110 protein-coding genes, 2 pseudogenes and 1 riboswitch (2 of these 113 running past the window's edge) are annotated in these 112606 nt (G+C 68.5%); of the genes and pseudogenes, 68 read left to right on the top strand and 44 right to left on the bottom strand.

The features are described from left to right. Nucleotides 1-149, top strand: the final stretch of a protein-coding gene (locus ACT9TC_RS07585; RefSeq protein ID WP_458042754.1) for a MarR family winged helix-turn-helix transcriptional regulator. 343 nt of this gene lie to the left of the window's left edge; the window shows 149 of its 492 coding nt (coding positions 344-492); its start codon lies beyond the left edge, outside the window; its stop codon occupies nucleotides 147-149. A 40-nt stretch (nucleotides 150-189) separates the two neighbouring features. Here the strand turns inward: ACT9TC_RS07585 and ACT9TC_RS07580 are convergent, their stop codons facing one another. Both ACT9TC_RS07580 and ACT9TC_RS07575 read right to left on the bottom strand, forming a co-directional pair. Then, nucleotides 190-2118, bottom strand: coding sequence for an FAD-binding monooxygenase (locus tag ACT9TC_RS07580; protein ID WP_458042753.1), 1929 nt, complete (start codon nucleotides 2116-2118; stop codon nucleotides 190-192). Between the two features lie 162 nt (nucleotides 2119-2280). Then, nucleotides 2281-3195 carry a MarR family winged helix-turn-helix transcriptional regulator gene (locus tag ACT9TC_RS07575; protein WP_458042752.1) on the bottom strand — a complete coding sequence of 305 codons (915 nt, stop codon included), beginning with the start codon at nucleotides 3193-3195 and terminating at the stop codon, nucleotides 2281-2283. A gap of 122 nt (nucleotides 3196-3317) precedes the next feature. On the opposite strand from ACT9TC_RS07575, the gene ACT9TC_RS07570 reads away from it, so the two are divergent. Continuing rightward, complete coding sequence (locus tag ACT9TC_RS07570) at nucleotides 3318-3716, top strand: glucose-6-phosphate dehydrogenase (RefSeq protein WP_458042751.1); 399 nt, start codon at nucleotides 3318-3320, stop codon at nucleotides 3714-3716. 12 nt (nucleotides 3717-3728) lie between these two features. On the opposite strand, the gene ACT9TC_RS07565 is transcribed toward ACT9TC_RS07570, so the two are convergent. From ACT9TC_RS07565 to ACT9TC_RS07555, 3 genes are all read right to left on the bottom strand, one after another. Beyond that, entirely contained in the window at nucleotides 3729-5006 is a 1278-nt protein-coding gene (locus ACT9TC_RS07565) for an MFS transporter (protein ID WP_458042750.1), read from the bottom strand. 89 nt (nucleotides 5007-5095) lie between these two features. Next, nucleotides 5096-6286, bottom strand: coding sequence for a 4-hydroxybenzoate 3-monooxygenase (locus tag ACT9TC_RS07560; protein ID WP_458042749.1), 1191 nt, complete (start codon nucleotides 6284-6286; stop codon nucleotides 5096-5098). 177 nt (nucleotides 6287-6463) lie between these two features. Further along, nucleotides 6464-7219, bottom strand: coding sequence for an IclR family transcriptional regulator (locus tag ACT9TC_RS07555; protein WP_458042748.1), 756 nt, complete (start codon nucleotides 7217-7219; stop codon nucleotides 6464-6466). A gap of 139 nt (nucleotides 7220-7358) precedes the next feature. On the opposite strand from ACT9TC_RS07555, the gene ACT9TC_RS07550 reads away from it, so the two are divergent. From ACT9TC_RS07550 to pcaC, 6 genes are all read left to right on the top strand, one after another. Further along, nucleotides 7359-8138 carry an IclR family transcriptional regulator gene (locus ACT9TC_RS07550; protein ID WP_458042747.1) on the top strand — a complete coding sequence of 260 codons (780 nt, stop codon included), beginning with the start codon at nucleotides 7359-7361 and terminating at the stop codon, nucleotides 8136-8138. Nucleotides 8139-8205: 67 nt separating this feature from the next. Next, nucleotides 8206-9027, top strand: coding sequence for a protocatechuate 3,4-dioxygenase subunit beta (gene pcaH / locus ACT9TC_RS07545; RefSeq protein ID WP_458042746.1), 822 nt, complete (start codon nucleotides 8206-8208; stop codon nucleotides 9025-9027). After that, complete coding sequence (gene pcaG / locus ACT9TC_RS07540) at nucleotides 9027-9584, top strand: protocatechuate 3,4-dioxygenase subunit alpha (RefSeq protein WP_458042745.1); 558 nt, start codon at nucleotides 9027-9029, stop codon at nucleotides 9582-9584. Before pcaH ends, pcaG begins: the two co-directional genes overlap by 1 nt. Beyond that, nucleotides 9574-11004, top strand: a complete 1431-nt coding sequence (locus ACT9TC_RS07535; RefSeq protein WP_458042744.1) for a lyase family protein — start codon at nucleotides 9574-9576, stop codon at nucleotides 11002-11004. Before pcaG ends, ACT9TC_RS07535 begins: the two co-directional genes overlap by 11 nt. Beyond that, entirely contained in the window at nucleotides 11001-11780 is a 780-nt protein-coding gene (locus ACT9TC_RS07530) for an alpha/beta fold hydrolase (RefSeq protein WP_458042743.1), read from the top strand. The genes ACT9TC_RS07535 and ACT9TC_RS07530 overlap by 4 nt, the downstream gene beginning before the upstream one ends. Further along, complete coding sequence (gene pcaC, locus ACT9TC_RS07525; RefSeq protein WP_458042742.1) at nucleotides 11777-12175, top strand: 4-carboxymuconolactone decarboxylase; 399 nt, start codon at nucleotides 11777-11779, stop codon at nucleotides 12173-12175. Before ACT9TC_RS07530 ends, pcaC begins: the two co-directional genes overlap by 4 nt. 21 nt (nucleotides 12176-12196) lie before the next feature. Here the strand turns inward: pcaC and ACT9TC_RS07520 are convergent, their stop codons facing one another. The 3 genes from ACT9TC_RS07520 to ACT9TC_RS07510 form a co-directional block, all read right to left on the bottom strand. Next, entirely contained in the window at nucleotides 12197-12595 is a 399-nt protein-coding gene (locus ACT9TC_RS07520) for a PIN domain-containing protein (RefSeq protein WP_458042741.1), read from the bottom strand. Nucleotides 12596-12606: 11 nt separating this feature from the next. Continuing rightward, on the bottom strand, nucleotides 12607-12867 hold the full coding sequence (locus tag ACT9TC_RS07515; protein ID WP_458042740.1) for an AbrB/MazE/SpoVT family DNA-binding domain-containing protein: 261 nt from the start codon (nucleotides 12865-12867) through the stop codon (nucleotides 12607-12609). Nucleotides 12868-12991: 124 nt separating this feature from the next. Next, nucleotides 12992-14215 (bottom strand): integrase catalytic domain-containing protein, encoded by a 1224-nt coding sequence (locus ACT9TC_RS07510; RefSeq protein ID WP_458040749.1) that lies wholly within the window; start codon nucleotides 14213-14215, stop codon nucleotides 12992-12994. A gap of 196 nt (nucleotides 14216-14411) precedes the next feature. Between ACT9TC_RS07510 and ACT9TC_RS07505 the strand changes: the two genes are divergently transcribed. The 6 genes from ACT9TC_RS07505 to ACT9TC_RS07480 all read left to right on the top strand — a co-directional run bounded on the left by ACT9TC_RS07505 (nucleotide 14412) and on the right by ACT9TC_RS07480 (nucleotide 19189). Beyond that, nucleotides 14412-15179, top strand: a complete 768-nt coding sequence (locus ACT9TC_RS07505) for a 3-oxoacid CoA-transferase subunit A (RefSeq protein WP_458042739.1) — start codon at nucleotides 14412-14414, stop codon at nucleotides 15177-15179. Next, nucleotides 15176-15844: a 3-oxoacid CoA-transferase subunit B gene (locus tag ACT9TC_RS07500; RefSeq protein ID WP_458042738.1), complete on the top strand. Its 669-nt coding sequence runs from the start codon at nucleotides 15176-15178 to the stop codon at nucleotides 15842-15844. Before ACT9TC_RS07505 ends, ACT9TC_RS07500 begins: the two co-directional genes overlap by 4 nt. Nucleotide 15845: 1 nt before the next feature. Then, a complete protein-coding gene (locus ACT9TC_RS07495; RefSeq protein WP_458042737.1) occupies nucleotides 15846-17015 on the top strand; it encodes a thiolase family protein in 1170 nt (389 codons plus the stop codon). Between the two features lie 6 nt (nucleotides 17016-17021). Further along, nucleotides 17022-17807: an IclR family transcriptional regulator domain-containing protein gene (locus tag ACT9TC_RS07490; protein ID WP_458042736.1), complete on the top strand. Its 786-nt coding sequence runs from the start codon at nucleotides 17022-17024 to the stop codon at nucleotides 17805-17807. A gap of 192 nt (nucleotides 17808-17999) precedes the next feature. After that, the gene (locus ACT9TC_RS07485; RefSeq protein ID WP_458042735.1) at nucleotides 18000-18170 is read left to right on the top strand and encodes a hypothetical protein; all 171 of its coding nucleotides are present in this window, start codon (nucleotides 18000-18002) and stop codon (nucleotides 18168-18170) included. Continuing rightward, nucleotides 18167-19189: an amidohydrolase family protein gene (locus tag ACT9TC_RS07480; RefSeq protein ID WP_458042734.1), complete on the top strand. Its 1023-nt coding sequence runs from the start codon at nucleotides 18167-18169 to the stop codon at nucleotides 19187-19189. Before ACT9TC_RS07485 ends, ACT9TC_RS07480 begins: the two co-directional genes overlap by 4 nt. Before the next feature lie 144 nt (nucleotides 19190-19333). Here ACT9TC_RS07480 and ACT9TC_RS07475 read toward each other — a convergent pair whose 3' ends face one another. From ACT9TC_RS07475 to ACT9TC_RS07465, 3 genes are all read right to left on the bottom strand, one after another. After that, nucleotides 19334-20836, bottom strand: coding sequence for a peptide MFS transporter (locus ACT9TC_RS07475; protein WP_458042733.1), 1503 nt, complete (start codon nucleotides 20834-20836; stop codon nucleotides 19334-19336). Nucleotides 20837-20866: 30 nt separating this feature from the next. Then, the gene (locus ACT9TC_RS07470) at nucleotides 20867-22273 is read right to left on the bottom strand and encodes an MFS transporter (protein ID WP_458042893.1); all 1407 of its coding nucleotides are present in this window, start codon (nucleotides 22271-22273) and stop codon (nucleotides 20867-20869) included. Nucleotides 22274-22436: 163 nt separating this feature from the next. Then, entirely contained in the window at nucleotides 22437-23732 is a 1296-nt protein-coding gene (locus ACT9TC_RS07465) for a peptide synthetase (RefSeq protein WP_458042732.1), read from the bottom strand. A gap of 63 nt (nucleotides 23733-23795) precedes the next feature. Between ACT9TC_RS07465 and ACT9TC_RS07460 the strand changes: the two genes are divergently transcribed. Together ACT9TC_RS07460 and ACT9TC_RS07455 are read left to right on the top strand one after the other, a co-directional pair. Beyond that, nucleotides 23796-24581: an alpha/beta fold hydrolase gene (locus ACT9TC_RS07460; protein WP_458042731.1), complete on the top strand. Its 786-nt coding sequence runs from the start codon at nucleotides 23796-23798 to the stop codon at nucleotides 24579-24581. A 29-nt stretch (nucleotides 24582-24610) separates the two neighbouring features. After that, complete coding sequence (locus ACT9TC_RS07455) at nucleotides 24611-25462, top strand: hypothetical protein (protein WP_458042730.1); 852 nt, start codon at nucleotides 24611-24613, stop codon at nucleotides 25460-25462. On the opposite strand, the gene ACT9TC_RS07450 is transcribed toward ACT9TC_RS07455, so the two are convergent. Beyond that, nucleotides 25459-26934 (bottom strand): dihydrolipoyl dehydrogenase family protein, encoded by a 1476-nt coding sequence (locus ACT9TC_RS07450; RefSeq protein WP_458042729.1) that lies wholly within the window; start codon nucleotides 26932-26934, stop codon nucleotides 25459-25461. The genes ACT9TC_RS07455 and ACT9TC_RS07450 overlap by 4 nt on opposite strands. Nucleotides 26935-27097: 163 nt before the next feature. On the opposite strand from ACT9TC_RS07450, the gene ACT9TC_RS07445 reads away from it, so the two are divergent. Then, nucleotides 27098-28483: a glycine--tRNA ligase gene (locus tag ACT9TC_RS07445; RefSeq protein WP_458042728.1), complete on the top strand. Its 1386-nt coding sequence runs from the start codon at nucleotides 27098-27100 to the stop codon at nucleotides 28481-28483. A 21-nt stretch (nucleotides 28484-28504) separates the two neighbouring features. On the opposite strand, the gene ACT9TC_RS07440 is transcribed toward ACT9TC_RS07445, so the two are convergent. The 4 genes from ACT9TC_RS07440 to ACT9TC_RS07425 form a co-directional block, all read right to left on the bottom strand. After that, nucleotides 28505-28909 carry a PIN domain-containing protein gene (locus tag ACT9TC_RS07440; protein ID WP_458042727.1) on the bottom strand — a complete coding sequence of 135 codons (405 nt, stop codon included), beginning with the start codon at nucleotides 28907-28909 and terminating at the stop codon, nucleotides 28505-28507. 166 nt (nucleotides 28910-29075) lie between these two features. Continuing rightward, nucleotides 29076-29645, bottom strand: coding sequence for an HhH-GPD-type base excision DNA repair protein (locus ACT9TC_RS07435; RefSeq protein WP_458042726.1), 570 nt, complete (start codon nucleotides 29643-29645; stop codon nucleotides 29076-29078). 57 nt (nucleotides 29646-29702) lie between these two features. Then, nucleotides 29703-30020, bottom strand: a complete 318-nt coding sequence (locus ACT9TC_RS07430) for a hypothetical protein (protein ID WP_458042725.1) — start codon at nucleotides 30018-30020, stop codon at nucleotides 29703-29705. A 7-nt stretch (nucleotides 30021-30027) separates the two neighbouring features. Next, nucleotides 30028-31383, bottom strand: coding sequence for a glutamyl-tRNA reductase (locus tag ACT9TC_RS07425; protein ID WP_458042724.1), 1356 nt, complete (start codon nucleotides 31381-31383; stop codon nucleotides 30028-30030). Between the two features lie 76 nt (nucleotides 31384-31459). Here ACT9TC_RS07425 and hemE point away from each other — a divergent pair, with 76 nt between their 5' ends. From hemE to ACT9TC_RS07355, 14 genes are all read left to right on the top strand, one after another. Beyond that, on the top strand, nucleotides 31460-32512 hold the full coding sequence (gene hemE / locus ACT9TC_RS07420; RefSeq protein WP_458042723.1) for a uroporphyrinogen decarboxylase: 1053 nt from the start codon (nucleotides 31460-31462) through the stop codon (nucleotides 32510-32512). Then, on the top strand, nucleotides 32509-34071 hold the full coding sequence (locus ACT9TC_RS07415) for a protoporphyrinogen/coproporphyrinogen oxidase (protein ID WP_458042722.1): 1563 nt from the start codon (nucleotides 32509-32511) through the stop codon (nucleotides 34069-34071). Before hemE ends, ACT9TC_RS07415 begins: the two co-directional genes overlap by 4 nt. A gap of 93 nt (nucleotides 34072-34164) precedes the next feature. Further along, on the top strand, nucleotides 34165-34548 hold the full coding sequence (locus ACT9TC_RS07410) for a hypothetical protein (protein ID WP_458042721.1): 384 nt from the start codon (nucleotides 34165-34167) through the stop codon (nucleotides 34546-34548). A 2-nt stretch (nucleotides 34549-34550) separates the two neighbouring features. Next, nucleotides 34551-34961 carry a phage holin family protein gene (locus ACT9TC_RS07405; protein ID WP_458042720.1) on the top strand — a complete coding sequence of 137 codons (411 nt, stop codon included), beginning with the start codon at nucleotides 34551-34553 and terminating at the stop codon, nucleotides 34959-34961. Next, the gene (locus ACT9TC_RS07400; RefSeq protein WP_458042719.1) at nucleotides 34951-35277 is read left to right on the top strand and encodes a hypothetical protein; all 327 of its coding nucleotides are present in this window, start codon (nucleotides 34951-34953) and stop codon (nucleotides 35275-35277) included. Before ACT9TC_RS07405 ends, ACT9TC_RS07400 begins: the two co-directional genes overlap by 11 nt. 81 nt (nucleotides 35278-35358) lie before the next feature. After that, nucleotides 35359-35556, top strand: coding sequence for a hypothetical protein (locus tag ACT9TC_RS07395; RefSeq protein ID WP_458042718.1), 198 nt, complete (start codon nucleotides 35359-35361; stop codon nucleotides 35554-35556). 125 nt (nucleotides 35557-35681) lie between these two features. Next, nucleotides 35682-36254 (top strand): Fic/DOC family protein, encoded by a 573-nt coding sequence (locus ACT9TC_RS07390; RefSeq protein ID WP_458042717.1) that lies wholly within the window; start codon nucleotides 35682-35684, stop codon nucleotides 36252-36254. 35 nt (nucleotides 36255-36289) lie between these two features. Next, the gene (locus ACT9TC_RS07385; RefSeq protein WP_458042892.1) at nucleotides 36290-36508 is read left to right on the top strand and encodes a GNAT family N-acetyltransferase; all 219 of its coding nucleotides are present in this window, start codon (nucleotides 36290-36292) and stop codon (nucleotides 36506-36508) included. Nucleotides 36509-36732: 224 nt separating this feature from the next. Beyond that, on the top strand, nucleotides 36733-37458 hold the full coding sequence (gene hemQ / locus ACT9TC_RS07380) for a hydrogen peroxide-dependent heme synthase (RefSeq protein ID WP_458042716.1): 726 nt from the start codon (nucleotides 36733-36735) through the stop codon (nucleotides 37456-37458). A 25-nt stretch (nucleotides 37459-37483) separates the two neighbouring features. Next, complete coding sequence (gene hemC, locus ACT9TC_RS07375; RefSeq protein ID WP_458042715.1) at nucleotides 37484-38533, top strand: hydroxymethylbilane synthase; 1050 nt, start codon at nucleotides 37484-37486, stop codon at nucleotides 38531-38533. Beyond that, on the top strand, nucleotides 38530-39336 hold the full coding sequence (locus ACT9TC_RS07370; RefSeq protein WP_458042714.1) for a uroporphyrinogen-III synthase: 807 nt from the start codon (nucleotides 38530-38532) through the stop codon (nucleotides 39334-39336). The genes hemC and ACT9TC_RS07370 overlap by 4 nt, the downstream gene beginning before the upstream one ends. After that, nucleotides 39333-40319 carry a porphobilinogen synthase gene (gene hemB, locus ACT9TC_RS07365; protein ID WP_458042713.1) on the top strand — a complete coding sequence of 329 codons (987 nt, stop codon included), beginning with the start codon at nucleotides 39333-39335 and terminating at the stop codon, nucleotides 40317-40319. Before ACT9TC_RS07370 ends, hemB begins: the two co-directional genes overlap by 4 nt. A 34-nt stretch (nucleotides 40320-40353) precedes the next feature. Beyond that, nucleotides 40354-41685: a glutamate-1-semialdehyde 2,1-aminomutase gene (gene hemL / locus ACT9TC_RS07360; RefSeq protein ID WP_458042712.1), complete on the top strand. Its 1332-nt coding sequence runs from the start codon at nucleotides 40354-40356 to the stop codon at nucleotides 41683-41685. A gap of 80 nt (nucleotides 41686-41765) precedes the next feature. After that, entirely contained in the window at nucleotides 41766-42191 is a 426-nt protein-coding gene (locus ACT9TC_RS07355; protein WP_458042711.1) for a hypothetical protein, read from the top strand. 26 nt (nucleotides 42192-42217) lie between these two features. Here ACT9TC_RS07355 and ACT9TC_RS07350 read toward each other — a convergent pair whose 3' ends face one another. Together ACT9TC_RS07350 and ACT9TC_RS07345 are read right to left on the bottom strand one after the other, a co-directional pair. Next, nucleotides 42218-43039, bottom strand: coding sequence for an ABC transporter permease (locus ACT9TC_RS07350; RefSeq protein ID WP_458042710.1), 822 nt, complete (start codon nucleotides 43037-43039; stop codon nucleotides 42218-42220). Further along, entirely contained in the window at nucleotides 43036-44382 is a 1347-nt protein-coding gene (locus ACT9TC_RS07345) for an ABC transporter ATP-binding protein (protein WP_458042709.1), read from the bottom strand. Before ACT9TC_RS07345 ends, ACT9TC_RS07350 begins: the two co-directional genes overlap by 4 nt. 96 nt (nucleotides 44383-44478) lie before the next feature. On the opposite strand from ACT9TC_RS07345, the gene ACT9TC_RS07340 reads away from it, so the two are divergent. The 4 genes from ACT9TC_RS07340 (at nucleotide 44479) to ACT9TC_RS07325 (ending at nucleotide 48074) form a co-directional block, all read left to right on the top strand. Continuing rightward, complete coding sequence (locus ACT9TC_RS07340) at nucleotides 44479-45546, top strand: enoyl-CoA hydratase/isomerase family protein (protein WP_458042708.1); 1068 nt, start codon at nucleotides 44479-44481, stop codon at nucleotides 45544-45546. 48 nt (nucleotides 45547-45594) lie between these two features. Then, nucleotides 45595-46479, top strand: a complete 885-nt coding sequence (locus ACT9TC_RS07335; protein ID WP_458042707.1) for an LssY C-terminal domain-containing protein — start codon at nucleotides 45595-45597, stop codon at nucleotides 46477-46479. Next, nucleotides 46476-46988 (top strand): hypothetical protein, encoded by a 513-nt coding sequence (locus tag ACT9TC_RS07330; protein WP_458042706.1) that lies wholly within the window; start codon nucleotides 46476-46478, stop codon nucleotides 46986-46988. The genes ACT9TC_RS07335 and ACT9TC_RS07330 overlap by 4 nt, the downstream gene beginning before the upstream one ends. A gap of 129 nt (nucleotides 46989-47117) precedes the next feature. Further along, nucleotides 47118-48074 (top strand): DnaJ domain-containing protein, encoded by a 957-nt coding sequence (locus ACT9TC_RS07325; protein WP_458042705.1) that lies wholly within the window; start codon nucleotides 47118-47120, stop codon nucleotides 48072-48074. Between the two features lie 15 nt (nucleotides 48075-48089). Here the strand turns inward: ACT9TC_RS07325 and ACT9TC_RS07320 are convergent, their stop codons facing one another. After that, the gene (locus ACT9TC_RS07320; RefSeq protein WP_458042704.1) at nucleotides 48090-49724 is read right to left on the bottom strand and encodes a D-alanyl-D-alanine carboxypeptidase; all 1635 of its coding nucleotides are present in this window, start codon (nucleotides 49722-49724) and stop codon (nucleotides 48090-48092) included. Nucleotides 49725-49755: 31 nt separating this feature from the next. Continuing rightward, nucleotides 49756-49864, top strand: a riboswitch (TPP riboswitch). Between ACT9TC_RS07320 and ACT9TC_RS07315 the strand changes: the two genes are divergently transcribed. The 6 genes from ACT9TC_RS07315 (at nucleotide 49857) to ACT9TC_RS07290 (ending at nucleotide 55566) form a co-directional block, all read left to right on the top strand. Continuing rightward, nucleotides 49857-50501: an ECF transporter S component gene (locus ACT9TC_RS07315; RefSeq protein WP_458042703.1), complete on the top strand. Its 645-nt coding sequence runs from the start codon at nucleotides 49857-49859 to the stop codon at nucleotides 50499-50501. (Overlaps the previous riboswitch by 8 nt.) A gap of 1 nt (nucleotide 50502) precedes the next feature. Next, a complete protein-coding gene (locus ACT9TC_RS07310) occupies nucleotides 50503-52020 on the top strand; it encodes an ABC transporter ATP-binding protein (RefSeq protein WP_458042702.1) in 1518 nt (505 codons plus the stop codon). After that, nucleotides 52017-52832, top strand: a complete 816-nt coding sequence (locus ACT9TC_RS07305; protein ID WP_458042701.1) for an energy-coupling factor transporter transmembrane component T family protein — start codon at nucleotides 52017-52019, stop codon at nucleotides 52830-52832. Before ACT9TC_RS07310 ends, ACT9TC_RS07305 begins: the two co-directional genes overlap by 4 nt. 178 nt (nucleotides 52833-53010) lie before the next feature. Beyond that, complete coding sequence (locus ACT9TC_RS07300) at nucleotides 53011-53772, top strand: SDR family NAD(P)-dependent oxidoreductase (RefSeq protein WP_458042700.1); 762 nt, start codon at nucleotides 53011-53013, stop codon at nucleotides 53770-53772. Between the two features lie 136 nt (nucleotides 53773-53908). Then, entirely contained in the window at nucleotides 53909-54730 is an 822-nt protein-coding gene (locus tag ACT9TC_RS07295; RefSeq protein WP_458042699.1) for an enoyl-CoA hydratase/isomerase family protein, read from the top strand. Continuing rightward, complete coding sequence (locus ACT9TC_RS07290; protein WP_458042698.1) at nucleotides 54727-55566, top strand: SDR family oxidoreductase; 840 nt, start codon at nucleotides 54727-54729, stop codon at nucleotides 55564-55566. The genes ACT9TC_RS07295 and ACT9TC_RS07290 overlap by 4 nt, the downstream gene beginning before the upstream one ends. A gap of 6 nt (nucleotides 55567-55572) precedes the next feature. Here ACT9TC_RS07290 and ACT9TC_RS07285 read toward each other — a convergent pair whose 3' ends face one another. The 4 genes from ACT9TC_RS07285 to ACT9TC_RS07270 form a co-directional block, all read right to left on the bottom strand. Continuing rightward, a complete protein-coding gene (locus ACT9TC_RS07285; RefSeq protein ID WP_458042697.1) occupies nucleotides 55573-56394 on the bottom strand; it encodes a Cof-type HAD-IIB family hydrolase in 822 nt (273 codons plus the stop codon). 83 nt (nucleotides 56395-56477) lie between these two features. Next, complete coding sequence (locus tag ACT9TC_RS07280; RefSeq protein ID WP_458042696.1) at nucleotides 56478-57899, bottom strand: glycoside hydrolase family 1 protein; 1422 nt, start codon at nucleotides 57897-57899, stop codon at nucleotides 56478-56480. Nucleotides 57900-57906: 7 nt separating this feature from the next. Beyond that, a complete protein-coding gene (locus tag ACT9TC_RS07275) occupies nucleotides 57907-59760 on the bottom strand; it encodes a beta-glucoside-specific PTS transporter subunit IIABC (protein ID WP_458042695.1) in 1854 nt (617 codons plus the stop codon). Nucleotides 59761-59941: 181 nt separating this feature from the next. Further along, nucleotides 59942-60874, bottom strand: coding sequence for a PRD domain-containing protein (locus ACT9TC_RS07270; protein ID WP_458042694.1), 933 nt, complete (start codon nucleotides 60872-60874; stop codon nucleotides 59942-59944). A gap of 87 nt (nucleotides 60875-60961) precedes the next feature. Between ACT9TC_RS07270 and ACT9TC_RS07265 the strand changes: the two genes are divergently transcribed. Continuing rightward, nucleotides 60962-61444, top strand: a complete 483-nt coding sequence (locus ACT9TC_RS07265; RefSeq protein ID WP_458042693.1) for an NUDIX domain-containing protein — start codon at nucleotides 60962-60964, stop codon at nucleotides 61442-61444. Nucleotides 61445-61468: 24 nt separating this feature from the next. Here the strand turns inward: ACT9TC_RS07265 and ACT9TC_RS07260 are convergent, their stop codons facing one another. After that, a complete protein-coding gene (locus tag ACT9TC_RS07260) occupies nucleotides 61469-61978 on the bottom strand; it encodes a GNAT family N-acetyltransferase (protein ID WP_458042692.1) in 510 nt (169 codons plus the stop codon). On the opposite strand from ACT9TC_RS07260, the gene rlmN reads away from it, so the two are divergent. Then, nucleotides 61977-63233: a dual-specificity RNA methyltransferase RlmN gene (gene rlmN / locus ACT9TC_RS07255; protein WP_458042691.1), complete on the top strand. Its 1257-nt coding sequence runs from the start codon at nucleotides 61977-61979 to the stop codon at nucleotides 63231-63233. The genes ACT9TC_RS07260 and rlmN overlap by 2 nt on opposite strands. A 19-nt stretch (nucleotides 63234-63252) precedes the next feature. On the opposite strand, the gene ACT9TC_RS07250 is transcribed toward rlmN, so the two are convergent. Continuing rightward, nucleotides 63253-63975 (bottom strand): phosphotransferase, encoded by a 723-nt coding sequence (locus ACT9TC_RS07250; RefSeq protein ID WP_458042690.1) that lies wholly within the window; start codon nucleotides 63973-63975, stop codon nucleotides 63253-63255. Between the two features lie 39 nt (nucleotides 63976-64014). Here ACT9TC_RS07250 and ACT9TC_RS07245 point away from each other — a divergent pair, with 39 nt between their 5' ends. Next, entirely contained in the window at nucleotides 64015-65025 is a 1011-nt protein-coding gene (locus ACT9TC_RS07245; protein WP_458042689.1) for an aldo/keto reductase family protein, read from the top strand. 162 nt (nucleotides 65026-65187) lie between these two features. On the opposite strand, the gene ACT9TC_RS07240 is transcribed toward ACT9TC_RS07245, so the two are convergent. The 6 genes from ACT9TC_RS07240 to ACT9TC_RS07215 all read right to left on the bottom strand — a co-directional run bounded on the left by ACT9TC_RS07240 (nucleotide 65188) and on the right by ACT9TC_RS07215 (nucleotide 72211). After that, the gene (locus ACT9TC_RS07240) at nucleotides 65188-65721 is read right to left on the bottom strand and encodes a ribonuclease H family protein (RefSeq protein ID WP_458042688.1); all 534 of its coding nucleotides are present in this window, start codon (nucleotides 65719-65721) and stop codon (nucleotides 65188-65190) included. Between the two features lie 28 nt (nucleotides 65722-65749). Further along, entirely contained in the window at nucleotides 65750-68143 is a 2394-nt protein-coding gene (gene ppsA / locus ACT9TC_RS07235; RefSeq protein WP_458042687.1) for a phosphoenolpyruvate synthase, read from the bottom strand. A gap of 59 nt (nucleotides 68144-68202) precedes the next feature. Next, nucleotides 68203-69036, bottom strand: coding sequence for a pyruvate, water dikinase regulatory protein (locus tag ACT9TC_RS07230; RefSeq protein WP_458042686.1), 834 nt, complete (start codon nucleotides 69034-69036; stop codon nucleotides 68203-68205). Between the two features lie 128 nt (nucleotides 69037-69164). Continuing rightward, complete coding sequence (locus ACT9TC_RS07225; protein WP_458042685.1) at nucleotides 69165-69632, bottom strand: GbsR/MarR family transcriptional regulator; 468 nt, start codon at nucleotides 69630-69632, stop codon at nucleotides 69165-69167. A 9-nt stretch (nucleotides 69633-69641) separates the two neighbouring features. Continuing rightward, the gene (locus ACT9TC_RS07220) at nucleotides 69642-71261 is read right to left on the bottom strand and encodes an ABC transporter permease (protein ID WP_458042684.1); all 1620 of its coding nucleotides are present in this window, start codon (nucleotides 71259-71261) and stop codon (nucleotides 69642-69644) included. Next, nucleotides 71258-72211 (bottom strand): ATP-binding cassette domain-containing protein, encoded by a 954-nt coding sequence (locus ACT9TC_RS07215; RefSeq protein WP_458042683.1) that lies wholly within the window; start codon nucleotides 72209-72211, stop codon nucleotides 71258-71260. The genes ACT9TC_RS07220 and ACT9TC_RS07215 overlap by 4 nt, the downstream gene beginning before the upstream one ends. A gap of 175 nt (nucleotides 72212-72386) precedes the next feature. Between ACT9TC_RS07215 and ACT9TC_RS07210 the strand changes: the two genes are divergently transcribed. The 8 genes from ACT9TC_RS07210 (at nucleotide 72387) to ACT9TC_RS07175 (ending at nucleotide 80920) form a co-directional block, all read left to right on the top strand. Next, nucleotides 72387-73025, top strand: a complete 639-nt coding sequence (locus ACT9TC_RS07210) for a GntR family transcriptional regulator (RefSeq protein WP_458042891.1) — start codon at nucleotides 72387-72389, stop codon at nucleotides 73023-73025. Continuing rightward, nucleotides 73022-74548 (top strand): MmgE/PrpD family protein, encoded by a 1527-nt coding sequence (locus ACT9TC_RS07205; protein WP_458042682.1) that lies wholly within the window; start codon nucleotides 73022-73024, stop codon nucleotides 74546-74548. The genes ACT9TC_RS07210 and ACT9TC_RS07205 overlap by 4 nt, the downstream gene beginning before the upstream one ends. A 136-nt stretch (nucleotides 74549-74684) precedes the next feature. Beyond that, nucleotides 74685-75584 carry a methylisocitrate lyase gene (gene prpB / locus ACT9TC_RS07200; RefSeq protein WP_458042681.1) on the top strand — a complete coding sequence of 300 codons (900 nt, stop codon included), beginning with the start codon at nucleotides 74685-74687 and terminating at the stop codon, nucleotides 75582-75584. Between the two features lie 101 nt (nucleotides 75585-75685). After that, a complete protein-coding gene (locus tag ACT9TC_RS07195) occupies nucleotides 75686-76855 on the top strand; it encodes a bifunctional 2-methylcitrate synthase/citrate synthase (RefSeq protein ID WP_458042680.1) in 1170 nt (389 codons plus the stop codon). Between the two features lie 78 nt (nucleotides 76856-76933). Continuing rightward, entirely contained in the window at nucleotides 76934-77920 is a 987-nt protein-coding gene (locus ACT9TC_RS07190; protein WP_458042679.1) for a cytochrome b/b6 domain-containing protein, read from the top strand. 101 nt (nucleotides 77921-78021) lie between these two features. Further along, a complete protein-coding gene (locus ACT9TC_RS07185; RefSeq protein ID WP_458042678.1) occupies nucleotides 78022-79308 on the top strand; it encodes a histidine kinase in 1287 nt (428 codons plus the stop codon). After that, on the top strand, nucleotides 79296-80009 hold the full coding sequence (locus tag ACT9TC_RS07180; protein ID WP_458042677.1) for a response regulator transcription factor: 714 nt from the start codon (nucleotides 79296-79298) through the stop codon (nucleotides 80007-80009). Before ACT9TC_RS07185 ends, ACT9TC_RS07180 begins: the two co-directional genes overlap by 13 nt. After that, nucleotides 80006-80920, top strand: a complete 915-nt coding sequence (locus tag ACT9TC_RS07175) for a hypothetical protein (protein WP_458042676.1) — start codon at nucleotides 80006-80008, stop codon at nucleotides 80918-80920. The genes ACT9TC_RS07180 and ACT9TC_RS07175 overlap by 4 nt, the downstream gene beginning before the upstream one ends. Nucleotide 80921: 1 nt before the next feature. Here ACT9TC_RS07175 and ACT9TC_RS07170 read toward each other — a convergent pair whose 3' ends face one another. Both ACT9TC_RS07170 and ACT9TC_RS07165 read right to left on the bottom strand, forming a co-directional pair. Then, a complete protein-coding gene (locus tag ACT9TC_RS07170; RefSeq protein WP_458042675.1) occupies nucleotides 80922-81428 on the bottom strand; it encodes an N-acetyltransferase family protein in 507 nt (168 codons plus the stop codon). A gap of 60 nt (nucleotides 81429-81488) precedes the next feature. Continuing rightward, nucleotides 81489-81698 (bottom strand): hypothetical protein, encoded by a 210-nt coding sequence (locus tag ACT9TC_RS07165; RefSeq protein WP_458042674.1) that lies wholly within the window; start codon nucleotides 81696-81698, stop codon nucleotides 81489-81491. Between the two features lie 135 nt (nucleotides 81699-81833). Here ACT9TC_RS07165 and ACT9TC_RS07160 point away from each other — a divergent pair, with 135 nt between their 5' ends. Further along, on the top strand, nucleotides 81834-82424 hold the full coding sequence (locus ACT9TC_RS07160) for an acyl-CoA thioesterase (protein WP_458042673.1): 591 nt from the start codon (nucleotides 81834-81836) through the stop codon (nucleotides 82422-82424). Nucleotides 82425-82462: 38 nt separating this feature from the next. Beyond that, nucleotides 82463-86236 carry a proline dehydrogenase family protein gene (locus ACT9TC_RS07155; protein WP_458042672.1) on the top strand — a complete coding sequence of 1258 codons (3774 nt, stop codon included), beginning with the start codon at nucleotides 82463-82465 and terminating at the stop codon, nucleotides 86234-86236. A 188-nt stretch (nucleotides 86237-86424) separates the two neighbouring features. Here ACT9TC_RS07155 and ACT9TC_RS07150 read toward each other — a convergent pair whose 3' ends face one another. Further along, nucleotides 86425-87156 carry a hypothetical protein gene (locus ACT9TC_RS07150; protein ID WP_458042671.1) on the bottom strand — a complete coding sequence of 244 codons (732 nt, stop codon included), beginning with the start codon at nucleotides 87154-87156 and terminating at the stop codon, nucleotides 86425-86427. Between the two features lie 128 nt (nucleotides 87157-87284). Between ACT9TC_RS07150 and ACT9TC_RS07145 the strand changes: the two genes are divergently transcribed. The 5 genes from ACT9TC_RS07145 to rocD all read left to right on the top strand — a co-directional run bounded on the left by ACT9TC_RS07145 (nucleotide 87285) and on the right by rocD (nucleotide 91227). Further along, entirely contained in the window at nucleotides 87285-87719 is a 435-nt protein-coding gene (locus tag ACT9TC_RS07145) for a hypothetical protein (RefSeq protein ID WP_458042670.1), read from the top strand. Further along, the gene (locus ACT9TC_RS07140; protein WP_458042669.1) at nucleotides 87719-87955 is read left to right on the top strand and encodes a helix-turn-helix transcriptional regulator; all 237 of its coding nucleotides are present in this window, start codon (nucleotides 87719-87721) and stop codon (nucleotides 87953-87955) included. The genes ACT9TC_RS07145 and ACT9TC_RS07140 overlap by 1 nt, the downstream gene beginning before the upstream one ends. After that, nucleotides 87952-88977 (top strand): NAD(P)-dependent alcohol dehydrogenase, encoded by a 1026-nt coding sequence (locus tag ACT9TC_RS07135; protein ID WP_458042668.1) that lies wholly within the window; start codon nucleotides 87952-87954, stop codon nucleotides 88975-88977. Before ACT9TC_RS07140 ends, ACT9TC_RS07135 begins: the two co-directional genes overlap by 4 nt. 139 nt (nucleotides 88978-89116) lie before the next feature. Continuing rightward, nucleotides 89117-90016, top strand: a complete 900-nt coding sequence (ddaH, locus tag ACT9TC_RS07130) for a dimethylargininase (RefSeq protein ID WP_458042667.1) — start codon at nucleotides 89117-89119, stop codon at nucleotides 90014-90016. Further along, the gene (gene rocD, locus ACT9TC_RS07125; protein WP_458042666.1) at nucleotides 90013-91227 is read left to right on the top strand and encodes an ornithine--oxo-acid transaminase; all 1215 of its coding nucleotides are present in this window, start codon (nucleotides 90013-90015) and stop codon (nucleotides 91225-91227) included. The genes ddaH and rocD overlap by 4 nt, the downstream gene beginning before the upstream one ends. A gap of 132 nt (nucleotides 91228-91359) precedes the next feature. Here the strand turns inward: rocD and ACT9TC_RS07120 are convergent, their stop codons facing one another. Next, nucleotides 91360-92946 (bottom strand): molybdopterin-dependent oxidoreductase, encoded by a 1587-nt coding sequence (locus ACT9TC_RS07120; RefSeq protein WP_458042665.1) that lies wholly within the window; start codon nucleotides 92944-92946, stop codon nucleotides 91360-91362. A 134-nt stretch (nucleotides 92947-93080) separates the two neighbouring features. On the opposite strand from ACT9TC_RS07120, the gene ACT9TC_RS07115 reads away from it, so the two are divergent. Genes ACT9TC_RS07115 through ACT9TC_RS07105 form a run of 3 tightly spaced genes read left to right on the top strand, consistent with a single transcriptional unit; the run spans nucleotide 93081 to nucleotide 96642 of the window. After that, a complete protein-coding gene (locus ACT9TC_RS07115; protein WP_458042664.1) occupies nucleotides 93081-94874 on the top strand; it encodes a circularly permuted type 2 ATP-grasp protein in 1794 nt (597 codons plus the stop codon). Beyond that, nucleotides 94868-95800, top strand: a complete 933-nt coding sequence (locus tag ACT9TC_RS07110) for an alpha-E domain-containing protein (protein ID WP_458042663.1) — start codon at nucleotides 94868-94870, stop codon at nucleotides 95798-95800. Before ACT9TC_RS07115 ends, ACT9TC_RS07110 begins: the two co-directional genes overlap by 7 nt. Further along, entirely contained in the window at nucleotides 95797-96642 is an 846-nt protein-coding gene (locus ACT9TC_RS07105; protein ID WP_458042662.1) for a transglutaminase family protein, read from the top strand. Before ACT9TC_RS07110 ends, ACT9TC_RS07105 begins: the two co-directional genes overlap by 4 nt. A gap of 62 nt (nucleotides 96643-96704) precedes the next feature. Here ACT9TC_RS07105 and ACT9TC_RS07100 read toward each other — a convergent pair whose 3' ends face one another. The 3 genes from ACT9TC_RS07100 to ACT9TC_RS07090 all read right to left on the bottom strand — a co-directional run bounded on the left by ACT9TC_RS07100 (nucleotide 96705) and on the right by ACT9TC_RS07090 (nucleotide 98770). Further along, nucleotides 96705-96977 carry a DUF7218 family protein gene (locus ACT9TC_RS07100; protein WP_458042661.1) on the bottom strand — a complete coding sequence of 91 codons (273 nt, stop codon included), beginning with the start codon at nucleotides 96975-96977 and terminating at the stop codon, nucleotides 96705-96707. A gap of 81 nt (nucleotides 96978-97058) precedes the next feature. After that, nucleotides 97059-98336, bottom strand: coding sequence for an MFS transporter (locus ACT9TC_RS07095; protein ID WP_458042660.1), 1278 nt, complete (start codon nucleotides 98334-98336; stop codon nucleotides 97059-97061). Between the two features lie 5 nt (nucleotides 98337-98341). Beyond that, complete coding sequence (locus ACT9TC_RS07090) at nucleotides 98342-98770, bottom strand: MarR family winged helix-turn-helix transcriptional regulator (RefSeq protein WP_458042659.1); 429 nt, start codon at nucleotides 98768-98770, stop codon at nucleotides 98342-98344. Between the two features lie 60 nt (nucleotides 98771-98830). On the opposite strand from ACT9TC_RS07090, the gene ACT9TC_RS07085 reads away from it, so the two are divergent. Continuing rightward, on the top strand, nucleotides 98831-99763 hold the full coding sequence (locus tag ACT9TC_RS07085; RefSeq protein ID WP_458042890.1) for an aldo/keto reductase: 933 nt from the start codon (nucleotides 98831-98833) through the stop codon (nucleotides 99761-99763). 30 nt (nucleotides 99764-99793) lie between these two features. Here the strand turns inward: ACT9TC_RS07085 and ACT9TC_RS07080 are convergent. Further along, nucleotides 99794-101406 (bottom strand): annotated as a pseudogene (locus ACT9TC_RS07080) (DHA2 family efflux MFS transporter permease subunit). Between the two features lie 74 nt (nucleotides 101407-101480). On the opposite strand from ACT9TC_RS07080, the gene ACT9TC_RS07075 reads away from it, so the two are divergent. Genes ACT9TC_RS07075 through ACT9TC_RS07065 form a run of 3 tightly spaced genes read left to right on the top strand, consistent with a single transcriptional unit; the run spans nucleotide 101481 to nucleotide 104347 of the window. Next, the gene (locus tag ACT9TC_RS07075) at nucleotides 101481-102341 is read left to right on the top strand and encodes an alpha/beta fold hydrolase (RefSeq protein WP_458042658.1); all 861 of its coding nucleotides are present in this window, start codon (nucleotides 101481-101483) and stop codon (nucleotides 102339-102341) included. 9 nt (nucleotides 102342-102350) lie between these two features. After that, complete coding sequence (locus ACT9TC_RS07070) at nucleotides 102351-103400, top strand: lipoyl protein ligase domain-containing protein (protein ID WP_458042657.1); 1050 nt, start codon at nucleotides 102351-102353, stop codon at nucleotides 103398-103400. Next, nucleotides 103397-104347: a DNA-methyltransferase gene (locus ACT9TC_RS07065; protein ID WP_458042656.1), complete on the top strand. Its 951-nt coding sequence runs from the start codon at nucleotides 103397-103399 to the stop codon at nucleotides 104345-104347. Before ACT9TC_RS07070 ends, ACT9TC_RS07065 begins: the two co-directional genes overlap by 4 nt. Here the strand turns inward: ACT9TC_RS07065 and ACT9TC_RS07060 are convergent. Together ACT9TC_RS07060 and ACT9TC_RS07055 are read right to left on the bottom strand one after the other, a co-directional pair. Then, a complete protein-coding gene (locus tag ACT9TC_RS07060) occupies nucleotides 104320-105828 on the bottom strand; it encodes a carboxylesterase/lipase family protein (protein WP_458042655.1) in 1509 nt (502 codons plus the stop codon). The genes ACT9TC_RS07065 and ACT9TC_RS07060 overlap by 28 nt on opposite strands. Further along, nucleotides 105825-106445, bottom strand: a complete 621-nt coding sequence (locus ACT9TC_RS07055) for a TetR/AcrR family transcriptional regulator (protein ID WP_458042654.1) — start codon at nucleotides 106443-106445, stop codon at nucleotides 105825-105827. Before ACT9TC_RS07055 ends, ACT9TC_RS07060 begins: the two co-directional genes overlap by 4 nt. Before the next feature lie 99 nt (nucleotides 106446-106544). Between ACT9TC_RS07055 and ACT9TC_RS07050 the strand changes: the two genes are divergently transcribed. Beyond that, nucleotides 106545-108785 (top strand): glycoside hydrolase family 3 C-terminal domain-containing protein, encoded by a 2241-nt coding sequence (locus ACT9TC_RS07050; protein WP_458042653.1) that lies wholly within the window; start codon nucleotides 106545-106547, stop codon nucleotides 108783-108785. Nucleotides 108786-108798: 13 nt separating this feature from the next. Here the strand turns inward: ACT9TC_RS07050 and ACT9TC_RS07045 are convergent. Continuing rightward, a pseudogene (locus ACT9TC_RS07045) lies at nucleotides 108799-109479 on the bottom strand (alpha/beta fold hydrolase); the annotation flags it as partial. A 12-nt stretch (nucleotides 109480-109491) separates the two neighbouring features. Between ACT9TC_RS07045 and ACT9TC_RS07040 the strand changes: the two are divergent. After that, on the top strand, nucleotides 109492-110814 hold the full coding sequence (locus tag ACT9TC_RS07040) for a cation:proton antiporter domain-containing protein (protein ID WP_458042652.1): 1323 nt from the start codon (nucleotides 109492-109494) through the stop codon (nucleotides 110812-110814). On the opposite strand, the gene galK is transcribed toward ACT9TC_RS07040, so the two are convergent. Together galK and galT are read right to left on the bottom strand one after the other, a co-directional pair. Further along, nucleotides 110774-111919 (bottom strand): galactokinase, encoded by a 1146-nt coding sequence (gene galK / locus ACT9TC_RS07035; protein ID WP_458042651.1) that lies wholly within the window; start codon nucleotides 111917-111919, stop codon nucleotides 110774-110776. The two genes, ACT9TC_RS07040 and galK, sit on opposite strands and share 41 nt — an antisense overlap. Next, nucleotides 111916-112606, bottom strand: partial view of a galactose-1-phosphate uridylyltransferase gene (gene galT / locus ACT9TC_RS07030; protein WP_458042889.1) — the 3' portion only. 461 nt of this gene lie beyond the right edge of the window; the window shows 691 of its 1152 coding nt (coding positions 462-1152); the start codon falls outside the window, past its right edge — the gene reads right to left on this strand; it ends in the stop codon at nucleotides 111916-111918. Before galT ends, galK begins: the two co-directional genes overlap by 4 nt.

The raw sequence follows: 112606 nt of genomic DNA, 5'->3' as shown, positions 1-112606 counted from the left end.
CACCGGAGGGCCGGGAGAAGTTCGCCGCAGCCCGCGTGGTGGCCCAGAAGAGCGAGCTCGATATGCTCGCCCTTCTGGACTCGACGGAGATCGCCGCGCTCGCCGAGGCGTTGAATGCCCTCGCGACGGCGGTGCCGCCGGAAGCGTGACCGCCGGGTCGGATTCCGCGCGTTCCCTGGAGTTTCCGGCCTATCCGCGGACGGGTGACGGCGTCACCAGGGCGCTATCCGCGGCTACCATGAAGCGCGCGAGAAACTCGCCGAGCGCGTCGGCATCCAGCGGCAGCACGTGGGCAACGTACTGATCCGGACGGACGAGCACGAGACATCCGGTCTCGCGGTCGATGCCGCGGTCGTCGAAGATGTCGTCGTCGGTGCGCGCGGGTGTGAAGGCCTTCTCGTAGTCCAGGAGTCCGTATCGGCCCTTGCGTGGTCGCAGGAGTTCGGGGAGCGCCCCGACGTCGACCGTGCTGTGGTCCTGTTGAAGGATGCCCCGGACGTCCAAGACCGAGTCGGGGTCGGCGCCCGGTGGGGTGAAACGGGTCACCGCGCCGCCGGGTGCGATGAGCGCGTCGCACAGCGCCCGGAGCGCCGAGTCGGGGTGGTCGATCGGGAGCGCGTCACCGAAGGCATACAGGCGCCAGGCCCCGTCCGCACGGGCGACGTGGCCGAGTTGGAGCGGCCGCGCATCGGCCAGGCGGGTGACGGGGGCGGAGTGGAAACGTTCGCCGATCGGGAATCCGGTGGCCAGCGACTGCCAGGTCGGCTCGGCCGTGAGAAGTGCGGGCTCGTAGTGCGTGGCCATACCGGCGGTGAAGCGACCGGCTTGCTGAAAGTGGCGCTGGAGCGTCGCGGGATCGACGCCGGTCTGCGAATCGTCATCGGTGGCCTTCGCGCTCATCATCGCCGCCCACTCGCGATCGAACGCGATCAGGCGCGCGGCAACCGCCTGGCGCTCGGCGGAGTATGTGTGCAGCAGTTCGGCGCGCGCTCGCCCCTCGAGAACCGCGGCGAGCTTCCAGCCGAGATTGAACGCGTCTTGCATTGACACGTTCATTCCCTGGCCCGCCTTGGGGCTGTGCGTGTGGCACGCGTCGCCGGCGATGAAGACCCGCGGGTCGCGCGTATCGACGGCGCCGTCCGGAACATCGTCGAACTTGTCGGTGAGCCGTTGACCGATCTCGTAGACCGACCACCAGGCGATCTCTCGTACATCGAGGGTGTGCGGGTGGAAGATGCGCTGCGCCGCCGCGACGAGATCGTCCGACGTGATCGAACGCCCGCGCACGCGCTCTCCCGGGTCGAGCTCGTCCATCTCGATATACAGCCGGGCGAGATATCCGCCCTCCCGGGGGATGATGATCATGTTTCCTGCATCGGCGGATTGGATGACCGACTTGAACCGGATGTCTGGGTAGTCGGTATCCGCCAAGATGTCCATGACACCCCAGGCCTGGTTGGCGGAATCTCCGCGGAGCGTCCGTCCGATGGCCTCGCGCACCCCACTGCGCGCTCCGTCGCATCCGACGACATATCGGGCGCGGATCACGCGCTCCGTTCCGTCGGCGTCGCGCAGGCGCACCGCAACCGGGTGCTCCGCGGAGTCATCGACCATCAATCCGACGAACTCCACACCGTAATCGGGCACCAGTCGCCGGGGTGAGCGCTCCATCCGATCGAGCAGAAAATGCTGCACGCGCGCCTGGTTGAGGATCACGTGCGGAAACTCCGAGAGCCCATCCTCGACATCCTGAACACGTCCACTCCGCACGATGCGCGAGCGGTCGCCGGTGTCGGGACGCCAGAAAACCGTCTCGTTCACCCAGCAGGCTTCCCGCAGAATCTGATCCGCGATCCCGAAGGCTTCGAACATCTCCATCGAGCGGCACGCGATTCCGTCGGCCTGTCCGAGCTCGAGCGCTCCACCGCGTCGTTCGATGATCCGGGTGCTGATGCCCGGAAACGCCGATAGCTGGGCGCCGAGCACGCACCCCGCGGGGCCGGTGCCGACGATGAGCACATCCACCGTCTCGGGCAGCTCCCGTGGGTTCGCGGAGGCAGGGTCGGTTGGGGGGATCTCGGGGTCTCCGGTGTGGAAACCGTTCAGGTAGGACTGCATCGTCGCTCCTCGTGAGGGTGTGGCTTCGTACGCAGAGGGGTTTGGCCCTCGGAATTAGTACGTATACGGAGCGTATGGCACGGCGGTGAGTTTGCGCAACCGTCGGTCGGGTGAGAAACGGCGGTGACCGACGGATCCGTCCCGCCCGGCGTGTGACGGGCGCTACGCCAACTCGTCGGGCGTATCGGCCCGGTAGGCGATCGGCCTGAGCGCGGCAAGAAAAGCGGTGCGGTCGGACTCTGGCAAAGGCCCGAGGAGGGTGTGCTGCACCCGCGCGACGCGCATCGCGAGCTCGGCCAGCGTTCGCTCGGTGTCTGGCGCGACTGTCAGAGTGCGGCGCCGCCGATCTTCCGTGTCGACGCCCAAGACGATCTGCCCCCGCCGCGCGAGGCGCTGCACGAGGTCCGCAGCGGTGGACTTGTCGAGAGCGGCGTGCGCGCCGAGTTCGGCCTGACTCAGTCCCGGGTGCTCGGCGATCGTCTGCAGTGCGGCGTACTGCGGACCCGTCAGCTCACGGTCGAACTCGTCGGCGAAAAGCGCCGTGTGTACCTGCTGTGCGCGGCGCAGAAGGTGGCCGGGGATGTGGAGCGGCGCGGACGGGTCCTGCGCGGGCGAAACACGGGCCACACGCGCGAGACCGCGCAGGAAGTCGGTGCGCGAGCCCGCGGCGGGTGACTCATCCAGTGGACGGACGAGCAACTCTTGCACCACGCTGACTCGGGGGCGGAGTCGCCGCAGGGCGGTGATCGTCTCGGACGTGGGGAGGAGCACGTCCCGGCGTCCGTCGGACGGGTCGCGGCGACGCTCTATCCAATCGTGTCGCACGAGCCGGTCGACAATGTCCATCATCGATGACTTGTCGAGTGAGGCCAGTTCGCCGATACGCCGTTGATCCAGGCCGGGGGCTGCGGCGATCGCCTCGAGCACGGCATACTGGGGGCTCGTCGGATCCGCTCCGACGTGGGCCAACCACAGGGCGTTGTGCACCTGTTGGGCGCGCCGCAGAAGGTGGCCGCACACCGAAGCGAGCGGCGGCGGTCCACCGAGCGGCGCTGACGAAGCATCGACGTGTTTCATTGCATGCGAGCATCCCATGGCGCGGCACCGCATGACGGTAGTAGCGCACGACGGTAGAAGCCACCGACGGCCCGTGTTCTAGGCGGTAGTCGGCGCACCCGCCGTACGCGTACCGTGGAGAGGTGAAGATCACCGGATCGTCGGACTGGCGCGAAGACCTCCCCTTCGACGTTCCCGTGCTCGTCGCGGACCTCATCCCGGGAGAGCCCACCCGCTGCTCCGAGTGCGGAATCGCCTCCGAGCCTCGTGATCGCACCGAGCTGTGGGCCGTCAAGCGCCGCAATCCGAAGAGTCACGCCGGTGTCGTGCGCTTCCACTGCGCGCTGCATCTGCCGCCCCCGCCAGCCCCCGTCGAGTCCGAGCCCGATGCCCGTCTGCGACGTTCGACCGCACGCGCGGCACGGGCCGCAGCGCCCCGCCGGCCGGCCGTGCCCGAGCGGATCGCACCCGTCTGCCCGACGTGTTTCGTCGAGGTGCCGCCCACCGGTGTGTGTGGGATGTGCGGCGAGCGCGTGGCCTGATCGGTTGGTCGATCAGCTCTGCGTCGACGTGGCTCGTGACTCGAGAACGAACCTCGGCCGCCCGGCGAACATGCCCGTCACCGACTGTGCGACGAGCACGAGAATGAGCAGCGCGAGCGAGAAGTTCCAGCCGCCGAGCCCCGCGTGCAGCCAACCGAACAGCACCGGCCCGGTGGCGGCGATCAGATAGCCGACGGATTGCGCCATTCCCGAGAGGGCGGCCGATGCATCCGATGTCCGCGCTCGCTGCGCCATGAGGGTCAGGGCCATGCTCAGCGACGCGCCCGAGGAGAGGCCGGCGATCAGGACCCAGACGACTATGCCCTCGGGAGCGATCATCAGGCCCGCGATCCCCGCCATGCCGACGACGGGAATCGCGGCGGGGACGAAGCGCTCGGCGGGTCCACGCAGCAGGAGCGGAACGATGATCGAGCCGACGATCGTCGTCAGCTGGTAGATCATGACGTCGAAGCCGGCGACGACCTCGGATCGTCCGATCGAGGTCGAGATCGCGGCCAGCCAGGTCAGCATCATGTAGAACGTCGCCGCCTGGAAGCCCATGTACGCCGCGACGTGCCAGGCGAGCGTGTCGCGCCAGATTCCCGTACGGGAGCGTGTGGTGAGGGGACGGGCGAGGTGCACGGCGTGGTGGCCACGCGTGGCCCACGCCCACACCCCGATCGCCGGGATCAGGAGGCCGGCGCCGGTGATCAGCAGTGCGATACGCCAGCCCGACTGCTCGTCGCCGAGGAAAGACAGGGGTACCGCGACGCCCGACGAGATGGCCCCGACGCCACCGAGCAGGCCCGTGTAGGCCGCCATCACGAGGGGCACGCGGGCGGGAAAGTCTCGCTTGATGACGGCGGGCATCAGGACATTGGCGATCGCGAGAGCGAGGCCGATGAGTACAGTGCCGAGCCACAGGCTGATGAGCGGGCCGGGCAGCGAGCGCACGATCGTGCCGACCAAGAGCACGACGAGCGAGCCGAGCACGACGCGGGACATCCCGAATCGAAGGCTGAGCCCCAGCGCGAACGGCGAAACGGCCGCCCAGGCGATGAGCGGCACGGCGGCGATCAGGCCGAGCGTGCCGACCGAGAGCCCGGTGTCCGTGCCGATCTGATCGAGCAGCGGCCCGACCGCGGTGATGCTCAGGCGCATATTCGCCGCGACGAGACAGACGGCGACGAGGAGCGTGAGGCCCGCGGCGGGCCTGCTCACGCCGGGCGCGCCCGGGTCAGCTTTCCTCGCCGTGCCCGACGGGTCGGTGTGGACGTCGTCGGAGCTCATGATCACCGGACTCTAGTCGACGCGTCGCGGCGTGCGCGTGTCTGCTCCCGTTCGTTGAGTGGGCGCAACGAGTCGAAAAAGACGTCCGCTCAGAGGCCGGCGAAAGCGAGCGGCCAGCCCGTGTACGCCTCGGCCAGGTACGTCCGACCCGCCTCGGACTCCACGACGCTCCGCAGCTCGCCGACCTGGCGCAGACGGTCGAAGTCCGAGGCATCCGGCGCGACGTGCAGCATGCTCGTCATCCACCACGAGAAGTGCTGCGCCTTCCAGATGCGCTGCAGGGCCGTCTCGGCGTAGCTGTCGATCAAGCGCTCGTCGTTCTCGAGCAACAGCGCTCGGAGGGCGCGTTCGAGAAGGAGCACGTCGGCCACGGCCAGGTTCATGCCCTTCGCGCCCGTGGGCGGCACCGTGTGGGCGGCATCGCCGACGAGGGCGACACGGCCCGCGCGCAGCTCATGTGCCACGAAACTCCGGAAGCGCAGCACGTCGCGTTGGAAGATCGGCCCCTGCTGCAGGGTCGTGCCGGGCACGCGGATCTGCAGCTGTTCCCAGATCTCGTCTTCGCTCAGCGCCTCGGTGTCGGCGTTCGGGTCGCACTGGAAGTACATGCGCTGCACGGTCGCGCTGCGCTGGCTGATGAGCGCGAATCCCTCGGCGGAGCTGCTGTAGATGAGTTCTTCCGAGCTCGGCGGCGCCTCGCAGAGGATGCCGAACCAGGCGAAGGGGTATTCGCGGAAGTATCCGCCGGTCGACGAGCCGGTGACGGCCGCGCGGGCGACGCTGCGGGAGCCGTCGGCGCCGACCACGAACTCAGCGTCGATCTCGAAAGCCGTGCCCTCGGCATCCTCGGCGAACACCCGTGGGCGATCGGCGTTGGCACCCTCGACGCGGAGCGCCGTGACGCCGAAGCGCAGGTCCTGGCCGCCGGTGAGACGCGCGGCGATCAGGTCCTTCAGCACCTCGTGCTGGGGGTAGAGCCAAACGCTGCGTCCCGTCAATGAGGGGAAGTCGATGCGGTGGCCCTCGCCGTCGAAGCGCAACTCGATGCCGTCGTGGCGGTGCCCGACCGTCAGGACCCGATCGGAGGCGCCCGACGAGGTGAGTACGTCGACCGTCCCGTTCTCGAGGATTCCCGCACGGATCGTGCTCTCGATCTCGTCGCGGGTGCGCTGGTCGATCACGACCGACTCGATGCCCGCGGCGGCGAGGAGGTGGGAGAGGAGGAGGCCGGCGGGTCCTGCTCCGACGATCGCGACTCGGGTGCGGACGGTCTCGGTCATGGTGGCGTCTCCTTCGACGGGGTGTTGCCCCAGCATCCTGCCCCCTCGTCCGTCGCGCATCCATCTTCCCATTGAATGGGCGCCCGCTCTCCGGCGGCGTGGCGCGAGACTTCACATGTGTCGCTCCATCGCGGCAGGAAGGTGACAGAGCTGAAGTCTCGCGCGGAGGCGGCAGGACTAGGGACGGTCAGCCGCCAGCGCTGCGGAGATGCCTGCGGAGGCCCGGCGGAGCTCGTCGAGCGGGCCGACCGTCGGGGCATCGCGGGGGAGGACCATCGACAGGGCCGCGACGACCGTGCCTCGGGCATCCCTGATCGGCACGGCGATGCCCGTGGAAACGCTCTCGATCGACCCGGGCGCGACCACGTAGCCCACGCGCCGAATGTCGTCGAGCACCCGCGCCAGCACGGCCCGATCCGTGATGGTCTCGGTCGAGACGGCAACGAGCGGACCGCCGAGCACGCGTCGACGTAGCTCGTCGGGTCCGTAGGCGAGCAAGACGAGTCCGGAGGACGAGGCGTGCAGGGGCAGTCGCCCGGCGATGCGCGTGATGTTGGCACCCGCCTCGGGATGTGAGAGGCGCTCGACGAACAGGGCCTCGTCCTGTTCCAGCACCGCGAGCTGCGTGTGCTCGCGCACGCGGGCCTGCACGGTCGTCATGAACGGGAGCGCCGCCTGACGCAGCCGCAGCGCGCTCGATCCGCGCAGCGCGAGCTCCCACAACCGCATGCCGAGGCGGACGCGGTGTTCGTCGTCACGCTCGAGCAGGCCGGCGCGCACCAGCTCGTCCACGATCCGATGCGCGGTGGATGACGGCAGCCCCGAACGGCGACCGATCTGCGCCGCGGTCTGGAGCGTGCGGTCGGCGCTGAAGGTGTCGAGCACGCGCACGATGCGCTCCGCCATCGTGTCGCCCGTCGGCGAGTTCGCCATGCCCTCACCCTCTCACGGGCCGATCAGGGCTGCTCGCCTGGCAGTTGTCGGGGCCTCAGACGGGGCTCAACCCCGACTACTGCCAGGGGAGCGGGCCACGGAGGGGCGGGATAGCCTCGGTGAGGGAGGGGAAGCGACGATGCGCAGCGATGAAGGGGGCGAGGGCGTCCTCGAGCGTGCCCTCGACGTGTTGCAGTGTTTTTCGGATGACGAGCCGGCCCTCTCCGCCGCCGTTATCGCCGAGCGCACGGGCCTGGCTACGTCGACGCTGCACCGTCTACTCACCCGGTTGACGACGCTCGGACTGCTCGCCCGCGCCCCGGGTCATCGCTACACGATCGGCGTGCGTCTGTGGGAGCTCGGCGAGCTCTCGCCGCTTTCGGTGCGCCTGCGTGAGACGGCGCTGCCGCTCATGGTGCGCCTGTACGAGGCGACGGCCGAGAACGTCCACCTGGCGGTACTGGATGCGCCGACCCCCGAGCGCGCCACGGCGTTGTACGTGGGTCGGGTGACGGGTCAGACATCCATTCCCACGCTCAGCCGGATGGGCGGCCGGCACCCGCTCCACACGACCGGGGTCGGCAAAGCGCTGCTGGCCACGCGCGACGAGGACTGGCTTGCGGAGTACTTCTCGACGCCGCTCGTACGCGAGACGACGCACTCCATCACGACGGAAGACGTGCTGCGCAGCGAGTTGGCAGTGGCGCGACGGCGCGGGTATGCCACGACGCGGGAAGAGATGACCCTCGGCAACATTTCGGTCGCGGCCCCGCTCGGCAAGGTCGCGGGGCTTCCGCCCGCGGCCATCGGCATGGTCGTGCGGCTGGAAAGAGCCGACGAGCGGCGGCTCGCGGCGCTCGTGACGCAGGCCGCGGCGGATCTGACCCGAATCCTGCGCGACGAGCATCCCACTCAGTGAGAATGAGTCTCGGATGCCCGGGGTGCGCCTGTCACCCTTTCGATAGCTCTTTGTCGAAGGAGACACCATGACAGACACATCCCCGCAGGCGGCGGCACCCGAGTCTTTGCTCGCCTCGCCGGACATGCCCTCGCAGCGCGAGATCAACGCGGAGATCGCCGAGATCCACGCCGACCACGCGGCCCGCGAAGCCCGCGGTGAGGCGCCCGCGCCCACGACGCTGTACGACTTCGCTCCGTACCGCTCGAGTGTTCTGCGCCACCCCACCAAGAACCCTCGGCTCGTTGACCCCGAGACGATCGAGCTGTGGTCGCCGGCGTTCGGCCAGCGCGACGTCGCGGCGATCGAGACCGACCTGACGCTGCAGCACACGGGTGAGCCCCTGGGTGAGCGCATCACGGTGTCGGGCCGCGTGCTCGACAGCTGGGGCCGCCCCCTCGCGAACCAGCTCGTCGAGGTCTGGCAGGCGAATTCCGCGGGTCGTTACATCCATCAGCGCGACCAGCATCCCGCGCCGCTCGATCCGAACTTCACCGGAGCAGGGCGCACGATCACGAACGACAACGGCGAGTACTTCTTCACCACGATCAAGCCGGGCCCGTACCCGTGGAAGAACCACGTCAACGCGTGGCGCCCGGCGCACATCCACTTCTCGCTCTTCGGCACGGGCTTCACGCAGCGCATCATCACGCAGATGTACTTCCCGGGCGACCCGCTCTTCGCGCTCGACCCGATCTACAACACCATCCGTGACCAGAAGGCCCGCGACCGCCTGGTCGGGACCTACGACCACGACCTGACGGTGCCCGAGTTCTCGATGGGCTACACGTGGGACATCGTCGTCGACGGCCCGTCCGCGACCTGGTTCGAGCCCGAGGGAGAGCACTGATGACCACTGAAACGCGCCTGGAAGGCACCCCCGGTCAGACGATCGGCCCCTTCTTCGCCTTCGGCCTCAATTACGCCAACATGCACGAGGTCGCCTTTCCGCACTCGCCCGGCGCGATCGTGCTCGGCGGCACGGTCTATGACGGAGCCGGTGCGCCGATCCCGGACGCCATCGTCGAGATCTGGAGTGCCGACAGCGACGGAACCGTGTCGCGCGAGCGCGGCGCGCGTCGTCGTGACGACCACACCTTCACGGGTTTCGGACGCGCGGCGACGACCGACGACGGGCACTACGAGTTCTGGACCCGCAACCCCGGAGCGGTCGATGGCAAGGCACCGTTCTTCGCCGCGGTCGTCTTCGCGCGCGGGCTCCCGAACAAGCTGCACACGCGCATCTACCTCCCCGAGGACGAGGCGTTGCTCGCGGCCGACCCGCTGCTGGCCGACCTCTCGGCGGAGGAGCGCGCTACGCTCGTGGCAACACGCACGCCCGACGGCTACCTGCGGCACGACATCCGGCTGCAGGGCGAGAAGGAGACCGTCTTCCTTGCCTTCTGATGCAACCCCCGATCGATCCGGCGCGCGCGAGTCGTCGCCCGCGTTCGATGTGGGGTTGCTCTCGCCCGTGAGTGTCGGTCACGACGCCCTGGTCGGGGACGAGGCGGTTCTGGACGCACTCGTGGCCGCCGAGGTCGCGCTCGTTCGTGCGTACGGAGCGGTCGGCGTCGCCACTGCGGCAGTCGTCGAAGACGTCTCGTCCGCGCTCGGCTGGCAGGCCGATGGACACGGATGCTTCGGGCACGGGCTCGATGCGGTCGTGCTGGCCGAGGCATCCGTCTCGGGCGGCAACCCGGTCATCCCGCTCGTCGGCGAGCTGAAGGAGCGGGTGCCCGAGTCCGCTCGGCGCTGGGTCCATCGCGGCGCGACGAGCCAGGACATCCTTGATTCTGCTCTGATGCTCGTGTCGGACCGCGCGGGTCGCGCGATCCTCACGCACCTGCGTAACGTCGCGGTCGAGCTTGCGACGTTCGCTCGGACGCATGCCCAGGCTGTCGGAGCCGCCCGCACGCTCACGCAACATGCCGTGCCGACGACCGTGGGTCTGCGCGCCGCCGTCTGGCTGCGCGGTGTGCGCCGGGCGACCGACCGTCTCGAGGCGGCGGTGACGGAGCTGCCCGCCCAGCTCGGGGGCGCCGGCGGCACGCTTGCCGCCATCGTCGAGATCGCCGGAGCGGATGCGGCGGCTCGGCTGTCCGCGCCCTTCGCGGGCGCGCTGGGACTTGCCGTGCCCGATGCTCCCTGGCATACCAACAGATGGCCCGTCACCGAACTCGGCGACGCGCTCGTGCAGGCGATCGACGCTGTCGGCAAGATCGCGACCGACATCGCCACGCTCTCGCGGACCGAGATCGGTGAACTCGCCGAGGGCGCGGCGGGCGGATCGTCGGCGATGCCGCAGAAGCGCAATCCGTCTGGGTCCGTGCTGATCCGCTCGGCTGCGCTACGTGCACCTCAGCTCGGCGCGACGCTGCACCTCGCGGCCGCGCTCGCGGCGGACGAACGTCCGGATGGCTCGTGGCACGCCGAATGGCCGACGCTGCGTGAACTACTGCGGCTGGCGCTCGGGGCCACGGCGACCTCGGCTCGTGTCGTGGCCGGACTTTCCGTCGATAGTGCGGCGGTCACCCGCAACCTCACGTTGACCGGTGCGCTGATCGTCAGCGAGCGCCTCTCTCTCACGCTCGTGCCCCTGATCGGGCGGGCGCGCTTCGATACCCTAGTGGCCGAAGCATCCGCGGGTGCCGACTTTGCCGACCTCGTTCGGGCGCTGCCCGAAGCGGCCGGCCTCGACGTCGACGCGCTCGTCGACCCGGCCCAGTACCTGGGTCTCGCCGCCGCCTACCTCGATGGGGCGCTCAGCGAGCGCGGCCCGCGTGATGCGCCACCGAGCCACGAAACACCGGAGGTTCTCTCATGACCGTCCCCCGCATCGCCGTGACGGAGCCGGTCGGCGCGGAGGGCGCGCCGCTCGTCGTCTTGGGTCCCTCGCTCGGGACGTCGACGATTCTGTGGGAAGACGTCATCCCCACGCTCGCCGCCGACTACCGCGTCGTCGCGTGGGACCTGCCGGGCCACGGCGCCTCGCCCGCGGCCGACGCACCGTTCGCGGTCGGCGAGGTGGCCGACGCGGTCGCCGCGGCCATCCGCGAACTGGGCGGTGGGCCCGTCCGCTATGCGGGGGTGTCGCTCGGCGGTGCCGGCGGACTCGAGCTGTGCCTTCGGCATCCGGAGCTCGTGGATCGCGCCGCGATCGTCGCCTCGGGCGCGCAGCTCGGAGACGCTGCTGCCTGGGCCGAGCGTGCCGAGCAAGCTCGGAGCCAGTCGACCTCGAGCCTGATCGTGGGGTCCGCGCAACGCTGGTTCGCTCCCGACTCGATCGCGCGACGCCCCGAGCTGACCGGCCGCCTGCTGCACTCGTTACAGGACGCGGACGACGACAGCTATGCGCGCTGCTGCGAGGCGCTCGCCGAGTACGACGTGCGGGCGCAGCTATCCGCGATCGACCTGCCCGTGCTCGCCGCGTGGGGCGAGTTCGACACGGTCGCGCCCGAGTCCAAGTCGGTCGAGATCGCGGACGGCGTGCATGACGGTCGCGCGGCACGCGTTGACGGTGCGGCGCACCTACCGCCCGCCGAGCAGCCCGAGATCATGGCTCGAATGCTGTTGGAGTTCTTCGAGGGGACGAGCCGATGACCAGACCCGCGGGCGAGGGCCTGACCGACGAGCAGCGCTACGAGCAGGGCATGGTCGCGCGTCGCGCGGTGCTCTCGGACGAGCATGTCGACCGGTCGATCACGAACACCACCGAGCTGACCGCCGACTTTCAGGACTTCATCACGCGCGTCGCGTGGGGGGATGTCTGGTCCCGTCCGGGACTGCAGCGTCGCGACCGATCGATTGCGGTGCTCTCGTCGCTCATCGCGCTCGGTCACCACGAAGAGTTCGCGATGCACCTGCGGGCGGCTCTTCGCAACGGGTTGACGGTGGATGAAATCCGCGAGGTCATCCTGCAGTCGGCGATCTACGCGGGCGTTCCCGCGGCCAACACGGCGTTCCGCATCGCCTCCGAGGTCTTCAACGAGTCCTGATCGCGCCCGGCGTCGCTCTTGCTACGCGTCGGTGAGCAGCCGCCACCCGAGTCGCTCGGCGGCGTCGCGGTCGAAGGTGACCGTTTCGTCGACGCCGAACATCTCCATCGTCGCCTCGATCAGCGCGTCGGCGAAGTCCGCGCCCTCCTCGGCCAGGGTGAGGGCGCGCACGACGCTTTCACCATCGTCGAACTCGAGAACCTCGGTTTCGACGAGGCTCCGGATCACCGCTAGGCAGGTATCGCGCGATAGGCGTTTGCTTCGCGAGAGGACCCAGTAGGTTTCGGCGAGCGTGACCTGCGTGATGAAACCGCGTCGTTCGGGGGTGAGGCCACGAAAGAGTTCGGCGGCCGCCGGCGATTGAAGAGGATCATCGCGAAGCACCGCACGCAGCACGACGTTCGTGTCGATCCCGATCATCGTCGGATGCATCAGATCAGGCCCCGCATCCCGCTCTCTGCGCCACCCTCGGCGATGGCGTCGTTGATCTCTTCGATCGTCATCGGCTGGGCGTCGGGGTCGTGCAGCATTCCGATGAAGTCGTTCACGGAGCCCGTCCGCGCGACGATCCGGTACTGGCCCGAGCGCAACTTCACGAACATCACCTTCGACCCAGCAACAAGGTTGAGGTCGTCGCGGATCTCTTTGGGGACGGTGATTTGCCCCTTGCTCGTCATCGTCGCGGTAGCCATGGAGGAATCCTTTCGAACGGTGTCCCACCTTACCAAGACGTAGAAGTAAGCGAGGTGCCTCATCTAGAAGTGAGCGCGAAGGGTGATGCGGTGCCTCACGTATGGTGAGCGCGAGGCTTGCGGTTCATTTGGTTGTTTGGAGTCGACGGATCGACGTTTCTAAGGATGTCATGTCGAGGTGTCGGCTGGTGGTCATGGCTTCGGTTTTGGCTTGTGATAGCTCGATGAGTTGGAGCTGGATCTGGTTGATCCGGCGGGTCAGATCGGCGGGGTTGATCCCGGTGATCCGGGCCTGAACGACGTCGGCTTGCTCGGCGGTGAGGACCCCAGAATCGCGCACTCGCTGCCAGGGTGTCTTCGGTGCGTCGTAGAGGCGTGTGCGGCGCCCGCTGGCCGCGGTGGCGTATGCGGTGGGCTTCTTCGTCGGGGTGAAGAAATTCAACCGTAGTGAGACGAGCCGCCAGAGCTCGTTCAGCAGCGCGAGCTCGTCCGGGGTGTCGTAGCGCCAATGGAACGCGTGTTTGCGGACGACGTGGTTGTTCTTCGACTCGACGGTCGCTTGGTCGTTTTTCTTGTAAGGGCGGGACCGGGTCTGGGCGATGTCACGGGCTTGGAGCCAGTCCGCGACATCATGGTTGATGAACTCCGATCCGTTGTCCGAGTCGAACACGCGCAGCTCGAATGGGAACATGTTCTGCAGATCGCCGACAGCGCCGACGATCCACTTGGCCGCGTTGTTGCGGATCGAGGCGTTCTCGGTCCACCCGGTGGCGATGTCGGTCATCGTCAACGTGCGTGCGAACTCGCCGACGAACGTGGGTCCGCAATGCGCGACGGTGTCCGCCTCGATCACCCCGGGTGCCGTGACCGGGGCATCCCCGACCTTCGACAACCCGATCGAGTTGCGCAGCAGCGGTGACGGGATCGTCGTAGAGATCCCCCGCAACTGCATCGCCCGACGTGCCGGGCTCAGATACCGGTCGATCGTTGCCGGACTCATTGTCTGAAGCTCGACGATCGTCTGCGGTGTCACGAATGGCTTGTCGAGGTCGCCGGCAGCGTGCAGCAGCGGCATCCACAGCTCCAGCATCACCACGAGGTACTTCCCGCACGGCATGCCCATCAGCGCCCACACATGCTCCAGCAGCCGCCTCGAATCATCGCTATACGTCTTGGCCCGCAACTGGCGTCTATCGACCTGCTTCGCCGGATCCGGCAGCACCGGCCCCGTCAGCATCCGCCGCGCCGTTGATCGGCCCATCCCCGTCGTGCTCATCACCTCGTCAAGGATCCGGGCCTTGTCGTGCTTCGATGCTTTCCGGTACGCGTCACGGAGTTTGTTCGTCACCTGTCGCCTCGCGGCCATCTCAATCTTGCCTTCCACACAGGCAAGCTTCGCGCTCAAAGTATGTGAGGCACCAACACACCCCACGCGCTCAAAGAAACTGAGGCACGTCGGTAAGCGGAAGAATAGACGCAAATGGAGATATAATGTACGTATTGCGAATGTGTGTGCGCAGAGCGAACACAAGCGAGGAGGCGACGTGATCGACAAAACCGTGCCCACCGTCGAACAGGCGGTCGGAGACATCCCCGACGGGGCGACCGTCATGATCGGCGGATTCGGGCGGGCCGGCCAGCCCGTCGAGCTGATCGACGCGCTCATCGCACACGGTGCCCAGAACCTCACGATCGTCAACAACAACGCCGGAAACGGCGACACAGGTCTCGCCGCGTTACTCGCCAACAAGCAGGTCCGCAAGATCGTCTGCTCGTTCCCGCGGCAGAGCGACTCGTGGGTGTTCGACGGCCTCTACCGCGCGGGCGAGCTCGAGCTCGAACTCGTTCCGCAGGGGAACCTCGCCGAGCGCATCCGCGCGGCCGGCGCCGGGATCGGCGCGTTCTTCTCGCCCACCGGTGTTGGCACAGAACTCGCCGCGGGCAAGGAAGAGCGCGAGATCGATGGACGCCGCTACGTGCTGGAGTATCCGATCAAGGCCGACTTCGCCCTGATCGGTGCGCTCCGCGCCGACCGCTGGGGCAATCTCGTGTACCGCGAGACGGCTCGCAACTTCGGCCCGATCATGGCATCGGCCGCAACCACGACGATCGCGCAGGTCGACGAGATCGTGGCGCTCGGATCGCTCGATCCCGAGTCGGTCGTCACGCCCGGCATCTTCGTCAACCGTGTCGTCGCGGTCGGAGAACGGGCCTGGCTGCGCAATGGTGAATTCACCGGCGGGGTCGACATCGAAGGTCGACGCCTCGACCCGGACACCGACACGAACGCCGAGAGGGAGGATGCCGCGTGAGCACCCGCATCAGTCGCGACGATCTCGCGAAGCGCATCGCCGCAGACATCCCCGAGGGTGCCTACGTCAACCTCGGCATCGGCGCACCGACCCTGGTGGCGAACTTCCTGCCCGCCGATCTCGAGATCATCCTGCACACCGAGAACGGGTTGCTCGGCATGGGCGAGGCGCCCGAGGCTGGCCGCATCGATCCCGACCTCATCAACGCGGGCAAGCAGCCCGTCACCGCGCTCCCGGGTGCCGCCTACTTCCATCACGCCGACTCGTTCGGCATGATGCGCGGCGGGCACCTCGACGTGTGCGTGCTCGGAGCTTTTCAGGTTGGCCAGAACGGCGACCTCGCCAACTGGTCGACGGGCGCTCCCGGCGCGATCCCCGCGGTTGGTGGAGCGATGGACCTGGCGATCGGGGCCAAGGACGTCTACGTCATGACCGACCTGCTGACGAAGCAGGGCGAGTCCAAACTCGTGGAGTCCTGCACCTATCCGCTCACCGGCGTCGGTTGCGTCAGTCGGGTCTATACCGACCACGCGATCTTCGACATCACCCCCGAGGGCTTCGCCGTGCGTGAGGCGTTCGGCGATAACACGATCGAATCGCTCGCCGCGCTGACCGGGCTCACCCTCGTCGGCCCTTCGACTGGCTCAGGAACCGGAGACAACTGATATGACCGCCACCTACGTCTACGACGCCGTCCGCACCCCGTTCGGCCGAGCCGGGGGCGCGCTCTCGGGAATCCGCCCCGACGATCTCGCCGCGGTCGTGATGAAGGCCGCCGCCGAGCGCACGGGTCTCGACCCCGCGCGCATCGACGATGTGATCTTCGGTGACGCGAACCAGGCGGGCGAGGACAATCGCAATGTCGCACGGTTCGGAGCCCTGCTCGCGGGTTTCCCGTCGAGTGTCTCGGGTGTGACGGTCAACCGCCTCTGCGGCTCGGCCGTCGACGCCGTGATCCAGGGATCGCGCGCGATCGAGTCCGGCGACGCCGACATCATCCTCGCTGGTGGGGTCGAGTCGATGAGTCGGGCCCCCTTCGTCGTCGAGAAGTCGCCCAAGCCGTGGCCGGCCGTGGGAAACCAGACGATGTGGAACACCTCGATCGGGTGGCGCATGACCAACCCGGCGCTGCGCGAAGACTGGACGATCAGCAACGGGGCGTCGGCCGAGAAGCTCGCCGAGATCTATGAGATCTCGCGCGAGGCGCAGGACGCGTTCACGCTCCGCAGCCATCAGCTCGCGGCCGCCGCGTGGGATGCCGGCGTGTACGACGGCGAGATCGTGCAGGTTCCTGGCGCCGAGCTTGCACGGGACGAGGGCATCCGCGCCGACACATCGCTCGAGAAGCTCGCGGGCCTGCGCCCGTTGTTCGCGAAGAACAGTTCCGTCACGGCAGGCAACGCGTCCTCGATCAACGACGGTGCCTCGGCGGTGCTACTCGGTGCCGAGGGCGCTCTCGACATCGACCCGCTCGCCCGCATCACGGGTCGTGGGGTCTTCGGCAACGATCCCGATGTGTTCGGCATCGCCCCCGTCGAGGCGGCGAACCGGGCCCTCGCCCGCGCGGGTCGCACCTGGGCGGATGTCGACTTCGTCGAACTCAACGAGGCGTTCGCCTCTCAGTCGCTGGCGTGCCTGAAGCTCTGGCCCGAGCTCGACCCCGACAAGCTCAACATCCACGGCGGCGCGATCGCGATCGGTCACCCGCTCGGGGCCTCCGGTGGCCGCATCATCGGTCATGCGGCACACGAGCTCAAGCGGCGCGGCGGAGGTGTCGCGGTCGCGGCGATCTGCATCGGCGTCGGTCAGGGCCTCGCGGTCGTCCTCGAGCGGTAGGGCGACGTGACGGACGAGGGTGCGGATGCCGCGGCATCCGGCACGTTCGTGCAGTCGTTCGCTCGCGGGCTCGGGGTGATCCGCGCGTTCGATGCGGAGCATCCGGAACTCTCGCTCAGCGACGTCGCACGTCGTGCCGAGTTGACCCGTGCCGCGGCCCGGAGGTTTCTGCTCACACTTGAGTCGCTCGGCTACGTCCGCGGCGACGGACGGACGTTTGCGCTCACGCCACGTGTGCTGGAACTCGGGTTCAGCTACCTCTCGGCGCTGTCGTTGCCCGAGATCGTGCAGCCGCACCTCGAGGCTCTCTCGCGCGAGGTGGATGAGAGTGTGTCGGCCGCGGTGCTGGACGATACCGACATCGTCTATGTCGCGCGCGTTCCGACGAGACGAATCATGAGCGTTCGCATCACCATCGGCACCCGTTTCCCCGTCTACGCGACCAGCATGGGCCGCGTTCTGTTGGCGGGTCTGCCGGATGCGGCGCTGGCGGCCGCACTGGATGCCTCCGACCTGCGCGACTTCACGGGCCGAACCCTGACCGACCGGTCCGCGCTCGCCGACGAGGTCCGGGCCGTCCGCGAGCAGGGGTGGTCGCTCGTGGATGGCGAACTCGAGCCGGGGTTGCGCTCGATAGCCGTACCGCTGCACGATCGGGGTGGCCGGGTCGTCGCGGCGCTCAACGTGTCGACGAGTGCCACGCGCGATTCGGTCGAGCACATGCGGGATGCCTACCTGCCGCCGTTGCTGCGCGCGGCGGCCGCGATCGATGCCGAGCTGCGCCTCGTCTGATCGCCGCATGACCGATGGAGGGTCACTAGGAGCCTTCCGGAGCGGCCGGCCTGAGCCGCGCGGAGATGCCGGACGCGTATCGACCCGGTCGATAGTTCGCATCGGCGGGATCCACTTCCCTCTGTGGAAAGTCCCGCCGAGGATGAAGAGGCGGGTCAGAGTCGTGCCCGCCTGATTCCTGAAGGATCGAAGATGATCACACCGCGCTCCCATGTGCCGTACGTCCCCATCACCTCGACTGACCTCGATGCATCCGTCGACTTCTTCGATGCCTCTGTCTATGGGCGTTGCTGGGGGGACCTCGTCATCGACGCCGGTGGCCTGATCTTCGGTATCGCGCAGAAGATGGCGCAGCCCGCATGAGCGCCCACGAGACGGGCGTCATCGACGTCCATGCGCACGTCCTGCTGCCCTCGCTGCATGCCGAGGTCGAGCGCCGCGCACCCGACCTGGTGGCCGAGGCCGCCGCGCTCGATTTTCGTCGGAACGGTGCCGCGAGTCAGGCCGTGTCGGGGCCGATGATCGGGCAGCGCATCCCGAAGCTGACCGATGTGAACGTGCGGCTCGCCGACATGGACGCCCAGGGTGTCGAGCGCCAGTGGGTCAGCGCGTCACCGAACCACTTCTACCCGTGGGCGCCCGAGGGCCTCGCGGTCTGGGCCGCGGGCGAGGCGAACCGTCTGGTCGCGGAGTATGTCGCTCAAGCCCCCGACCGCCTCACGGGTCTCAGTCTGGTGCCGATGCAGCACCCCGGGCGGATGGTCGAGTACCTCGACGATGCGGTGCTGGGCCGCGGCCTCGCGGGCGTCGAGATCTCGTCGTTCGCGGGAGATGTGGAACTCTCGGACGAGCGCCTGGAGCCGTTCTGGGCGCGCGCGGCGGAGCTCGGGATCGTCATCTTCCTGCACCCGTTCGGGTGCAGCCTCGACGAGCGCCTCGACAGGTTCTACCTCGCCAACACGGTCGGTCAGCCGACCGAGAACGCGGTCGCGCTCTCGCATCTGATCTTCGCCGGGGTGCTCGATCGCCACCCGGGGCTGAAGATCGTCGCCGCGCACGGTGGGGGATACCTGCCGACCGTCATCGGCCGTTCGGACCACGCGTGGCGGGTGCGTCCGGATGCTCGAGGGTGTGAGCATCCGCCGTCCACCTACCTGCGGAAGCTGTGGTTCGACACCGTCGTTCACGACGAGCGCACGCTCCGTGCCCTGGTCGAGGTTACGGGCGAAGACCGTGCGGTTCTGGGCAGCGACTACCCCTTCGACATGGGTCTCGACGAGCCGGTCGCGAAGATCCGCGAGGCGGGTCTGTCGGAAGAGATCACGCGGCGCATCCTGGGTGGCAACGCCCTGGCGCTGGTCGAGACGAGGATCCGGGAATGAGGCTCGCCCGCTGGCAGGACGCGACGACACCGTCTAGGAGGCTCGAGTTCGCCACGACATCGGCGGAGTTCCCGAGTCCGTCGTCCCGCCGAATGTGGCCCCGGCCCGTCGGCGCCCACGCAACCGTGTGCGAGCGGCCTGAGCTCAGCGCACGCCCCTCATCAGCTTCAGGACCGGACGGACCGACAGCACCATGCCGATGCCGACGACGATGGCGATGCAGCCGAGGATCGAGAAATAGGGCACCTCGTTGTCGACGTCGAAGAACTGCGCAAGCCACCCCGAGATCGCCGTCCCGAGCGCGACGGAGAGGAAGAACAGCGCCACCATCTGCGTGTGGAACATCTCGGGCGCGAGCTTCGTGCTGACCGAGAGCCCGATCGGCGACAGCAGCAGCTCGGCGACGGTGAAGACGAACAGGATCCCGACGATCGCGAGCAGCGGGGTAGAGTTCGCGCCCCCGCCGGCGAAGGGCAGGAACAGCAGGAAAGCGACGCCCATGATCGCGACACCGAGCGCGAACTTGACCGGCGTGGACGGCTGGCGGCGCCCGAGCTTCAGCCAGAGAGCCGAGAAGACGCCCGACAGGATGATGATGAACACCGGGTTGATGGACTGGACCCACGAGACGGGCATCTCCCATCCGAACAGATCGCGGTTGAGCTTCTGGTCGGAGTAGATGGTCAGCACGGTGAACTGCTGCTGGTACAGCGACCAGAACGCAACGCTCGTGATCCAGAGCGGGATGAAGCCGAGGACCCGTGAGCGTTCGGTCGCCGTGATGCGGCGGCTCGACAGGATGACGGCGTAGTAGCCGAGCGCCGCGACGAGGGTCACGCCGATCACGATCACCGAGAGATTCTCGACTCGGATCAGTCCGACCAAGACGGCGAGGGCTATCGCGGCGAGCCCCGCAACGGCCACGCCGATCACGAGCGGACGGCGCGCGCGAGGGAGGGGATTCGGCACCCGGCGCGCCTCGTCGGGAAGCTGTTTGCGTCCGAACGAGTACTGGATCAGGCCGAACGCCATGCCCACCGCAGCCAGGCCGAAACCCCAGTGGAACCCGAGTGTCATCTGCAGCAGGCCGGTGAGCAGAGGGCCCAGGAAAGCGCCGAGGTTGATGCCGAGGTAGAACAGCGAGAACCCCGAATCGCGGCGCGGGTCGTCGGCCGAGTAGAGCGTGCCGACGACGGAGGTCGCGTTGGCCTTCAGCCCGCCCGACCCGACCGCGACCAGCACGAGCCCTACGCCTACCCCCGTGACGCCCGGGAGCAACGCGAGCGCGATGTGTCCCGCCATGATCACGATGGCGCTGGAGAAGAGCACGCGCTCCGAACCGAGCAGGCGGTCGGCGATCCATGCTCCGAGGATCGTGGACAGGTAGACGGCGCCGCCGTATGCCCCGACGATTCCCGCCGCGATCGGTTTGGGGATCGCCAGGCCGCCTTCGGCCACCGAGTAGTACAGGTAGATCAGCAGGATTCCCTGCATGCCGTAGAAGCTGAAGCGTTCCCACATCTCGACGCCGAAGATGTGGGCGAGCTCCCAGGGCTGACCGAAGAAGCGGGTGTCGCGACTACCGCCGCGCGGTTCGGCGGATGCTTCGTCGGTCTGCGTCGACTCGACTCGGTGTTCGTCGCTCATGGGCGCCAGGTTAGTAGACCCCGTACCGCCTCAGCGTCCGTCGGGGATGGACGCGTGGTCTATGGGCGTCGCGTGGCGGGGGATCAGAAGCGACAGCACGAGGGCGATGACGGCGGCACCACCGGCGAGCAGGAAGCTCGTCTGGAACGCCGCGCCAGTAGGCACAGCGACACCCTCGTACGGTTGCGACATGGCCGCGAGCACGGCGCCGAGCACCGCGGCGGCCGTGCTCGTGCCCACCGAGCGGAAGAGGGCGTTCAGGCCGTTCGAGGCCCCCGTCTCGTTCGCAGGTACGGCGCGCATGATCAGCATCGGCATCCCCGCGAATCCGAGCCCGATGCCCACCCCGACGAGGATGTTCGCAAGCAGGATGTGCCAGACCTCGCTCGAGAAGAAGTACACGAATGCGTAGGCGATGACGAGGGCGATGGCGCCGCCGGTCAGGAGCGCGCGAGGCCCGATCGTCCGCTCCAGACGCCCGGCCAGCGGGGAGATCAGCATCATGACGAGTCCCGCGGGCATGACCACGAGGGCCGCACCGATGAGCGAGAGCCCGAGGCCGGCACCCGATCCGACGGGCAGCTCGAGCAGCTGAGGGAAGACGATGTTCGACCCGAAGAGCGCGAAGCCCATGCCTATTGAGGCGAGGTTGGTGAGCAGGACGGGCCGCCGCGCAGCCACCCGCAGATCCAACAACGGTTCCGCGGCGCGTAACTGATACCAGCCCCACACGAGCAGAACGGCGACGCCGCCCAGCCCGCACGCGAGGGTGGGCGCGCTCGCCCAGCCCCACTCGTTTCCGCGTGAGATGGCGAGAAGGATGCCGGTCAGGCCCACAGCGAGCCCGAGCGCCCCGATGTAGTCGAATCGACCGGGGGTGCGCAGCACGCTCACCGGGATGATCCAGACGACGAGCAGCAGGACGACCGCGCCGAGCCCGGCGGCGACCCAGAAGAGCACGTGCCAGTCGGTCCGTTCGGTCACGAGGGCGCTGAGAGGCAGGCCGAGTGCCCCGCCGACGCCCATCGTCGCGCTGATCAGGGCGACGGATGTGGCGAGCCGGTCGCGATGGACGACGTCTCGCAGGATCGAGATGCCGAGCGGGACGACGCCGGTCACGGCGCCCTGCAGCGCACGCCCGACGATCACACCGACGATGTTGGTCGAGAGTCCCGCGATGACCGAGCCGAGGATCAGGCACGCGAGAAGCGCGATGACGATGCGCCGCTTGCCGTACATGTCGCCGAGGCGTCCGGCAATCGGGGTGATCACGGCGGCGGTCAGCAGCGTCGCGGTGACGACCCATGCGGTGTCTTCGCGGGAGGCATCGAGCAGCTCGGGAAGCTTCGCCTGGATGGGCACGACGAGCGTGTACATGAATGACGCGCAGAGGCCGGCGAGGGCCAGCACGGCGACGATTGCGCCTTGCGGGGGGATACGAGTCAGGCGATTTCGGTCGCCTGCTTCACGTGAACCCACCGACCCAGGTTATCGGCGGGTCGACGGGGTGCGGGTCGCCGGTGCCCACTGAGAGGGAGCCGGGGTGTGCCTCGCGCTCACGAAGGGGTGTGCGCGACGCTCACAGGACCGAGCCCTTCGCTCACGCGACGACGTCGCGCAGACCCTTCTCGATCATGTCGAGCCACCCGCCCACGTTCGCGCGCGCCTCAGGAGTATCGGGGTAGCGGCAGCGCAGATGCAGGCCGTCGTCGTTGACGATGAACCAGATCATGACGCCGTCCGTCTCGATCACGGCAGAGACGTACTGGATGCCCAGTGCCGCCTCGACGGGAGGCAGGCGCCGAGTGTCGAGCCAGGAGATCGCGAACATGCCGGGGCCCGCGGGCATGCCGCCGTACGGCGCGAAAATGGGTGCGAGCGGATACGAACCGAGCGCGAGGGCGTCTTTGACGGCGGCGGCGGATGCGACGGGGTCGGTCGCGGTGAACTGAATGACGGAGTTGGTGATGAACCAGCCGACCGAGTCGTGCCAGCGCGGCTCGTTCCGGCTGTGCACGGGGAAGACGGCGCGGAGCGGCGCCCCACTCATGCGCGCCGTCGTCTCGGCGAGCACCGACAGGGCGAGCGCGGTCATCCGCACGCCCCGGTCGGTCGCTCGTGCCTCGAATACGCGGGTCTCTTCGGCGGCGAGGACATCGCGCACCTCGACCACCTCGAGCCGCGGGGACGAGAGGTCGCCGAGGGGGAGGGGGAAGGCGGGCATGGCGCCGCCCTCGATCTCCAGGATGTCGCTCCAGCGCTGTCTGACATCGGCGGGAGCCGGAGGCATCCGTTCGAGCACGTCGGAGTGTTCGGCGAAGGATGCCGCGGGCACCGAGTCCCCGTCCGAATGTCCCGACAGGTGAGTCACCATGTCACGCACGAGCACGAGGAGCGACCACATGTCGACGTGGGCGTGGTCCGATCCGATAACCGCCGTGGGGCGGGGATCGAGCGGGTCGGGGGTCTCCGGGGCCACGACGCACACCCGGTGCGAGGGCCGCTCGAAGGGAGAGCAGGCGGCGTCGAGCACCCCACGCAGCACGTCGCGGGTGAGTTCGTCGTCGCCGACGGGATGCTGGATCCACTCGCCGCCCTCGACCTCGATCTCATGCAGTGCGAGCTCGCCTGCGTCGTCGTACGAAAAGGCGCTTCGGAGAGTCCCATGACGGCCGATCACCGCCATCCACGCCGCCGCTACGTCGTCGAGCGTCGTGCCCACCGGGAGTCGGAAGGCCACGGCCATCCACGAGCCCGGGCGGGCGCCCTCACCGACGTGCCGACGCTGATCGAACGAGATCGGCAGCCGCTTGCCGGGTCGCTCGCGCGCGCGCGCCGCGAAGCTCTGCAGGGTGCCCCGGGGCAGGGACATCTGGGCGACATTCGTCAGGCGCATGGCGCCGTAGTCTAAGGGGCGAATATCTCGTGCCTGTGACTCCCGCCTGGAACCGGAGGTTTCGTGCCCACACTCGATGTCAGGGGTGCCACGCTCGACTACGACATCACGGGCGACAGCGGCCCCCTGGTGGTTCAACTGCACGGCCTGACGTCGAGCCGCGTGCGGGACGCTCAGTTGGGGCTGGATCTGGGTCGCGCACTCCGCGACCACCGCGTGCTGAGGTACGACGCGCGCGGGCACGGCGGGTCCACGGGCAAGAAGAATCCGTCCAGCTACCGGTGGGACCGTCTGGCGAAGGATCTGCTCGCGCTGCTCGACCACGTCGCCCCGGGTGAGAAGGTGCACGGCATCGGACCCTCGATGGGCACGGGCACCCTGCTGCACGCCGCGGTGCGCAAGCCCAAGCGGTTCGCCAGCCTGACCCTTGTGGTGCCGCCGACCGCGTGGGGCAGTCGTCGCGCGCAGGCGGCGACGTATCTGCAGAACGCCGATCTGGTCGAGAAGCACGGCATCAGCGCATTCGTCGAAGCGGGCAGCACGGCGCCGGTCCCGCCGGCGCTCGCGGACATGCCCGAGACCCGCCCGTCGATCAGCGAGAAGCTGCTCCCGACGATCATGCGGGGCGCGGCGTCCACGGACCTGCCCGACCGAAAGGCGATCGCCGGCATCGACGTTCCGACGCTGATCCTGGCGTGGACGGGCGACCGGACGCATCCGGTCAAGACCGCCAACAAGCTGCACGAGCTCATCCCGCGCAGCCGCATCGTCATCGCCCGAACGCCCTACGGCATCATGGCTTGGCCGGGGCTGTTCGCCGAGCACGTCGCGACGAACGGGTCGACGTGACTCTCGGCTCGAAGTGATGGACGGCTGACGTGACGCGCGGGATCGCGGCGGTTGTCGCCCTGCTCATGTTCGGGCTCGCGATCACGGCGTGCGCCCCGTCCGATCCGCAGCCGGGGGAGCTGCCCGCGGGCGTGAGTGTCGAGCTGATCCAGCTGCGTTCGGATGTCGTGGATCGTGCGGCCGAACTCCGGCTGAAGAATGCGGGCGAAGACGACCTGGTGGTCACACGCATCTCACTCACCGACGCGCGGTTCGAAACGCCGATCGTGCGTGACAAGCGCTCGCCGGTGTCCGCGGGGCGCACCCTCGACATGCGGGTCGATCTTCCACCGGTCGTGTGCGACAAGGATGGGGCCGCCGAGTCGACCACCCTCGAGCTGGAGTACGAGTTGGGCGGTCGTACCGGGGTGGCCGAGGCATCCGTTCCCGACTCCCTCGCCTTCATACCGCTGCTGCACCAGAAGGAGTGCCTGCGCGAACGCCTCGCCGAAGTCGTGGCGCTGTCGTGGGCTGCGTTCGAGCCGTCGGATGTTGGGGCTCCAGCGTCACTGACGCTCGAGATCGACCCCGCAGACGGGGCGGGGTCGGCGCGTATCGAGACGGTCGAGACGACGCCGCTGCTGATGTTCGATACGGCCGGTGCGGCATCGTTCGTCGTCGGTGCCGAGGTGGACGGCTCGGGCGAACCCCAGCGGGTGCGTGTGCCTCTCGTGCCGTTGCGTTGCGACCCGCACGCGGTGATGGAGGACAAGCGCGGCACGATCTTCGATATCACCGTTGCGACGGGTGGCGCCGCGGGTGTGGTCGAGGTGGCGGTGCCCGCCGAGATCAAGGGCGAGATCCTCGCCTGGGTCGCCGACTGGTGCGGCTTCGGTGGTTAGGCGGTCTCGCGTCCGAGGCTTTCGAGCAGGCGCAGCCACACCTCGCTGAGCGTCGGGTACGACGGCACGGCATGCCAGAGTCGCTCGATCGGTACCTCGCCGACAACCGCGATGGTCGCCGAGTGCAGCAGATCGGCGACACCGGCCCCGACGAAGGTCGCGCCGACCACCGTGCGGGTGGCGGGATCCACGATCAGGCGCGCGCGACCCGTGTATCCCTGCGCCGTGACCGAGGCTCCGGCGATGTTGTGCAGGTCGTAGTCGACGACCGTGACCTCGCGGCCGGCACGCTCGGCCTCGGCCGCGGTGATGCCCACCGCCGCGACCTCGGGTTCGGTGAAGACGACCTGTGGAACCGCGGCGTGATCCGCGGTTGCCACGTGGCGGCCCCAGGGGGCGTCGTCGATGGGCTGCTCGAGGGCGCGAGCCGCGATAACGTCTCCGGCCGCACGCGCCTGGTACTTGCCCTGGTGCGTCAGCAGCACTCGGCCGTTGACGTCGCCCACCGCATACAGCCAGCCCGGCTCGTCGCCGCCCGCACCGATCGGCTTTCCGTCCGCGCCCAGCACACGCAGGGTGTCGTCGGTCTCCAGCGAGCGCCCGGCCTCCAGACCGATCGAGTCGAGACCGATGTCGTCCGTGCGGGGGTGGCGACCCGTGGCGATCAGGATCTCGTCGGCGTGCAGGGTTTCGGCGTCGGGGGAATCGCCGAGAGAGATGGTGAGTGTGCCATCTGCTGTCCGATCGATGCGCGCCGCAGAAGTCTCGGTGCGAACGTCGACCCCTTCCTCGCGCAGCGCGTCGAGCACGAGTTCGCCGGCGAACGGTTCGTTCGCCGTGAGCAGCGCATCGCCGCGGACGAGCATCGTCACGTGCGAGCCGAGGCTCGAGAATGCCGTCGCGAACTCCGAGGCGACGACCCCGCCCCCGACGATCACGAGGCGCTCGGGGACGACCTGCACGGCCGCCGCCTCTCGATTGGTCCAGGGGGATGCCTCGGCCAGGCCCGGAATATCGGGGATGATTGCGGATGTCCCGGTGCAGACCGCGACTGCGTGACGTGCGATGAGCGTCTCGACAGAGCCATCCGGGGTCGTCACCTCGACGCGGCGCGCACCGGCGATCCGTCCGTGTCCGCGCACGAGGGTGATGCCCGCGCTGTCGAGCCACGACACCTGACCCGCGTCATCCCACCCGGACGTCGCTGTGTCGCGGAACTGCAGCGCCGTCTCGACGTCGAGGGGAGCGCCGAAGGCCTCGCGCGCGCCCGGGACGCTCCGCGCCGCACGCAGCGCGGCACCCGGTCGCAGCAGAGCCTTCGTCGGCATGCACGCCCAGTACGAACACTCGCCGCCGACCAACTCACCCTCGACGATTGCGACGGTGAGTCCGCCTTGCACGGCTCGGTCGGCGACGTTCTCGCCGACGGGTCCCGCACCGATCACCACGACATCGAACTCGCGCTCAGTCATGTTCCGATGCTAGGTCGCTGCGCGCGGCGTGCAACCCCCTTGCGGACGCCTCGCACATTGCCGCGACTAAGATCGGGGAAGGATGCCGCGGCCATATTGCAAGCCCTGCCGCGCCCGTGATCTCGTGCAATCGCGCCCCGCCACACCGACCATTGGAGCCACCATGGCCGAACAGTCCCGCCTCGATAAGGTCATCGCCCTCGCCCGCCACCGCGGCTTCGTCTTTCAAGCCGGTGAGATCTACGGCGGCTCTCGCTCGGCGTGGGACTACGGCCCCCTCGGTACCGAGCTGAAAGAGAACATCCGCCGCCAGTGGTGGCAGACGTTCGTGCGCGGCCGGGGCGACATGGTCGGCCTCGACTCGTCGATCATCCTGCCCAAGCGTGTGTGGGAGGCATCCGGTCACGTCGCAACGTTCACCGACCCGCTCGTGGAGTGCCTGCACTGTCACAAGCGGTTCCGCGCCGACAACCTGATCGAGGACTTCGAGGCCCGCAAGGGTCGCGCGGCCGAGAACGGTCTCGCCGACATCCCCTGCCCGAACTGTGGCACGAAGGGCCAGTACACCGAGCCGAAGGCATTCTCGGGTCTGGTCAAGGCGTACCTCGGGGTCGTTGACGACGAGACCGGCCTGCACTACCTGCGTCCCGAGACGGCGCAGGGCATCTTCGTGAACTTCACCAACGTGCTCACGGCCTCGCGCAAGAAGCCGCCGTTCGGCATCGGCCAGGTCGGCAAGTCGTTCCGGAACGAGATCACGCCCGGTAACTTCATCTTCCGCACGCGCGAGTTCGAGCAGATGGAGATCGAGTTCTTCACGCCTCCCGCCGAGGCGCAGGAGTGGTTCGAGCACTGGGTCGAAGCCTGCTGGGACTGGTTCATCGACCTCGGCATCGACCCCGACAACATGCGTCGCTACGACGTGCCGAAGGAAGACCGCGCGCACTACTCCGCGGGCACGATCGACGTCGAGTACGCCTTCGGGTTCCCGGGCAAGCAGTGGGGCGAACTGATGGGTGTGGCCAACCGCACCGATTACGACCTGACGAGTCACAGCGAGGCATCCGGTCAGAGCCTGTCGTACTTCGACCAGGCCACGGGGGAGCGCTACACGCCGTATGTCATCGAGCCCTCGTTCGGCCTGACGCGCGCAATGATGGCTTTCCTCGTCGACGCGTACCGCGAAGAGCAGGTGCCGAACGCCAAGGGCGGCACCGACACCCGCACGGTGCTCGGGCTCGACCCCCGCCTCGCGCCGATCAAGGTCGCGGTGCTCCCGCTCTCGCGCAACGAGCAGCTCTCGCCGATGGCCCGCGAGCTCGCCGCCGATCTGCGCGGCGACTGGAACATCGACTTCGACGACGCCGGAGCCATCGGGCGTCGCTACCGCCGCCAGGACGAGATCGGCACGCCGTTCTGCATCACGGTCGACTTCGACTCGCTCGAAGACAAGGCCGTGACGGTGCGCGACCGCGACACGATGGTGCAGGAGCGCGTGCCGCTCGCCGAGGTGCACGCGTACCTCGGCGAGCGCCTGCGCGGCGCCTAGGTCGACAAGGGAGGCCCGGCGTCACCGCACCTCGACGTCGACCAGTCCTTCTAAGCCGGCGAACCCGGACTGATCGCGGGTGATGACGGTCATGTCGTGGACGATCGCGGTCGCTGCAATCATCCGGTCGAGGACGCGCGCTCGAACGTTGCCCCCTCGAGAGCTGACGCGCGCCAGGATCCGGTCGTATGCGGCAAAGCACTCGTCGTCGAAGGCGAGCCCACTTCCGAACGTGTGCCGCGCCGCGTCGATCCGCGCCAGTCGCTCCTTGTAGTGATCAAGACTCGAAGTCGCATGCAGTCCTCTCGTCAACTCCGACCAGGTGAGTGCGCTCACGAAGGTGCGGCTGAATCCCGAGAGGTCGACGGCTCGCTCGGTCGGTGATGATCGCGCGATCAGGATGTTGGTGTCGAGGAGTGCTCTCACGGTCCGATCGTCCACGGGTCGTCGCGTGCATCGAGGTCCAGCGCGTGCCGAGTGCGCCGGTTAGCGGCGAGTGCGCCGCGTGGCAGCCGCGAACAACAGGCTGACTCGCGAACATCCGGCGCACTCGGCGAGACGTGAGGATGCGCGGCCGAACGCGCGCGTGGCGTTAGGAGGCCTTCGCAGCGGCCTTCATCGCTTGCTTGTGCTCGCGCACCTTCAGCAGCGACTCGGGGCCGACGATGTCGGCGACGCTTCGGAACGAACCGTCCTCACCGTAGGGAGCGGATGCCTCGCGCCATCCGTCCCCCGCGTACCCGTACTGCTTGCCGAGCAGGGCGAGGAAGATCTTCGCCTTCTGCTCACCGAACCCGGGGAGAGCCTTGAGGCGCTTCAGCACCTCGCGCCCGTCGGGGGCGTCGCGGATCCAGAGGGCCGAGGCGTCTCCTCCCCAATCGTCCTCGATCGCGGTGCACAACGACTGCACGCGACCCGCCATCGATCCGGGGTAGCGGTGCACAGCGGGCGACTTCTTGAACTCCTCGGCGAGCTGGTCGGGATCGTAGTGCGCGAGGGTCGCGGCATCGACCGACCCGACCCGCTCCTGGATCTTCAGGGGCCCGGCGAAGGCCGTCTCCATCGCGACCTGCTGGTCCAGCAGCATCCCGATCAGCAGGGCCAGGGGGTCATCGCTCAGAAGGCGATCGGCGGCGTCGTCGCCCGTGATGTGCAGCGTCATGCGTTCAGTTTTGCACTCGCCGTGCGGCGCTTCGACCTGAAGTACGCGGGGTCGGGGTCAGTGTCGAAGCCAGGTTTCGGCGAACGCCTCGGGGGTCATGGTTTCGAGATCGGATGCTAGGGCGCGCATCGATCCTTCGAAGTCGACCAAAGAACCCTGGCGTACTCGCCCGACTTCGCTGTCGTCGGAGACGAGGCGGATGACGATATCGCTCAGGGCGGGAGCATCCCCGATATCGAGCAGCCCGGCGGCGACGGTGCCGACCCAGCGCACGCCACGCGCGACGGGGTTCAGCTGTCGGTCCTCCCCGACGACCCAGTAGACGTCGCGGGCCAATGGGCCGGTGCCCGGCGCCGCGGCCGGATCGGGTGCCACGGGCGGATCAGGCGACGTCGTCGGCTACTGCGGCATCCCGCGCTGCCGAAACCCGTGCGGTGACGTCGATGCCGAACAGCGTGCCGAGCGCGGCGACATAGTCGTCGGCTTGACCGCGGGCCGCCAGATCCTGCGCACGAGCCGTAGGGATGTGGAGCAGACGGCCCACAAGATGGCGCATGGCCTGCTCGGTGCGGCCGTCTTCGTCTCCGCGGGCCCGGACGCGCGCGATCTCGTCTTCCAGCACAGCGAACGCGTGTTCGCGGAGTGCAACGACAGCGGGGGCGAGGCTCTGGCGTCGACCCGCGAGCGCGAACTTCTGCGCGGCATCCCGCACGATCTCGCGCGCTTCAGCGGTCGCCTGCAGCTCTTCGAGCGGGGCGTGCAGTCGCACGGTCTCGAGATCAAGCAGGTCGACACCCGGGACGGTCACGACATCCGGGTCGACGTTGCGCGGAAGACCGAGGTCGATCACGAGGCGACGCGCGCCCGCGCTATGCGAGACGGGGCATTCCGCAGCCTCTGCGGGGGTGATGCGGCGCAGCTCGCCGACAAGTTCGGCGCATCCTCGTTGCAGCACGGCGGCGTCGAGCACGTGATGGTCGGCGCTGGTGCAGGTGATGACGAGATCGGCCGAGGCCGCGGCGCGCGCGTACTCGGCATCGTCGATCGATGCGATGCCGTGCTTCGCGGCGAAGACCTTCGCGCGCCCCGAGGGGGAGTAGACGGCGATGCGCTCGGCCCCGTGGTCGCGGAGCGCTGCGAGCGTGGCAGCGGCGTAAGCGCCGGTGCCGACGAGGAGGACGTCGAGGTCGGTCCAGTCGGTGAAGCGGCTGTCGGCGAGTTCGAGCGAGAGTCGGACGAGTGAGCGCCCGGCGCGGCCGATCGCGGTGGCGTTCTTCACACCCCGCTGTGCCTCGCTCGCGCGCTGGAAGAGCCGCTCGAGCTCACCCGAGGTGGTGCCCTGCCGGCGTGCGTCGGTCAGCGCCCGACGCACCTGACCCGCGATCTCGCCTTCGCCGACGACGACCGACTCGAGGCCCGATGCAACGGCGAAAAGGTGCTCTGCAACATCCGGACCCGTGACCACGCGGTACGAACCCTCGAACTCGGAAGCGCTGACGCCCGTGGCCGCCTCGGCTGCGAGCAGAACGGCCTCGACGCCGACGGGACCCGCCGCGGTGACGGGCTCGTCCATGTCGACGTAGGCCTCGAAGCGGTTGCACGTCGCCAGCACGACGGCTCCGCGGACGCACGAGTCGTGCTCCGCGATGAGGGGAGCGATATCGGTCGTGTGAACGCTGAGCCGTTCGAGAAGATCGAAGGCGGCGGTCTTGTGACTCGCCGAGATACACAGCAGCACCCGTTCAGCCTACCGTCCGCGCGCACCCCCACCGCCCGGTTAGCCCGCACCCAGCGGGGAGGGGGAGGATGGAGCCATGCACCTTTCCGACGCCCCGCTCCTGCGCGCCCTCCGCGGCGACCGCCCCGACCGCACCCCGGTCTGGTTCATGCGTCAGGCGGGTCGCTCCCTGCCCGAATATCGGGCACTGCGCGTGGGAACACGGATGCTGGATGCCTGCCTCGACCCCGAACTCGCCTCTGAGATCACCCTGCAGCCCGTCCGGCGCCACCATGTCGACGCCGCGATCTTCTTCAGCGACATCGTCGTACCCCTGCGCCTCGCCGGTGTGGAGGTCGAGATCGAACCAGGCCGGGGTCCGGTGTTCGCGAACCCGGTGCGCAGCGCCGCGGATGTTGCCCGCCTGACGGCGATCGACCCGGCCGAGGTGGCCGAGGCATCCGGTTCGGTCACCGAGGCGATCGGACGGGTCACGGATGAACTGGGCACGACGCCGCTGATCGGTTTCGCCGGTGCGCCGTTCACCCTGGCCGCCTACCTCGTCGAGGGTGGCCCCTCGAAGGAGCACCTGCGTGCGCGCGCGATGATGCACGCCGATCCCGCCTCGTGGCACGCGCTCGCCGACTGGCTCGGCCGGGTCGCGGGGGTGTTCCTCGACGTGCAGGTAAAGGCGGGCGCATCCGCCGTGCAGCTGTTCGACTCGTGGGCGGGCTCGCTCTCCCGTGCTGATTACCGGGCCTTCGCCGCGCCACACTCGCACACCGCCCTGTCGGCGGTTGCGGGCCGAGTGCCGACCATCCACTTCGGCGTCGGCACGGGTCCGATCCTCGACGACATGCGCCTCGACGGCCTGGCGGATGCGGTGGGCGTGGACTGGCGCACGACGCTCGACGATGCCGCCCGTGTGCTCGGGCCCGACGTCACCGTGCAGGGCAACATCGATCCCGCGCTGCTGCAGGCTCCGTGGCCGGTGCTCGAGGCCCACGTGCGTGACGTGCTCGAGCGTGGACGCGCAGCCCGCGCCCATGTTCTCAACCTCGGTCACGGTGTCACGCCCGAGACCGAACCCGACGTGCTGACCCGCATCGTGCAGCTCGCGCACTCGGTCGTCGACGGCGAGGACACATGAGTCCAGACGCCTCGGCGCCGTTCTCGGCCGAACTGATCGAACGCGCCCGCGATACCCGGGTCGTCGTCGTCGGCGGCGGGATCGCGGGGCTCGTCGCGGCCTGGGAGTGCGCACGGATCGGGATGGACGTCACGGTGCTCGAGGCGTCGCCCCGCGTCGGTGGGGCGATCCGCACGGCCGAGGTCGGCGGGTTGACTCTGGATGTCGGGGCCGAAAGTTATGCCACGCGCGGCGGGCACGTGCGACGCCTGATCGACGAGCTGGGCCTCGGGGCAGAGATCGTCGCGCCGAGCGGCGGTCGTGCGTGGCTCGGCGGGATTCCTGGCGTGCCGGGCGGCGCGGCACCCCTCCCGGCGGGCGGAGTACTCGGTATTCCGGCGAACCCGTTCGACCCCGATGTTCGCCGTGTCATCGGCTGGCCCGGAGCCTGGCGGGCCTATCTGGATCGCCTGCGGCCGGTCCTGACGATCGGTCACACCCACAGCCTCGGTGCCTTGGTATCGACGCGGATGGGATCTCGCGTGCTCGATCGCCTCGTCGCCCCCGTCGTGCAGGGCGTGTACTCGGCCCGCCCCGCCGACATCGACGTCGACGTCGCAGCGCCCGGGCTGAACGCCGCCCTCACACGCACGGGCTCCCTCGGCGGCGCCGTCTCGGTACTCGGTGCCGAACGGGCGACCAAGGCGCCCGGGGGAGCGGTCGAGGGTATCCGCGGGGGTATGGGGCGCATCGTCGACGCCCTGCTCGCCCGCCTCGACGAGCTGGGAGTGACCGTGCTCACGGAGGCGCGTGCGGCGGCGCTGACGCAGACCCCGGACGGGTGGCAGATCGAGATCGAGGGCACCCTCGGCGGTGAAACGGGCACCCTCGCGGCGAACGCCGTGATCGTCGCGACGGAGGAACGGATGGCGCGGGCCCTGCTGCGTCCCTCGGTTCCGGCGCTGGACGCCGGAGCGGGCGAGGCGCCGACCGCCGCAGAAACAGACGCGGACGCGGATGCGGCCGGCGCGAGCGGCGCAACCTCGGGCGCCGCGCCCGAGATCGAAGTCGTCTCGCTCGTTCTCGATGCAGCGGCACTGGACGCAGCACCCCGCGGTTCGGGCGTGCTCACCGTGCCCGGTTCGTACACCGCCAAGGCCCTCACCCACGCGACCGCGAAGTGGGCCTGGCTGGCCGAATCAGCGCGTGCGCTCGCGCCGCACCGCCACGTCGCGCGCGTGTCGTTCGGCAGCCAGGGCGAACCCGCCGCGACCGCCGGGATGACAGACGATGAGGCCGCCGCGCTTGCCCTGAACGAGGCATCCGCTCTTCTCGGCGTTCCGCTCGACACGAATCAGCTCGTCGGCGCGCACCGCGAGCGCTACACGCAGAGCCAGCCCGCGTCGGTCATCGGTCGAGAGGCGCAGACAGCGGCGGCTCGCGCCCACATCGCAGCTGTCCCCGGGCTCGGGGTCGTCGGCGCGTGGGTCTCGGGAACGGGACTGGCGCAGGTCGTCCCCGATGCTCTGACGGAGAGCGAGCGCGTGCGCACCGCCCTTTTGTGGGACCGACGTCCCTGATGTCAACCCGGATGCCGAAATTGGCATACGGGGCTAACCTAAAGACTCGGACCGAAGATCTAAACGGCGTAGCACGAGTGTGAGGAGATCCCTATGAGGGGCAAAGTGGGACTCGTGATCGGCCTGGCGGCGGGGTACGTCCTCGGAACCCGCGCGGGGCGTGAGCGGTACGAACAGATCAAGGAACAAGCCCTCAAGGTGTGGAACCTCGACCCCGTGCAGAAGCAGGTCGACCGCGCCAAGGACTTCACGACATCCACCGCGATGGCGATCCCCGGCGCAGTGTGGAACGGTGCCGTCAAGGTGACTCGCGCGGTGCAGGGCAAGGACACCACGCCGGGTCAGCGACTCGACGCGGCGATCAAGGCCGGCAAAGACGGCTCGGAAGACGTGGCCAAGGCCGCCGAGCGGTCCGTCTCGAACATCGAGAAGAAGATCGACGACGCAGCGTCCACCGACGGCGCCAAAAAGAGCTGACCGTGGCATCCCCCCGAGGTATGCGAGACCGCGCCGACGACAGTCTTCTGACGCTCGTCGGCGAAGTTCCCGAACTCGTCCGCAACCTGGTCATCGCTGAGGTCGACCAGGCGAAGTCCTGGCTTGCCAAGACCGCGAAGGACTACGGGATCGGTGCGGGATGGCTCGTGGTTGCACTGGCCGTCCTGTTCTGGACGATCCCCGTCTTCGGCACCGCGGCAATCGCCGGGCTGGCGACCGTGTGGCCCGTGTGGCTGTCGGCGCTGGTGATCGGTGCTGGTCTGCTCGTCGTGGTCGCGATTCTGGTGTTGCTCGGCATTGTTCGGTTCAAGCGAGCTTCCCGGCGGCAGAGTCCGATCGGTGCCGTGAAAGAGGATTTCGACATCGTCCGGGAGGTACGCGATGAGTTCTGATCTGACGAATTCGGACAAGGCGCATTCGCCCCGTCCCGACAGCCTGCTCGTGCCGCTGCCGCGGACTCTCGTGCCGCAGCTGGGCGATCCCGTCGCCCAGGCACGGGCCGAGTTGAAGGCTGCACTCGCGGCGATCGAGGAGAAGGCGAACCTTCCCAAGCGCGCGGCGCGCCTGACGGATCGGGCGGTGCATCGCGCGCGCGCCTTCGCCCAGACTCGTCCCGTGCAGGCGGCCGCGATCGCCGTCGGAGCGGCGGCACTCGTCGGTATGGCCGTCTGGGGAGGCGTGCGTCTCTATACCGCGCCGCGGCGCTGATCTCCGCACGTTCCGAAACCGAAACAGACCGTTCTTGGCCCGAAACCGGTAGAATCGAAGCACGCCACGAGAGGGGCAATCATGGTTCGCACGCTGACCGCCGCATCGCCGGTACAAACCGCAGCTGAGGACCGTCTAGCGCTCGCGGATGCAGCTCTCGCTCTGGCTGGCCACGAGATCACCGACCCCGCGTTGCGCGCAATCGTCAAGCAGGCAGCTCGACGTGAGTTGACGGGGGATGAAGCGCGCGCGGAGATCCGCAGGCACGTGCAGGGCTAATGCCCCGCGGCACTATCTTTCGTACCTGGGATGACTATTTCATCCCAGGTACTTCTGTGTTGAGGAACAGGTTCACGACGCCTGGCGCGCCGAATGGCGAACCTGATCCGGGCAAGCTCGCTGCGATGGAGGAGGCGTTCACTCACACGCGGATTCAAGAGTTGAGCGAGAACCCGTTGCCGGGTCGGTTCGACTACGACCACATGAAGGCGATCCACCGCTACGTGTTCCAGGACGTCTACGATTGGGCGGGCCAGGAACGGGTCGCACCGGTGGGGCAGTTCATGACGAAGGACGGACACCGCTACTACGGTGCAGGCCCTCACCTCACGGCTGCTGCGGAGGCCGAGTACGCCAAGCTCGCCGACAAGAACTATCTGCGCGGGCTCGAGCGGGAAAGGTTCATTCACGAGCTCGCGGAGAGCTGGGGTGAGATAAACGTGGTTCATGGCTTCGGAGAGGGCAACACCCGCACGCAGTTCGTGTTCTTCGCTCAGCTCGCGGAACAGGCCGGCTACCGAATCGATGCGGCCCAGTTCGCCCCTGGCACACTGCTGCGCGACGAGTTCGTGCACGCACGATTCGAGTCCCAAGACACGGGCAAGAATGATCGGCTGGCTGAGGTGCTGGGCAAGGCGATCGCCGCTATTGCTGGCGACTCCTCACCGTCCGAGGAGCCCAGCATTGTCGCTCGCTAACGTTCCTCCCATCCGTCGCATAGGGAGTCAGTGCGATTTCCCGGGAAATGCTCATGATTCACCAGATGGCGGTCGTGCCCGCCCGACGTCGTCAGGGGCTGGGTGGAAGTCTCGTGCGGGCGAGCGTGGATGATGCAATCGGGTCGGGTGCCTCGATTGTCGCGTTGACTTTCGACGACACTGAACGCGGTCTGAGCCGCTTCTATGAGCGCCTTGGTTTCACCTGCTTAGCGGGTGCTGAGATCTCGCGCTGATGTTTCGGGATGGTCCGGACATGATTGTCCGGTTCCCGCAGGACAACTCGAAATACCGGTGGGCCTATCGTGTCGTGGCATCGGCGAGGGCATCCGCCGTTTCTGTTCCGTAGGACGGATCTCACTTTCCCCGTCTTCGCCAGAGATGCCGACCTGCACAGCAAAATGCCCGATGGGGAGGGGCCAGGTTTGGCCGATCCGAAGCGCTGGGTGAGACTGGGAGTATGACCGAGAGTCACGCGCACTCGTCCGCATCCACCGCCCCAGACACAGCAGCCCCCGAAGACACCGAGCACCCCTCGGGCTTCACGCTGTGGGCTGTCTGGCGGCGTGATCCCGATCGACCCGTCGCCGCTGTCGACGAGACCGAACTCGAAGACATCGTCTCGCTCATCGAAGAGGGCGGCGTCACTGTGCGCGGCTTCTATGACGTCAGTGGGATGCGTGCCGACGCCGACCTGATGGTCTGGTTGCACGGTGACAGTGCCGAAGAGCTGCAGCGGGATCTCCGCCGCCTCCGCCGCACCGAGCTGTTGCGTAACCTACTTCCGACATGGAACGCGATGGGTGTCCACCGGGACGCTGAGTTCAATCGCGCGCACGTGCCCGGATTCCTGCGCGGCATCGAGCCGAAGGGCTGGCTCTGCCTGTATCCGTTCGTCCGGAGCTACGAGTGGTACCTGCTGCCCGAAGCCGATCGGCGGCGGATGCTGGCCGAACACGGTCGTCAGGGCGCGGCGTTCACGGGTGTGCTGGCGAACACCGTCGCGTCGTTCGCCCTCGGTGACTACGAATGGCTGCTGCCGCTCGAGGCGGACGATGTCGTCGAGCTCGTGGACCTGATGCGTGACCTCCGCTCGACCGAGGCGCGCATGCACGTTCGTGAAGAGGTGCCCTTCTACACGGGCCGTCGCCTGCTGCTCAGCGAGGTGCCCGAGGTTCTGCAGTGACGCGTCCTGCAGAGACGGCCGCAGCGTGACGACCGGGACGCTCCGACTGGGAACGCGCCGCAGCGCCCTGGCTCTCGCGCAGTCCGGACATGTCGCCGACGCGATCACCGCGGCGACCGGGGTGCCCGTGGAGCTCGTCCCGATCGTTTCCGAGGGAGACGTCACGCGCGCGCCGCTGGCGCAGCTCGGTGGCACGGGCGTCTTCGCGACCCGTCTTCGCGAGGCACTCCTCGCCGGTGAGTGCGACCTGCTCGTCCATTCGCTCAAGGACCTTCCGACCGCCGAGGCGCCGGGTCTGCGGATAGCGGTGACGCCGCGCCGCGCCGACCCCCGCGATGTTTCGGTCACCCGTGGCACGCTGCTCGCCGACTTCGGTACGGGAGAGAACGTCGCGGCCACGATCGGTACCGGATCGCCCCGGCGCCAGGCGCAGTTGCGACGGCGTGCGCCGCGCGTGCGGGTCGCGGAGCTGCGCGGCAACGTGGACTCGCGGCTCGCTCGGGTGCGAGACGGAGAGCTCGACGGCGTCGTGCTGGCCGCAGCCGGGCTGACGCGTCTCGGACTGATCGAGTCGGACGGCGGCGAGGCCGTGTGGGGCATCGGTTCGGCCGACGGCCTCCTGTTGGAGCCGCTGGGTCTGGCGGAATGGCCGACGGCAGCGGGACAGGGCGCCCTCGCGATCGAGGTGCGAGCGGATGCTTCGCCAGACATCCTCGCGGCCATCGCTCCGCTCGAAGACCCCGCCACCCGTTTCGCGGTGACGATCGAGCGCGCAATCCTCGCGCGGATCGAGGCCGGCTGTCACGCTCCGGTCGGTGTCCACGCGAGTGTCACCGATGACGATGTCCGTGTTCGCGCCGTCGTCTACGCGGTCGACGGTTCGCACAGGGTCGGGCTCGATCACGCTGAGCCCCTGGCTAGGGGGTATATTCGACAGACGGGCGGCGGCGATGGCGCGAACGCCGCCGACAGCGCGGACCCGACCGTGCGAGCAGCGCTGATCGGGGCTGCGATCGCACGTCGACTCCTTGATGGTGGGGCAGCCGACTTGGTGTCACGAGGGTCTTCTACATGAATTCAGCAGCCGAGCGTCCCGCGAAAGCGGTGAAGCCCCTGAGTGGGTGGCGCGTGCTCGTCCCCCGCGGGGGCCCCTGGGGTGATGGTGTTGCCGCGAGCTTGCGCTCGCAGGGGGCGACTCCCGTCGTGGCGCCGTTGATCAACTTCGCTCCGACCAGTGACCAGGCGTCGCTCGACGCGGCGCTCAAGGATCTGATTGCGGGCAGGTTCGATTGGCTCACGGTCACCAGCGCAACCACCGTCGACGTGCTTTACGCACACCGCGTCAATATCCCGGTGACGACGCGCGTCGCTGCCGTCGGTGAGACGACAGCCGCCGCCCTGCAGGCCGTGGGATATCGGGTCGACCTCGTACCCACGCAAGACAACTCGGCCGCGGGTATGGCCGACCAGTTGATCGCCCTCGAGCCCGAGCCTCGCCGTATCCTGACGCTCCGCAGCGAAATTGCGAAGCCCGTCCTGACCCGGCGTCTGAGCGATGCGGGGCATCACGTCCGCAGCGTCGTCGCGTATCGGACGATCGGTGTGCCGGTGACCGAGCGCATCGCCCACGATGTCGCCAACGGCCGCATCAACGCGATCCTGGTGACGAGCGGGTCGGTGGCCGAGCAGGTGCACCTGCAGTTTCCGGAGATCCCCGCGAGCACGGTTATCGCCGCGATCGGTCCGCGCACGGCGAAAGACGCGCGGCGCGCAGGGCTCGACGTCGATGTCGTGGCCGAACAGCAGACCGTCTCGGCCCTGATCGACGCGGTTTCGCGGCTTGCGCTGCCGCACGCCGCCGACGAGTTCTCACCGTGAGTTTTCCCGAACGCCGCCCCCGTCGTACCCGCCAATCGCCCGCGATGCGACGTCTCGTTCGCGAGACCCGCCTCGCCCCGGCGCAACTGATCCTTCCGGTCTTCGTGCGCGAGGGCATCACCGAGCCTCGGGCGATCGAGTCCATGCCGGGGGTCGTTCAGCACACCCTCGATTCGTTGCGCGCGGCCGCGGTCGGCGCGGCGTCGGCGGGAATCGGTGGCATCATGCTGTTCGGTGTTCCCGAGACCCGCGATGCGGTCGGCTCGGGCGCCGACGATGAGAACGGCATCCTGAACGTCGCGACGCGCGCCGTGGTGGAAGAGGTGGGCGACGCCATCGTCGTGCAGACCGACCTCTGCCTCGACGAGTTCACCGATCACGGTCACTGCGGTGTGCTCGATGCCCGCGGAAGCGTCGACAATGACGCCACGCTCGAGCGCTACGTCTCGATGGCGCTCGCACAGGCCCGCGCGGGGTCCGAGATGCTCGGGCTGTCGGGAATGATGGACGGCCAGGTCGCGGCCGTTCGCGCCGGACTGGACGCGGCGGGCTTCTCCGACACGACGCTGCTCGCCTACGCCGCGAAGTACGCGGGGTCGTTCTATGGCCCCTTCCGCGAGGCCGTGGACTCCCAGCTGAAGGGCGACCGCCGTACCTACCAGCTCGATCCCGGCAATGCGCGCGAGGGCGTGCGCGAGGCGGTCATCGATGTCGAAGAGGGCGCCGACATCGTCATGGTCAAGCCCGCGCTGCCCTACCTCGACGTGCTGGCATCGGTTCGCGAGGCTGTCGACGTTCCGGTCTGGGCGTACCAGGTGTCGGGCGAGTACGCGATGATCGCGGCTGCGGCAGCCAACGGCTGGATCGACGGCCGTGGGGCCACGATGGAGGCGCTGCTCGCCATCCGTCGTGCCGGCGCGGGCGCGATCCTGACGTACGCCGCCATCGAAGCGGCCGGGTGGCTGCGCGACGACATCTCGTGAGCGGCGGGGTCTCGTGAGCGACGAGAATTGAATCATGGATGATCGCAATGCCCTTCTGTTCGACCGCGCCCGCTCGGTGATTCCCGGTGGTGTCAACTCGCCGGTTCGGGCCTATGGTTCGGTGGGCGGGGCGCCGCGGTTCATGGCGTCGGCGCGCGGTGCCTACATCACCGATGCAACCGGTCGCGAGTACGTCGATCTCGTCGCATCGTGGGGTCCGGCGCTGCTCGGCCATGCCGCTCCCGAGGTCGTGGAGGCGGTGCGGGATGCCGCGGGCCGCGGGCTGTCGTTCGGCGCGCCGACCGAGGGCGAGGTCGAGTTGGCCGAGCTCATCGCCGCGCGCGTGAGCGTCGGCGAACACCGGCCGGTCGAGCGCGTGCGCCTGGTCTCGACAGGTACCGAGGCGACGATGACGGCTATCCGTCTTGCCCGCGGCGCCACGGGCCGCGATCTGCTGGTCAAGTTCGCCGGGCACTACCACGGTCACTCCGACGGGTTGCTGGCATCTGCCGGCTCGGGTCTTGCGACCCTGGGTCTGCCCGGATCCGCGGGGGTGCCCGCGCCGATCGCCGCGCAGACGCTCGTCATTCCCTACAACGACCTCGACGCCGTGCGCGAGGTCTTCGCGGTGCATGGCGACCGCATCGCCGCCGTCATCGTCGAGGCCGCGGCCGCCAACATGGGCGTCGTCGCGCCTCTGCCCGGCTACAACGCCGAGCTCAGCAACATCGTTCACGCCCACGGCGCGCTGCTCATCCTCGACGAGGTGCTGACCGGATTCCGCGTCCACCCCGCCGGTTACTGGGGTCTGCAGCACGATGCGGGCGAGAGCTACACGCCGGATCTCTTCACCTTCGGCAAGGTCGTCGGCGGCGGCATGCCCCTCGCGGCGCTGGGCGGTCGCGCCGATGTCATGCAGATGCTCGCCCCCACCGGGCCGGTGTACCAGGCGGGCACCCTGTCGGGTAACCCGCTGTCGGTCGCGGCGGGGCTCGCGACGCTGCGCGCAGCGACGCCCGAGGTCTACGCGCGGGTGGATGCCGCGGCATCCGTCGTCGCCGATGCTCTGACCGCTGCCTTGAGCGATGCGGGTGTCGCGCACTCCGTCCCGCGCGCCGGAAGCCTGTTCGGTGTCGCGTTCGCACCGCAGGCCCCCCACGACGACGATACGGTGCACGCTCAGGATGCCTGGCGGTACCCGAACTTCTTCCATGCCATGCTCGACGCCGGCGTGGCCCCGCCGCCCAGCGTTTACGAGGCCTGGTTCCTCACCGCCGCGCATGACGACGTCGCTCTCGGACGGATTGTAGACGCGCTTCCCGCGGCCGCCCGCGCCGCAGCATCCGCCGTCGCCCCTGCTCACTGACCCGCGGCGCCTCACTGATCGTTGCCGCACTGTGAGCGAAGCGAGCGGCGGATGCGGCCGGCCGCTGGCAGACTAGAGGCATGGTGACGCTGCTCCTCGACTCGGAACGACTCGAGGTCGTGCTGTCGCCCATCGAGCGGGCCATCGGATTCCGCCGCGGGAATATTCAGGTCGCACGCGAGCAGATCGCCAAGGTCATGCTCACCGACGACGCGTGGATCTGGCTCCGCGGTGTGCCGAGCCCCGCCACGACGGTGCCGAGCGTCGTGGCGATCGGCACGTGGAAGTCCGGCTCGGGACGAGACTTCGCGGTCATACGCGGTCGCCGTCCCAGTGTCGTCATTGACCTCGAGGGTCACGAGGACTACGAGCGACTGCTCGTCACGACGCGCCACGGCCGCGAACTCGTCCGAGCTCTGCGCCTCGACGCCGACCTAGACAAAGAGGACGACAAAGAACCCGGCACGGAACCCGGCAGGGAACCTGTTGCCGAATCTGACGTCTGAAACCAGGCGCCGCGCCGATTCGCGCGTCAGGTGACGTCGCGGGTCCAGCTGGCGATGTGCCCGATCAGCAGCAGGATGAGCGCGTAGGCGAGCAGGACGATGCCACCGTGCCACCACTCGAGGGCGTCACCTGCGCCCGCCCCCATCACGTTGTAGATGCTCGCCCCGACCAGGGCGTCGCTGGCCGCACCGGGCAGAAAACGGGTGACCTCGGCGAGCCAGTCGACGAACCCTCCCGCCAAACGCAGGAGCGGCTCCACGAACTGCGTGAAAGCGAGGACGATGACGATCGCGACGACCTGGTTGCGTACCAGCGTGCCGACGCCGATGCCGACGAGTGTCCACAGCACGAGTGCGAGAAGGGTGCGGGCGAACAGCGCCCAGGTGTCGCTGGAGCCCAGTTCGGTGTCCAGCCCGAAGCCCGCGAGGACCCCGGCTGCCGGCAGCGCCGCCGAGACAACCGAGATCAGGCCGTACATCGCCCCGATGACGACGCCGGCCGCGAGCTTCGCCCACAGCACCATGCCGCGCTTCGGGGTGGCGAGGAAGGTCGGGGTGAGCGTCTGGTGGCGGAACTCCGTCGTCACCATGAGCGTGCCGATGAGGAGCGGGAAGACGTATCCGATCGATCCGCCGATGCTGTAGAGCACCGGCGCTAGACCGTCGGCGGGGACGGTCGGGGCACCGGCGCCGCCCGTCAGATCACCGGATGCCGAGGCCGCGAAAACGAAGGCAAGACCGCCGGCCGTGCTGCCGACATAGAGCACGAGGACGATCGCGAGGATCCACCATCCGACGGTCGAGAATACCTTCGTGGTTTCGGAGCGGGTTGCGGCGACAAGGCTCATGATCGCTCCTCGTTGTCGTCGTTTTCGCGGACTTCGTCATGCGCGCCGGTGTCGGTGCGTCCGTCACTCCGGTCCGGATCGTCGTCGTCGGATGAGCGGGGTACGACCTCGATGACCCCCGTCGCGGCGACCGCGAACGACGACACGGGGGCAAAGGTCGGCAGAGCCTCGTCCTCGTCCTCGTCATCATCCGCGTCCGGAGTGGTGGGCAGGGCAGTCGGCCCCGCCTCTGCGGGCGCGCTGTCAGGGGCCTCGGTCGCGACGGCGGCCGACGCCACGGGCTCGTCGGAGACGGATTCTTCGGGTGCCGCTTCTTCGGGTGCCGCTCCTTCGGCAACCACTTCTTCGGCAACCACTTCCCCAGGAACGTCTTCTTCCGCGACCGGTTCCGCGGGCAAAGCAGCGGCTGTCGGAGCTGCGGTGTGCGACGCCGCGGCGCTCGGGTGAACGCGCGATCCGTTGACCAGCTCCAGGAAGACCTCTTCGAGCGAGGGTCCCTTCTTCTGCAGTCCCGACAGGGCAACACCCGCGGTGAGGGCGATCGCCCCGATGTCGGCGGGGTCGCCGCCACGCACCGAGACCCCGGTCCGCAGGTTCTCGTAGGCGACACCGGCGGCAGTGAGAGCCTCGGCGAGCGCCTGCCGGTCCGGCGAATCCACGACGACGGCCTGTTCGGCGGGCTCGGCGAGGTCTTCGACCGACCCCTGGAAGACGAGGGACCCGTTCGAGATGATCAGGAGCCGGTCCGCGGTCTGCTGCACCTCGGTGAGCAGGTGCGAAGACACCAGCACGGTGCGTCCCTGGCGTGCGAGTTCGCGGAGCAGCCCGCGCATCCAGATGATCCCCTCGGGATCGAGGCCGTTCGTCGGCTCGTCCAGCACGAGCACCCCGGGATCGCCGAGCAGGGCGAACGCGAGTCCCAGACGTTGACGCATTCCGAGGGAGTATCCGCCGACCCGTCGACCCGCGACATCCGCGAGCCCCACGGTCGTGAGCACCTCGTCGACGCGCGTGCGGGGGAGCCGCGCGGCTTGCGCGTAGAGCTTCAGGTGGTTGGCGGCGGAGCGCCCGGGGTGGAAGCTGGCCGCCTCGAGGGCGGCACCGACGGAGCGCAACGGTGAGGCAAGGTCGGCATAGGCCGTACCGCCGATGGTCGCGCGACCGCTCGTGGCGCGCACGAGCCCGAGCAGGATGCGCAGCGTCGTGGTCTTTCCGGCGCCGTTGGGCCCGAGGAATCCGGTCACGACTCCCGGTTCGACGCGCGCCGAAAAGTCCTGGACGGCTGCCACCGCACCGAATTGTTTGGTGACTCCGTTGAACTCCAGAACCTCGCCTTGGGGCATGCCGTACCTCTCTCTCGGACGCCGTACCCCTCATCTTGACCGATTTCCGGGCGTGAGACGGGATCCACGCAGAGGAACCGGCGGTACGGTCGGGACATGAGAACGCAGCCCCTCGAGTCCTCGCGCGTCTCGGCTCGCTTCACCCGCGGTGTCGGTCGGCTCGTGCTCGAGCGTCCCGAAGCGCTCAACGCGCTCGACCTCGGGATGGTGCGGGGCCTGCGCGAAGCGCTCGAGGCATGGCGCGACGAACCCGATGTCGAACGCATCCTGCTCGAGGGCGCGGGCGACCGGGGGCTGTGCGCCGGCGGCGACGTGCGGGGCCTGGCCGAGAGCATCATGTCCGGCAACGCCGAGGGTGCCGGGACGTTCTTTCGCGAGGAGTACGCGCTGAACGCGGCCATCGCGGAGTACCCGAAGCCGATCGTGGCTCTCGCGGATGGCGTCACCATGGGCGGCGGCATCGGCCTCGCCGGTCACGCCGCCGTGCGCATCGTGACCGAGCGCTCGGCGCTCGCGATGCCCGAGACGCGAATCGGATTCACCCCGGATGTCGGGGGCACCCGGCTTCTCGCCCGCGCCCCCGGCCATTCGGGGGAGTACCTCGCCCTGACGGGCGGGACCATGTCGGCAGCCGACGCGATCTACGCCGGATTCGCCGACCTGCTCGTGCCATCAGAGCGGCTCGACGGCGTCCGCGAAGCCCTCGAATCGCGCGCCGACCCGGGGGGTGCCACCGAGGTCGCGATGCTGTTCGACGAGTCGCCCGAGCCATCGGAGCTGGCCCGCCGCCGGCCATGGATCGACTCGGTCTTTGCGGCCCCCGACGTGGCGGCGATCATCGCGGGGCTCCGCGAACGGCCCGAGCCCGAGGCATCCGCCACCGCCGACCTGCTCGCAACGCTCTCTCCGACTGCGATGACCGTGACACTGGCCTCCGTTCGGGCGGCTCGCACGGATGCGACCCTGCGCACCACGCTCGAGCGCGAGTACGGGTTGGCGATGTGGTTCGCTCACACCCAGCCGGACCTGCCGGAAGGTGTTCGCGCGCGTCTGATCGATAAAGACGGTGCGCCGCGCTGGCGACCGGCGTCGCTGGGCGAGCTGCCGGACGACCTCGTCGAGCAGGCGTTCGCGTTCCGTCCGGACGTGCCGCTCTGGGCGTGACCGGGCGTCAGGGCTGACGGCCGGGCGCGGTATCTCTAGAGTGACCCTATGGAACGGTCGGATCCCCCGCACCGCAGACGCCGCTACTCGGTGGGTGTGGCGCTCGACTGGTTCTTCTTCGTCTTCGCGGGGCTCGCGGCGATCTGGCTGGCCTACCTCGGGTTCACAGAAACGTTCCGCGTCGGATGGTGGGGCATCCCGTTCGCGATCGTGTTCTGGGTCATGCTCGCCTACCTCGTGCTGCCGCGGCTCCATCGCATCCTCACGACGATCTACGTTCCCGACTACTTCATCGGCCGGACCCGCACGAGCGACGGGCTGCTCGGCGACCCGGTCAACCTGGCCTTCCGTGGCACGGCGGAAGAGATCGAGGCTGCGCTCGAGGCCGCGGGATGGCGACGCGCCGATCCCGTGACCCTCGCGTCGTCGTGGCGGATCATCACATCGACCCTCGGCCGCCGCAGCTACGACGAGGCCCCCGTCAGCCCCCTTTTTCTCTTCAGCCGGCAGCAGGATTTCGCCTACCAGCAGGAGGTCGACGGCAACCCCGCACAGCGCCATCATGTGCGCTTCTGGAAATGCCCGGACGGATGGCTGCTGCCGGGCGGCACGCGGGTCGAGTGGCTCGCCGCGGGCACCTTCGACACGGCCGTGGGGCTCTCCCTCTTCACCCTGCAGGTCACCCACCGCATCGATGCGGATACCGACATCGAGCGCGACCACATCATCCAGACGCTCGTCGCGGCCGAGCCCGCGATCCGGATCGACGTCATCAAGGACTTCTCGAGCGGCTATCACGCGCGAAACGGCGGTGGCGACACCATCCGTACCGACGGGGATCTGCCGATCGTGGATGTCTCGGGCGTTCCGGTGCCGGTGGCGGTCGCCCAGGCGGTGCCGGTCGCCGAGTCGGAAGGGGTGCGTGCGCGATGAAGACGCCCGCGAAACGCCCCGCGTTCGAATCCCCCGGCGACCTCGTCCGGCCGGTCGGTTACGACCCCGACATGTCCCGTCCCGCCGCGATCAGCGCCGGCGCGGGCCTCGTGATGCTGCGGGTGCTCGCGGGCCTGCTGTGGCTCGTCGCCCTGGCCTTCAACTGGGGCGACATCGCCCGCAGCCTCGATCTCGCGCTCGACGGCGTCTCGCTGACGGACGACGAAAAAGCGCTCGGACTCGCGGTGATCCTCACGATCGGGGGAATCGCGACCCTGGGCGAGGGGGTGCTCGCGGTGCTCATCTACCGGGGACACAACTGGGCACGCGTGCTCGTCATGCTGTACGCCGTCGTGTCGATCTCGGCGGCGTTCACGACGTGGTGGGTCGGTGGCCAAGACATCCGGATCGAAACGACTCTCGTGACCTTGAGTCTCGACATCCTCGTGCTGCTCGCGCTCTCGAGCCGGCAAGCCGCGGCGTACTCGCGTCGGCGACAGCGGCGCTGAGAGGTCTCTTTGGGTCGAGCCGGCTGCGCTGACAGGGTCGTTTGGGTCGTCAGCTGCGCTGACAGGCCCCTCCCCGGCTGCGGGCGTTAGCCTGGAGTCCGCCCTGGTGGCGGCGGAGGAGGCAGTGCGGTGTTCGACAGTCCCCTCTCGACGTCTGCCTACGGTGTGCTCGGCGTCGAGCCGGACGTCGACGATGAGCAGCTGCGGAAGGCGTATCGTCAACGCCTTCGCGCGACTCATCCCGACACCGGGGGCGACGCGGCCTCGTTCGGTCGGGTGCAGCGTGCCTGGGAGCTGGTCGGCACGCCGGCGGCCCGCGAGGCCTACGACCGCGGTCACGGGTTTGTGACGTTCAGCGCGGATGGCGGTGCCGATGCAGGCGCCAACACGGATCCGTCCGGTTGGCGTCCGGCGCGAGCGAGCGCCGATACCCGACCGCGGGCGCGTGCGCACGGTCACCCGGGGGGCTGGCGGCGCGAGCGCTACCTCACGCTGATGCGCGAGTGGGTCGGCCGTGGCATCCCTCTCGAGGACCCCTACGCCCCGGCTCTGGTGCGATCCGCCCCCCACGAGATCCGTCGCCTACTGGCCGACGCACTCGCCGAAGAGGCGACCGCGCGCATCGTCGCCGACCTCGGTATGGGTTTCACGGTCTGGCACGATGTCGCCGCCTCCGGTCGTCGGGGCGATGATCCCAACGCGAAGCTCGACCACATCGTCCTCGGCCCGAGCGGTCTCTACGGGGTGCTGTCGGAGGACTTCGGCGGACCCGTGACGCTCCGCCGCGGTGAAGTGCAGGGAGACGACGTCGAGGGATCGCCGATCGGCGACCTGATCGCACGGATGCGTGTGGTCGCGCGCGCCGCGGGGGTGCGCTTCAGCGGCGCGATCGTCGTGCTGCCGGACGACGATCTGCCGCAGGCGATCCTGGACGCAGGCCGCGTGCGCGGGCTGCCTGTCGTGGTGTGCGCTCGCGCCGCGCTTGCGACGGTTTTGCGCCGTGGCATCCCGGGCGCGCGGGATATGGGCGGCAACGAGGTCTTCGACGTCCGCACCCGGCTGCAGCACAGCGTGCGTTTCGTCTGAACCGTCGCCCGGGGCTCAGTCGGTGATCCCCATCAGTTGGAGCGGGTGCGTGATCCGCCACCACGGGCTCGGACCCGCCACCTCCGCCGCGAGAAGCGCCTCGACCTCGACCTCGTCGATCGGCCCGCTGACGGTCACGGAGCCAGCTGAAGCGCCGCTCGCCCAGTCGTCACCGAGCGTCAGGTTAGAGGCGGCAGCGGACGCGGACCCGTTCCACAGGATGACCGATCCGTCCGTGGCCGTCACGATGTCGACCGGATCGGCCCACAGGGTGGAAATCGTTCCGACGATCGAACCCGCGGGCAGAGCGATCGTCGGGGCGAGTTGCGCGTCGAGACCGTTCAGCAGGTCTCGCGTTGCGGCGAACCGTGTCTCGCTGTCGGGTTGACCGAGAATCGAGGCATAGGCGCGAACGGTTGTCTCGCCGACGGTGATGTCGCGCGCGGCCAGCAGGTTGTAGTCGCCGAAAAGCAGACCGGTCTTGATGCCCACGATGCCGGGCTCGCCGAGGAGGGCGTTCGTGTTCTCGACGAGACCGGCGCCGGGGAGTTCGACCGACTGCTTGGCGACGATCTCGGCGATGACCGGGTTTGCGAGAGCCCGGCGGGCGAGGGCCACGAGCGCCGCGGGCGTCGCGGTGTTGCGGGGGCTGATGCCCGACGAGTCGACGACGGTGATGCCCGCCAGCCCGTGCTGGGTGAGCCACTGCATCGCCGCTCGGGCGTAGACCGCGTCGGAGGAGTAGAGACCGTCAACGAGCTTGTCGGCGTAGTTGCCGGCCGAGCCGATCAGCATGCCCTCGAGAAGCTGATACTCGGTGAGGGTCCCGCCGACCGGGACGTCGAGTGCCGACTCGTCGGCCGCGAGGGTGTTGCGGTACGCGGTACGGTCGGCGCGCGTGAAGGCGTACTCGGGGCCCGACTCGCCGACCGCGAGCGGAAGCGCATCCAGAACGACGAGAGCGGTGATGAGCTTGGTGATGCTCGCCATCGGGACGGCCGCATCGGCGCTGGCGGCGGTGGTACCGACACCCTCGACGGCGAGGGCGGCGGATCCCGCACCCGGCCAAGCGGGAGCGGCCGGAGCGGCGACGGCCGTCTGCAGCGCCACGGACTCGACGCGGGGCGCAACGGCGTACAGGGGCCAGACGAGCATGGCGACGACGTACACGACGATCAGACCCAGGACGCTGGCGAGCGGGACGAGGACGCCGGGGCGCAGCGGCGAGCGTCGCGGCCACTGATCGACGAGCTCGGCATCCGGGGCGACCTCGGGCTGCGGCACGGCCGAGGTGCCGTCCTCGCGGATCCACGCGAGCGCACGCGTGGTGATGGGAACTTCCGCGGCGGTGGGCGGGTCTGCCACCGGCGCGGGTTCGACCGGCGCGGCGACAACGGGCTCAGTGGGCTCGGCGGGCGCGGTTGGTTCCGGTTCCGTTGCTGTTCGGCGACGGCGCCTCGGAGCGGTCACCGTAGCGGCTGCCTCCGCGGCCACGGGTGGGGCGCTGGGCTCCGGGGGCACGGCAGCGGAAGCCGACACGGGTGCCGTCGCGGCGGGGGCTTCGGCGGCCACATCCGTCACGCCCGTTTCGTGCCGACGCAGGGCCCGCCGGGTGAGCACGGGCTCGTGCGGCGGGTCGTTCGAGGTCATTCGCCTACGGTACCGCGACAGCTATACTCATCCCGTCAACCACGGGAGTCCGGTGTGCCGGGCTGAGAGGAAGCGACCACGCTTCGACCGTCGAACCTGATCTGGGTCATGCCAGCGCAGGAAGGAGCACTAATGAGTACGTCCACGTCCACATCAGCCCCCGCATCCACCGGGCGCCGCGGATTCGCCGCCATCACCTGGCGCTGGAGGGTCGTCGACATCGTCGTCGCCAGCGTCATCGGCGTCGCATGCGCCGCGGTATTCCTCGTCTGGAACATCGGGTATCAGGGTCCGAGCGCCGTCCTCGCGCCCGTCCTGCCGGGACTGCAGGGTCTACTCGCGGGACCCTGGCTGATCGCCGGCGTGCTCGGTGCCCTCATCATTCGCAAGCCGGGTGCCGCCCTTTATACCGAACTGCTTGCCGCAGTCATCTCTGCGTTCGTCGGGAACCAGTGGGGAGGCCCCCTCACGATCGTGTCGGGCCTCGTCCAGGGACTCGGCGCCGAGCTCGTCTTCCTCGTCGTCGCGTATGCGGTGTGGCGCCTGCCGGTTGCGATCCTTGCGGGCGCCGGCGCGGGCCTTGCGGGCGGTATCAACGACCGCATCCTCTGGTACGCGGCTGCCGACACGACCTTCACCATCGTCTACATCGCCGCCACGACCATCTCGGGCGCCGTGATCGCCGGTGCGGGCGCGTGGTTCGTCGCGCGCGGCCTCGCGGCGACGGGTGCGCTCGGGCGCTTCGCCTCGGGACGCGAGGTCACCTGGCGCGTCTGACGTGACGGATCCTTCGATCACGCCTCGTGCGCTGATCCGACCCGCCTCGGTCGAGGCGCGGGGCTGGGGCTGGCGCTTCGCCTCGCGCCTGGGCTGGGCGGTGACGGATGCCTCGTTCCGCATCGAACCGGGCGAGCGCGTTCTGCTGCTCGGCGCGTCGGGCGCGGGCAAATCGACCCTGTTGCACGCGCTCGCCGGGGTGCTCGGCGGCGACGACGAGGGCGAGTCGCGGGGAGAGCTCACGATCGACGGCCGGCCGGCCGCTCGCGCCGCCGGTCGGGCCGGGCTCGTGCTGCAAGACCCCGACAGTCAGGCGATCCTGGCCCGGGTCGGCGACGACGTGGCGTTCGGTGCCGAGAACCTCGGTGTCCCGCGCGACGAGATCTGGCGCCGCGTGCGCGAGTCGCTCGACGCCGTCGGGCTCGATGTGCCGCTCGATCGGTCGACATCCGCCCTCTCCGGTGGGCAGAAGCAGCGCCTCGCACTCGCGGGTGTGCTCGCGATGCGCCCGGGGCTCATCCTGCTCGATGAGCCGACGGCCAACCTCGACCCGGATGGTGTGCGCGAGGTGCGCGACGCGGTCGCGCGCGTGGCCGAGCGGACCGGCGCAACGCTCGTTGTCGTCGAGCACCGCATCGACGTGTGGTTGCCGCTCGTCGACCGCATGATCGTCTTGGGCGCGACGGGCGCCGCCGACGACGGCGCCATGATGATCGGAACCGGGGTCGGAGTTCTTGCCGATGGGCCTCCCGACCGGGTGCTCGGTGCATTGGGACCGCGCCTCGCCGAAGGCGGGGTCTGGGTGCCGGGCATCCCGCCGCGACACCCCGCGCCGCCGGTGCTCACGCCCGGTCCCGTCGTGCTCGAGGCGCGTGAGCTGACGGTCGGGCGGACGAAGGGCGTGGCCGTCGCGGGCCCCATCCGACTCGATGTGCGCGCCGGCGAGGTTCTGGGCATCACGGGGCCGAACGGTGCCGGCAAATCGACCCTCACCCTCACCCTTGCGGGGCTCCTCCCTCCCACTGGTGGTCGAGTGGAGGCATCCGGCGCCCTGGCGAATGGTCCCGAGCGCAATCCCCTGCGATGGACATCGCGCGCCCTGCTGACCCGCATCGGCACGGTCTTTCAAGACCCCGAGCACCAGCTGCTCGCAACGACCGTGCGCGGCGAGCTCGAGATCGGGCCCCGATCTCTGGGGCTGCCAGAGCACGAGATCACGCATCGCGTCGACGACCTCCTCGTGCGGCTGCGGCTCGACCGGCTGGCCGAGGCAAACCCGTACACGCTGTCGGGCGGCGAGAAGCGGCGCCTCACAGTCGCGGCGACCCTCGCGACCCGTCCCCGCGTGATCGTGCTCGATGAGCCCACGTTCGGTCAGGACGCCGTGACCTGGGCCGAACTCGTCGGGATCATCGCCGAGCTGCGCGATGAGGGCACGGCCGTCATTGTCGTCACGCACGACGCCGCGGTGCTCGATGCCCTGCATGCTCGCCGGTTCGACCTCGAGGTGAGGGCATGACAGCGCCGCCCGTCGCCCCCGCGCGCACGGGACCCATCGCGACCATCAACCCGGTGGCAAAGCTCGCGGCCGCCCTGCTGATCGCGCTGCCGCTCGTGCTGACGATCGATGCGGTGTCGGCGGCGACCGCGCTGACGCTCGAGCTCGTGCTGTTCGCCCTCTCGGGCCTGCGGTGGCGCGAATTCTGGATACGCACGCTTCCCGTGTGGGTAGCAGCACCGCTGACGGCGATCACGATCGCCCTGTACGGGGCACCATCCGGAGCCATCTATTTCGAGTGGCTATTCGTGCGCGTGAGCGACGGATCTCTCGAGCTGGCGCTCGCGACCTTCTTCCGTGTTCTGGCGATCGCGCTGCCCGGAGTGGTGCTCTTCGTCACGGTCGACCCGACGGACCTCGCCGACGGTCTCGCTCAGCTCGTGCACCTGCCCGCGCGGTTCGTGCTCGGGGCGCTCGCCGGAATGCGGTTGCTCGGACTGCTGGGCGACGACTGGCGGGCGCTCGCCCTCGCGCGCCGAGCCCGCGGGGTCGCGGATGTCGGCCGTGTGCGACGCACGCTCGGCATGGCCTTCGCCCTGTTCGTGCTCTCGATCCGGCGTGGGTCGAAGCTTGCGACAGCCATGGAGGCCCGCGGGTTCGGCGGGCACATCGTCGATGCGGACGGGCGGCCCGTGCCGCGCACCTGGGCGCGGCCGTCGCGCTGGGGTACCCCCGAATGGGTGCTGCTGGCAGCGGGCGCCGCGATCTCGGCCACCGCGGTCTCGGTCGCCGTGGCGACCGGCAGCTGGAACTTCATCCTCGGCCCCGCGTGACCCCGCGTGACCCCACCTGACCCCGCCCCGCCCCGCCTGTGCGCGAAACTTCACGTATGTGCTGAACTAGGCCTACATAGATGACATAGGTGAAGTCTCGCGCGGTGGGGACGCCGGGCGAGGGGGACCGCGTTTCGCATAGGGTGGGACTGGATGCCAGCCGTTCGAAGGGGAGCGCATGCAGATCGAGAGAGCCGGAGCCCTCGTCACGGGCGGGGCGAGCGGCCTGGGACTCGGGACCGCGCGGCGCCTGGCCGCGGACGGCGGCCTCGTCACGATCGTCGACCTGCCGACATCGCGCGGAGCCGAGATCGCCGCGGAACTGGGCGGGGTGTTCGCGCCCGCCGATGTGGCGAATGTGTCGGAGGTGCGCGCGGCGGTGGCCGAGGCATCCGCTCTCGCTCCGCTTCGCGTCGTGGTCGCGTGCGCGGGCATCGCGACTCCCGGCAAGGTTCTCGATCGCGATGGCAGCCCGACGCCCCTCGAGGACTTCGAGAGGGTCGTTCGCGTCAATCTGGTCGGCACCTACAACGTCATTGCGCAGTCCGCCGCGGCGATGGTCTCGAACGAGCCGGGCGATTCGGGTGAGCGTGGCGTGATCGTGACGACCGCGAGCGTGGCCGCGTTCGATGGGCAGATCGGGCAGCCCGCATACGGGGCGAGCAAGGGCGGGGTGCACGCAATGACGCTGCCGATCGCTCGCGAGCTGGCGCGCTACGGCATCCGTGTCGTCACGATCGCTCCCGGCATCATGGAAACGCCGATGCTTCAGGGCCTGCCCCAGGCCGCGCAGGACTCGCTCGGCGGCCAGGTGCCGTTCCCACCACGACTCGGGCGGCCCGACGAGTTCGCGGCACTCGTCGCGCATATTGCCGAAAACGGGTACCTGAACGGCGAGACCATCCGCCTCGATGGCGCGATCCGGATGGCGCCGAAGTGAGTGCCGGCGCTTTTGCGTTCACAATTCAGTCCCGTCGCCTCGGGCGCCGGCGTCGGATCGCGAAACGGTGGGGCTTCCGCCCGTTGCCCCTCACGAAATGAATGAATTACGAACATCTCGGCAAGGAGACCCGCGCATGAGCGACTCGATCGTCTACACCCGCGACGGCGCGCTCGCGCGCCTCACCCTCAACCGTCCCCAGTCGCTCAACGCGATGGGGTTCGAGATGGGCTCCCGCTGGCGCGACCTCGCGCTCGAGATCACGGCCGACCCGACGGTCGGCGCCGTGATTCTGGATGCCGCGGGCCCGGCGTTCTGCGCCGGGGGAGACGTGGTCGAGATGGCGACCTCGGGTGCGGGCGGCGCCGACGTCACCGCGGCCGCGCACACGATCCACGCGGGCATTCGCGCCTTCGTCGAATCAGACAAGCCCGTCGTCGCGGTGGTGCAGGGCGCCGTAGCCGGCGGCGGCCTCGGGCTGATGCTGGCCGCCGACTACATCGTTGCCGGCGATCGGGCCCGCTTCGTCAGCAAGTACGCCAACATCGGCCTGACCCCCGACCTCTCGGTCTCGACCCTGCTTCCCGCGGCCATCGGTCAGACGCGCGCACTGCGAATGCTGCTCGACGACCTCACGATCGACGCGGCGACAGCGCTCGACTGGGGCCTCGTGGCCGAGGTCGCCGCCGATCCGGCCGCCCGAGGCGAAGAGATCGCACAGTTCTGGCTCGCCGGGGCAACCGCCGCGTTCGGGCAGGCCAAGCGCCTCGTCCGCGCGGGTGCCCGCCGGGCTTTCGCCGACAACCTCGACGACGAGGCGCGCACGATCGGCGCCGCGTTCGACACCCCCGATGCCCGCGCCCGCGTCACGGCGTTCGCCGCGGCATCCGCTCGTCCGTCTGTTGCGCCCGCTGCTCCGCCGTCTGCTCCGCCCGCTGCTCCGAAGGAGACCTCATGACCGAAACAACCCTCGCAGGCAAGACCATCCTGATGTCCGGCGGCAGCCGGGGGATCGGGCTCGCGATCGCCCTGCGCGCGGCCGCGGACGGCGCGAACGTCGCGCTTCTCGCCAAGACCGACACCCCGCATCCGCACCTCGAGGGCACGGTCCACTCCGCCGCCGAGCGCATCCGCGAGGCCGGCGGGCAGGCGCTCGCCATCGTCGGCGACGTGCGAAACGACGACGACATCACCGAGGCGGTGCTGAAGACGACGGGCGAGTTCGGCGGGATCGACATCGTCGTCAACAACGCCAGTGCAATCGACCTGTCGGGCTCGCTCGACCTGTCGCCGAAGAAATACGACCTGGTGCAGGACGTCAACGTTCGCGGCACGTTCATGCTGTCGCGCGCGGCGGTTCCCCTGCTGCGTGAGAGCGGCAACCCGCACATCCTGTCGCTGTCGCCGCCGCTCAACCCGTCACCGCGCTGGCTGGGCGCGCACACGGGCTACACGCTCTCGAAGTTCGGGATGACGATGGTGACGCTCGGGCTGGCGGCCGAGTTCGCGCCCGACGGTATCGCCGCCAACACCCTGTGGCCGCGGACGACGATCGCCACGGCCGCCGTGCAGAACCTGCTCGGCGGCGACCGGGTGATGGCCGCAAGCCGCACGCCCGAGATCTACGCCGACGCCGCTTATCTCGTGCTCACCTCGCCCTCGCGCGAGAACACGGGGCGGTCGCTGATCGTCGAGGACGTGCTGGAAGAGAGCGGCGTGACCGACTTCTCGGGCTACGCCGCCGTGCCCGGCACTGCCGACGACCGGTTGTTCCCCGACATCTTCCTGGACTGAGCCGGGCTAGACGAGTCCGTGGCGGCGGAAAGCGTTCCACACGCCGTCATCATCGACCCGCGTCGTCACCTCGTCGGCGACGGCTTTGACCGCGGCATCCGCGTTGCCCATCGCGATACCGACCCCCGCGACCTGCAGCATTTCGAGGTCGTTCGAGCTGTCGCCGATCGCGATCGAGTCGGCGAGGTCGAGGCCGAGCGTTGCGAGAAGCTCCTCTATTGCGGCGCCCTTGTGGATGCCGCCGAGGCTCGCCTCACCGCCCGCCTCGCCGAGGTACGGGATCGTGCCGGTGATGACGTGGAACCGTGATCCGAGCCCATCGCGAACGGTCGCGAACGTGCGCGGATCCGTGCCGAAGAACGTCGCTTTTGCGATGCCGTCGAGGGGCGCGGGCCCGCGGTAGGTCATCGCCTCGACCAGTCGGTCCCCACGCGCCGGGTCCATCCCGAACGACTCGAAGAACGGCATGAGGCGCGGGAGAAGCCCCTGGCTCGGGTAGGTCGATTCGAAAGCCTGCAGGGTGTATTCCACGCTGTGCTGCTCGAAGAAGTCGATGACGTCCTGGGCCTCGGTCGCCGACATCGTGTGGGCCGCGACGAGCCGGTCGCCGTGCTCGATGAAGCCGCCGCCGGCGGAGATCACCCCATCGAACCCGATATCCGAGATGGCCTGTGGGATCTCGACGCGCGAACGGCCTGTGCACACATACAGCAGGTGCCCGGCGGAACGCGCCCCCTGCACGGCCTCGATCACCGAGGGTCGGAGCTTCTGCGTGTGGTCGATCAGGGTGCCATCGACATCGAGGAAGACGGTGCGGGGACGGGTCACAAAATGCTCCCAACGGTTCGTCTCCAGGATGGCGCATGCACCTGGAGACGAACCGATTCATGGTCGGGTCAGAAGGCCGCGTCTCAGCGGGTGAGGGATGCCCCGTTCGTGCGGATGACCTCTGAGTACCAGTCGAAGGACTTCTTCCGGTAACGCTCGAGTGAACCGGAGCCGTCGTCGTTACGGTCGACGTAGATGAAGCCGTACCGCTTGCTCAGCTGTGCCGTCGACGCGCTGACGATGTCGATGCATCCCCAGCTGGTGTAGCCGAGCACGTCGACGCCGTCGCGGAGCGCCTCGCCCACCTGCACGAGGTGGTCGTTCAGGTAGGCGATGCGGTAGTCGTCGATGACGGTCTTGACGCCGTCTACCTCGACCAATTCGTCACGCGCCCCGAGCCCGTTCTCGACGATGAACAGCGGCTTCTGCCACCGGTCCCAGAACTGGTTCAGCACCACGCGCAGGCCGATCGGGTCGATCTGCCATCCCCACTCGCTCGCAGGGAGTGTCGGGTTCGGCACGCCTCCCATGATGTTGCCCTCGCCGGCGACCTTCTTGGCGGGGTCGCCGGTCTCGGCAATGCTCATGTAGTAGCTGAACGAGACGAAGTCGACCGTGTTGGTCAGGGTCTCGCGATCCTCGTCCGTGATGTCGAGCTCGATGCCCTTATCGTGCAGCGCCCGCAGGAAGTAGCCGGGGTAGACGCCGCGCGTGTGCACATCGCCGTAGACGAGGTTGGCGTGGTCGGCGTCCATGACAGCGACCATGTCGTCGGGCGACGGGGTGAGGGGGTACACGGGCATCGAGAGCACCATGCATCCGATCTGCGCGTTCGGCGCCACCGTGCGCGCGATGCGGGTCGCCGACGCGCTCGCGACCAGTTCGTGGTGCATCGCCTGGTAGAGGTGCTTCTCGGCGAGCTGATCCTTGGGGGTGTTGATGCCGCCCGACATGAACGGGGCATGCAGCAGCGAGTTGATCTCGTTGAAGGTCAGCCAGTACTTCACGCGCGAGCCGTAGCGCTCGAACAGCACGGTGGCGTAGCGCTCGTAGAAGCCGATCAGGTCGCGGCTGATCCATCCGTCGTACGTCTCGGCCAGGTGCAGCGGGGTCTCGTAGTGCGAGATCGTGACGAGCGGCTCGATGCCGTGCTTCTCGAGCTCGTCGAGCACGCGATCGTAGAACGCCAGGCCTTCTTCGTTCGCCTCGGCCTCATCTCCGCGCGGGAAGATGCGGCTCCACGCGATCGAGAAGCGATACACCCCGAAGCCCATCTCGGCGAACAGCGCGATGTCTTCCGCGTAGCAGTGGTAGAAGTCGATCGCTTCGTGCTTGAGGTTGTCCGGTGTCGGACCCTCGGTGCGGGGGCCAACGATGCCCTGGGGCATCACGTCCTGTACCGAGAGGCCCTTGCCGCCTTCGACGTAGGCGCCCTCGATCTGGTTGGCGGCGGTCGCCCCGCCCCAGAGGAAGGTGGCGGGGAAGGGGGTGGTGGTGTCAGTCATATCTCTCTCACTTCGCCGCAATGGCTGACTCGACCGCGCGGGCGAAGAACAGCGCTTCGCCGTGCGCAATCGGGCCGGATGCCGCCTCTCCGACCTCGGGGTAGAGGTCGGGGTTGGTGACGATGACCGGGGTGGTCAGGTCGTATCCGGCCGCTTCGATTGCCGCGCGGTCGAACTCGACCAGCAGGTCGCCGGCCGAGACCTGCTGGCCCGCCGTGACCTTCGGCGTGAAGTGCGCCCCGCCGAGCTTGACCGTGTCGATACCGATGTGGATCAGCAGCTCGAGGCCGTCGGCGTGGCGGAGGCCGATCGCGTGTCCGGTCGGGAACGCGGCGACGACCGTGGCATCGAACGGCGCGTACAGGGCACCCGAGCGGGGCTTGATCGCGACACCGTCACCCAGGCTGCCGTCGGCGAACGCGGCATCCGGAGTCTCGGACAGGGGAACGGCGGTGCCATCGAGCGGGCTCTGCACCGCGACGTCCGTGCTCTCGGCGGCCTGCATCTCATCCTCGACCGGGTCCTTGAATCCGATGACCACGACGAGCAGGAACGGGATGACGATCGCGGCGGCGAGGCCGATGATCATCATGATCGTGCTGCCGTTGCCGAACAGTGCCGGCAGAGCCAGACCTGACGGGACGACGAAGGCGGTCGCGAAGACGCCACCGGCGGCCATGATCGCGCCACCGACGACGCCGCCCACGATGCCGAAGGCGAACGGCCGCTTGAGGGGCAGGTTGATGCCGTAGATCGCGGGCTCGGTGATGCCGGCGAGGAAGCCCGACAGGGTCGCGGGCGCGGCGAGCGAGCGCAGGTTCTTGTTGCGCGTACGAACCCAGACGCCGGCGACGGCCGCGGCCTGGGCGAGCACGGCGGCGAAGACAGGGGCGACGAGCAGGATCTGACCCGTGGTCTGGTACTCGAGCGTGAAGAGCGGGACGAGGCCCCAGTGCAGGCCGAAGATGACGAATACCTGCCACAGGCCACCCATGATCGCACCACCGAGCCACGGCACGGTCGCGAAGACCCAGCCGATTGCCCCGCCGATCCAGCCGCTCAGGATGGCCGAGATAGGACCGATCACGACGAAGACGAGCGGAACCGCGATCAGCACGACGATCATCGGGGTGACGAAGCGACGGATGGCACCCGGGAGCTTGGCGTAGAGGAACTTCTCGGCGTAGCTCTGCAGCCACACGATGATGATGATCGGGATGACGCTCGAGACGTAGGTCACCATCGTGAAGGGGATGCCGAAGAACGTCAGGTCAGGCGCGCCCACGAGCGGGGTGATCGTCGGATACAGCAGCGCCCCCGCGATGGCGAGCGAGGTGAACTCGCTGGCCTTGAAGTAGCGCGCGGCCGTGATCGCCAGGGCGAGGGGCAGGAAGTTGATGAAGGCATCCGACAGGGCGAACAGCACCGTGTACGTGCTCGTCGTCGTGTCGATCCAGCCGAAGGTCGCCGCGGCCGCGAGGAACGCCTTCAGCAGACCGGTTCCCGCCAGCGCCCACAGCAGCGGGGTGAAGATCGAGGAGATCATGTTGATGAAGCGGTTGAAGAGGTTGCCCTTGGGGGCATCCGTCGCGGGTGTCGAGGCACCCGAGCCGCCGAACTTCGAGATCTTGCCGAGTGCGGCGTACACCTCGGGCACATCGTTGCCGATGACGACCTGGTATTGACCGCCGGCCTGAGCCGTGGTGATGACCCCAGGAACCGACCGGATCGTCTTTTCGTTGGCCTTCGACTCGTCTTTCAGGACGAACCGGAGCCGCGTCGCGCAGTGCACGACCGACTGCACATTCTGTTCGCCGCCGACGCCGTCGAGGACGCCCGCCGCTGTCTTGGAGTAGTCCATAGGACTCTCTCGCCTTCCGCCGCATCCGCGCGGCCTTGGTGTGTGTGGAAGCCTCGGACCGATTTTTGGCAACAAAAAAACCTGAACTCGTTCACCGTCGAAAAGACGATGTGAGTTCAGGTTTTGCCCGCTGCTGCGGTAACAATCCTTCGCTTCGCAAAGCGACTCCGCTCTGCGCCGGTCAGCGTAGCACAGCCTCACCCGGGTTGTCTTCGGGGGCGGATGCGCCTGAAGTGCCGGATCCAATCGCCACCTGACTTGCGAGACGCTCCACATGCACGATCAGGTACAGCAGCTCTTCGTCGGTCAGTTCTGATTCGGTCGCCGCCAAGACGTACGACTTGACCTCCAGCGCGATCGCGTGGGAGCGCGGGTAGCTGTGCTTAGCGAACTCGAAAAACGAGGTGTCGGCGCCGCGCAGCATCGACCGCGACACCAGGCGCTGCAGCAAGAACTGCACGTGCAGGATGAAGCGGGCGTAGTCGGGGCTGTCGACGTCGAGCCGCACGCCGAGGCCCGATTCGACCGTGGTCACGACGTGCTGCACGCGGCGGAACAGCAGAGCCGCGGTGCCGTTTGGCTCGTCCCGCGTGGCGTTGAGCAGGTGCATCGTGAGGAAGACCGACTCTTCGTCGGGCAGGGGGCGCTCGAGCGACGCGCTGATCGAGTCGACCATGAGCGACGCCGCGGCGAACTCCTGCGGGTGGAGCACCCGCAGCTCCGGCATCGATGTCGTGGGGATGCGGATGCCCTGGTCGAGGCGTTCGATCACGAACTGGATATGGTCGACCACGCCCATCGTGAGGCGTCGTCCGAGGCTTCGCCCCAACATCCGCTCGGCATCGTCGACGGCCCGCGATACGGCCTCGATCACCGCGTAGGGAACGTCGGTGAGCAGGCGCCGGTCGCGCTCGCCGTCGGATCCCTCGTCGAGGACGAAGGTCTTCTCGACCTTGGCGGCATCGATCACGTCGGCGGGCGACAGCTGAAAGCCGAGGCCCCGGCCCATGAGCACGCGTTCACGACCGTTGTCGTCGATCGAGATCACAACGTTGTTGTTGAGCACTTTGTGCACAACCGTTGCGGCGCCCGACGCGCCGTTTCCCGCCGCCATCCGCAAAGTCTACGGTGGGTCCGGCGAGCGGACCTAGCCTGGGGGGATGCCTCATCGATTCGTCGCTTCCGAGACATCCGGGTCGCCATGCCGGTGATGAGCGCGGGGCTTCTCCTGTATCGGATCACGGGCGCGCACGAGAGCACACCGGTTCTCGAGGTGCTGATCGCCCATATGGGCGGCCCGTTCTGGGCGCGAAAGTCCGAGGGCGCCTGGTCGATCCCCAAGGGAGAGTTCGACCCGGATGCGGAGTCGGGGCTCGATGCAGCCCGTCGCGAGTTCGCGGAGGAGCTCGGGGTAGATGCGCCCGACGTCGAATATGCCGAACTCGGCACGTTCTCCTATGCCTCGGGTAAACGCGTCATCGTCTTCGTCGGAGACGGCGCGGATTTTGGCCCGAAGACCTTCACCTACGGGACTTTCGAGCTCGAGTGGCCGCCGCGCTCGGGCCGCATCGTCGAGTTTCCCGAGGTCGACGATGCGCGGTGGATCGACGCGGATGCTGCTTCGGCCCTGCTCGTGAAGGGCCAGCGCCCCGCACTCGAGGCACTCGCGCGCCACCTGGGGTAGGCCGCACAGAACGCGTGAGCCGGCTCAGCCCAACCGCTTGCGTAGAAACACTTGCTGGATGCCGTCATCGCCGTCGACCCGCTCGCTCTCGACGTAACCCTCACGTTCGTAGAGACGCAGGTTCGCCTCACTGAGCGAACCCGTGAACAGTTCCGCCTCGACGGCCCCCGCCGCGCGCCCCGCGGCCTCGACCGCCGCGAGCAGACGCGAGCCGATGCCCCGACCCTGCATGTCGGGCGCGATCGCGAGCCGACCGATCAGCAATAACTCACCGTCGCGTCGGCCGCGGACGGCGCCGACCATGCGAGGACCGAGGAGCGCGACGCATCCGTCGTTCCGCCGCAACTCGGCCTCGAGTTCTGCGAGCGTCTGCGTGAGAGGTGACATGTCGGGCGTGCCGTAGATCAGTGCTTCTTGCACGAAGGCCGCGCGCTGCAGGGTGAGAACTTCGCCGGCGTCCCCGGGGCGGATCGGTCGGACCGAGACGTCTTCTTCCACCTTTTCCACGGTAGCGGTCCCGTAGCCTGGAACCATGTCTTCTCTCCCGCCCGACTCTCCCGTCCGCCCGACGGGGCCGGGTCCCGTGCGCCAGGTACGTCCGGCGACCGAGGGGTGGCAGCAGCAGAAGGATGCCTCGGGCCGGCCGTTGCTGCAGTTTGCGAGCCCGAAGCGCGGCAAGCCTCCGGTGCACCTGGCCGACCTCACGCCCGAAGCCCGCGCCGAGCGCGCGAAAGAACTCGGGCTCCCGGCCTTCCGCGCCAAGCAGATCGCGGCGCACTACTTCCGCCACTACACGTCCGACCCCGCCCTCATGACCGACCTGCCCTCGGCCGGTCGCGAAGAGCTTGTCGCCGGGTTCCTGCCGCCGCTGTTGACCGAGGTTCGGCGTATGCAGACCGACGGCGGCGACACGATCAAGTTCCTGTGGAAGCTGCACGACGGCGCGCTGGTCGAGTCGGTGCTCATGCGCTACCCCGGCCGCATCACGCTGTGCGTCTCGTCGCAGGCGGGATGCGGCATGAATTGCCCGTTCTGCGCGACGGGTCAGGCGGGGTTGACACGCAACATGTCGGCGGCCGAGATCATCGAGCAGATCGTTCGCGCCAACGCCCTGATCGCGGCGGGCGAGCTCGGGGGAAAGCGCTCCGACGATCACAGCATGGAACGCGTCAGCAACATCGTCTTCATGGGCATGGGTGAGCCGCTCGCCAACTACGCGCGGGTCATGCAGGCCGTGCGCGTCATGGTCGCGCAGCAGCCCGACGGCCTCGGCATGAGCGCTCGCGGCATCACGGTTTCGACTGTCGGGCTCGTCCCGGCGATCCTCAAGCTCGCCGCGGAAGACATCCCGGTCACGTTCGCCCTGTCGCTCCACGCGCCCGACGACGTGCTGCGCAACGAGTTGATCCCGGTCAACTCCCGCTGGAAGGTCGACGAGGCGCTCGACGCGGCTCGCAACTACTTCGAGAAGACCGGTCGTCGCGTGTCGATCGAATACGCACTGATCAAGGACATGAATGACCACGCTTGGCGTGCCGATCTGCTCGCCGACAAGCTCAATGCTCGCGGGCGCGGCTGGGTGCACGTCAACCCGATTCCGCTGAACCCGACGCCCGGGTCGATCTGGACCGCGTCCGAGAAGTCCGTGCAGAACGAGTTCGTGCGACGCCTGAACGACGCGGGCATCCCGACGACCCTCCGCGATACGCGCGGTAAAGAGATCGACGGGGCGTGCGGTCAGCTCGTCGCGACGGTCGAGGATGAGGCTGCGGCGGCCGCGACTCCGTGACTCGTCGTTCCCGAGGCGCTCACGTCGCGTTCCAGAGGTCGCGGTAGTAGGCCAACCGGGTCTCGTCGGGTTCGATTCCGTACCCATCGAGAACGGCCCCCTCCCATCCCGGGCCGAAGTTCCACTCCGTCGACATCGCCGCGACCGCGATGTCCGCCCATCGGTCTCCGACGCCGAGCCGTCCGAGATCGACGTGCGCGATCGGGTCGCCGGCGTCCGAGAGCAGCGTATTGGGGGCGCACGCGTCGCCGTGGCAGACGACCAGACCGTCCACCGGGGGCGGGTCGCCGAATCGTGGATCGAGATGGATGCCCCGGCGCGCGGCATCCGCTGTCCGCTGTTCCGCATCCCAGCGCCAGGGGCACCCCACGACCGGTAGTCGATCGTGGAGGGCGCGCAGCCCGACGCCTATCGCGCGTGCCGCGGTAGCAGGCCGCGCGATCCACTTCGGCGCGACCGCGCTCTGACCCGGGATCGTTCGCGTCACGAGCCACTCGAATTCGTCATCCACGCCGTGCGCGACGACCTCGGGGACCCGGATGTGTGGCGCGGCCCAGGTGAGACGCTCGACCTCGTCCGCCATCGACTCCTCTGCGTTCAGCGGACCGAACTTGATGTGCACGTCGCCCGCGCGATACGTCGTTCCGCCCCGCTCGTTGAGCCAGACGGCCCGCACCCCGGAGCCTCCGGCGAGGTGCAGCACGACCGCGGGGACCGGGCCGGTCTCGTGGGGAATGGTCATGACCGCCTCGGGGTGTCACGCGCGGGCTAGCGTAGAGGAATGGTCAATTATCGCTATCTCGGCAACTCCGGCTTCAAAGTCTCGGAAATCACGTACGGAAACTGGGTCACGCACGCGTCCCAGGTGGGCAACGAGGCGGCTATCGCCACGGTGCACAAGGCGCTGGATCTCGGCATCACGACGTTTGACACGGCGGATGCCTACGCGAACACCGCGGCAGAGGTCGTGCTCGGCGAGGCGCTGAAGGGCCAGCGTCGTGCCTCGCTGGAGATCTTCACGAAGGTCTACTGGCCGACCGGTCCGATGGGCCCGAACGACTCGGGGCTGAGTCGCAAACACATCATGGAGTCGATCGACGGTTCGCTCGAGCGCCTCGGCGTCGACTACGTCGATCTTTATCAGGCGCACCGCTTCGACTACGAGACGCCGCTGGAAGAGACGATGCAGGCTTTCGCTGACATCGTCCGCCAGGGCAAGGCGCTCTACATCGGCGTTTCGGAGTGGACGGCCGATCAGCTGCGCGCCGGCCACGCCCTCGCGACGGAGCTGAAGTTCCAGCTCGTGTCGAACCAGCCGCAGTACTCGGCGCTTTGGCGCGTCATCGAGGCCGATGTCGTGCCGACGTCGGAAGAACTCGGCATGTCGCAGGTTGTCTGGTCGCCGATGGCGCAGGGTGTGCTGAGCGGAAAGTACAAGCCCGGTCAGCCGGTTCCCGCGGGGTCGCGTGCCACCGATGACAAGAGCGGCGCGAACTTCATCAAGCGCTTCCTGGATGACGACGTGCTCACCGCCGTGCAGAAGCTCGTGCCGGTCGCCGAGCAGGCGGGGCTCACGATGCCCCAGCTCGCGATCGCGTGGGTTCTGCAGAACCCGAACGTCGCAGCGGCCCTTGTCGGCGCATCGCGTCCCGAGCAGCTCGAGGATTCGGTCAAGGCCTCGGGCGTCGTGCTCGATGCCGACACGATGACCGCGATCGACGACGCGCTGGCTCCTGTTGCGGTGACTGACCCGGCGAAGACCCTCGAGGTCTCGCCCCAGTCGCGCCCGTAGGGGACTCGCACCACCGGCCCGCCGCCCCTACCCGGGGAGGCGGGCCGTTTCGTCGTGCGAGTCCGCCGGTTCTCGCCGAGAGTGCCCTTTATTCGCCGTGGCTAACCGGCGATCTCGGCGTTAACCGGCGCACTCGGCGGAGTGAGGTGCCGGGGTGGGGTGCTAGCGGCCGTTCTTCGGGGCCGAGGATACGTCGAGCACGGGGTGCAGGCCACCGAGTGACGACCAGGCGCTCTCGATGCCTTTCGCTGCGTGCTCCGACGAGCGCACCGCGCGCTCGTCGGCCCAGGCGTTCAGCACATGACCCGAGTGCCCGCGCACGTGCTCCAACACCACATCGGGCATCCCGGCCGCCCGGCGGGCATCGCGCGCCGCGATCAACTGCTCCAGGATGTCGACGTTCTTGGTCGGCGCGCCGGTCGACGTCTTCCAGCCACGCCGCCGGTGCCCGTCCATCCACTTCGTGTAGGTATCGATCGCATACTTCGAGTCGGCCTGCACGACCAGGTTCTCGACGTTCGGGTGATCTTCGATGGCCTTGAGGAGCCCGAGCAATTCGCCGATGTTATTTGTGCCCTCGCGGATGGATCCGGATGCCCAGTGGCCGTCTTCGCCGACCCACGCCCAGCCCGCTGGGCCGGGATTGCCCTTGCAGGCGCCGTCGGTCGCAACAATGTAGGGGGTGGTTTCGCTCACTCGGGCAAGGCTACCTCCGCCCCCGCCCTCACACGGTCGGCGTGGGCGCCTCGGCGGCCAGCCGGATCCACGTTTCCACAACCGTGTCGGGGTTGAGCGAGATCGACTCGATCCCCTCTTCGACGAGCCATTCGGCAAGATCCGGATGGTCCGACGGCCCCTGGCCGCAGATGCCGACGTACTTGCCGCGCGCCCGGCAGGCGGCGATCGCCATCGACAGCATCTTCCGCACGGCGGGGTCTCGTTCGTCGAAGGTCGACGCGACGAGCGAGCTGTCGCGGTCGAGTCCGAGGGTCAGCTGCGTCATGTCGTTCGAGCCGATCGAGAATCCGTCGAAGTAGTCGAGGAACTCATCCGCCAGCAGGGCATTGGAGGGCAGCTCGCACATCATGATGACCTTGAGGTCGTTCTCGCCACGGCGGAGACCGTTCTCGGTGAGCAGCTCGACAACGGCGTGCCCCTCACCGACCGTGCGGACGAACGGCACCATGATCTGCACGTTCGAGAATCCCATCTCGTCGCGGACGTGCCGCAGGGCCTCGCACTCCATGTCGAAGCAGGGTCGGAAGTCGGGCGAGATGTACCGCGAGGCGCCGCGGTAGCCGAGCATCGGGTTCTCTTCGTGCGGCTCGTAGCGGTCGCCGCCCAGCAGGTTGGCGTACTCGTTCGACTTGAAGTCACTCAGGCGCACGATGACGGGTTCGGGCCAGAACGCCGCCGCGATCATCGAGATTCCCTCGGCGACGCGCTGCACGAAGTAGTCCCGCGGTGAGGCATAGGCGGCGGTCGCGGCCGCGATCTGCTGCTTCAGGTCGGACGGAAGGGTGTCGAACTCGAGCAGTGCCCGGGGGTGGATGCCGATCTGTCGGTTGATCACGAACTCGAGGCGGGCGAGGCCGACGCCGTCGTTCGGCAGGCGCGAGAACGAGAACGCCTGGTCGGGCGTGCCGACGTTCATCATGATCTTCACCGGAGCCTTCGGCATCCGATCGAGGTGGGTGAGCTGTTCTTCGAAGTCGAGCAGCCCGCGGTAGACGAATCCGGTGTCGCCCTCGGCGCACGAGATCGTGACCTCGTCGCCGTCGACGAGCAGGCGCGTGGCATCGCCGGTGCCGACCACCGCGGGGATGCCCAGTTCGCGCGCGATGATCGCCGCATGGCACGTGCGGCCACCGCGATTGGTGACGATGGCGCTCGCGCGCTTCATGATCGGCTCCCAGTCGGGGTCGGTCATGTCGGCCACGAGCACATCTCCGGGCTGGAACTCACCCATCTGCGAGACATCCCGCAGCACGCGAACGGGCCCGGATCCGATCCGTTGCCCGATGGCGCGGCCCGCGACGGCGACCTCGCCCGAGTCGTTCAGCACGAAGCGACGGATGACCCCGACATCCGTCCGCGACACGACCGTCTCGGGTCGGGCCTGCACGATGTAGAGCCCGCCGTCGATGCCGTCCTTGGCCCACTCGATGTCCATCGGGCGCCCGTAGTGCTGCTCGATCACGAGCGCATGGCGGGCGAGTTCGGTGATGTCGTCGTCGCTCAGCGAGAAGCGGATGCGGTCGGTCTGCGGCACATCGACGAACGCCGTACTCGCGCCCGCGTGACGGTCGTCGGTGTAGCGCATCGCAATAGCCTTCTCGCCGACCGAACGTTTGAGGATCGCCGGGCGACCCGCCGCTAACGCCACCTTCGACACGTAGAACTCGTCGGGGTTGACCGCGCCCTGCACGACGGCCTCGCCCAGTCCGTATGAGCTCGTGACGAAGACCGCGCCGTCGAATCCGGACTCGGTGTCGACCGTGAACATGACACCGGCTGCCCCGAGGTCTGAGCGCACCATCCGTTGCACACCCGCCGAGAGGGCGACGTCGTGGTGCTCGTAGCCGTGGTGCGCGCGGTAGGCGATGGCTCGGTCGTTGTAGAGCGAGGCGAACACCGAACGGATGGCGCCCAGCACGTTGTCGATGCCTGAGATGTTCAGGAACGTCTCTTGCTGTCCAGCGAAGGATGCATCGGGAAGATCCTCGGCGGTCGCGCTGGAGCGCACGGCCCAGGTGACGTCCTCTTCCGCGGCCTCGCCGGCGTCGGCCGTGAGGCGTTCGTAGGCCGAGCGGATGTCCCGGTCGAGGTCTGCGGGCAGTTCCTGCTCTTCGATCCACGACCTGATCTCCGACCCGGCCGCCGCGAGCCCCGCGACGTCCTCGACATCGACGACCTCGATCCGCCGACGGATGCGGCCCTCGAGTTCGTCTGCGGTCAGGAACGAGCGGTACGCGTCGGCGGTCGTCGCGAACCCTCCGGGAACCTTGACGCCGAGCGCGGACAGGTGCGAGACCATCTCGCCGAGCGACGCGTTCTTGCCGCCGACTCGGGCGACGTCGGCCATGCCGACCTCATCGAACCAGAGGATGTTCGTCATGGGGGAACCTTTCGAAGGGGATGCTCTCGTGGAGCGGACTGGTGTGAGCGGAAAAGGGATTAGGGGCGCAGCTTGAGCGACTGCATGATGACGGCGGACATCTCTTCGACGCTCTTGGTCGAGGAGTTCACGAACGGGATGTGTGCCCGGCGATAGAGGTCTTCGGCGCGGCGCAGCTCGAGGGTGCACTGGGCGAGACTGGCGTAGGTCGAGTTGGCGCGCCTTTCGTGGCGGACCTGACTCAGGCGGAGGGGTGTCGTGGTCAGCCCGAAGCACCGTGTGCGAAACCGCTCGAGTTCGCGGGGCAGGCCCTCGGTCGGGTAGTCGTCGTCGGTGAGGGGGTAATTCGCGACCAGCAGGCCGTATTGTAGCGCCAGGTACATGGTCGTCGGGGTCTTGCCGCAGCGCGAGGGCGCGACGATGACGACGTCCGCCTGGTCGAGCGCGCGAAAGCTCTGGCCGTCGTCGTGCTCGATCGCGTATTCGACGGCTCGCATCCGCGCGAAATAGCGCTCGGTGTCGCCGACGGTGTGGAACTGGCCGAGCTGCTCGGATGCCGTCGTGCCGAGCGCGCCCTCGAGCTCGGTGAGGTGCCCGCTGAGAAGGTCGATGTGGGTTGCCCGCGCTACCCGGATGCTCGCCCCGACCTCGTGCCCCTTGACCGTGCTGAAGACGATCGGCTCGGCTCCCGACGCTCCCGCGGCCTCGATCTCGCGCACGACGGCCTGTGCCGCCGGCACGGAGTCGATGAACGGGATCGTGCGTCGCGAGAAGGTGACGCCGGGGAAGTTGGCGAGCAGCGCGTTGCCGAGCGTCTCCGCCGTGATCCCCGTGCTGTCGGACACGAAGAAGGCCGTGCGATCGGGCTGCGCTGCGCCTATGCCGGTGCTCACCACGAGTGCTCTCTCTCGGGGCGCGGGTGCGCCCTTCGAGTCGAATCTAGGAAAGTTCGACAGGTCTCAGTGCCAGATGAGACCGAAAGTTCGGCAAAACTTACGCGGGCGGTAGGAACTCGCGTGCTCTAGCTGGCGCCGGGCGCGGTGCGTTCGGCCCGCCACTCATCGGCCAGGCGAGGCATCCGCTCGGCGAGATAACGCAAGAAGTCCGCGGTGTCGCGCGCACGATCGACCGAGAGGGGGGCGTCGACGTTCTCGTCGGCGATCGCGTCCATCTGTGTCGCCAGGTTTGCGTAGAGGGGGGCATTCACGGTGATCATGTCAGCCCAGGCGTCGTCGACCAGGTCGTAACGGTCACGCCTGTCACCCGGGCGGGGCAGCCTCTGGATGAGGCGCATCGACACGAGGTACCGCACCGCCCCCGACACCGCAGCCGCGGAGACGCCCAGACGATCCGCCAACTCGGCGGCGGTGTAGCCCTCATCGGGCGAGCCGACGAGCGCCATCATGACGCGCGCAGGCATCCGTGCCATGCCCGCGGCGGCCAGCAGCGCGGCCGCCTGCTCGGCCGGCTCCGTCCCGGAATGCTCCATGATCCGAATCTATCCGCCGCTCACCAGTTCCCGGCGCCGCATGAGGCCGAGCGATCCGATGACACCGACGGCCGCCGCACCGAGCAGCCACCACAGCCCGCGCACGTCGACGGTGTCGCCCTCGATCAGCGGCGCAATGCCCACGGGGGACAGGTCCGTCAGCCACGCCGGAAATCCGAACAGCGGGCCGAAGAGCCCGAGCACCATCCCGAGCAGGACAAGCGTCCAGCCGAGCGCGATCGTCGCCCGCGGCACGACGACGAAGATCAGCGCCGTGACGACGAGGAAGACGGATGCCGCGGCAATCTGTCCACCGCCGACCACCGCGACGTCTCGCATCAGGGCGAGATCGCCGTCCTGTCCGACGATGCCGAGTGCCGCGCCGAGGGCACCGGCGAGCACGACCGCGACGAGGGCGACGAGCCCGATCACGAGGTATCCGCCCAGCCACCGCACGCGGTTGATGGGCGTCGCGAGCAGTACCTCGGCGGTGCCCTGCGTCTCCTCTTGGCGGGCTCGGCAGACGGTCTGCACGGCGGCACACGCGGCGAGGACGCCGAGCATGGTGAAGAAGATCGTCACCGTACCCTGCTCGACGTTTCCGGCGCCGGCGATCTGTTCGAGCAATGCCTGGACAGTCGGGTTCGTCGCCCCGATCTCGGCCACGAGTGACGCGAGCGACGTGGACAGGGCGCCGATGATCAGGCCCCCGACGGCCCAGCCGACCACCGCTTCGCGGGAGAGCCGCCACGTGAGCGCCGCCGACGTCGACAGCGCGCGGGACGCCTCGGTGCGGCCCGCCCGTTCCGCGAGAAAGCTCTCCCCGACATCGCGGGCTCCCTGGGCGAGGGTCGCCCCCGCGACGAGCGCTACCGCCACCGCAAAAGCGATGACCAGGGGCCATCCGTTGTTCGCGGCGAAGGGGCGGGTATTTTCGGCCCACCCGACGGGCGAGAGCCAGGTGAGCCAAGAGCTGTCGATGCGTTGCAGGTCATCGCTCGGGGTGCCCAGCGCATTGCCGAACCCGGCCACGAAGAACAGCACGAGCAGAGTCCAGACGGACGCGGAGTTGGCACCACGGGACGTGCGGAACAGCTGACCCCCGACGAGCCCGACACCGAGGAAGACGAGCCCGACAGAGCCCGCCGCGCCGCCTGCTATGGCCGAGCCGACCGGCTCGAGCCCCGTGGCGATGAATGCCACGGTAACGAGCACCCCGAGCAGCAGGTTGGACAGGGTTCCGTGGATGACGGTGGCCACCAGGGGTGCAAAACGCGATGCTGGCGTGGCGCCGAGCAGCTCCGCACGTCCCGTCTCTTCATCGCCGCGCGTGTGCCGGACGGCGAGGAACGTGCTCATGAATGCCGCGAGCAGACAGAGCCACGGGAGGATCAGGAACGTGATGAACGCGCCTTCGTCGGCGCCCGACGGCAGACCGCGAAACAGCAGGATGACGGGGTTGGCGATGGCTGCTGCGAGCAGGGATGTGCGATCCTGCGCGACCCCATACGACTCGGAGACGCCGATGTACGCGAAAGGGGCGAGGAGAGCCGTGCCGATCGTCCACATCGTGATCTGCAGCCGATCGCGCCGGATACGCTGCCCGAGCAGCGTGCCGACGCCGTTCATCGCGACCCGCCGCCGGTGGTTGTGCTGCGTTCGCCGCTCCGTTCTCCGCTCCGTTCGCCGTAGTGACGGAGGAAAAGCTCCTCGAGCGAGGGCGGGGTGATGTGCAGACCCTGCACCTTCTGGCGGACGAGTTCGGGCAGTACATCCGTGACGGCGTCCGAATCGACGGTGAAGCGCACCCGTCCGTCTTCGACGACGAGGTCGTGCGCCTCGGGGAGTTCGCCGGCGTCCCATGGCGTCGCGGTCGACGCATCGAACGAAACCTCGGTTCGCGTGAGGTGCCGCAACTCTGCCAGGGTGCCTGTCTCGACGATCCGCCCCGCACGGATGATGGACACCCGGTCGCACAGCTGCTCGACCTCGGGCAGGATGTGGCTCGAGAGCAGAACGGTGGCCCCGGCATCCCGGATACGCGCGATCTCGCGGCGGAACACCACCTCCATGAGGGGGTCGAGCCCGCTCGTCGGCTCGTCGAAGATGTAGAGGTCTGCGGGAACCGACAACGCTGCGATGAGGGCCACCTTCTGGCGGTTGCCGTTCGAATAGGCGCGGCCCTTCTTGCGGGGGTCGAATTCGAACGCAGCGATCAATCGATCCTTTCCTTCGCGGAACGCGGGGTCCCGGGTACTCGCTCCTCGAAGGCGCGCGAGAAGGTCGATCGCTTCCCCGCCCGACAAGTTCGGCCACACGCTTACGTCGCCCGGGATGTAGGCGATACGCCGGTGGATGGCGACGGCGTCACGCCACGGGTCGAGTCCGAAGACGGATGCTTGGCCCGACTTCGCACGCGCCAGGCCCAGCAGAACGCGGATGGTGGTGGACTTGCCCGCGCCGTTGGGCCCGAGGAATCCGTGGACCTGACCGTCGGGGACGTCGAGGTCGAGCCCATCGAGGGCGTGCACGCGGCCGTAGTGCTTCGTCAGGCCGCGCGTCAGGATGACAGAGGACATTCTCGGGACGCTACACCCATTTCAGAAAATTGTGAATACTTGCTCTTGTGATGCGGGGTGTTAATCGCCTCAGCGATCCTTGTGTATACGCAGAACGAAGAACGAGGTTCTTTCTGGCACCTAAAGGCACTCTATGTATACAATTAGAGTGTCCGATGATGAGGGGGTGACCGCCGTGCGTGCCAGCGATCGCGCCTACGCGACCCTCCTCGACGAGGTCCAGAACGGTGCCCTTCCGCCCGGAACCGTGCTCGGCGAGGTCGAGCAGGCGACCCGTCTCGGCGTCAGCCGCACTCCCCTCCGTGAGGCACTGGGTCGGCTCGCCGCCGATGGGCTCGTCGTTCAGCAGTCGCCCCGCGTGACGGTGGTCGCAGCGATCGATGCCCGAGGTATCCGCGAGATCTTCGAGGTGCGCAGAGCCCTCGAAGAGGCAGCCGCACGTCTGGCCGCCGAGCGGGGGGATGCGGCGGCCTTCGGCGAACTTGCCCGCGCGTTCGCCGACACCCGTGCAACCGGGCCCGAGAGCGTCGAGGCGTACTACGCGCTGATCGCGCGCTTCGATCGCCAGCTCGATGCATCCGTGGCCAACGACTTCTTGACTGCCGCGCTGCGGAACGTGCGGACGCACCTCGTCCGTGTGCGCCGCTTGGCTCGGGACAACCCCGACCGCTTGGCTGCATCGGCCGCCGAGCACCGGCTCATCGCCTCGGCCATCGCCGCGCGTGACGCAGATCTCGCCGCCCACGCCACCCACGTGCACCTGCACAGCGCTCTCACGAACATCCTCGAAACGCTTCCGGAAGGCACTCTATGACTCAGCTTCACCACGTTCGCGTCCACCGCAGCGACGAGAACCTCGCTCGCGACGGCCAGCTGGCCTGGAAGATCGCCCAGGTCGCTGTCGACACTGTCGCGGTCGAGCCCGCGGTCATCGACATGATCATCAACCGGGTGGTCGACAACGCCGCCGTCGCAGCGGCCTCGCTGACCCGCGCTCCGGTGAGCGCCGCACGTCAGCAGGCCCTCGACCACGCCGTCTCGGCGAACGGTCACGGCGGCACGATCTTCGGATGCACGATCGAGCGCCGGACGAGCCCCGAGTGGGCGGCATGGGCGAACGGCGTGGCGGTGCGCGAGCTCGACTACCACGACACGTTCCTCGCGGCCGAGTACTCTCATCCGGGCGACAACATCCCGCCGATCTTTGCCGTGGCACAACACGTCGGCGCGGATGGTGCCGCGCTCGTGCGCGGGCTCGCGACGGGGTACGAGATCCAGATCGACCTGGTGCGTGCGATCTCGCTGCACAAGCACAAGATCGACCACGTCGCGCACCTCGGCCCCTCGGCCGCCGCGGGCATCGGTACCCTCCTGGGGCTCGACGCCGAGACCATCTACCAGGCCGTCGCGCAGGCGCTACACACGACCACCGCGACGAGGCAGAGCCGCAAGGGCGAGATCTCGACCTGGAAGGCGCACGCCCCGGCCTTCGCGGGCAAGATGGCGGTCGAAGCCGTCGACCGCGCGATGCGGGGCGAGACCAGCCCCTCGCCCATCTACGAGGGCGAGGACGGCGTGATCGCGTGGCTACTGGACGGAAAGGATGCGTCGTACGACGTGCCGCTTCCCGCGCCGGGCGAGGCCAAGCGCGGCATCCTCGACTCGTACACGAAGGAGCACTCGGCCGAGTATCAGGCCCAGGCCTGGATCGACTTGGCGCGCAAGCTCGGGACCGAGAACCCGGCGTTGCGCGACCCCGCGAACATCGAATCGGTCGTGCTGCACACGAGTCACCACACGCACTACGTGATCGGTTCGGGTGCGAACGACCCGCAGAAATACGACCCAACGGCGTCGCGCGAGACGCTCGACCACTCGATTCCGTACATCTTCACGGTCGCTCTGCAGGACGGGGCGTGGCACCACGTCGACTCCTACACGCCCGAGCGCGCCCAGCGGGCGGACACTGTGGCGCTGTGGGACAAGGTCACCACGGCCGAGGACGCCGAGTGGACCCGGCGCTACCATTCCGAGGACCCGACGGAGAAGGCCTTCGGCGGACGCGTCGAGATCCGCATGACGGATGGCTCGACCGTGATCGACGAGATTGCCGTGGCCGACGCGCATCCGCTCGGCGCCCGCCCGTTCGCGCGGGCCGACTACGTCCGCAAGTTCCGGCTGCTGGCCGAGCCCGTGCTCGAGCCGGCCGAGATCGAGCGCTTCCTGGCCCTCGCCGAACGGCTGCCCGACCTCACGGCGGACGAGGTACGCGAGCTCACGATCGTCGCGAAGCCCGGGGTGCTCGAGGCTGCGCCCGCGCCGCGGGGGCTCTTCTGATGTCCGGTCGAGGCTGCCGCGTGTTCACAATTCAGTCCGCAGCGCGCCAGATCGGCCCCGACCGGGCGCCTGACCCCGTTTCGGCACCACAGAGACTGAATTGTGAACGCAGCGTGGCTGCACCGGAGGTTTGCTGATGCTCTACTCCACGACGCCCGCCGCAGAGAAGCGCCGCCTGTTCCGCGAGCGCCTCGGCACGGGTGAGCTGCTCCGCTTTCCCGGCGCCTTCAACCCGCTGAGCGCGCGCTTGATCGAGCGCAAGGGGTTCGAGGGCGTCTACATCTCGGGCGCGGTACTCGCGGCCGACCTGGGGCTCCCCGATATCGGCCTCACGACTCTCACCGAGGTCGCCGGCCGCGGGCAGCAGATCGCCCGGATGACCGAACTGCCCGCGATCATCGACGCCGATACCGGCTTCGGCGAACCCATGAACGTCGCGCGCACAATCCAGACTCTCGAGGATGCAGGCCTGGCGGGTGCCCACATCGAAGACCAGATCAACCCGAAGCGTTGCGGACACCTCGATGGCAAGGCCGTCGTTGACGAGAACACGGCCATCAAGCGCATCCGGGCCGCGGTGGATGGCCGCCGCGACCCGAACTTCCTCGTGATGGCACGTACCGACATCCGTGCGGTGGAGGGTTTGGAGGCCGCGACCGACCGAGCGAAGGCGCTCGTCGACGCGGGGGCCGACGCGATCTTCCCCGAGGCCATGCGCACGCTCGAGGAGTTCGCCGCGATGCGCGCCGCGGTCGACGTGCCGATCCTGGCCAACATGACCGAGTTCGGCAAGAGTGACCTCTTCACGACGGATCAGTTGCGCGATGTGGGCGTGAACATCGTGATCTGGCCTGTCTCGCTGCTGCGGATCGCGATGGGTGCCGCCGGGCGGGCCCTGGACACGCTCGACACCGAGGGGCATCTGGCGGGCAAGCTGGATGAGATGCAGCATCGCGCGGACCTGTACGACCTGATCGACTACGAGCAGTACAACCGCTTCGACACCAGCGTCTTCAACTTCACCATCACGAAGTAAAGAGACCCCGGTCGTTGAGCGAGGAGCGCAGCGACGAGACGAAACACGTTTCGACTCACTGCGTTCGCTCAACGACCGAAACAACGGAAGGAGGCAAGCCAATGACCGACATCGAGATCAAGAAGGGCCTGGCGGGAGTCACGGTCGATTACACCGCCGTCAGCAAGGTCAATCCCGAGACGAACTCGCTGCTGTACCGCGGCTACCCCGTGCAGGAGCTGGCGGCGACCCAGCCGTTCGAGGCGGTCGCCTACCTCTTGTGGCACGGAGAGTTGCCGGATGCCGCGCAATTGGCGGAGTTCGAGGCATCCGAGCGCGCGCAGCGATCCCTCGACGACAACGTCAAGCAGACGATCGATCTGCTGCCGCTCGATTCGCACCCGATGGATGTCGTGCGCTCCGCGGTGTCGGTGCTGGGGGCGGGCGCAGCGGATGTCTCGGACAACTCGCCCGCGGCGGACCTCGCCAAAGCGAAGCTGCTGTTCGCCAAGATCCCGGCCATGGTCGCCTACGACCAGCGTCGTCGACGCGGGCAGGATTCGATCGAGCCCCGCGCGGACCTGGACTACTCGCGCAACTTCCTGTGGATGACGTTCGGCGAGGAGCCCGACGAGGCCGTCGCGCAGGCGTTCAACGTCTCGATGATCCTGTACGCCGAGCACTCCTTCAACGCCTCGACGTTCACGGCTCGCGTCATCACGAGCACGACAGCTGACCTCTACTCGGCCGTGGTCGGGGCGATCGGGGCGCTCAAGGGGGCCCTGCACGGCGGTGCGAACGAGGCCGTCATGCACATTTTCGACGAGATCGGCACAGCCGAGAACGTCGTGCCTTGGCTCGACGAGGCCCTCGCGAACAAGAAGAAGATCATGGGCTTCGGCCACCGCGTTTACAAGAAGGGCGACTCGCGAGTGCCGACCATGAAGACGGCACTAGACACACTGATCGATCACTACGACGCGGCCGATCTGGGAGAGCTCTATGACGCTCTCGAGAGCGAGTTCGTCTCGCGCAAGGGCATCTATCCGAACCTCGATTACCCCTCCGGCCCCGCCTACCACCTCATCGGATTCGACACCCTGACGTTCACTCCGCTGTTCGTCGCGGCGCGCGTGACCGGATGGACCGCGCACATCATGGAGCAGGCCGCGTCGAACGCCCTGATCCGCCCCCTGTCGGCGTACAACGGTGCCGACGAGCGACACATCGAGGGGTACGAGCCCAGCGAGGCCGAGCGAGCTGTGGCGGAGCGGACGGCAGAGGCCGGCTGAGAGCCTTCTCCCGGGTCCGAGCTGCGGGCGGAAGGACGGGGGTCCGCCGAATAGACTCGAGCGGAAGGAGTGGGCCCCATGAAGACGCCGCTGCCGTTCACCCGCACGGCATGGCCGGGGGTTGCGGCGTCGAATCGGGACGCCCCGAAACCGGCTCCCCGGCGCATCCGGGGTCTGACGCGGGGTCAGTGGTTCCTCGCCGTCATGGGTGGCGGACTCGCGATTCTCATCGCGACGGGCATGACGATCGCGCTCGCCCGGTGGTTCGTCAGCCTCGATGGCGTCCGCGTATACCTCGAGACCTACCCCGGCACCTACGCCCCCGCGGTAGCCGTTGCGCCCGGCTTCCCCGCCTGGGTGCAGTGGCAGCACTTCTTCAACGTGTTCCTCATGGTGCTGATCATCCGCACCGGGTGGCAGGTGCGTACGGAGAAGCGCCCCGACGCGTTCTGGTCACCGCGGTCGAACAAGAAGCGCCGCATCAGCCTGAACCTGTGGTTTCACAACGCGCTCGACCTGCTGTGGTTCGCGAACGGCGTGATCTTCGTGGTGCTCCTCTTTGTGACCGGGCACTGGGTGCGCTTGGTGCCGACGAGCCTCGAGGTGTTTCCGAACGCCGTGTCGGCGGCGCTGCAGTACGTGTCGCTGAACTGGCCGACCGAGAGCGGCTGGGCGAACTACAACAGCCTGCAGCAACTGGCTTACTTCACGACGGTGTTCATCGCTGCGCCGCTCGCCGCGATCACGGGAGTCCGGATGTCGGGGGTCTGGCCAAAGAACGCTGCCCGGCTGAACCGGGCTCTCCCGATCGAGTGGGCGCGGGCGCTGCACTTCCCGGTGATGCTGTACTTCGTCGTGTTCATCATCGCGCACGTGACCCTCGTCTTCGCGACGGGGGCGCTTCGCAACCTCAACCACATGTATGCCGGCAACGACGGACTCGGCTGGGCGGGCTTCTGGATCTTCGCCGCCTCGACGGCCGTGATCGTCGCCGCCTGGATCGCCGCGCGCCCCATCGTGATCGTGCCGATCGCGCGGCTGTTCGGCACGGTCAAGACCCGTTGACCGGTTGACCGCCGCGCGCGGGCGAAGCGGGGGTTATCCCCCCGTGGAGTTTCCGGATGCCTCGGGCGCGCGCAGGCGTAGCCCAGGCCTACCGTGGACCTATGTCCAGCACAGTCCTGACCGCCCCGGCACCCGCCGCACGCACACGGTCGCCCCTCGCCTCCCCGGGGCGCATCTCGCTCTCGGCCCTCCACCTCACAGCCCTCGGTCTCGTCGGCCCGATCGTCTTCACGATCCTGATCACCCTGCTGAGCGTCGGCCTGAGTCTCGTGCTGGTGGTCGGCATCGGCCTGATCTTCTTGCTCGGGTTCGTCTATTCGCTCTTCGCGATCGGATGGCTCGAGACGGCGCGCATCGACGGCCTCTACGGCTTCGGTCTTCCGGCGCGTCGCGCCCGGCGCAGCCCCAAGTCCGGGTTCGGCGGCTTCCTGTACACGATCTGGCTCCAGTTCATCGACCCCGGGATGTGGCGCGGGGTCGCGAACTTCGCGATCGCGTCGGTGCTCGGCCTGATCGCGCTGGGCTTCCTGGGCCTTGCGGCCTCGGGCATCGCACTCGCCTTCGCTCCGCTCTTCGCCGATGCCGGTACGGTTCCGCTCGGCAACACGGGGCTCGACGTCGCGACCGCGTGGGCCGTGCCCGCGGGTGTCATCGCGGCGATCTTCTCGCTCGCGGCGGTCATCGGGCTGGCCATCCTGCAGGGTGTCATCGCCCGCGCCATCCTTGTTCCCTCCCGCGAGGCGCAGCTCGCCGAGGCGGCGCGCACCTCGAACGTGCAGCGCGCCGGTGCCGTACGCTCCGCCGAGGTCGAGCGGACGCGCATCGAACGCGATCTGCACGACGGCGTTCAGCCCCGACTCGTCTCGGTCGGCATGACGCTGGGCCTCGCCCAGCAGAAGGTGGACGACGATCCGGCCGTCGCCAAGGCACTCATCGCCGAGGCGCACACCTCGACCAAGGCGGCGATCACCGAACTTCGCCAGCTCGCCCGCGGCATCCACGCATCCGTCCTCGATGATCGCGGACTCGACGCCGCGCTTTCGGCCCTCGCCTCGCGCTCCCATATCCCCGTCGTGCTGGACGTGCGCCTGACCGCACGGTGCAGCAAGACGGCCGAGGCCGCCGCCTACTTCGTCATTGCCGAGTCGCTCACCAACGCCGCCAAGCATTCGCGGGCGAGCGAGGTGCGGGTGCTCGTCCGAGAACGCGAGGGCGGGATGCTGTGGGCCCGCGTCGAAGACAACGGCATCGGCGGTGCGCACGTCACCCCCGGCGGCGGCATCGATGGGATCTCGCAGCGCGTGATCGGGGCGGGTGGTTCGTTCCGCCTCGACAGCCCGGTCGGAGGCCCCACGACCGTAGAGGTGAGTGTGCCGTGCGGATCCTGATCTGCGAGGACTCGGTCCTGCTGCGCGAGGGACTCGTGCGCCTGCTCGAGGACGCCGGCCACATCGTCGTCGCGGCGCTCCCCGACGCGTCCGAGCTCGATCAGACGGTGGCGACGGATGCGCCGGAGCTCTGCATCCTGGACGTCAGGCTTCCCCCGACTTTCACGGACGAGGGCATCCGTGCCGCTCTGCGCCTGCGCGCGGCCCACCCCGATCTGCCGGTGCTCGTGCTCTCGCAGTACGTCGAGGAGCGCTACGCGACCGATCTCATCGCCGGTGCGGGCGGGGCGCTCGGCTACCTCCTGAAGGACCGAGTGGCGGATGTCACCGAGTTTCTCGAGACGGTCGCCCGCATCGGTGCCGGAGCCACGGTCTTCGACCCCGAGGTCGTCGCCCAGTTGCTCGGACGTCGACGTCGGGACGAGCGGATGCGCCGACTCACCGAACGTGAGCGTTCCGTGCTCTCGCTCATCGCCGAGGGCAACTCCAACCAGGCCATCGCCCGCGCGCTGCACGTCAGCGAGGGCAGCGTCGAAAAGCACATCACGGCGGTCTTCCAGAAGCTCGATCTCGAGCAGGACGACTCCGGCAATCGGCGAGTGCTCGCAGCACTCGCTCACCTCGAACACGGCGGAGAACCCGCACAGACACGCGGCGGCGCCCCCTACGGCGACGCCCCCCAGACAGGAGCACTCCGATGACCGACCAGCTCACACCCCCGGTGCCGCCCGCCCCGCCCGCCCCTCCCGCACCCCCGACCGGCCCGGAGGACCGCCGGGGCCCCGCGCCCGAGAACAGCCCCGGCCCGACCCCTCAGCCGGCCTCGCAGTCTGCGAAAGTCGTCGCGATCCTCACGGCGTCGCTCGGCGGTGTCATCGCCCTCGCGCTGGTGGGCGGCACTGTGATCTCGACGATCGCATCCGCCTCGGTGCGCACCGAAACCCAGGTCATCGATGCCACCGGCGTGAACGAGCTCGATGTCGACGTGTCGGCCGGGTCCTTCCGCATCGACTTCGCCGACGTGGACGACGCGACGCTCGACGTGACAGGTGGATGGGCTGGCGGTGGGTGGACTCTCGAGCGCGAGGAAGACGAACTCATCGTGTCGGCGCCGGATTGGTCCTTCGGTCGTGCCTGGTTCTTCGGGGGCGACGTGCGGGCCACGCTCACGCTGCCGCGTGAGCTCGAGGACACCGTGTTGGATGCGCAGTTCACCGTCGCTGCCGGCGCCCTGGACACATCCGGTCGTTTCGGTGACCTCGAGGTCGATCTCGGCGCCGGAGAGGTCAACGTCTCGGGCGAGGCGCGCGAGGTCAGCGCGGATATCAGCGCGGGCCGCGCCCGACTCGACCTATCGGGTGTGCAGTCCGCTGATCTCACGGTCAATGCGGGCCAGCTCGACGGTCGATTCGACGGTCCGCAGCCGCGACTCGTCGAGGTGAATGTGAGTGCCGGATCCCTCGACCTGGCCCTACCGAACGGTGACTACGACGTCACGTCCAACGTGTCTGCGGGCCAGCTGGACAATCGCCTCGATACGTCGGCGTCGACGTCGAACCGTGTCGCGGTGGAGCTGTCAGCGGGTCAGGTCATCCTGCGCAGCGCGGACTGACTCAGCGAACGAAGCGGACTTCGGTGATCGTCTCGCCCAGGAACGGCTCCTGGTGCGAGACGCCATCGAGGGTGAATCCGTTGCGGTGGTAGAACCCGTGGGCGCGCGGGTTGTCGTCCGCGACCCAGAGGTAGACCTTGTCGCCCTGGGGAACGACCGCGTCGAACAGGCGCTGGCCGATTCCCGTGCCGTGCCATGCGGCGAGCAGATAGATGAAGTACAGCTCGCGGGCACGCGGGGCGTCGTCGTCCCGGGCGGGGCCAGCTCCTGCGAAGCCGACGATCTCGCCGTTCACGAGCGCGGCGCACTGCACGTAATCGGGACCCTGGTTCATCCAGTGGGTCCATAGCTCGGCCATGCGACGGGCCGAAACGCTCTCGAGTGCGGCGCGACTGATCAGGTGGTCGTAGGTCTCGTGCCAGCAGGTGGCGTGGACCCGACCCAGAGCCTCGGCATCTACGTCACGGACGGGGCGGACAACGACATCGGTCTGGAGCTCGGCTTCCATGGCGAGACTCTACGTCAGCCTCTCACGCGGGGGAAATCGGATATCGAGCCCCGCTGCGTCTCAGTTCTTCGCGCGGGAGCGGTTGACGACGATGTTGACGATCGAGGCGACGATCAGCACCGGCCAGAGGACGATGTTGATCCACGCGCTCACGCCGGCGTCGCCGCCCATGAACTCGCTGATCGCAAGGAAGGTCAACAGGACGCCCGCGACGATGAGGACGATCTGCAGCGTGATGTAGGAGCTGGAGCTCAGAGGGGTGCGTGCCATGCTGTGACCCTATCCAGGGGCGCGGTGGGATCCCTCGCGTTGAGCGAGCGACACGCGGGAAGGCGGATGTCGGGAACGGACAAGGATTTCGTCCGGATTCGACGGCGCGGCCCGGCCTCGGTAGCGTCACGCCTCGTGAATGTGATCTGGCGCACGCTTCTTGTCATGCTCGCCGCCCGCCGTCGGCTGCGACGCGACGGCTTGTTGCCGCCGACGACGGTCGGGCGCATCCGGTTGCGGACGCTGCCCACCGATATCGATGTGCTGCGACACATGAACAACGGACGATACCTCTCGTTGTTCGACCTGGGGCGCTGGGATCTGCTCCTGCGCACGGGACTCGCCGATGCCATGCGTACGCGCGGCTGGTACGCGGTGGTGTCGAGCGAGACGATCACCTTCCGCAAGTCGCTCGGGCTCTGGCAGCGCTTCACGCTCGAGTCGCGCCTGATCGGTCATGACGACCGTGCCATCTACCTCGAGCATCGTGCCGTCGTGAACGGCGAGATCTATGCCCGTGCGATTATCCGAGCGCGCATGCTGAAGCGGTCGGGCGGCTCTGTCAGTCACGAAGAGCTGTTCGCTGCCGTCGGGCGTCCCGAAGGGCTGCCCGAGGTGCCGGCCTGGGTGCACGCGTGGGCCGTGGCGGCCGCGCTGCCCTCGCCCCGTTCCGAGGCGCCCAGCGACTGGGCCGATCAGCCCGTGGTGATCGACGCGCCGGAGTGAGCCGGGGCGGCCCGAGGCGTCGGACGTAGTCTGGAGAAATGCCGCCTCTCGAGCCGAATCACGCGTCACCGGGACAGGCGGATACCCGTGAAGCCGAGGCCGTGCGCCTGGCCGAGAAGTGGGTCGCCGAGTCCGCCGAGGGCACGGTCGATCCCGCCGCGCGGAGACTGGCCGGCATCCTGGGTGACCGGAACGGCCTGCCCTTCACGGTGGGGTTCGTGGACGGCGTCATGCGTCCCGAGAGTCTGGTGGCCGCGGCATCCCACCTGCACCGCGTCGCCCCGCTCGTCCCCGAATTCTTGCCCTGGTACCTGCGTGCCGCCGTACGCGTCGGCGGGCAGATCGCTCCCGCCCTGCCGAGCCCCGTGGTGCCGATCGCGCGGCGGGTGCTGCGCGAGATGGTGGGGCACCTGGTCGTCGACGCGCGCCCCGCGAAACTCGGCCCCGCTATCGCGAAGCTGCGGGCGGACGGTGCCCGCCTCAACCTCAACCTGCTGGGCGAAGCGGTTCTGGGTGAGACCGAGGCGCGGCGGCGGCTCGACGGGATCCATGAACTGATCCTCCGCCCAGACGTCGACTACGTGTCGGTCAAGGTTTCGGCGATCGTGTCGTCCGTGTCGATGTGGGCGTTCGATGACACCGTCGAACGGGTCGTGGAGCGCCTGCTGCCGCTCTACCTCAGCGCGGCACGGGATGGCACCTTCATCAACCTCGACATGGAGGAGTACCGCGATCTCGATCTGACGATCGCGGTGTTCACGCGCCTGCTCGAGGATCCGCGCCTGGGCTCGCTCGAGGCGGGCATCGTGCTGCAGGCCTACCTGCCGGATGCCCTCCCCGCGCTGCGCGAGTTGACGGCCTGGGCCCGCCTTCGGGTCGCGGCGGGCGGCGCGCGCATCAAGGTGCGCCTGGTGAAGGGTGCCAACCTCGCCATGGAGCGGGTGGATGCCGTGATGCACGGCTGGATGCTGGCGACCTACGACAGCAAGCTCGACACCGACGCCAACTATCTACGCTGCCTCGACGAGGCACTGCGCCCCGAGGCGACCGCCGCCGTGCGGCTGGGAATCGCCGGGCACAACCTGTTCGACATCGCCTACGGCTGGTTGCTCGCCGGCGAGCGGGGGGTGCGGGACGACATCGACGTCGAGATGCTGCTCGGGATGGCGCAGGCGCAGGTCGCCGCGGTGGAGCGCGAGGTGGGACAGGTGCTGCTGTACGTGCCGGTCGTCCGCCCCGACGAGTTCGATGTCGCCATCAGCTACCTCGTTCGTCGCTTGGAAGAGAGCGCGTCGAGCGAGAACTTCCTTTCCGCCGCCTTCGATCTCCACCGCGACCCGGCCCTGTGGCAACGGGAGCGTGCACGCTTCGGGTCGTCCATCGCCCGTGCATCCGAGGCCTCCCTGTCGACCGGCCCGCGCCGTCGTCCGCGGTCCGATCTCGTCACCCGGGAGCGATCCGCCCCCGGTGATGTGGACCTCGACGAAACCTTGCCGGCCATTCGTCGCCCCGCGCCCGCCGAGCTCGATGCGGGACTCACGCAGGTCGTGCTGGGCATCGCCGAGGGGGCGAACGCGGGCACGCTCGGTGAGTTCGACGCCCCCGCGCCGTCGCCCTTCCGGTTCAGCGACGACCTCGTCGAGACCGCCGTCTACGCGCCGCGGGAAAAGGACGCGGATGCCGCGGCTCTTGGCCTTTCGAACGCCCGGTTCTCGAACGCCCGCGACTCCGATCCGTCACTGCCCGAGACGCGTTCGTGGGCCGCCGACATCCTGGCCGGCGTCGCCGGATCCGAGGCGGGAATCCGCACGATCCTCGCCGCCCGTGTCGACTCCGAGTCGCGGCTCGATGAGCTTGTGACGCGAACCCGCGAGGCGGGCGGCGCCTGGGGTTCGCGTTCGGCCGCCGAGCGTGCCGCGGTTCTCCAACGCGCGGCATCCGTTCTCGAATCCCGACGCGGTGACCTGATCGAGGTCGCCGCATCCGAGACGGGGAAGGTGTTCGCTGAGGCGGACGTCGAGGTGAGCGAGGCCGTTGACTTCGCCCGCTATTACGCGGCCTCCGCACGCGAGCTCGACGCCGTCAGCGGTGCTGTGTTCGTGCCCGCGCGGTTGACCCTGGTCGCACCGCCCTGGAATTTTCCGCTCGCGATCCCCGCCGGCGGTGTGCTCGCGGCGCTCGCCGCCGGATCCGCGGTCGTGTTCAAGCCGGCGCCCCAGGCACGTCGCTGCGCGGCCCTGCTCGCCGACGCCCTATGGGACGCCGGGGTGCCCGGTGACGTGCTCACCCTCGTAGATATCGAGGAGGGCGAACTCGGACGGCAACTCGTCACTCACGAGGGCGTCGATCGGGTCATTCTGACCGGTTCGTGGGAGACGGCTGCGCTCTTCCGGTCGTGGCGTCCCGATCTGCCCCTGCTCGCGGAGACGAGCGGCAAGAACGCGATGATCATCACGTCGACCGCGGATCTGGATCTCGCGGCACGCGACCTGGTGCGGAGCGCATTCGGGCATGCCGGACAGAAGTGCTCGGCGGCCAGCCTCGCGATCCTCGTCGGCCCGGTCGCACGGTCTCGCCGGTTCGCCCGCCAGCTCGTCGATGCGACCGCATCGCTGCGGATCGGGATGCCCGACGATCCGCGGTCCGATGTCGGGCCCCTCATCGAGCCCCCGACGGGCAAGCTCGAGTGGGCGCTGACGACACTCGATGACGGCGAGCGCTGGCTCGTGAAGCCACGGCCACTCGATGCCGACCGGCGGCTCTGGACCCCCGGTATCCGCACGGGTGTGGAAGCGGGGTCGCGCTTTCACCGCGAGGAGTTCTTCGGGCCCGTCCTCGGAATCATGCGGGCCGGATCGCTCGAGCGGGCGATCGAGCTGCAGAACGCCGTCGATTACGGGCTGACGGCCGGGCTCTATACGCAGGATCCGAACGACCTCGAACGCTGGCTCGAGAGCGTCGAAGCGGGCAACCTGTACGTCAACCGCGGGATCACGGGCGCGATCGTTCGGCGCCAACCGTTCGGCGGCTGGAAGCGCTCGTCCGTCGGTGCGGGCACGAAGGCGGGCGGGCCGAACTACCTGGTGGGCCTCGGGTCGTGGCGTCCGTCGGCCGGCGGGGCACGCTCGACGTCGCTGCACCTGCGCGGGCTGGACTCGCGCCTGACCGCGATCATCGAGGCCGCTCAAGCAACGCTCGACTACGAGGCCTTCGAATGGGTGCGCCGGGCCGCTCTGTCCGACGCGATCTCGTGGGATCGCGAGTTCGGGCAGGTACGCGATGTCTCGCGGCTGGGCGTCGAGCGCAACCTCTTCCGATACCGCCCCGTTCCGGTCGCCGTGCGCGCGGCGGGCGACGCCGACTGGCGGGCCGTGCTGCGCGTGGTGCTCGCCGGTGTTCGTGCTCGGTCGCGCTTCTCGCTGAGCGCGCCGGTTGCGCTACCCCCTGCCGTACGCCGTGTCCTCTCCGAGCTGGACGTGGAGGTGCGCGTCGAAACCGACGAGCAGTGGATCGAACGGATGGCGAAGCGCGCACCCGAGGTCGTGGCGGCTTCCCTGATGTCGGCGGGCGCGGACGACGTGACTGTCGCACCCGAACCGCGTGCGCGTCTGGTCGGGTCGCCGACGGCTGTGGCGTCCCTGCGTGGGGCCCTCGCGGAAGCCACGGGCGGCCACCCCGACCTGGCCGTGTACGCCGACGAGGTCACGACCGCGGGACGTATCGAACTGCTGCCGTTCTTGCGCGAGCAGTCGATCTCGATCACCGCCCATCGCTTCGGAACGCCCGATCCGTGGAGCGAAGCCGTCATCTAGAACCTTCCGGTCGCGAGGGGTTCAAGATAAAGAATTTATCTATCTAGACCTCGCTGGCATCACCCATGAATATTGCTCTGGGGGGATGAGTAACGCCGTCCGGATTCGGGCTCGACGGCGGGTCTCTCTCGTTGAGTGATCAGCGACCCCGGTCGCCCGCAATCTGAGTCGGGCGACCGGGGACGCTCTCAGATTTGCGCAGGATCGGCGACAGAATCCTCGAGCGGAACGGTGAAGCCCTCGATCATGCCGAGGATGCTGATCCCGAACAGTGTCCACTCGCCGCTCGGTACTTCCGCGCCGGCGGGTATGTCGTACATCGGATGATCCAGACCCTCCGCCGCACGAATCGCGAAGCCTTCGCCGAGCGCCGCCATCGCCTCCGTGAAGTCGATGATCGTCAGCGGCTCGCGCATCCGTCGCCGGTATCGCTGAAGCAGGGCGCCGTATAGCGCGGCGAACGCGTCGATCGACTCGCGATGGCGCACCGCGCTCGCTGCTCGCAGCTCGGGCCAGGCGCCCGCCGCGGTTCGGAGGGCGAGCGCCGTGATGAATGCGTGGGAGTCGCGGGATTCGGGCTCGAGGTGGAACTTCGCCGAGTAGGTGACCTGGTCGAGGGCCGCCGCGCGCACCACGTCTACGAGGGGTCCGTTCGCGGCCAGAATGTCTTGCATCGCGCTCATCGCGCTCGTGACCGGCGGGGCGAATCGAACCCCCACCATTGCCACGGCGAGATCACGATGGAAGTCGTCCTGATCGGTCCAGATCCGGTACGCCGCGCCCGTCGTGAGGCCCACGGAGCGCAATACCTCTTGCAATCGCACGTGCTGCACGCCGGCGGTGACCCCCCGTTCGAGCAGCAACTGGATGGCTGCTTCGAGGATGAGGGTCCGAGTTTCGTCGGCGGTACGGCGCGGCATCCTCATAGCCTGGCAGGATTCCGGGCCGGTTTTCGTCTCGCTCTCGTCGCGTGTCAAGAAAACTTGACACGCGACGGACGGTCGCAGTATCGTGGCGATGTCAATAATTCTAGACATCGGAGCGAATCGTGGTCTACGAAGAACGCAACACCTGGGTCGGCCTCATCGTCAGTGTGGTCGGCGTGGGGGTCTACGTACTGCTCGTGCTGCAGCAGGCCGGCGACGGTCCGCTGACCGACGTCGTGTGGTGGCCGCTCATGCTGTGGACGATCGTCGGGAGCATCGTCGCCTCCATCGTGATCAGCATCCTGTGGGGGATCCTTGCCGGCATGCGCGATCGCGACGGCGTCGGAAAATCCGATCAACGCGATCGAGACATCGCCCACATGGGCGGCCGCGTCGGACAGGCGTTCATGGTGATCGCGGGACTCGGCGTGATCGTGCAGAGTGCGCTCCAGGTGGATTGGTTCTGGATCGCGAACACGATGTTCGCGGGATTCGCCCTCTCAGCCTTCGTCGGCGGAATCGCGAGCGTCATCGCCTATCGGCGGGGGCTCGCCTGATGGTCAAACCCACGCGGGTGACCAACTCGATCCGGGCCATCCGTGAGGGGGCCGGGCTCACGCAGGCCGAGCTCGCGGCACGGATCGGGGTGACGCGACAAACCCTCATCGCGATCGAGCAGGGCAAGTACTCACCGAGCCTCGAACTCGCTTTCCAGATCGCGCGCGTCTTCGCGGTCGGTCTCGACGATGTGTTCCAGTACCCCGCCGATCCCTCTGCGAAGGAAGAGTCATGACGGATGCGTCGGTTCCCGAAAATATGACGGCTTGGCGTCAGGCGGCCTACGGTGGCCCCGATACCGTGCAGTCGGCGCGTGTCGAGGTGCCCGAACCGCGCGCCGGCGAGGTTCTCGTGCGAGTTCGCGCCACGGCGCTGCACGCGGGTGACGTTCACATCATGCGCGGCGAGCCCCTGCTGGTTCGGGTGTTCTTCGGGCTGCGCGGGCCGAGGGTCGCGACGCGCGGGATGGATGTCGCGGGGACGGTCGTTGCGGTCGGGCCGGGCACCGGGACCGTGGGTGCGGCGCTCGCCCTCGGCGATGAGGTCGTCGGAGAGCTGCCCGGCGGCGGGCTCGCGGAGTACGCGATCGCCCCGGCCGCGAGCGTTGTTCCACGCCCGGAGTCGGTCGATGCGGTCGTGGCGGCCGCGCTGCCCGTCTCCGCGGGAACGGCCTGGCAGACACTCGATCTCGCGGGCGATCGCGTGGGTGACGGCCGCCGCGTGCTGGTGATCGGGGCGAGCGGCGGAGTCGGCACCTACACGGTTCAGCTCGCTGCCCTCCGGGGCGCCGAGGTGTGGGCTGTCTGCGGGGCCCGCAACGAGCGACTCATCGCCGATATCGGTGCCGTGCGCACGTTCGACTATGCGCGGGTCGACGCCGGAGCCTCACCGCCCGAGCTGCCCGCGGCATCCTTCGACGTCGTCATCGACGTGGTCGGCCGCGCGCCGCTGCGTGCCCTTCGCCGCCTGGTAGCGCCCGGGGGCAGCGTCGTCCTGGTGTCGGGCGAGGGGGGCCGGCTTCTCGGGCCCATCGGACGGATGCTCCGCGCCGGGCTGCTCTCCCTCACCCCGGGCCCGCGACTCAAGCCGCTCGCGGCGACGGCGAAGCCGGACATCACCTGCGAGCTGCTCGCCCTGGTCGAGGCCGGACGGCTGCAGCCCGTGATCGAGCGGACCTACGCGCTCGCCGAGGCCGGCACGGCTCTCGCACACGTCGACGGCGGCCACTCGGTCGGCAAGGTCGTCGTCACGGGGTGATCGCGCTCCACCGCTCGGGGTGAGAGAATGCCCGTGGCGTGTTCGTGCCGACCTTTCCTCGCCGCTCCCCCGGGAGCCCGAGTCGAAGGGCCGCCGGACCTCAGGACAGCGTCCGCCGCACCTCTACCCAGGAGCAGAGATGTCGACGCACCCCCTTTCCCCCGCCGCAGAGCCCACCACGGCGCCGACCGCGGGACGCGCCGCGCAGCACCGCCGATACCTGATGTGTCGGCCTGACCACTTCACGGTCAGCTACAGCATCAACCCGTGGATGGAACCCAGCCGCCCGACCAACACCGAGACGGCGTTGCGGCAGTGGCAGACCCTCTACGACACGTACATCGCGCTCGGGCACGAGGTCGAGCTGATCGATCCCGTGCCCGGCCTGCCCGACATGGTTTACACGGCCAACGGCGGATTCCTGATCGACGGCGTCGCCTACGGGCCGAAGTTCCACTTCGCCGAGCGCGCCCCCGAGGCCGCGCACTTCAACGCCTGGTTCGCCGCGAACGGGTTCGAACTCACCGAGGCCGTCGAGACCAACGAGGGCGAGGGCGACATCCTCCTCGTCGGCGACACGATCCTGGCCGGCACCGGCTTCCGCTCGACGGGTGACAGCCACCGCGAAGTGGGCGAGGTCTTCGGGCGCGAGGTCGTGAGCCTGACCCTGACCGACCCTCGGTTCTACCACCTCGACACCGCGATCGCTGTGCTCGACCCCGTGCAGGGTGCCGAGCGCGGAGGATCAGATCATGCCACCATCGCCTATCTGCCCCAGGCCTTCGATGCCGCGAGCCAGGCCGTACTCGCCGAGCGCTACCCCGACGCCATCCGTGTCTCGGAGGCGGACGGCGACGTCTTCGGCCTGAACTCGGCGAGCGACGGGCGGAACGTGCTGATCTCGCCCCGCGCGACGGGCTTCGAAGCGCAGCTGCGCGAGCGGGGCTACAACCCGATCCTGATCGACCTGTCCGAGCTGCTGCTCGGCGGCGGTGGCATCAAATGCTGCACGCTGGAATTGAGAGGCCGCGCATCATGACGAATCTCGACACCGCGAGCATCCGTGTCGTCGCGCTCGAGGGCGAACACCTCGCCCACAACTACCACCCGCTGCCCGTCGTCATCGCACGGGGTGATGGCGCGTGGGTCACGGATGTCGAGGGCAAACGCTACCTCGACCTGCTCTCGGCCTACTCGGCGTTGAACTTCGGCCACGGACATCCGGCGATCCTCGAGGCCGCGCGCGAGCAGCTCGATCGCCTGACGCTGACGAGCCGGGCTTATCACAACGACCGGCTCGGTCCCTTCGCCGCAGCGCTCGCCGAGCTTGCCGGAAAAGACATGGTGCTTCCGATGAACACGGGCGCCGAGGCCGTCGAGACCGGCATCAAGCTCGCGCGCGCCTGGGGCTATCGGGTCAAGGGCATCGCCCCGGATGCGGCGACCATCGTCGTCGCGGACGGCAACTTCCACGGCCGAACGACCACGATCGTCGGCTTCAGCGATGATCCGCAGGCGCGCAACGACTTCGGGCCGTACGCGCCCGGGTTCGTGCAGGTCCCGTTCGGCGATACCGCCGCGATCGAGGCCGCGATCGACGAGAACACCGCGGCCGTGCTGATAGAGCCGATCCAGGGCGAGGCCGGTGTGATCGTGCCGCCCGAGGGCTACCTGCGCGCGGTGCGCGAGATCACCGAGCGCCACGGTGTGCTGATGATCGCGGACGAGATCCAGTCCGGGCTCGGACGCGTCGGCACGACCTTCGCCTGCGATCGTGAGGACGTCGTGCCCGACGTGTACCTGCTGGGCAAGGCACTGGGCGGAGGCATCCTGCCCCTTTCTGCGGTCGTCGCGAACGCCGATGTGCTGGGCGTCATCCGGCCCGGGGAGCACGGGTCGACGTTCGGCGGTAACCCGCTGGCCGCCGCGGTCGGTCTGCGGGTCGTCGAGATGCTGGCATCGGGCGAGTTCCAGGAGCGTGCCCTCGCGCTGGGCGAACACCTCGGGGCGAAGCTCGCGGAGCTGGTCGGCTCGGGCGTGACCGCGGTGCGCCGGGCCGGGCTCTGGGCGGGCGTCGACATCGACCCGGCGATCGGCACGGGTCGCGAGGTGGCCGAGAAGCTGCTCGCTCGGGGTGTGCTCGTGAAGGACACCCACGGTCAGACGATCCGGATCGCCCCGCCCCTCGTAGTCCGTGCGACCGAGCTCGATTGGGCTGTCGAACAGCTGCGTCTCGTGCTCGCCGACTGACGAGCGGGCATTTCGTCTCGTCGCTGCGCTCCTCGCTCAATGACCGGAACCTCGGTCGCTGCGCTCCTCGCTCAATGACCGGAACCTCGGTCGTTGAGCGAGCGCAGCGAGACGAAACGTCCGAACCGAGCGTCAGCTCACGCGGATGCTGAGCTCATCCCAACCCGTCGCGCCGTCGGGCACGACACCCTGCACGTCGCTCGTCTGCGTTTCACCCTCGACGTTCGTCGCACGGCAGCGGATGGTGTGCTCACCGGATGCCGCGGCCCACGGCAGGCTCCACTGCACCCACGTGTCGTCCGAGATCGCGGTGGCGAGCGTCGCGTCCTGCCAGTCGCCGCCATCGATCTGGACTTCGACGCCCGAGATACCGACGTGCTGCTGCCACGCCACCCCGGCGATGACCGTGTCGCCCGCGGCGAGCACCGATCCGCTGCGTGGCACGTCGATGCGCGACTGCAGCTTGATGGGGCCCCGTTCCGACCACCCACGGTCTGTCCAGTACGCGGTCGCATCCGCGAAGGTCGTGACCTCCATCTCGACGACCCACTTCGTCGCCGAAACGTAGCCGTACAGGCCCGGAACCACCATCCGCACGGGGAAGCCGTGCTCGGCGGGCAAGGGGTCGCCGTTCATGGCGACCGCAAGGATCGCATTGCGATCGTCGGTCAACGCCTCGATCGGGCTGCTCGCGGTGAAGCCGTCGATCGAGCGCGAGAGCACCATGTCGGCCCCGGATGTGGGGCGCGCGCGTTCCAGCAGCTGCCGGATCGGATAGCCGAGCCACAGGGCATTTCCGATCAGATCGCCGCCCACGTCGTTCGAGACGCACGTCAGAGTCGTGACGCTCTCTTCCAGAGGCAGCGCGAGCAGCTCATCCCAGCCGATCGTGATCTCTTCTTCGACCATCCCGTGGATCCGCAGCGACCACTCGGCGGGGTCGACCTGCGGCACGATGAGCGCGGTGTCGATGCGGTAGAACTGGTCGTTCGGCGTGATGACGGGGGTGAGGCCCTCGATGTTCAACTCGGCGCCGGCCGGCACGGGTGCCGCCGTGGTCGCCGGAGCGGGGAGGCGGATGGCGTCGCGAACGGCCGTCGCGGCTCGACTCCCCGAGCGCACCACGGTGGAGCCGACGGCGGCGAAGCCTCCGATCACCGCGGCTCCCACGCTCCAGACGAGGAACCGACGTCGGTCCGGATCGGCACCGTCCCGGGCGGGGGTGGTCGGCGCATCCGTCGCGGCAACCGACACCGCCACACTCGCCGGGCTCCGCCGCGGCAGCCGCCGCACGATCATCCCGAGCGCGACGGCGGCCGCCGCCGCCGAGATCACCGAGGGCAGCCACGACACCGCCGTCGCGTTCGCCCGGGTCATGGCGGCCAGAACGCCGAACGCGCCGAGAGCCAGGACGATCACACGACCCCAGGGTGGTCGTCGCGTCTCGAGCAGACCCGCCGCCGCGGCGACGAGTGCCAGGACCACGGCGATGCCGGTGAGGAGCGCGATCTTGTCGAGGGTGCCGAAGAGGGCGATCGCCAGATCCTTGGCCCACGGTGGGGCGAGGTCGATCATGAGCGAGCCGATGCTTGCCGTAGGGCTGGCCGTGGGCGAGATGATCGCCGCCGCCAACTCGCCGAGGCCGGCCCCGAACGCGACCGCGGCGACGCCGGCCCAGCCCGCCGAAACCCGGCCCGGTTGCCGCTCGCTCTGCGTCATGGTGAGAGCCTACGTGCGCCTACGCCGCGGCGGGCGGGGCTGAGCAGTGCATTCGCTATGAGCCGTCGCGGAGGTGTGTGAGCCGCGCCGAGACCGAAACATCGCGGCAACACGGCCACGGCTAGGCTCGGGGGATGGGTGACCTTTTCGACGGCTACGGCTCAACTCTTGCGCCGCGGAAGACAGCCGAGGGCCTTCCCGCCTACGACGAGATGTTCGGCGGGCCGGAGCATCCGGGAGCCCTCGCGGAGTCCCGACAGGCATATCGCGAGCTCTATCAGGCTCTTGCCCGGATGACTCAAGAAGAGTTACGCGGGCGCACCGACTCGCTCGCGAGCTCGTATCTGGCCCAGGGTGTCACGTTCGACTTCGCGGGCGAAGAGCGGCCCTTCCCGTTGGATGCCGTTCCGCGCATCATCGACTTCGACGAGTGGTCGCATGTCGAAGCGGGCATCAAGCAGCGCGTGCGCGCTCTCGAGGCGTTCCTGGATGACGCGTATGGACGGCAGAACTGCGTCCGCGATGGCGTGATTCCGGCGCAGCTCATCGCCTCGTCGCAGTACTTCTATCGCCAGGCCCACGGCATCCATTCCGCCAACGGTGTGCGCATCCAGGTGTCGGGCATCGACCTGATCCGAGACGAGCACGGCAAGATGCGCGTCCTCGAAGACAACGTGCGTGTGCCGAGCGGTGTGAGCTACGTCATCTCGAACCGTCGTGTCATGGCGCAGACGCTTCCCGAACTTTTCGTGTCGATGCGGGTCCGACCGGTCGGCGACTACCCGAACAAGCTCCTCGCCGCGCTCCGGGCATCCGCCCCGCCCGGAATCGACGAGCCGAACGTCGTCGTCCTGACTCCGGGCGTCTACAACTCCGCCTACTTCGAGCACACGCTGCTCGCCCGGCTGATGGGTGTGGAGCTCGTCGAAGGGCGTGACCTGCTGTGCGCGGGCGGCAAGGTCTTCATGCGCACGACCCGCGGGCCCCGTCGGGTCGATGTCATCTACCGCCGCGTCGACGACGACTTCCTCGATCCCCTCAAGTTCCGGAGCGACTCGATGCTCGGAGCCCCCGGAGTGATGCTCGCCGCGCGGCTCGGCAACGTCACGATCGCCAACGCGGTCGGCAACGGCGTGGCCGATGACAAGCTGCTCTACACCTACACGCCCGACCTCGTCCGCTACTACCTCTCGGAAGAGCCGATCCTGCCGATCGTCGATACCTGGCGCCTCGAAGATCCGGGTGCGCTCGAAGAGGTGCTGGATCGTCTGCCCGAACTCGTGGTCAAGCCCGTGGACGGCTCGGGTGGCAAAGGGCTGGTCGTCGGACCGGATGCCTCGCGTGCCGAACTCGATCAGCTGCACAAACGGCTGATCGCCGATCCCCGCGGCTGGATCGCACAGCCCGTCATGATGCTCTCGACGATCCCGACCCTGGTCGAGGACGGGATGCGCCCGCGTCACGCGGACCTGCGTCCTTTTGCCGTGAATGATGGTGACGACATCTGGGTGCTGCCCGGTGGGTTGACCCGCGTCGCGCTGCCCGAGGGTGAACTCGTCGTCAACTCGAGCCAGGGCGGCGGGTCGAAGGACACCTGGATCGTGGGAGGCTCCGCGCCGACGCACGTCGAGTACGGCCAGGGGCACGGAATGGCGGGACTCGTGGCGGATCAGGCCGCGACGGTGACCGAGTCGATCTCGATCATCTACGACGAGGGCGAGGACGAGCGACAGTCCGAGGTCAGCCATTCGCCGCAGGACCGCCCCCGCAGTCGCATCGAGCAGCAGGAGCAACAGCAGCAGCAGAGCGAGGGCAGTACTCCCGTTTCGTCTCGTCGCTTCGCGCCTCGCTCAACGACCGACGGACGGTCGGTCGTTGAGCGAGCGCAGCGAGACGAAACGACCGGTGCCGAGGACGAATCATGCTGAGCCGCATTGCTGAAAGTCTGTTCTGGATCGGCCGTTACATCGAACGCAGCGATGGCACCGCACGCATCCTGGATGTGCACCTGCAGCTTCTGCTCGAGGATCCGTGGATCGATGAAGAGATCGCGTGCCGCGCGATGCTCACCGTCATGGGCTCGGCCGCTCCTGCCACATCCGAGACGATTCGCCGCGACGACGTGCTGGCACGGTTGGCTGTGGACCGGATGAACCCCGCGAGCATCGCCTACTCGCTGACAGCCGCGCGCGAGAACGCTCGGCGAGCCCGAGAGATCGTCTCGACCGAACTGTGGGAGGTCCTGAACACGACGAGCGCGCGGATGCCGCGCCGTCTACAGACCGACAAGGTGCACGAGTTCTTCCAGTGGGTGCGCGAGCGCGCCGCACTCGCGACCGGCATCGTGGACTCGTCGACCAGCCGCGACGAGTCGTGGCAGTTCTTCACCCTGGGCCGCAGCATCGAACGGGCCGACATGACCGCACGTTTGCTCGCGACGCGCTCGCTGACCGAGGCATCCGGCCCGTCGTGGACGACGATCCTGAGGTCCTGCGGAGCATACGAGGCGTACCTGCGGACCTATCGCGGCATGCCGTCCGCGAAGAACGCGGCCGAGTTCCTGCTGCTCGACCGGCTCTTCCCCCGTTCGATCATCTATTCCATCCAGCGTGCCGAGGACTGCATGAGCGCGATCGACCCCCGCGCGGACCGCGTGGGACATTCCAATAACGTGATGCGCGCGCTCGGGCAGATTCGCAACGATCTCGAGTATCGACCGATCGGTGAGATCTTGGGCGAACTTCCCCGCCATATGGACCGCGTGCAGAGCGTCACGCGCGAGGCATCCGAGGCGATTCGCCAACGGTTCTTCCCGACTCGGGCGGAACCGAGCTGGATCGGGGAGATCTCGTGAAGCGCCTGAGGATCGAGCACGCGACCGGATTCTCGTACCAGGGCGACGTTTCGGCGTCGTACAACGAGGCACGGATGCTTCCCGGCACCACGGAGAGCCAGTTCGTGCTGAGTTCGTCGCTCGACATCGAGCCCTCGACATCCGTCAACACCTACGTCGACTACTTCGGCACCCGGGTGAGCGCCTTCGATGTTCTCTCGCCCCATGCCGACCTGCAGATCACGGCCCGCAGCCTGGTCGAGGTCCGTCCACGGCCCATCGAGCACAGCGGCATCACGTGGGAGTGGCTCGCGGCCGAGGCCGCTCGCTCGATCGAAACGGTGGAGCAGCTGGCACAGACGAACCGGACGATGCCGCATCCCGACGTTGCCGAGATCGCTCGGACCATAGCGTCCCAGCACGACGACCCGGGTCGGGCCGCGCACGACATCGTCGTCGCGATCGGCGATGCGGTCGAATACATGTCGGGGGTGACCGGCGTGCACTCGACCGCCGCCGAGGCGTGGGATGCCCGCAAGGGCGTCTGCCAAGACATGGCGCACATCGCGCTCGGGGCGCTGCGATCCGTCGGGATCCCCGCGCGGTACGTGTCGGGATACCTTCACCCGAAGCCGGACGCCGCGGTCGGTGTCGCGGTCACGGGCGAGTCCCACGCCTGGGTCGAGTGGTTCGCCGGCGAGTGGCAGGGATTCGATCCGACGAACAACATCGAAATCGGTGACCGTCACGTGCTCGTGGGCCGGGGGCGTGACTACAACGATGTTCCGCCGCTCCGGGGCGTGTACGCCGGCCCGTTCAAGAGCCAGCTGTTCGTGCGCGTCACGATCACGCGCGAGGCCTGAGCCTCCAGATCAGGGCGGGCCTTCCGAGGTGTGAGATCGGCGTGTGAGGCCGGGCGGCTGAGTCAGTGGTCTCGGAGGGTGCGAATCAGTTCGTCCTTCTTCTTGCCCGAGTAGCCCGAAAGTCCTAGTTCCTTCGCGCGCTTCTTCAGCTCGGGAACCGTCCAGTCTTCGTAGCTGCCGGACTCGCCACCTCTGCTGCCGACGCGGGACCTGCCCTTTTTCGTACCGCCCGCGGCATTGGAGATCCGTGCGGCCTTCTCTTTTGAGGCGCCGTCATCTCGCAGTGCCTCGTACATCTCCGGGTCCTTCAGACGTGAGTCCTTTCCGCGCGGCATGATTGCCTCCTTTCGCTGAGGCGCCCACCAAACCACGGGCCGGGCGCACGCGGAAGGCGGTTGACACGCGCGGTCGTGGTGTTAGGTCTGCGTCGGGTTCGCGCCCGCAACGACCGAGATCGGCCGCGTCTGATCCAGTGACAGGGCGAAGCGACGCGTGCGATGGCGGTGCAGGCGCCCCGAAGCCAGCAGCCAGGTCACCCCGATGATGAACGCCGTGAGACCGGCGGCCGAGCCGACGAGGATCGCCGCGCGGGGGCCGAGTTCGGCGGCCACCCAACCCACGATCGGTGCACCGATAGGTGTGCCGCCCATGATGACCGCGAGGTAGAGGGCCATGACGCGCCCGCGCAGGCTCGGTTCGGTCGTCGTCTGCACGTATCCGTTGGCCGTCGTGAGCATCGTCACGATCGACAGGCCCACCAGGATCTGCGTTGCCGCGTAGGTCCAGTAGGTCGGCATGAGAACGGATGTGGCGGATGCCAGCGCGAATCCGATGGTAGCGAGCACGATGACTCGCAGGCGGGCCCGGTCGCGCCGTGCGGCGAGCAGCGCACCCGCCACGGAACCGATCGCAAGGATCGACGAGAGAAGACCGAACCCGTCGGCGCCCTGGCCGAACTCGAGCGCCATGGTGGACGCGAAGATCGGGAAGTTCATACCGAACGCGCCCACGAGGAAGACCATCACGAACACGACGATCAGATCGGGCCGGACGCGCACGTAGCGGAAGCCGTCGGCTAGTCGCGACCCCGCGTGCGAAACGGCGCGGGGCACGAGTTCTTTCTGGCGGATCAACAGCAGCGCGATGACTGTCGCGAGGAAGGTGGCCGCGTTGACGAGGAACACCCATCCCGTGCCCACCGCGACGATCATCAGCCCGGCCACCGCGGGGCCGATCAGGCGCGCGCCGTTGAACGAGGCCGCGTTCAGGGCGACGGCATTCGAGGTGTTCTCGCGCGAGACCAGGTCGGTGACGAAGGTCTGCCGGGCCGGATTGTCGAACGCCATGACCACGCCGAGCGCCAGCGCGAATGCGTACATCATTGGCAGCGTCATGGCGCCGGCGAGCAGCAGGACGCCGAGCGCGATGGCGAGCAGCAACAGGATGCTCTGGGTGAGCTTCAGCAGCCGCCTTCGCTCGAACCGATCGGCGACCCAGCCCGTGACGCTCACGAGCAGCAGCGGCGGGCCGAACTGGAGCGCCATGGTGATGCCGACCGCCGTTGGATCGTTGTCGGTGAGCTGCGTGAGCACGACCCAGTTCTGCGCGGTCGACTGCATCCAGGCGCCGACGTTCGACACCAGCGCGCCGATGAACCAGACCCGGTAGTTGAAGATCGAAAACGATCGGAACATGGCGCTCATCGCTCGGCCACCCGCGCCATGATGATGGCCGCCTCGGCGAGGGTTGCCCGCTCGGCGGGGGAGAGATCGGCCAGCGCTGCCTCGAGCCAGGCGTCGCGCAAGCGAACCGTTTCGGCCACGACCTCACGCCCAGCATCGCTGAGGGCGATGTTGACCTTGCGGCGGTCGTCGGCGTCCGAGGTGCGGGTGACGTAGCCGGACTCCTCGAGGCAGTTGATGATCCGGTTCATCGACGGTGCCGAGACACGCTCACGCTCGGCGAGTTCACCGAGCGTGTGGGGGCCCTTGAGGTTCAGCCATCCGAGCACCGCGATCTGCCCGTCGCTCATCGAGTTGACCGCTCGCTCGGCGCGCAGGCGTCGCGAGAAGCGCATGACGGCGAGCCGGACGGCAGACGCTTCGGAGGCGAGGTTGGGCGACGACATAGATCCTTAGCATAGGTCATTACCTATGCTAAGGAATTGATAGTCGTGGCAAACTGATGGATCACGCGAGGAGGCAGCATCATCACTCTCACCCCCAGCCCTTTCACGCCCAGCGCTCTTATTCCCAGCAAGGTCACGCTCGGGACGTCTGGACTCGGCCGGAATACCGAACCCGGTAGCCGAGAGGAGGCAGCCGCCGTCGCGAGTGCGGTCGCCATGTTCGCGTCCGCGCACGCCTACATCGACACATCGAACAACTACTCCGAGGGGCGATCCGAGGCCGTGCTGGGTCTGGCGCTCGCCGAGGCCGGCGGGGAAGCGACATCCCGCGTCATCACCAAGGTCGATGTGGACCCCGTCACGGGGGCGTTCGATCGCGACCGTGTGCTGCGGTCGTTCGACGAGAGCTGTGCTCGACTGGGGATCGATCGGGTGCGGCTTCTGCACTTTCATGACCCCTACGCCGTCAGCGTCGCCGAGGCGATGGGGCGGGGCGGCGCTGTGGAGGGGCTTCTCGAGTTGCGCGACGCGGGTGTCGTCGGTGCGATCGGGATAGCGACGTATCCCATCGACGAGATGATCGAGTACATCGAGACCGGTGCCTTCGACGCTGTCCTCAGCCACAATTGCTTCACGCTGCTCGGGCAATCCGCGACGCCGCTGTTCGAGCGGGCTCAGGCTCGGGGGATGACGGTGTTCAATGCTGCCCCGTTTGCCAGCGGCATCCTCGCCAAGGGTGCCTCCTCCACCTTCACCTACGGTGCGCCGTCGGACGAGATCCTCGAGCGGCTGCGCCGGATCGAGGAGGTGTGCGGTGACTACGGCGTTCCGGTTCCCGCTGCGGCCCTGCACTATTCGCTCCGGTCGCCGCTCGTGGACTCGACCGTCGTGGGGATCAAGACCGTTGAGCGTCTCCGAGAGCTCGACGAACTGGTCGCGATCGATGTCCCCGATGAGATCTGGCCGGCTCTGAATACCGCAGTATCGGGCTGATCCGCGCGGCACCCGGGCATGATCCGGCGCCTACGGAGCGGCCGTCTCGGCAACGTTTTCTTCGTCTTGGTCGTCCGGCCTGCGGGCCGAGCCGAGCGACAGCGTCGCGACGAGCCCGACCGCCAAGAATCCTGCGGCTGTGAACGCGGCGAAGCGCGTGCCATCCGAGAACGCCTCCTTCGCGTCATCCACGAAGGGCGCCGTTTCGGGGTTCTCGCCCAGGCCCGCGATCGCACCGCCCGCGGAATCGACCACCGCGCTGACAAGCTGATCGCGCTCGGCGACCGGCACGCCCGCGTCGTCGAGTCGAGAGGTGAGGACGCCCGCCGTGCCGGCGAATAGCACCGTGCCGAGGATCGCGATGCCGAGAGCCGACCCCACCTGGCGCGCGGTCGACTGCGCACCCGATCCCTGACCCGAGAGCGACACGGGCACATCCTGCAGGATCACGCCCGTCAGCTGCGCCGTCGCCAACCCGACACCGAAGCCGTAGACGAAGAGCGCGGGCAGCAGCCATCCCCATCCCGCATCGGGCGCGATGATGAACGCCACCCAGGCGACCCCGATCATCTCGCGAGGATTCCGATCCGCACCATCACGACGGGCCGGATGCGCCCCGATGTTGCCCCGACGATGCCGCTGGCGAAGAACGAGCCGATCGCGAGGGCGAGCAGGACGAGCCCGGTCTGCAGTGCGTCGAAGCCGAGCACGAACTGAAGCCAGAGCGGCAGCGAGAGGATCAACCCGAACTCACCGAGTGAGATGACCAGCGCCGCGATGTTGCCGTTGCGGAACGACCCGATGCGGAAGAGCGAGAGATCGAGCAATGAACTGCGCCCGACGTGCTGCCGGTAGCGCGTCCAGACGAGGAACGCGACGAGCGCGAGGGCCGTCACCACGAACGCGACGGGCACGGGCGACAGCGGCCCGGGCCACGTCAGTCCACCGATCGAGAAGGGGCGATCGGCGAGCCACCAGCCGTAGGTACGGCCCTCGATCAGGCCGAAGACGAGCGGGCCGAAGATCAGCACCGACAGGGCCGCGCCGACGAGGTCGAGCGCCCGGCGTGTGCTCTCACGCGACTCGTTGATGGTGAGGAGCACGCCGATGAAGATCAGGATGCCGAGGGGAATGTTGATCGCAAAAGCCCAGCGCCACGAGAACGACGTGGTGAGCCATCCGCCGAGGAGCGGGCCGACCGCCGCCATGCCCCCGATCGTCGAGCCCCAGACGGCGAAGGCGATTCCGCGCTCGCGGCCGCGGAAGGTCGCGTTGATCAGCGACAGGGTCGTCGGCAAGATCATGGCGCCGCCGATGCCCTGCACGAGACGCGCCAGGATCAGCAGGCGCGCCTCGGGCGCGAGTGCGGCGAAGACCGATGAGATGACGAAGATCGTCACGCCGATCAGCAGCAGCCGACGTCGTCCGATCCGGTCGGCGAGGGTGCCGAACAACAGCAGCAGCGAGGCGAACACGAGCGTGTAGGCCTCTTGCACCCACTGCACCTCGGTCGAGGTGAGCCCCAGCTCGTCGACGATCGAGGGGACCGCGACGTTGACGATCGTCGAGTCGACGATGATCAACGACACGGCGATGCTGATGAAGACCAAGCCCGCCCAACGGCGGTTGGAGCGATCGATCATGGTGGGGCACTTTCTCGCGTGAACGGCGCGACTCTACACCCGTGTGAGGGTGCTCTCGGCGGTAGGTTCGAGGTATGCCGGAGTACACCGACGCCCACGGCGTGACGATCGTTTACGACGTCCATCCCGCCTCGACTCCCGCCCGAGCTGTCGTGCAATTGCTGCACGGCGTGGGCGAGCACGCGGGTCGCTATGCCCGAGTGATCGACGACCTGACCGCGAACGGGTACACGGTGTACGCGGACGATCACCGCGGTCATGGTCGCACGGGGTTGCGTCAGCATGGCGACCCCGCCGATCTCGGGCGCCTGGGCAAGGGCGGCATGCCCGCCACGGTCGCGGCGCTCTGGCAGTTCACCGAGCTGATCCGCGCCGAGAACCGCGAGTTGCCGCTCGTGTTGCTGGGGCACTCGTGGGGGTCGTTCCTCGCTCAGATCCTCGTGAACGATCACCCCGACGCCTACGACGCCGTGATCCTGACCGGAACGGCGCTGCGGTGGCCCGCGTCGCTCAATTCCGGGCCGCTCAATGCGCCGTGGAAGGGGCCGGATGCCACGGGGCGCGAGTGGCTCTCGTCCGACCCCGCAGTGGGGGAGGCCTTCGGCGCCGACCCGCTGACCACCGACCGCCCGCTGCTCGCGCTTTTCGGTCCGATCGATGCGGCGCGACTCTTCGGGCGACCGCGGCGAGGGCTGCGCGACCTGCGCACCGCCGATCTGCCGGTGTTGATCATGGTGGGACGCGAAGACACGGTCGGGGGCGCGACATCCGCGCACCGTCTCGCCCGGGCGTATCGCGAGCGCGGCGGGCTCGATGACATCACCACGCTCATCTACCCGGGTGCCCGACACGAGGTGTTCAACGAGGTGCAGCAGGTCGAGGTCCGTGCGGACCTTCTGGCCTGGATCGAGAAGCGCTTTCCCGTTCGCGCCTAGTCTGGAGCCATGCACGGCGAATACAAGGTCCCGGGTGGCAAGCTCGTCGTCGTCGACCTCGAGGTACGCGACGGCCTGATCTCTGACTTCCACCTGGCCGGTGACTTCTTCCTCGAGCCCGACACGGCCCTCGAAGCCATCGATGCCGCCGTGCGAGGGCTACCCGAAACGTCCGATGTCACGGCGATCGCGGCGGCGGTGCGCGCGGCGCTTCCGTCCGACACGCAGATGCTCGGTTTCACGCCGGAATCCGTCGGCACGGCGGTGCGGCGGGCGCTCGTGACCGCGCCCGGCTGGAGCGACTTCGACTGGGAGGTCGTGCACGAGCCTGCCGTCTCGCCGCGCATGAACCTCGCGCTCGATGAGGTGCTGACCGCTCGTGTCGGAGATGGGCGACGACGTCCGACACTCCGCATCTGGGAGTGGAACGAGTCGGCGGTCGTCATCGGATCGTTCCAGTCGTTGCGCAATGAGGTCGACCCGGAGGGCGCGACGCGCCACGGATTCGATGTCGTCCGTCGAATCTCGGGCGGCGGGGCGATGATGATGGCCGCGGGGCAGATCATCACATACTCCCTCTACGTTCCGGCGGCGCTCGTCTCGGGCATGACCTTCGCGGAGTCGTATGCCTTCCTCGACGATTGGGTGCTGCAGGCCCTTCGCTCCCTCGGCATCGAGGCGACCTACCAGCCGCTCAACGACATCGCGAGCCCCACGGGCAAGATCGGCGGTGCGGCCCAGAAACGCCTCGCGAACGGTGGAGTGCTGCATCACGCGACGCTCAGCTACGACATCGACGGCCAGATGATGACCGAGGTCTTGCGCATCGGTCGCGAGAAGCTGAGCGACAAGGGCACGGTGTCGGCCGCGAAGCGGGTCGATCCCCTTCGTCGGCAGACGGGACTGGCCCGCGACGAGGTGATCGAGCGCTTCGTTCAAACCTTCACACGCCTCTACGGAGCCGAGTCCGGACATATCACGGACGAGGAATATGCCGAGGCGGCGGCACTCGTCGAGTCGAAGTTTGCGACCGACGCCTGGCTGCGCCGCGTGCCGTGACCGACCCAGCGCCCGAAGCGGCCGTCATCGGCGCAGCGCCCGGAGCATCCGTCGTCGTCGTCCAGGATGACAACCTGCAGGCGATGGCCGCGATGCCGGATGCTTCTTTCTCGCTGATCTATCTCGACCCGCCGTTCAACACGGGCCGCGTGCAGGGCAGAGCGATTCACACGTCCCGCCCGCTCGCCACAGAGGGTTCCTCCCGCCCGCAGGCCGCGGAGGCGCCCGCTCTGGTGAGCCCGGCCCCGGTCTTCCGGGGTTTCCACGGCCGCGACTACGAGCGGGTCGTCGGCCTGCTCCGTTCATACGATGATCGCTTCACCGACTATTGGGACTTCCTGGCGCCGCGCCTTGCGGAGGCCTGGCGTCTTCTCACCGCGGACGGGACGCTGTACCTGCACCTCGACTACCGAGAGTCGCACTACGCCAAGGTGGCTCTCGACGCCCTCTTCGGGCGGGACTGCTTCTTGAACGAGATCATCTGGGCATACGACTACGGGGCCAAATCGCGCAGCCGGTGGCCGACCAAGCACGACACGATCCTCGTCTACGTCAAGGATCCGGCTAACTACGTCTTCGACTCCGACGCCGTCGATCGCGAACCGTACATGGCGCCGGGGTTGGTCACACCCGAGAAGGCCGCGCGCGGAAAGCTGCCGACGGATGTCTGGTGGCACACGATCGTGCCCACCACAGGGCGGGAGAAGACCGGATATCCGACGCAGAAGCCCGAGGGGATCCTGCGTCGCATGATCGCGGCATCGACCCGCCCCGGCGATACCGTGCTCGATCCCTTCGCGGGCAGCGGCACGACGGGCGCCGTCGCGGGCGAGCTCGGGCGGCGCGCGGTGCTGATCGATCACAACCCCGACGCGATCGACGTGATGGCGAGACGGATGCCGGGGGCCGAGATCCGTCGTCAGCCGAGCGCGGCCACCGACGCGTAGGCGTCCGAAACGATGTCGGGAGATGAGCTTCCGACATCGAAAACCCGCGCGGCGCCACGTCTGCCCTGGGATGTCGCCGCCCAACCGGGCTCCCCGTCGCGCACGAACTCGACGGCGGCGCCGTGCATCGCGGCGGCAAGTGCGCGCGGGGGCGCGTCGCCCGCGATCGCGCTCACCCGAGGCGCATTCAGCACGTCGAAGAGGAAGGGCACATCGAGACAGTGCAGGGCGATGCCGTGCGTCGGTGAGATCCAGGAGAGCCGGTACAGCCAGGTGCCGGCGCTCGGCGCATCCGTGCTCCCCGCCGCACTGGCCCGGGCATCGGCGACGCGCGCCACGCCCGCGCGGAATGTGTGGTCGGTCACGTACCGACCCACGAGCCGGCCGGTTCCGCGCCCCCGAACCGCACGATTGTCTTTCAGGTAGCGCGAAGCCACCCTCCGGCTCGCACCGAGAGCGCGCAGGGCGAGACGCGCGGGGACGAAGCGCAGAATCTTCGAACCCATCGTGATCATCGTGAACTCGTCGTCGTTCGCGCCGATGACGAGCGGCTTGTTGGCACCGATTCCCGCGCGGAGGGATTCGAGCGTCGGCCGGGGAATCAGGTCGCCGTCGATGACCGGACCGAGGCCGACGCCGTCACGTAGCAGGCCGCGGGCGACGGCCAGGCCCTTCGCGTCGGGCTCTTGCGTGGCGCGTTCCTGGGCGTCGACGATCGCATCGGGACCCATTGTGGCGAAACCCTCGCGGTCGGGCGCGACGCCGAGGTGCTGGGCGAGGCGAGCGCCGATCGCGCGAGCCCGATCTGCTGCGATGTCGCCGAGGGCGGGCGACGAGCACCAGACCTGGTGGAACAGGTGTTGGGCCGCGGGCATCCCGAGCAACGTCAGCACGGCGCCGCCGCCGGCCGACTGCCCGGCGATCGTGACGCGGTCGGGGTCACCGCCGAAGAAGCCGATGTTCGCTCGCACCCACTCAAGGGCTGCGAGCCAGTCGCGCACCGCGCGGTTCTGCGGTGCGCCCTCGATCCATCCGAACCCGTCGAAGCCCAGCCGGTACGACAGCGTGACCGTCACGACCCCGTCACGGGCGAACGCCGCACCGTCGAACCACGGGCTGGCGGGGGACCCGGTTGTGTAGCCGCCCCCGTGAATCCAGACCCACACCGGCAGGCGCGAGCCGGGATCGGCGGCGGGGGTGAAGACGTTGACGTTCAAGGTGGCGTCGCCCGGCACGGGCGGCTCGGGAATCAGGGTGGTGTCGGCGAAGTCATGCCGAAGGGGAGTGGGCCCGTATGCGGATGCGTCGCGCACGCCTTCCCCGGGACGCGGCGCGGAGGGGGCAGCGAAGCGCAGGTCGCCGACGGGCGGTTCGGCGAACGGGATGCCGAGATACGCCTCGCCGGTGCCGCCAGGCGTACGGTGGCGAATGCCGCGCACGGCTCCCTGCAGGGTGTGTGCCTCGGGGGCAGTCGGGGTCATCGGGTGTTCTCCACTCGGGGGTCGAGGGCGCGGAACAGGGCGTCGATCGTTCCGGCCATGTCGAGGTTCGGGTCGAGCAGCCAGTGCGTTTGCAGACCGTCGGCGAGAGCGTGCACCACCGTCGCGAGGGTGGCGGGGGGAATGGTGTCGACGATCCGCCCCTCGTTCTGGAGTGTCGTGATCGCCGGGATCAGGAGTTCGCCGAGGTAGCGCCGACGGTCGAGGAAGAACTCGTGCGCCGGATGCTCGGGCGCTGCCGCGTCGACCGAGATATGCGCGAACAGCTGAACCAGGCCGGGTACATCCGCGTTGTGTCGAATGATGTCGAGAAACGATGTCAGCACCGCTTCGGCGGCATTACCGGCTGTCCCCTCGCGCTCTGCCCGGGGTGCGTGCGACGCGTGCTCGACCTCGTCGCGCTTGCGGAGGATTGCGGTGTAGAGCTCTTCCTTGCTGTCGAAATAGTGCAGCAGTCCCGCTTGGCTGAGTCCCGCAGCATCCGCCAACTCTCGAACCGACGTCCGCCGCAGGCCTTCGCGAGCGATCACGTCGAGCGCCGTCGTGAGGATCTCTTCGCGTTTGGCAACGCCTTTCGCGTAGGAGCCTCGTCGATTCATGGGTAGAGCGTAGACCGGATGCCTCTTGCCAATAAAAACCGAGCGACATACGCTTTTGATGGCGCAGGAAGAGCACGCGTCATCCACAAGGGAGTGAACATGTCCGATTCCGTCACCCAGCCGTCCGTCACCGACCTGACGCTGGAAGAGAAGGCGTCGCTCACGAGCGGTGCGGATTTCTGGACCACCACGGCCATCGAGCGTGCCGGGACGCAACCCGGCGTGCCGAGCATCATGATGACCGACGGGCCGCACGGCCTGCGTAAACAGGCCGAAGGGAACGATCACGTCGGCCTCGGGAACAGCGTGCCCGCCACCTGCTTCCCGCCCGCCGTCGGGCTCAGCGCGACCTTCGATCCCGAGCTCGCGGTGCGCGTCGGCGAAGCTTTGGGCATCGAATCCGCCATCGAGGACGTGGCCGTCATCCTCGGCCCCGGCATCAACATCAAGCGTTCGCCGCTCTGCGGTCGCAACTTCGAGTACATGTCCGAGGACCCGATCGTCTCGGGGGTTATGGGCGGGGCGCTGGTTCGCGGCATCCAGTCCCGCGGGGTCGGCGCCTCGCTCAAGCACTTCGCCGCGAACAACCAAGAGACCGATCGCCTGCGGGTCTCGAGCGATGTCGACCCGCGCCCGCTCCGCGAGATATACCTGCGCGGATTCCAGATCGCCATCGAGGACGCGCAGCCCTGGACCGTGATGTGCTCGTACAACCGCATCAACGGTGTCTATGCCTCGGAGGACCCGTGGTTGCTGACGAGCGTCCTCCGCGACGAGTGGGGCTTCGATGGTTTGGTCGTCTCGGACTGGGGTGCTGTCAACGACCGGGTCGCCGGTGTCATCGCGGGCCTCGATCTCGAGATGCCCGCGAGTGGTGGCGCAACGGATGCCCAGCTCGTTGCCGCGGTGCGGGACGGATCGCTCGACGAGGCCGCGCTCGATGTCGTCGCGGGCCGCGTGCTCGACCTCGTGCAGAAGGCCGGACGACGCCCCGCGATCGCCGGGCCGCTGGACGTCGATGCGCACCACGCCCTTGCACGCGAGGTCGCGGGACGCGCGATCGTGCTGCTGAAGAATGACGACGGGATGCTGCCGCTCGCGCCCGAGCAGAGGGTGGCGGTCATCGGCGCCTTCGCCGAGACGCCGCGCTTCCAAGGTGCCGGGTCATCGCTCATCAACCCCACCCGACTGGACGGTGCCCTCGATGGGTTCGCCGAATACGCGGCAGAGGGCGCGGTGACGTACGCACCCGGGTTCGCCCTCGACGGTTCCGGTGATGCCGAAGCGCTTCGCGCCGAGGCTGTGGCCGCGGCATCCGCGTCCGAGGTCGCCGTCGTCTTCCTCGGTCTTCCGGCGTCGGCCGAGTCGGAGGGCTTCGACCGCGAACACATTGACCTGCCGGCAGACCAGCTCGCGCTGCTCGACGCCGTCCTGGCCGCCAACCCGCGCACGGTCGTCATGCTCTCTAACGGCGGTGTCGTGGCGCTGCCCTTCGCCGACCGGGTACCCGCGATCGTCGAGGGCTGGCTGCTCGGCCAGGCGGGTGGCTCGGCCACGGCGGACGTGCTCTACGGCGCGGTGAACCCGTCGGGACGCCTCGCCGAAACCATCCCGGTGCGGCTCGAAGACAACCCCTCGTATGGCAACTTCCCCGGCGAGCACGGGCACGTGCGCTATGGCGAGGGCATGTTCGTCGGGTACCGCTGGTACGACGAGCGCGGCCTCGATGTGACATTCCCCTTCGGGCATGGCCTGTCGTACACGACCTTCTCGTACAGCGAGGCCGAGGCATCCGTCGACTCGAAAGGTGACATCGTCGTCCGCGTCGCGGTCACCAACACCGGTGATCGCGACGGTCGCGAACTCGTGCAGGTCTACACGTCCCTCCCCGGCTCGTCCGTCCAGCGTGCACCGCGCGAGCTCAAGGCCTTCCAGAGCGTCGCGCTCGAGGCGGGCGAGACGCGTGAGGTCGAGCGCACGCTGCGTCGAGCCGACCTGGCGTACTGGGACGTGCGCGTGGACCGCTGGGTCGTCGAGGGTGGCGAGTACGAGGTGCAGATCGGTGCTTCGAGCCGCGACATCTGCTCGGTCGTCTCGGTCGAGGTCGCGGGCGACGAACTCGTCCTGCCCCTCTCGCTCAATTCGTTGATCGCCGAGCTGATGGCGCACCCCGCGATGGGTGAGCAGATGCGGGCTCTGATGGGCGCGGCGTTCGGCTCGGGCGAAGGATCCGACGAGATGCTCCAGCTGCTCGGCTCGTTCCCGATCGGGCGCCTCGCGGCGTTCCCGAACGTCCCGCTCACGCGCGAGCAGGTGGCGCAGATGCTCGCGGGGGCCTGAACGACCCGGGCGATCAGGCGCGCAAGAACGCCAGCAGCACCTGCGACACCTCGTCACCGTGGGTGACGAGCATGCCGTGCGGGGCTCCCTCGATCTCGACGTAGGTCGCCGCGGGGAGCAGATCCCTGAAGCGCCGGGCCGTCGCATCGATCGGCAGGATGTTGTCGGCAGTGCCGTGCACGATGAGCGCGGGCACGTCGATGGCGGGGATGTCGGGCCGGAAGTCGGTCGGCCACGTCAGGGGCGCGGTGGCGATCGCAGCGTTGCCGGCCTGGTTGGCGACCTGGATGCTGGCGTCCAGGGCTTGTTGCGAGATGCGCGTGCCGAGGTTGTCGTCGAGGTTGTAGAAGTCGCCGAAGAAGTTCGCCACGAACGCGTAGCGGTCGGATGCGACGTCCGCCGCGATGCCGTCGAAGAACTCCTGCGGTCCGGCGCCGTCGGGGTTGTCGTCGGTGATGAGCAGATACGGCTCGAGCGAACCGAGGAATGCGGCCTTCGCGATGCGCTCGCTGCCGTGCCGCGACAGGTAGCGCGCGATCTCGCCCGTTCCCATGGAGAAGCCCACGAGCACCACGTCGCGCAGGTCGAGGGCGGTCAGCAGAGCGGCCAGGTCGTCGGCGAAGGTGTCGTAGTCGGACCCGGCCGCCGTCTTGGACGATGCGCCGAACCCGCGCCGGTCGTACGCGATCACCCGGTCGACGCCGCCATGTTCACGGCCATCGCGTTCTTCGCCGCGCTCACGTTCGTGCTCAGCGCGTTCTCGCTCATTCTCGAGCGTGTCGGGGTGCCGCCGCTCGTGCTCGCCATGATGGCCGGGGTGGTCGCAGGGCCGTTCGTCGGCGGGCTGATCGATCCTGCGGACCTCGGCCTCCGCGCTCCGCAGGCGATGGAAGAGATCACCCGCTTCGTCCTGACCATCTCGCTCCTGGGTGTCGCGCTGCGTCTGCCGACGGGTTATTGGCGCGCGAACGCACGGTGGGTCGCCGCCAGCATCGGCGTGGGGATGCTCGTCATGTTCGCCGTCGCGGCAGGTTCCGTCCTATTGCTCGGCGTGCCGCTGCTCACGGCGCTGCTGATCGCCGCCGCCATCACACCGACCGACCCCGTCGTCACGACGCCCATCGTGACGGGCCCGATCGCCGAGAAGCGCATCCCCTCCCGCGTCCGCTTCAACATGTCGTCGGAGAGCGGACTGAACGACGGACTCGGTTTTCTGCTCGTCATGCTGCCGGTTCTGCTGCTCGCGCGTCCCACCCGTGAGGCGTGGTCTCATTGGGCAGGGCATGTTCTGCTCTGGGAGGTTCTCACGCCCGTCGTCGGCGGTCTCATCCTCGGCGCCGCGGCGGGCTATCTGATGGATACGGCGGCATCGCGCAACTGGACGATGAGTGCTTCCTACCTGGGCTACGGAGTGGCCATGGCGCTCGCGGTGCTCGGCATCTTCCGGCTGCTGGGCACGGACGCGATCCTCGCGGTCTTCGTCGCGGCCGCCGCGTTCAGCGACCGGATCACGAGCGATCTGCGCCATGAACTCGGGCAAGAGATCGACGCGCTCGGACGCGTGATCATCATCCCCATGTTCGCTCTGATCGGGGTGATTCTGCCGTGGGGCGAATGGGGCGAGCTCGGCTGGGCGTGGCCCCCCGTGCTCATCCTGGCGATGCTCGGCCGGCGGATCGTGGGGATCTGGGTGACACGCCCCCTCTATCGGCGATTGCACACGCGCACCGAGTCCGCCTTCCTGTCGTGGTTCGGACCCGTCGGCGTCTCGGCGCTCTTCTATGCGAGCCTCGCGGCGGAGCGCACGGGCGACGCCCTCGTGTTCCCCGCCGTCACCCTGACGATCGCCTTGTCGGTGCTCGTGCACGGACTCACCGCGACGCCCGCCGGTGTGTGGCTGGCCCGCCATCCGGGGCGGGCCGTCGAGCCGGCCGGGTCGGGCGTAGGCAGGGTGTTTCCGCGTCGTGCTGGGCCCTGGAGCGGCGCCCCTACGCGTCGCGCCCGGCGCCCCGGGAGGGCGTCACGGTGAAGGTGTGCGGAGCGCCAAAGGAGCGGTCCGAGAACGCGCGACGCACCGCTCCCGTCACCGCACCGACGAGGTCCTCGGCGACGAGCGCGATCGCCGCCCCGCCGAAGCCGCCGCCGGTCATCCGCGCGCCGACCGCACCGGCCGCGAGCGCGGCATCCACAGCGGTATCGAGCTCGGGTGTCGAGATCTCGAAGTCGTCGCGCATCGAGACGTGCGATGCGACGAGCAGGTCGCCGATCGCGTGAGGTCCGCTCTCGCGCAGCGTCCGCACGGTATCGAGCACGCGATAGTTCTCCGTGACGATGTGGCGGACGCGCCGGAAGGTGACGTCGTCGAGGAGCGCCTGCGCCCGGGGAAGGTCATCGAGCGTCAGATCGCGCAGCGCGGGCACATTCATCGACGCCGCGCCCAGCTCGCACGACGCGCGGCGCTCGCCGTAGCCGCCGGTCGCGTGTGAGTGCTTGACGCGCGTGTCGATGACGAGCAGCCGGAGACCTGCCGCGTCGAAGCCGAGGTCGATGCTCTCGGTCGCGAGCGTCCGGCAATCCAGGAACGTCGCGGCATCGGCACGCCCGAGCATCGAGGCGACCTGATCCATGATGCCGGTCGGGGCACCGACGGCATCGTTCTCGGCCGTCCGCCCGGTCTTCGCGAGATCCAGCGGGCTGAGTCCGAGGTGCCAGAGGTCGTTCAGCGCGCTCGCGGCCGCGCCCTCGATGGCCGCCGACGATGACAGGCCGGCTCCGATCGGCACGTCGGACGAAAACGCCAGATCCAGGCCGGGCAGCTGGCGCACGTCCGTCTCCGTTGCGCGCAGGGCCGCCCAGGCGACGCCGAGCGGGTAGGCGGCCCACTCGGGAATGCCGTGGTCAGGGCTGTCGAACAGGGTCGGCAGCTCGACGAGTGCCACTTCGACCGGGTTCGGATCGAACGTCGACGCGACGTGGACGACGCGGTCGTTGCGGCGAGCCGCCGTCACGCGCGTGCGGTATTCGATCGCGAACGGCAGCACAAAGCCTTCGTTGTAGTCCGTGTGCTCGCCGATCAGATTGGCGCGGCCCGGAGCCGACCAGGTGCCTGCGTCGGTTGTAGAGGTGGGGATCATCGCTCGATTGCCTCTCGGATGCGGGCCGCGGAGTCCTCGGGGGCGATGTCGCCGATCCAGGCGCCCATCGCCGCCTCAGAACCCGCGAGGTACTTCAACTTGTCTGCCGCCCGCCGCGGGGAGGTGAGTTGCAGGTGCAGGCGCACAGTGTCGCGCCCGGTGTGCACGGGAGCCTGGTGCCAGGCGGCGATGTACGGGGTCGGGGCTTCGTAGAGGCGATCGACGCCGCGCAAGAGACGCAGATAGGCATCCGCCAACTCGTCGCGCTCCTCCGGACTCGTGGCGGCAAAGTCGGGAACGTGTCGCTTCGGTGCGAGATGAATCTCGACGGGCCAGCGGGCCGCGAACGGCACGTAGGCGATCCAGTGGTCTGATTCGAGCACAACGCGCGGCCCGTCGGCTTCGAACGCGATGATCCGCTCGAACAGGTCGGGTCCCTCGCGCTCGATCGACGCGAGCAGGGTCGACGTCCGCGGAGTGATGTAGGGGTACGCGTAGATCTGACCGTGGGGGTGACGCAGCGTCACGCCGATCTCTTCGCCGCGGTTCTCGAACGGGAAGACCTGCTGGATGCCGGGGAGTGCCGAGAGCGCCGCGGTGCGATCTGCCCACGCCTCGATCACCGTGCGAGCGCGCGTCGTCGTCTGCGTGCCGAAGGATCCCTCGTGTTCGGGGCTGAAGCACACC

It is taken from the genome of Microbacterium sp. HM-570 (assembly GCF_054165885.1).
Note: the sequence above shows the minus strand (reverse complement) of the source record. Positions and strands in the feature narration are given on the sequence as shown.

Coding starts and splice junctions, on each gene's coding strand:
- ACT9TC_RS07445 (WP_458042728.1), top strand. CDS start 27,098: ATGGCCGAACAGTCCCGCCTCGATAAGGTCATCGCCCTCGCCCGCCAC.
- ACT9TC_RS07150 (WP_458042671.1), bottom strand. CDS start 87,156: ATGCCGCGCCGTACCGCCGACGAAACTCGGACCCTCATCCTCGAAGCA.
- ACT9TC_RS07330 (WP_458042706.1), top strand. CDS start 46,476: ATGAAGACGCCCGCGAAACGCCCCGCGTTCGAATCCCCCGGCGACCTC.
- ACT9TC_RS07155 (WP_458042672.1), top strand. CDS start 82,463: ATGCCGCCTCTCGAGCCGAATCACGCGTCACCGGGACAGGCGGATACC.
- ACT9TC_RS07575 (WP_458042752.1), bottom strand. CDS start 3,195: ATGAAACACGTCGATGCTTCGTCAGCGCCGCTCGGTGGACCGCCGCCG.
- ACT9TC_RS07170 (WP_458042675.1), bottom strand. CDS start 81,428: ATGGAAGCCGAGCTCCAGACCGATGTCGTTGTCCGCCCCGTCCGTGAC.
- ACT9TC_RS07410 (WP_458042721.1), top strand. CDS start 34,165: ATGAGGGGCAAAGTGGGACTCGTGATCGGCCTGGCGGCGGGGTACGTC.
- ACT9TC_RS07090 (WP_458042659.1), bottom strand. CDS start 98,770: ATGTCGTCGCCCAACCTCGCCTCCGAAGCGTCTGCCGTCCGGCTCGCC.
- ACT9TC_RS07280 (WP_458042696.1), bottom strand. CDS start 57,899: ATGACTGACACCACCACCCCCTTCCCCGCCACCTTCCTCTGGGGCGGG.
- ACT9TC_RS07100 (WP_458042661.1), bottom strand. CDS start 96,977: ATGCCGCGCGGAAAGGACTCACGTCTGAAGGACCCGGAGATGTACGAG.
- ACT9TC_RS07400 (WP_458042719.1), top strand. CDS start 34,951: ATGAGTTCTGATCTGACGAATTCGGACAAGGCGCATTCGCCCCGTCCC.
- ACT9TC_RS07345 (WP_458042709.1), bottom strand. CDS start 44,382: ATGCCCCAAGGCGAGGTTCTGGAGTTCAACGGAGTCACCAAACAATTC.
- ACT9TC_RS07175 (WP_458042676.1), top strand. CDS start 80,006: ATGACCGACCAGCTCACACCCCCGGTGCCGCCCGCCCCGCCCGCCCCT.
- pcaG (WP_458042745.1), top strand. CDS start 9,027: ATGACCACTGAAACGCGCCTGGAAGGCACCCCCGGTCAGACGATCGGC.
- ACT9TC_RS07250 (WP_458042690.1), bottom strand. CDS start 63,975: ATGACCATTCCCCACGAGACCGGCCCGGTCCCCGCGGTCGTGCTGCAC.
- ACT9TC_RS07265 (WP_458042693.1), top strand. CDS start 60,962: ATGCCGGTGATGAGCGCGGGGCTTCTCCTGTATCGGATCACGGGCGCG.
- ACT9TC_RS07485 (WP_458042735.1), top strand. CDS start 18,000: ATGATCACACCGCGCTCCCATGTGCCGTACGTCCCCATCACCTCGACT.
- ACT9TC_RS07520 (WP_458042741.1), bottom strand. CDS start 12,595: ATGATCGGGATCGACACGAACGTCGTGCTGCGTGCGGTGCTTCGCGAT.
- ACT9TC_RS07220 (WP_458042684.1), bottom strand. CDS start 71,261: ATGAACGGCGTCGGCACGCTGCTCGGGCAGCGTATCCGGCGCGATCGG.
- ACT9TC_RS07415 (WP_458042722.1), top strand. CDS start 32,509: ATGAGTCCAGACGCCTCGGCGCCGTTCTCGGCCGAACTGATCGAACGC.
- ppsA (WP_458042687.1), bottom strand. CDS start 68,143: ATGACGAACATCCTCTGGTTCGATGAGGTCGGCATGGCCGACGTCGCC.
- prpB (WP_458042681.1), top strand. CDS start 74,685: ATGCTCTACTCCACGACGCCCGCCGCAGAGAAGCGCCGCCTGTTCCGC.
- ACT9TC_RS07350 (WP_458042710.1), bottom strand. CDS start 43,039: ATGAGCCTTGTCGCCGCAACCCGCTCCGAAACCACGAAGGTATTCTCG.
- ACT9TC_RS07305 (WP_458042701.1), top strand. CDS start 52,017: ATGACAGCGCCGCCCGTCGCCCCCGCGCGCACGGGACCCATCGCGACC.
- ACT9TC_RS07060 (WP_458042655.1), bottom strand. CDS start 105,828: ATGACCCCGACTGCCCCCGAGGCACACACCCTGCAGGGAGCCGTGCGC.
- pcaC (WP_458042742.1), top strand. CDS start 11,777: ATGACCAGACCCGCGGGCGAGGGCCTGACCGACGAGCAGCGCTACGAG.
- ACT9TC_RS07195 (WP_458042680.1), top strand. CDS start 75,686: ATGACCGACATCGAGATCAAGAAGGGCCTGGCGGGAGTCACGGTCGAT.
- ACT9TC_RS07580 (WP_458042753.1), bottom strand. CDS start 2,118: ATGCAGTCCTACCTGAACGGTTTCCACACCGGAGACCCCGAGATCCCC.
- ACT9TC_RS07070 (WP_458042657.1), top strand. CDS start 102,351: ATGCACGGCGAATACAAGGTCCCGGGTGGCAAGCTCGTCGTCGTCGAC.
- ACT9TC_RS07225 (WP_458042685.1), bottom strand. CDS start 69,632: ATGGAGCATTCCGGGACGGAGCCGGCCGAGCAGGCGGCCGCGCTGCTG.
- ACT9TC_RS07560 (WP_458042749.1), bottom strand. CDS start 6,286: ATGACCGAGACCGTCCGCACCCGAGTCGCGATCGTCGGAGCAGGACCC.
- hemE (WP_458042723.1), top strand. CDS start 31,460: ATGCACCTTTCCGACGCCCCGCTCCTGCGCGCCCTCCGCGGCGACCGC.
- ACT9TC_RS07300 (WP_458042700.1), top strand. CDS start 53,011: ATGCAGATCGAGAGAGCCGGAGCCCTCGTCACGGGCGGGGCGAGCGGC.
- ACT9TC_RS07110 (WP_458042663.1), top strand. CDS start 94,868: ATGCTGAGCCGCATTGCTGAAAGTCTGTTCTGGATCGGCCGTTACATC.
- ACT9TC_RS07215 (WP_458042683.1), bottom strand. CDS start 72,211: ATGTCCTCTGTCATCCTGACGCGCGGCCTGACGAAGCACTACGGCCGC.
- ACT9TC_RS07120 (WP_458042665.1), bottom strand. CDS start 92,946: ATGACGCAGAGCGAGCGGCAACCGGGCCGGGTTTCGGCGGGCTGGGCC.
- ACT9TC_RS07290 (WP_458042698.1), top strand. CDS start 54,727: ATGACCGAAACAACCCTCGCAGGCAAGACCATCCTGATGTCCGGCGGC.
- hemL (WP_458042712.1), top strand. CDS start 40,354: ATGGATGATCGCAATGCCCTTCTGTTCGACCGCGCCCGCTCGGTGATT.
- ACT9TC_RS07530 (WP_458042743.1), top strand. CDS start 11,001: ATGACCGTCCCCCGCATCGCCGTGACGGAGCCGGTCGGCGCGGAGGGC.
- rlmN (WP_458042691.1), top strand. CDS start 61,977: ATGTCTTCTCTCCCGCCCGACTCTCCCGTCCGCCCGACGGGGCCGGGT.
- ACT9TC_RS07295 (WP_458042699.1), top strand. CDS start 53,909: ATGAGCGACTCGATCGTCTACACCCGCGACGGCGCGCTCGCGCGCCTC.
- ACT9TC_RS07395 (WP_458042718.1), top strand. CDS start 35,359: ATGGTTCGCACGCTGACCGCCGCATCGCCGGTACAAACCGCAGCTGAG.
- ACT9TC_RS07260 (WP_458042692.1), bottom strand. CDS start 61,978: ATGGTTCCAGGCTACGGGACCGCTACCGTGGAAAAGGTGGAAGAAGAC.
- ACT9TC_RS07480 (WP_458042734.1), top strand. CDS start 18,167: ATGAGCGCCCACGAGACGGGCGTCATCGACGTCCATGCGCACGTCCTG.
- ACT9TC_RS07165 (WP_458042674.1), bottom strand. CDS start 81,698: ATGGCACGCACCCCTCTGAGCTCCAGCTCCTACATCACGCTGCAGATC.
- ACT9TC_RS07055 (WP_458042654.1), bottom strand. CDS start 106,445: ATGAATCGACGAGGCTCCTACGCGAAAGGCGTTGCCAAACGCGAAGAG.
- ACT9TC_RS07050 (WP_458042653.1), top strand. CDS start 106,545: ATGTCCGATTCCGTCACCCAGCCGTCCGTCACCGACCTGACGCTGGAA.
- ACT9TC_RS07355 (WP_458042711.1), top strand. CDS start 41,766: ATGGTGACGCTGCTCCTCGACTCGGAACGACTCGAGGTCGTGCTGTCG.
- ACT9TC_RS07115 (WP_458042664.1), top strand. CDS start 93,081: ATGGGTGACCTTTTCGACGGCTACGGCTCAACTCTTGCGCCGCGGAAG.
- ACT9TC_RS07095 (WP_458042660.1), bottom strand. CDS start 98,336: ATGTTCCGATCGTTTTCGATCTTCAACTACCGGGTCTGGTTCATCGGC.
- ACT9TC_RS07515 (WP_458042740.1), bottom strand. CDS start 12,867: ATGGCTACCGCGACGATGACGAGCAAGGGGCAAATCACCGTCCCCAAA.
- ACT9TC_RS07550 (WP_458042747.1), top strand. CDS start 7,359: ATGCGCAGCGATGAAGGGGGCGAGGGCGTCCTCGAGCGTGCCCTCGAC.
- ACT9TC_RS07465 (WP_458042732.1), bottom strand. CDS start 23,732: ATGCGCCTGACGAATGTCGCCCAGATGTCCCTGCCCCGGGGCACCCTG.
- ACT9TC_RS07315 (WP_458042703.1), top strand. CDS start 49,857: ATGAGTACGTCCACGTCCACATCAGCCCCCGCATCCACCGGGCGCCGC.
- ACT9TC_RS07185 (WP_458042678.1), top strand. CDS start 78,022: ATGTCCAGCACAGTCCTGACCGCCCCGGCACCCGCCGCACGCACACGG.
- ddaH (WP_458042667.1), top strand. CDS start 89,117: ATGTCGACGCACCCCCTTTCCCCCGCCGCAGAGCCCACCACGGCGCCG.
- pcaH (WP_458042746.1), top strand. CDS start 8,206: ATGACAGACACATCCCCGCAGGCGGCGGCACCCGAGTCTTTGCTCGCC.
- ACT9TC_RS07140 (WP_458042669.1), top strand. CDS start 87,719: ATGGTCAAACCCACGCGGGTGACCAACTCGATCCGGGCCATCCGTGAG.
- ACT9TC_RS07205 (WP_458042682.1), top strand. CDS start 73,022: ATGACTCAGCTTCACCACGTTCGCGTCCACCGCAGCGACGAGAACCTC.
- ACT9TC_RS07135 (WP_458042668.1), top strand. CDS start 87,952: ATGACGGATGCGTCGGTTCCCGAAAATATGACGGCTTGGCGTCAGGCG.
- ACT9TC_RS07340 (WP_458042708.1), top strand. CDS start 44,479: ATGAGAACGCAGCCCCTCGAGTCCTCGCGCGTCTCGGCTCGCTTCACC.
- ACT9TC_RS07320 (WP_458042704.1), bottom strand. CDS start 49,724: ATGACCTCGAACGACCCGCCGCACGAGCCCGTGCTCACCCGGCGGGCC.
- ACT9TC_RS07270 (WP_458042694.1), bottom strand. CDS start 60,874: ATGGCGGCGGGAAACGGCGCGTCGGGCGCCGCAACGGTTGTGCACAAA.
- ACT9TC_RS07450 (WP_458042729.1), bottom strand. CDS start 26,934: ATGACTGAGCGCGAGTTCGATGTCGTGGTGATCGGTGCGGGACCCGTC.
- ACT9TC_RS07040 (WP_458042652.1), top strand. CDS start 109,492: ATGTTCACGGCCATCGCGTTCTTCGCCGCGCTCACGTTCGTGCTCAGC.
- rocD (WP_458042666.1), top strand. CDS start 90,013: ATGACGAATCTCGACACCGCGAGCATCCGTGTCGTCGCGCTCGAGGGC.
- ACT9TC_RS07370 (WP_458042714.1), top strand. CDS start 38,530: ATGAATTCAGCAGCCGAGCGTCCCGCGAAAGCGGTGAAGCCCCTGAGT.
- ACT9TC_RS07335 (WP_458042707.1), top strand. CDS start 45,595: ATGGAACGGTCGGATCCCCCGCACCGCAGACGCCGCTACTCGGTGGGT.
- ACT9TC_RS07495 (WP_458042737.1), top strand. CDS start 15,846: ATGACCGCCACCTACGTCTACGACGCCGTCCGCACCCCGTTCGGCCGA.
- ACT9TC_RS07475 (WP_458042733.1), bottom strand. CDS start 20,836: ATGAGCGACGAACACCGAGTCGAGTCGACGCAGACCGACGAAGCATCC.
- ACT9TC_RS07435 (WP_458042726.1), bottom strand. CDS start 29,645: ATGACGCTGCACATCACGGGCGACGACGCCGCCGATCGCCTTCTGAGC.
- ACT9TC_RS07245 (WP_458042689.1), top strand. CDS start 64,015: ATGGTCAATTATCGCTATCTCGGCAACTCCGGCTTCAAAGTCTCGGAA.
- ACT9TC_RS07275 (WP_458042695.1), bottom strand. CDS start 59,760: ATGGACTACTCCAAGACAGCGGCGGGCGTCCTCGACGGCGTCGGCGGC.
- ACT9TC_RS07565 (WP_458042750.1), bottom strand. CDS start 5,006: ATGAGCTCCGACGACGTCCACACCGACCCGTCGGGCACGGCGAGGAAA.
- ACT9TC_RS07390 (WP_458042717.1), top strand. CDS start 35,682: ATGGAGGAGGCGTTCACTCACACGCGGATTCAAGAGTTGAGCGAGAAC.
- hemQ (WP_458042716.1), top strand. CDS start 36,733: ATGACCGAGAGTCACGCGCACTCGTCCGCATCCACCGCCCCAGACACA.
- ACT9TC_RS07190 (WP_458042679.1), top strand. CDS start 76,934: ATGAAGACGCCGCTGCCGTTCACCCGCACGGCATGGCCGGGGGTTGCG.
- galK (WP_458042651.1), bottom strand. CDS start 111,919: ATGATCCCCACCTCTACAACCGACGCAGGCACCTGGTCGGCTCCGGGC.
- ACT9TC_RS07555 (WP_458042748.1), bottom strand. CDS start 7,219: ATGGCGAACTCGCCGACGGGCGACACGATGGCGGAGCGCATCGTGCGC.
- ACT9TC_RS07075 (WP_458042658.1), top strand. CDS start 101,481: ATGCCGGAGTACACCGACGCCCACGGCGTGACGATCGTTTACGACGTC.